Source organism: Paenibacillus sp., from assembly GCF_035645195.1.
In the GTDB taxonomy this organism is placed as follows: Bacteria; Bacillota; Bacilli; order Paenibacillales; family YIM-B00363; genus Paenibacillus_AE.
Window position 1 is genome coordinate 56,951 of sequence record NZ_DASQNA010000037.1, and the last position, 90,804, is coordinate 147,754.

Here is a 90,804-nt window from a genome sequence, read left to right on the forward strand (position 1 = left end):
GAGCGATATCGTCAGCTGCGACGTGTTGCAGAAGCGCTCGACGTAATGGCGGTTGTTCTCCAAAATGCGAAGCGTCTCTTCCGAGGACGGCTTGACGATCATTTCGATTTTTTTGCTCATCGGCACGTTCACTTCCGCGCGCACGTTCCGGATCGAGCGAATCATCGCCATGAGCAGCTCCATTTCCGCCAACTGCTGCGGCGCTTCCCATTTCGCGTCAGGCTGCGGCCAAGCGGCGAGCGTGATCGTCTCCCCGTCGGTCGGCAGATGCGACCAAATTTCTTCCGTAATGTACGGCATGAACGGATGCAGGAGGCGCAGCGTGTTGTCGAGCACGTACGCGAGCACGTTCTGCGTGCGCGCCTTCGCCTCGGCGTCGCTGCCGTACAGCGACAGCTTCGCGAATTCGATATACCAATCGCACAGATCGTCCCAAATAAAGTCGTACAGCGCGCGGCCCGTTTCGCCGAACTCGTACGAATCCAGCAGGCGTGTCACGTTCGAAGCCGTCTCGTTGAGCCGGTGCAAAATCCAACGGTCCGCCGTCGACAGCTTCGCGAGCTCTTCCGCATCCAGCGGCCGCGGCGCGTACCCTTCCAAGTTCATCAGAACGAAGCGCGACGCGTTCCAAATTTTGTTCGCGAAGTTGCGCGCCTGCTCGACCCGCTCCCAGCGGAAGCGCAGGTCTTGGCCCGGCGTAATGCCGGTCGTCAGCATGTAGCGCATCGCGTCCGCGCCGTACTGGTCGATCACCTCGAGCGGATCGACGCCGTTGCCGAGCGATTTCGACATTTTGCGCCCCTCCGCGTCGCGGACGAGGCCGTGGATGAGCACGTCCTTGAACGGGTTTTGGCCCGTGAATTCGAGCGCGGTGAAAATCATCCGAGCGACCCAGAAGAAAATGATGTCGTACCCGGTGACGAGCACGTCCGTCGGATAAAATCGCTTGAAATCTTCGCTGTTTTCGTCCGGCCAGCCGAGCGTCGAGAACGGCCACAGCCCGGAGGAGAACCACGTGTCGAGCACGTCGTTGTCCTGCTCGAGCTTCGCGCCGCCGCAGTGGCGGCACGCGGCCGGATCCGTCGTTGCGACCGTCTCTCCGCCGCAATCCGCGCAGTACCACGCCGGGATGCGGTGGCCCCACCACAGCTGGCGGGAGATGCACCAGTCGCGGATGTTTTCGATCCAGTGCAAATACGTCTTCTCGAAACGGTCCGGCACGAAGTTGACGCCGTCGCCCGATTTTTGCTGCGCGATCGCGCGATCGGCGAGCGGCTGCATGCGGACGAACCACTGCGTCGACAAATACGGCTCGATGACGGCGCCGGAGCGCTCGCTGTGGCCGACTTGATGCGTATGCTCTTCGACGCGCAGCAGCACGCCGAGCTCTTTCATGTCCGCGACGATTTGCTTCCGGCATTCGAAGCGGTCCATACCCGCATATTTGCCCGCATTCGCGTTCATTTTGCCCGATTCGTCCATGACGAGAATTTGCGGAAGATCGTGGCGGAGGCCGACCTCGAAGTCGTTCGGGTCATGCGCCGGCGTAATTTTGACCGCGCCGCTGCCGAATTCCTTCTCGACGTATTCGTCGCCGATGATCGGAATCTCGCGCCCGATGATCGGCAGCACGAGCGTTCGGCCGATCAAATGCTTATAGCGCTCGTCCTCCGGATGCACCGCGACCGCCGTATCGCCCAGCATCGTCTCCGGACGCGTCGTCGCGACGACGAGATGGCCGGAGCCGTCCTTGAGCGGATACTGCAAATGGTACAGCGCGCCTTGGACTTCCTTATATTCGACTTCGATGTCCGACAGCGCGGTGCGCGCCGCCGGGTCCCAGTTGATAATTTTTTTGCCGCGGTAAATGAGGCCCTTCTCATACAAGCGCACGAACACCTCGCGCACCGCGTTCGACAGCCCTTCGTCGAGCGTGAACCGCTCGCGGGAATAATCGAGCGACAGCCCCATTTTGCTCCATTGGCGCCGAATCGTCCCCGCGGACTGCTCCTTCCACTTCCATACCTCTTCGAGGAACTTCTCTCGTCCGAGATCGTAGCGGGTGAGGCCTTCCTCGCGAAGCTTCGCCTCGACCTTCGACTGCGTCGCGATGCCCGCGTGGTCCGTGCCCGGCAGCCACAGCGTGTCGTAGCCCTGCATCCGCTTCGCGCGCACGAGAATGTCTTGCAGCGAGAAGTCGAGCGCGTGGCCGATATGCAGCACGCCCGTCACGTTCGGCGGCGGAATGACGATCGTGTACGGTTTCGCGTCCGGGCGCTTGCCCGCTTCGAAATATCCTCGTTCGATCCAACGATCGTACCATTTGCTTTCCGCCGTTTTCGGGTCATACGTCGTCGGCATCGTTTGGTTCGTTTCGCTCATCACTAGATACCCTCCTTGAATCCTCCTAAACAAAAAAACCTTCCGTCTTGAATCGCTCAAGGACGAAAGGTCTCGCTTCCGTGGTACCACCTTAATTCCGCAACGCGCGCGGCGCCGCCGGAACGCACTGCTCCGCGGCCGCGATTGCGGCACTTCGCCCAGGTAACGGCTGGGGACCGGCCTGCACTGTACCGCCTAAGGGCGGGTCATGCAGACGACTCCGGGGCGACTTCCGCAGCTCGCTGACCCTGCGGAACCTCTCAGCGCTTGCCGGCTCCGCTCTCTGAAGGGGATGACTGCGTACTCCTCCCGTTCCAAGTCTTTCTCGTCATGTTTATCGGGATTTGCTCATATATTCCATATGATACCCGCATTCCCGTTCGGAGTCAAATCTCTCGGGGGTTTGCGGCGCAGCGAATCGGGATCCGCGGAAGGGAGGGAAAGCCTTTGCCTCGTTGGTGGTGGAAGGTACGGTACGGCGTGAAAACGGTCATGCTGCCGCTCATCTGCGTTCAGTTCGTCCGCACGCTCATTTTGCCGAATCCGTTGGACGTATTTATCCTGTTTCTGTTTTTCATGGCGTACTTGGGCTTTTTGCTCAATTTCTATTGAGAAAGACGTTCGCGGCGCCGGGCGGAACGCCAAAAAGCCCCCGCCCTTCCGCTCGCAAGGAGCGGTTCGGCGGGGGCTTTTCGCGCCCGTTACGGGATGTAGACGACTTGCCCTTCCTGCAAATATTCGCCGCTGAGCCGGTTGTACAGCATCAGCTCGCGGGCGCTCTTGTTATACCGTTCGGCGATCGTCTCGAGCGTGTCTTCCTTCTGGGCGATGCACATGCGCACCCTGCGGAACGACGGCGCTTCGGAGGACGTCGCAAGGAACAGCTTCCGCCATTCCAAGCGGTCGCGGTTTTCCGCCGGTTCGACGTTCGGCGCCTGCTGCGGCGCGGCCGCCTCCTGCCTTGCCGCGGCAGCGCTCGCCCCCGCGAACGACATGATCGCGTTCACGCCGATCGGCTCCTCCTGCGCGGCGGGCTTGCCGGCGAACGCGATTTTGATTTCTTGCTTCTCCTGCGCCGCTTCCGCCTCTGCCGCGAACGTCTCGGCCGCGAACGTCTCGGCCGCGAACGTCTGAGGCGGCTCGTTCGCCGGTTCCTCCGCCGCGGCGGCGATCGCCGGCTCGTTCGCCGCGGAGATCGCCGCCTCGTTCGCCGCGGACATCGCGGGCTCGTTCGCCGCCGCGGAAATCGCCGCCTCGGGCTCGTTCGCCTCCGCGGCAGCGATTTCCGGAAGCGCGACCGCCGGCGGCGGCGTCTCCGCGGACGCGATCGTCACGACCGGCTCCTGCGCAGGCGATTGATGCGGCGCGGGCTGCGGCGCGGGCTGCGGCTCCGGCTGCGGCGGCTGCTCGACGCGGTGCGTAAAGACGACTTCCTCTTCTTCGCGCCAATCGGTCTCGGCGGGGCTCGACATCGAGACGCCCTCGAGCGACAGCACGCCGGTGACGTTCAGCGAGCGCGACGACAACACGTCCACGTCGAAATTTTCGATTTCGACGCGAATGTCGGCCACGCTGTCTACGCGGCTCAGCGGCAGCGTAATTTCGACGGGAATGCGGTGCGTGAGCGTCTCCTCCCCGCTTCTCGTCTCGTCTTCGCCAACGTATGTACCCGAAAGCACCAGATGACCCTTCAATACCGCCTGTTCCCCCTGCGCGACGACGCTGATGTCCGGCGCGAGCTCGACGCCGGTAATTTCCCTTATGCCGACCGTATCGTCAGACAGATGAACGCGTTCGTAAATGTCGAACCGCAAACCGGATGTAGGTTGGGACAAGGTGGTTCCTCCCTTCGCATAGTGACTCATCATCATGTATATGGTCCAAGCGCCGCCGTCATGCGTGTTCTCGGAAAAAGGCGGATTCGCCTCTGAATTTTGTACAAACCGCTCGGTATTTTAGGTTGAGACCTCCCCCTGGAACCCGCATAATGAAATTCAGCTTGCTTGGTTTTGTAAACGGAGGGAAAGCGTATGAACCTCGGGGCGGCGGCCGTTCGCGCCTATTCGAGCTTGAGCGTCAAGCTCAAGCTGCTCGTGTTTTTTACGTTCATGACGCTTGTCGGCTTATCGACCGCTTACGCGGCGCTGCATTACGCCTATTCGGTGTACGACCGCCAGCTGTACGAAACGTCCGCGGTCGCCTTGAACCTGTCTTCCGCGGGGGCGGAAACCGAGCTTCGCAAGCTCCAGCGCCTCTCGTTCATCGTGCTGTCGGACAACGAAATTCAAAGCATCCTGAACGGGCTGCGGGACCGCTCCCCCGATTACGAGGAGTTCCAAAGCCGCTCGCGCCTTCGGCAAATGCTGACGCGCTATTTCAACGCCGAACCGTACGTTCTGTCCGTCCATTTGCTCGATTCGCTCGATCGGGAAAGCTCGGCCGGGCGCAGCGTCGTCGCTATCCCCGGCGGCAAATGGCAGCGCATTCGGGACGAAACGCGCGGCGCCGGCGGGCGCATCCGCTGGTTTTTCGCGGACGAGGGCGACAAAGCGCTCATCCTCGCGCGGGAAATTCGCGCCTACGACAACTTGAGCCTCCATCCGCTCGGCACGCTCGTCATCCGCATCGACATGGAGAAGCTCATCGCCGACATCGGCAGCGGCCTCTCCCGCTCCGGCGGAAGCCTGCTCGTCATGTCGGGGACCGAGCGCGTCTACCCGGCCGGGGCGGCGATCGATCCGTCCGGCGCCGCCGCGGAGCGGACGGATCGGACCGGCTACGCGACGTTCCAGAAGGACGGGGCGACGTACTTCGTCTCCTATTTGCGCTCGGCCCAAACGAAATGGACGTACTACCACGTCATTCCGTTCGAGGGCATCTTCGAACGCATCGAGCTGCTGAAGCGCTTGATCGCCGCGCTGTACGCCGTCGGGTTCGCCGCCGCGGTCGCGGCGTGCTTCGCCTTCGCCCGCCGCATCACCCGCGGCATCGAGGCGCTGACGAATCGCATGCGCACGCTGCATAAGGAAGGGCTCGACCGCATCGATCCGGACGCGCTTGCGCCCGTCTCCGCTTCGCTCGACGAAATCGGGTTGCTGCACCGCTCGTTCCGGTCGATGATGCTTCGCATGCAAGAGCTCATTCGCGAAAATTACGTGAAACAAATGAAGCTGCAGGAAACGGAGCTGAAGGCGCTGCAGGCGCAGATGAATCCGCATTTTCTGTACAACACGCTGGAGACGATCAACTGGATGGCCGAAATGGAAGGCCAGCGGGGCATCTCCCGGCTCGTGCTGTCGCTCGGCTTCCTGCTGCGCAAATCGATCGGCCTCAAATCGCCGCTCATCCCGCTGCGGGAAGAGATGGACATCGTCCGGCATTACGTCGTCATCCAGCAGGCTCGCTTCGGCGACCAGTTCCGTATCGAGTTCGACGTGCCGGACGAGCTGCTGTCGCATCCGGTGCCGAAGCTGTCCGTCCAGCCGGTCGTGGAGAACGCCTTCAGCCACGCGCTCGAGCAAATGATGGAGCCGTGCTTCATCTCCGTCTCCGCGCGGGCGGCCGGCGGCCGTCTCGAGATCGCCGTCGCCGACAACGGGCCGGGCTTTGATCCCGACCTGCTCTCGAAGCTGTATTCCGGCGAAGTGCAGCCGCGCGGCTCCGGCATCGGCCTCCGCAATATCGACGAGCGGATGAAGCTGCTGTTCGGCGACGAGGCGGGCCTTGCGATCGCGTCGGCGCCGGGCGAAGGCGCTCGCGTCACGCTCGCCGTCCCGCTGAGGAAAGGAGGACTCGATCCAGATGTATAAAGTGCTGCTCGTCGATAACGAACGGATCATTTTGAACGGCATTTCGAAAATGGTCGATTGGGAAAGCCTCTCCTTGACGCTCGTCGGCACGGCCGGCAACGGAATCGAGGCGCTCGAGCGGATCGAGCACGACGCGCCGGACATCGTCGTCAGCGATATCCGCATGCCGGGCATGGACGGCCTCGCGCTCGTCGCGAAGGCGAAGGAGGAGCATCCGCACGTCCGGTTCGTTTTGCTGTCCGGCTTCAACGAATTCGAATACGCGCGCAAAGCGATGCAGTACGGGGTCAAGCACTACTTATTGAAGCCTTGCGCGAAGGAAGCGATCGAGGAGGCGCTCGCGGAAGTCGTCTCCGAGCTGCGCCGCGACGCGGACCGGGACCAGTTCATCGAGCGCATCCAGGCGGAGCTGATCCGGGTGACGCCTCACGCGAAGGAGCAGTTCCTGAAGGAGTTCGTCACGAACAAAACGTACGGCGTCCGCGAATGGAACTTGTTCCGAGGCTTGTTCCGGATGCCGCTCGAGACGCAGCCGATCCGGCTGCTCCTCATGCAGCTGGACGGCGACATCGAGTACGAGCACCTTTTCGCGCTGACGAACATCGCCGAGGACATTCTCGGCCGTCCGCCCGTCTGGCTGAACGCTACGATCGGGCAGCGCGTGCTGCTGCTGACGGAGGACGGCGAAGAGCCGGCGCTGTTCCAGGCGCTGCAGGACATTCGCGCCCTGTTCCGGCGGTATTACCGGATGGACGTCACGATCGCGGTCAGCGACCGCGGCGTCGTCGCGGAGGCGAAGCGGCTGTACCGGCAGACGATCGACTGTCTGAACCGCCGGTTTTATTTGGGCGAAGGCGGCATCATTACGCCTGCGGACGTCGAGGCCGCGCCGGACGGCGGCGACGAACGCGTCGAGTACGACGAAGAGAAGATCGGGCAGCTCGTCAAGTCCGGCCGGGTGCAGGACGTGCTGAAGGAGCTCGACGAGTGGTTCGATGCGCTCGCGTCGATGCGGCTGAACGCGGACGTCGCCAAAGCGTACGCCCTCGCGGCGTACATCGCCGTCGCCCGGCAAAGCCGCCCCGCCCTCCTGCCGTCGTATTTGCGGCGCCTCGCCGACGCGGCGGCGCTCGATACGTTCGCGGCGCTGCGCGAGCTCGTCCGGGAGACGGCGAAGGACGTCGCCTCCGACCATTATGACGCCACGCGCAGCCAGCAATCGGGCGTCGTCCGCAGCGTCTGCGCCATTATCGCGGACAACCTGGGCAATCCGCAGCTATCGCTGCAGTGGGTCGCGAACGAGATGATGTACATGAACGCGGATTACTTAGGGAAGCTGTTCAAGAAAGAAACCGGCGACAAATTTTCGACGTACGTCTGGAAGAAACGAATGGAACGAGCGATCGAGCTCATCCGAAGCATGGACGACATTCGGGTGTTCGAGCTGGCGGAGGCGCTCGGGTACGGGGACAACCCGAAATATTTCGGGTACGCGTTCAAGAAATACACCGGCATGACTCCCTCCGATTGGAAGCGGACGAACGAGACGCACGGATTTTCGGAACAAGGCAACGGATAATCGGGTGCCGCGGGCGCCCGAATCTTTATATAGTTAATCTTGTAAAGCGGTTCCGGAAACCGAACAGACCAAGGGAGGACAAACGAATGAAAGCATGGGTAACGAAGCTGGCCGCGATCGCGGTATCCGCGTCGCTGGCCGGATGCGCCGCGGGCGCGGGCGGCGGGACGCAGGGCAGCGGTTCCGACGCGGCCGGCGCGACCGGCGCCGGCGGCGCGGCGGCGGAGACGCAGGAGCCGATCACGCTCCGCATCTCCTGGTGGGGAAGCCAGCCGAGACACGATTACACGCTCAAAATCATTGAAATGTACGAGGCGCAAAACCCGCACGTCAACATCGAGGAGGAATACTCGAGCTGGGACGATTATTGGAAGCGCCTCGCGCCGCAGGCCGCCGCAGGCGAGCTGCCGGACATTTTGCAGATGAGCATTTCGTATTTGGCGCAGTACGGAGAGCAAAACCAGCTGGCGGATTTGACGCCGCACCTCGGCAAGGAGCTGAACGTCGACGACATCAGCCCGATGGTCGTAGACGGAGGCAAGCTGGGGGACAAGCTGTACGGCATGAGCCTCGGCGTGACCGCGCTCGCGTTCCAATACGATCCGGAGCTCTTGAAGAAGGCGGGCGTCGAATCGATCGACCCGAACTGGACGTGGGACGACTACGTAGAGATCGCGAACAAAGCGAAAGCGGCCGGGCTGTACATGGATACCGGCATGCGCCCCGAGGTGTTCTTCTCCTACTACCTGCGCACGCACGGGAAGACGCTGTTCAGCGCGGACGGCACGTCGCTCGGCTACGACGACGACGCCCTGTTCATCGATTTCTTCGGCCGCCTAGCGGGACTCGTGCACGACGGCGCGCTCATGACGCCGGACCAGAGAGCGCAGGTCAAAGGGCTCGAAGACGACCCGATGGTGAAAGGGAAAGCGATCGGCATTTGGCAGTGGTCCAATCAGTTTATCGGGCTGCAGCAGGTCGCGAATCGGGAGCTCGCGATGTTCCACATGCCGGGGCCGAACATGTCGCAGGGCATGTTCCTCAATCCGGGGATGTATTTCTCCGTCTCGGAAAATTCCGAGCATAAGGCGGAGGCGGTCAAATTCATCGATTTCTTCGTCAACGACGTCGAAGCGAACAAGCTGATTCTCGGCGACCGCGGCGTGCCCGGCTCGAGCAAGGTGAAGGAAGCGCTCAAGCCGATGCTGACCCCGCAGCAGGCGCAGGTGTTCGACTACGTCGCTTGGGCCGAGCAGAACAGCACGCGGATGGATCCGCCGGAGCCGAAAGGCGCGGGCGAAGTGTTCGCGGCGCTGACGACGGCGATCGAGCAGCTCGATTTCGGCCAAATTACGGTCGAGGAAGCCGCGAAGCAGTTCCGCGAAGACGCGAGCGAAATTTTATCCTCGAATTAATGCATCCATGCAGCGCAAAGCGCCCTCGGGAAGATCCCGAGGGCGCTTTGCGTCTGGCCTGCTATTCCAGCTTCAGCGCCTCGTAATGCGCTTCGATCGTCAATTCGATATCTTCGTCCGTATGCGCGAGCGAGACGAACAACCCTTCGAACTGCGACGGCGCGATGCTGACGCCGCGGTCGAGCAGGCGGCCGAACACCCGGTTGAACCGCTCGAGATCCGACGTTTTCGCGGTCGCGTAGTCGACCACCCGCTTGTCCGTGAAGAACGGGCACACCATCGAGCCGACCCGGTTGATCGTGCTCGGGATGCCGAATTCGCGGGCGTTGCGCGCGAGCCCCTCCTCGAGCCTCGCCGACTTGCGCTCAAGCTCCTCATAGACGCCTGGCCGCCCGAGCAGCCGCAGCGTCGTGATGCCCGCCGCCATCGCGAGCGGGTTGCCGGACAGCGTGCCCGCTTGGTAAATCGGTCCGCTCGGCGCGATATGCTCCATAATGTCGCGGCGGCCGCCGTATGCGCCGACCGGAAGCCCCCCGCCGATCACTTTGCCCATGCAGGTGAGATCCGGCGTCACGCCGTACAGCCCTTGCGCGGAATGGAGATGGACGCGGAAGCCGGTCATGACCTCGTCGAAAATGAGCAGCGCTCCGTACTGGTTCGTCACCTCGCGCAGCCCTTCCAGGAAGCCCGGAATCGGCGGCACGACGCCCATGTTGCCGGCGATCGGCTCGACGATGACGGCCGCGATTTGCTCGCCGAACCGTTCGAAGGCGAGCTTCAGCGATTCGAGATCGTTGTAAGGCACCGTGATCGTATGCTCCGCGACGCCGGCCGGCACGCCGGGGCTGTCCGGCAAGCCGAGCGTCGCGACGCCGGAGCCCGCCTTAATGAGCAGCGCGTCCGCGTGGCCGTGGTAGCTGCCTTCGAACTTGACGATCTTCTGGCGGTTCGTGAAGCCGCGGGCGAGCCGGAGCGCGCTCATCGTCGCTTCGGTGCCGGAGTTGACCATCCGCACCACCTCGACCGAAGGCATCCGCTCGCAGACGAGCTCCGCCATCTCCGTCTCGCGTTCGGTCGGCGCGCCGAAGCTCGTCCCGCGCGCGGCCGCGTCGTTCACGGCGGCGAGCACCTCGGGATGGGCGTGTCCGAGAATGAGCGGCCCCCAAGAGCCGACGTAATCGATATACGCGTTGCCGTCGATGTCGTAAATGCGCGATCCTTCGCCCCGATCGACGAAGAACGGCTCTCCGCCGACCGACCGGAACGCCCTCACCGGCGAATTGACCCCGCCCGGTATGATTCGTTTCGCCCGCTCGAACGCAGCCCGCGATTTGTCCGTGACCCTGTTTTGTCCGCTCATGCCGAATTCCACCTATCCTTTCGTGATCCGCCTATGGTAAAATAAAGTCGACTTTTGATAAAAGAGGAGCATTCCCCATGTTATCTCTTCTGCATTCGGTTCCGCTGTTCAAGGATTTGTCGGAAGAACACCTGACGCGGCTTTCCAACATTTGCGCGCGCAAAGGCTTCAAAGCCGGCACGGTGCTGTTCCGCGAGAAGGAGCCGGGCGACGTGTTCTACATCATTGTATCCGGCTCGGTGAAAGTTTTCACGTCCAATGCGGGCGGAGAAGAGAAAATTTTGTCCGTGTTCCAAGCGGGCGACAACTTCGGGGAACTGTCCCTCATCGACGGCAAGCCGCGTTCGGCGAGCGCGCAGGTGCTCGAGGACAGCATGTTCCTGACGCTGCGCGGAACGGAATTTCTCCACCTGTTGAAACAATATCCCGATATGTCTTTAGCGATTATGAAAGAGTTGTGCCGGCGCCTCCGGGAGACGAACGAGCACGTGTACGACCTGACGTTCGTCGACGCGCGCACCCGCGTGCTCAAAAACTTGATCGTCTTCGCCAACAAGAACGGCATTCGCAGCGGCAACACGATCAACATCCGCATCGCGCTCAATTACGACGAGCTGGCCCGGATGGCCGGCGTGTCCAAATCGGTGCTGATGGACGTCATCCGCGACCTGGAGCGCATCCAGGTGCTGCAGTCGACCCCGCACGGCTTCTCCATGGATTTGTCCCGGCTACGGCCGAGCGGCTCGTAAGAACGCGACCGCCTGCTCCGCCGCCTGCTTGCCCTGCTGGATGCAATCCGGCAATCCGACGCCTTCGAACCCCGCTCCCGCCGCGAATACGCCGGGAGCTTTTTGCATAAGCGCCTCCCGCAGCGCGCGCACGCGGTCCATGTGGCCGACCTCGTACTGCGGCATCGACCGCTCGAGCCGCGTCACGTCGGCGAATTCCGGCTCGGCGTCGATGCCGACGAGCTCGGCCACGTCGCGTTTCACGGCGGCGAGCAGCGCTTCGTCGTCCATCGTCCGCCACCGCTCGTCGCCGATGCGGCCGACGTAGCAGCGGATGAGCACGCGTCCTTCCGGGGCCGTGTGCAGCCATTTGGACGACGTCCACGTGCACGCCGTAATGAAGCGCCCCTCCGTGCGCGGCACGACGAAGCCGGCCCCGTCCAGCGGCACGCGGAGCGTCTCGCGGCGGTAGCCGAGCACGACGTTCGCGACGGACGCGTACGGCATATCGGCGAACAGCGCCGCTTCGCTCACGTCCGGCAGCAGCCGCGTCAGCGCCGGCGGCGGCGCGGTGACGACGACCGCGTCCGCTTCCATCGATTCGCCGTCCTCCAAGGTGACGACGGCGCCGCCGTTCGGTCCCGGCCGCACCGTGCGGACGCTCGCGTCCGTGCGGAGGACGGCTCCCTCCGCCCGCAGCGTATCCTCGAGCCGCTCGATCAACGACGTGAGGCCCCGGCGGAAGCTGAGGAACGCGCTGCCCCGCGCGTGCGGCGGCAGATGCTCCTCTCCGCTCGCCCCGCCTCTCGTCGCGCCGGCGCCGCGGCGGAGCCCGATCATCAGGCTCCGGTACTTGCGCTCGGCGGCGCGGAATTGCGGGAACGTCGCCATCAGGCTGAGCCGATCGGCGTCTCCGGCGTAAATGCCGGAGAGCAGCGGCTCCGCCACGAAATCGACGACCTGATCGCCGAGGCGGCGGCGCAGGAAGCCGCCGAGCGATTCGTCCGCGTCGCTCTGCTTCGCGGGCAGCACCCAATCGAGGGCGGCGCGCAGCTTGCCCGACGTCGAGATGAGCCGGCTCGTCACGAACGGCTTCCACTCCGTCGGCACGCCGAGCACGAGCCCCGGCGGAATGCGGTGCAGCTTACCCCCGCGCAATATGTATGTCTTCTTCGTCGCCGGGTTGAGCGTCGTCAGCTCGTCCTCGATGCCGAGCTCCCGGGACAAATCGATAATCGGCCGCTTGCGCGCGAGGAACGAATCCGGACCGCGCTCGATGACGAAGCCGTCCCGGCGCATCGTCTGCACTTTGCCGCCGAGCCGGCCGCTTCCTTCGAGCAGCGTCACCTTCGGCGCGAGCCCGCGGTGCGTCGCGAGGCGCAGCGCGTAGAACGCCGCCGACAGCCCCGTAATGCCGCCGCCGATGACGATAATGCGGGGCGTCCCGGCGCCTTCCTTCGCGTGCGTCATCGCGGTCCGGCTCCCAGCCGCTTCGCCGACTCGCCGACGACGTCGGCGAGCGTCTCCATGTACAGCGGCTCGGTGTTCAGCATGTCCGTCCGCTCGAGGTGCATGCCGAGCTTCCGCGCTAGCGCCTGCGCCTCGATGTCGAGATCGTACAGCACCTCGAGATGATCCGACACGAACCCGATCGGGCAGACGAGCGCGTAATCGACGCCTTCGTCCGCGTGCAGCCGCTCCAGCTCTTCAAGCACGTCCGGGCCGAGCCACGGTTCGTTCGTCTGCCCCGCGCTTTGCCACGCGAACTGCCAATTTTCGATGCCGGCGCGTTCCGCCGCCGCCCGCGACGACGCGAGCAGCTGCTCCGGATACGGGTCGTTCATCTGCAGAATGCGCTCCGGCAGGCTGTGCGCCGTGAACAGCACCTTCACCTCTTCGGGGTCGACCTCGGTGAACTTCTTCAGCGCGCGCTCGAGTCGGTCCGCCACCGCTTCGATGAACTTCGGGTGCAGATGGTAGCTCTCGACGAACTCCATCGCCACGCCCGCTTCTTCGGCGGTTTCCTTCGCGCGCTTGATGTAGCCGCCGACGCTCATCGACGAATAATGCGGCGCGAGCACGACGCCGACCGCCCGCGTAATGCCGTCCGCGGCCATCGCCCGCACGCCGTCCTCGATGAACGGCGACGCGTGCTTCTGCCCTTGATAGCAGACGAATTTCGCGTCCGGGTACGTCCGATCCAACGTCTCCTGCAGCGCCGCCACCTGCAAGTCGGTGTTGCGGCGCAGCGGGAAGAAGCCGCCGACGATTGTATCGTAGCGGCGGATCAGGTCGTCCAGCTGCTCCTTCGTCGGCGGACGTCCGCGGCGAATATGCGTGTAATACGCTTCGACCTGGTCGAGGCTCTCCGGCGTGCCGTACGACATGACGAGCACCCCGATCGCGTCCGGGCCGTATTTCCGTGATTCACTCATGTATTACCGGCTCCTTTGCTTCTCCGAATACCGATGCACGAAGTCCGTCAGCGCCTTCAGCTTGTCGAGCGACGCTTCCGGGAACAAGCCGTGGCCGAGGTTGAAAATATGGCCCGGCGCTTCCGCCCCTTCGTCGAGCACCGCCGCGGCGTGCTTCTCGATGGTTTCCATCGGCGCCGTCAGCACGTAAGGATCCAGATTGCCCTGCACGGCGAAGCGGCTGTCCAGCCGGCGCCGTCCTTCGCCGATCGGCACCCGCCAATCGAGGCCGATGACGTCCGCCTGCACGCCGCCGAGCAGCGGCAGCAGCTCGCCCGAGGCGACGCCGGGGAAGTAAATTTTCGGGTGCGGGATGTCCGACAGCTCGCGGAAAATCCGCTCGATGACCGGCAGCACGTACGTCTTGAAATCGCGCGGCGCCAGCGCCCCGACCCAGCTGTCGAACAGCTGCACCGCCTTCGCGCCGTTCGCGAATTGGGCGCGCACGTACGCGACGACCATGTCGCCGAGCTTGTTCATGAGCGCGTGCCACACGTCGGGCTCCGAATACATCATCGTTTTCGTTAAAATGTAGCTCTTGGACGGCCGCCCCTCGATGAGGTAGCTCGCGATCGTGAACGGCGAGCCGGCGAACGTAATGAGCGGCACCTTCAACTCCCGGTCGAGGATGCGGATCGTCTCCAAAATGTGCCCGAGATCGCCTTCGACGTCGATCGGACGGAGCGCCTCCACGTCGGCGCGGGTGCGCACCGGGTTGTGGATGACCGGGCCGATGTTTTTGACGATGTCGAAGTCGATGCCGATCGAGGCGACCGGATTCATGATGTCGGAGTACAAAATCGCCGCGTCGACGCCGAGCTTCTTCACCGGCATGAGCGTCACTTCCGCCGCCAGCTCCGGCTGCGCGCAAATTTCGAGCAGGCTGTATTTCTCTTTGATTTTCCGATATTCGGGGTCGTACCGACCGGCTTGGCGCATGTACCAAACCGGCGTCCGTTCGACGTCTTCTTTGCGGCAGGCTCTTAAAAACAAATCGTTGTATGCGCTCATCTGATCTCTTCCTTCAGCCATTTCGCGGCATCTTTGGCGTGATACGTAATGATGACGTCGGCGCCGGCACGCTTCATGCCCGTCAACGTCTCGAGCACGATCGCGCGCTCGTCGATCCAGCCGTTCGCCGCGGCGGCCTTCACCATGCTGTATTCGGCGCTCGTGTTGTACGCGACGAGCGGCAGCTCGAACTGCTCGCGAACGGCGCGGATGACGTCGAGATACGCGAGCGCCGGCTTCACCATCAGGAAATCCGCGCCTTCGACGACGTCGGACTCGGCTTCGCGAATCGCTTCGCGCACGTTCGCCGGGTCCATTTGGTATGTTTTGCGATCGCCGAATTGCGGCGCCGAATGGGCCGCGTCCCGGAACGGTCCGTAATAGGCCGAAGCGTATTTCACCGCGTACGACATGATCGGCACGTGGCTGAGGCCGCTCTCGTCGAGGCCGCTCCGGATGGCGGCCACGAAGCCGTCCATCATGTTGGACGGCGCGATGATGTCGGCGCCCGCCTTCGCTTGGGACACCGCCGTCTTCACGTGCAGCTCGAGCGACGGATCGTTCACGATCTCGGCGCGGTTCGTATGCGGGTGATGCTCGACGATGCCGCAGTGGCCGTGGGTCGTGTATTGGCAGACGCACGTGTCCGCCACGACGAGCAGCTCCGGATCGACGCTCTTCAGCTTACGAATCGCCTGCTGGACGATGCCGTCCTCGGCGTACGCGCTTGAGGCGACTTCGTCCTTCGCGTCCGGCACGCCGAACAGCAGGACGGCCCGAATGCCGAGCGCGCGCAGCTCCGCCGCCTCGGCCTCGAGCAAATCGAGCGACATATGATATACCCCTGGCATGGACGGGATCTCGTGCTTCACGTTCGTTCCGGACGTGACGAACATCGGGTAAATGAACTGCTCGGGCGACACTCTCGTCTCCCGGACCAACGCGCGAATCGCGGCGCTGCCCCTTAATCTTCTATGTCTAACGCGGTCGTAACTCATCGCGCGTCTCCTCCGTTTCGTGTTATCGAGTAAGCGATCAGCGCCTCGAGCAGGCCGTCGATCGTCGCCTTTTCCGCTTCGTACGTCGTCGCGAGGCCCGCTTCTCTAGCCGCCGACGCCGTCACCGGTCCGATGCAGAACACCGGGATACCGGCGAGCGCTTCAATCGGCCGTTCCACGCCGCTGCGCCGCAGCAGCTCCAGCAAGTTCGACACCGTCGACGAGCTGGTGAACGTCACGGCGCCCAGCTTGCCTGCGTTCAGAAGCTCCAGCGCCTCTTCGGAGCCTTCATCGGATAGCACCGTTTCGTACACCGGCAGCTCGTCGACGGCGACGCCCGCGGCGCGCAGCCCCTCCGGCAGCGCCTCGCGGGCGACGCGGGCGCGAGGCAGCAGCGCCCGTTCGCCGGGCTTCACGAGCGGCGCCAGCGCTTTGGCCAGCTCGTCCCCTTGGTAGACGGACGGCACCGTCTCCGCGAGGAGGCCCCGGGCGCGGAGCGCTTCCTCCGTCTTCGGGCCGACGGCGGCGATGCGGGCGCGGGCGAACCGCCGCACGTCGATGCGCCGTTCCGCGCATACGTCGAAGAAGCAGCGGACGCCGTTCGCGCTCGTGAACAACAGCCAATCGTACGACTCCGGCGGCAGCGGCTCGCTGCCGTCGGCCAGCCGGTCGCCCGGCAGCGCGGCGGTGCGGATGACCGGCCATTCGACCGCTTCGCCGCCCAGCTCCTCAATCCGCTCCGCCAGCTCGCTCGCCTGATCCCGCGCGCGCGTCACGAGGACGCGCAGGCCGAACAGCGGCTTTCGCTCGAACCATTTGATTTTGTCGCGCAGCTTTACGACGTCGCCGACGATGATGACCGCCGGCGACGAAAATCCGGACGCGGCGACCTGCTCGACGATCGTCGCGAGCGTGCCGACGAGCGTCCGCTGATCCATCCATGTGCCCCAGCGGATGAGCGCGACGGGAGTGGCGGGATCTTTCCCGCCGCGAATGAGCGCTTCGGCGATGTTGCCAATGTTGGCGACGCCCATCAAGAAGACAAGCGTGCCGGACGCCTTCGCCAGATGATCCCAATCGACCATGCCGTACGTTTTATTCGGATACTCGTGCCCCGTCACGATCGAGAACGAGGACGTAAAATCGCGGTGCGTCACCGGAATGCCCGCGTACGTCGGCACTGCGATCGCGGACGTGACGCCCGGCACGATTTCGAACTCGATGCCGTTCTCCGCCAGCTTCTCGGCCTCTTCCCCGACGCGGCCGAACACCGCCGGATCGCCGCCCTTGAGGCGGGTGACGACGCGGCCGGACGACGCCAGATCGACCAGCAGCTGGTTGATCTCTTCCTGCTTCAGCATATGCTTGTCCGGCAGTTTGCCGACGAACACCTTCTCCGCGCCCGGCTTCATATGGCGCAGCAGCCGCGGACTCGCGAGCCGGTCGTACACGACGACGTCCGCCTTCCGAATCGCTTCCAGCCCCCGCACCGTAATCAGCTTCGGGTCCCCCGGTCCCGCGCCGACCAAAAACACCTTGCCTGCGCTCTCTCTCGTCCTCTCTCCGCTCACCGCTTCACTCCCCTTTGGCTTCGGCCAAAATTCGCTCCGCTCCCCGCGCGAGCAGCGCTTCCCCGAGACGCCGCCCGAGCGCCGCCGGATCTTCCCCGCTCGCCGTCTCGCGCAGCAGCTGCGCCCCGTCCGGCGAACCGACGAAGCCGGTCAGCGTCACGACGACGCCCGCTTCATCCAGCGTCGCGTACGCGCCGATCGGCACCTGGCAGCCGCCGTTCAGCGTCGCGAGGAACGCTCGCTCCGCGGCGACCGCCGCCGCCGTCCGCTCGTGATGGTACAGCTTCAGCAGCGCCAGCAGCTCGTCGTCGCCCTCGCGGCACTCGAGCGCGAGCGCTCCTTGCCCGACGGCCGGGATGACGACGTCGGCCGGCACCGCCTCCGTGATCTTCTCCTCCCAGCCCATGCGGCGAAGGCCCGCCGAGGCGAGCAGAATCGCGTCGAAGTCGCCGCTCTCGAGCCGTTTCAGGCGGGAATCGATGTTGCCGCGCAGCGGCTCGACGACGAGATCCGGCCGCTTCGCCATCATCTGGCTGCTTCGCCGCAGGCTGCTCGTGCCGAGGCGCGCGCCCTCGGGCAGCGTGTCCAGCGTCCAGCCGTTCCGCGTGATGAGCGCGTCCCGCGGGTCCTCCCGTTCCGGCACGCAGCCGATGACGAGGCCGTCCGGCAGCGCCGCCGGCATGTCCTTCATGCTGTGCACGGCGAAGTCGATCTCGCGATCGAACATCGCTTGCTCGATTTCTTTCACGAACAGCCCCTTGCCGCCGACCTTCGACAGCGTGACGTCCAGAATGCGGTCGCCCTTCGTGACGATTTTCCGCACCTCGAACTCGCAGGGGAGGCCGTGCTTCGCGCCGAGCGCCTTCAGCGCTTCGAGCACTTGATTCGTTTGGGTCAGCGCCAACGCGCTCTGTCTCGAGCCTACAATCCATTTCCGTATGCCTGCCATGACCTGCCTGCCTTCCGTATATTCATTAAGGGTTGTTCCCGTTTTCACCCTGCAGCCAGCGCGCCGCGAGCGCCAGGCAGTCCGCCTCGACGGCGGCCGGCGATTCGCCCGCGCGCAGCCGCTCCAGCGCCCCCGCGTCGAGCAGCCGCCCGAGCGCCGCCGCCTTCCTGCCGGGATCGGCGCCGCTCGCCTGCACGGCGCGGCGCAGGCGCTCCAGCAGCTCGACGTAGGCCGCGTATTCCGCGCCGTACGTCTCCTCCCACTCGCTCGCGATGCGGCGCGCGAGCAGCGGGCTCGCCCCGCTCGTCGTCGCCGCCAGCAGCAGCTTGCCGCGCCGCACGGCGGACGGCACGACGAAATCGCCTTCGCCCGCTTCGTATGCCGCGTTCAGCCAGACGCCTTCGCGCGACGCCTCCGCTCGCACGAGCGCGTTCGTCGCCGCGTCGTCGGTCGCCGCGAAGGCGAGCGCGGCGCCGGCAAGATCGCCCGGCGCGAACGCGCGGCGATGCCAGACGAGCCGGCCGTCGCGCGCCGCCTCCGCGAGCGCCGGCACCGCATGCGGGGCGACGACGATCGTCCGCGCTCCGCACGCGAGCAGCCCCGCCGCTTTCCGCCAGCCGACCGGCCCGCCGCCGACGACGACGCACGTTTTGCCGTCGAGCCTCGCCATCATCGGGTACAGCCCCTGCGTTTCATTCATCCCGGCTTCGCCCCTTCCCGGCCTACATCCACGGATGCAGCTTCGAAAAATCGTTCGTGACGCCGAAATTCAGCAGCAGCAGCAGGAACGTCGCGACGTTCCAAATCGCCAGCTTGCGCCCGGCCGCACGCCGCCGGTACTTTTGGAAAAACTGCCAGCCGTACAGCAGCAAGACCGCCGCTGTGCCGTACACCTTCGCGTCGTGCAGCAGCGCGCCCATCCCGCCTTGGAGGCCGAGCCAGACGATGCCGAGCGCGAGCGACAGCAGCAGCGTCGGCGTGCCGACGAGCGCCGCGTTGAGCGCGTGCCGCTCCAGCGTCTCGAGGCTTGGCAGGCGCCGCAGCGCGTCGGTCCATCGCTTCTGCTTCAAGCGATGCTGCAGAAACAAATAGAAGCCGGAGAGCACGGCGGACAGCGCGTAAGCGGCGTAGCTGGAGATGGCGAGCGCCACGTGCAGCGACAATAGCCCCGCGGTCGCCTCCGACCGCGCCGGCTCGACCCCGGGACTCGCGAGCAAATTGAGCACGAGCACCGCGAAGCCGAACACGTTGACGAAAAACACGACGAACTGCAGCGCGAAAAAGCGGCTCGCCGCCAGCGACACGGTCACCAGCAGCCAAGAGAAGAAGAACATCGTCTCGAACTTCGTAAAGACGGGTATGTAGCGATGTTCGTACATCCGAACGAAAAAAAACAACGTCTGGAGCACCCAGACAAAAACAAGCAGCCCTTCGCCCATCCGCTTCGCGCCGACGTTTCGGGAAACGGCGTCCGTGAAATAAAACAGAAGGCTCAGGGCATATATATAAATAATGCTATCGTATAACCAAAAGTTCGTTACCATTCAGATACGGCACCTCCGCGACGGTTTCGCCGCTTATGCGGGCGCGTAGGTTCCTTGGGTCAGCGGAAGCCGCGCGTCGCTCGCTTCGGCCGGCTCCGGCTTCGCCTGCGGCTTGGCCGAAGGCTTCAGCTGTTCTTCGAGCGCGAACAGCTTCGTGAAATATTCGAGCGCCTCGTCGCCGCGCCGCTCCGGCGCCATCTCCTTCACGCGCTGAATCGGATCGTGCATCATTTGGTTCATCATGCTCTTCGTCAGCTTATGAATGATCTTGAGCTCCCGCTCGGAGAGATCGGGCAGCTTGTTGCGAAGGCTGTCCATCGTTTCGCGATGGATGCTCGCCGCCTTCTCCTGCAGCGCCCCGATGACCGGGCCGACGCCGAGCGAACGGTACCATTGATCGAACGCGGCGAGCTCGTCCTCGATCATCGCTTCGATTTGAATCGACTGCTGCTTGCGGTGCTCGAGATTCGCTTCCACGATGCCCTCCAAGTCGTCGATATCGTATAAGTACACGTTCTGCACGGCATGAATGTCCGGGTCGAGGTCGCGCGGCACGGCGATGTCGATCATGAACATCGGGCGGGACGGCCGATCCTTCATGGCCGCTTCCACGTCGCTCCGCGTTAGAATCGCTTGACTTGATCCCGTCGACGAAATGACGACGTCCGCTTCGGCGAGCAGCGCCGGCAGCCGGTCGAACGGATACGCGCGGCCGCCGAATTTCGACGCCAGCTCCTCCGCCCGCTCCAGCGTCCGGTTCGTCACCGCAATGCGCTCCGCGCCGTTCGCGTGCAAATGCTTCACGGTCAGCTCGCTCATTTTGCCCGCGCCGACGATCAATACCCGCTTGCTGCGGTAGGAGCCGAAGATGCGCTTGCCGAGCTCGATCGCGGCGTAGGACACCGATACGGCGTTCTCCCCGATGCCGTAATCCGAATGCGCGCGTTTCGCGACCGTAATCGCCTGCAGGAACAGCTTGTTGAAAATCGTGCCGGTCGTCCGCTCCTGCTGCGCGAGCAAGAACGCGTCGCGCACTTGACCGAGAATTTGCGTTTCGCCAAGCACCATCGAATCCAGCCCGCAAGCGACCCGGAACAGGTGGCGCTTCGCTTCGTCGTCTTCGTACGTATATAAGTAAGGCGAGAAGGTATCCTTGGATACCCCGAACCACGCCTCCATGAAATCGCGGACGTGCTTCGGGCACCGGTTGTCGCGGTCGACGACCGCGTACAGTTCCGTTCGATTGCAGGTGGCTACGATGACACATTCGAGGATGCTCTTCCAGGATTTCATCTCCCGCAGCGCTTGCGCCAGGCGTTCCTGCGCAACCGCGAACCGCTCCCGTACTTCCACGGGCGCCGTGCGGTAATTCAGTCCGATCGCGACGATGTGCATCGAGTTCACCACCTTCTTTAAAATAATTCTAATCTAGAATATCATACAATGCATTATATCACAATTCGACATCGTTCGCTCCATGCAAAAATGACGAAATCTTGAAAGTAGTTTTCCCGAAACGGCGCGCGGAAATACCAATACTCACCTATTCTCCCGGCCGAGCCGATCGGCGATTTCCTTGTCCGCTTGACGCAGCCGTTCGGCGGCCCCCGCGTTCACGGCGCCGCCTTCGTCCATCAGCGCCGCATACGCGTCATGCAGCTCGGCGAAGTACGGCGCCGCCTCGGCCAGCGCTTCCGCCTCCTCCGGCTTCAGCGGCCGCTCTCCGCCGATCTGCAGCCGAATGATCAGCTCCATCAGCGCCGACGCCGAACGCAGCTCCGGCACGCGGCCGCCAAGCGCCTTCGCCAGCCTTGCATGGGTGTAATCGGCGGAGTAGGCCGCCTGCTTCAGCCCGTTCAAGTCGCCGGTCGACGCGGCCCTGGCCGCCTCGCCGGTATATCCGCTCATCAGCTCGACTTGGAACAAGGACGCTTCGTACAGCATCCGCTTCGCGTCCGCGGCCGGCTCCTCCCCGCCGAACGCGCCGGCCCATTGGATGACCGTCGCGGCCGCCAGCGCCAGCACGACCGCCCACAGCACGGCCTTCGGCCCTTTCCGCATCGCTTCCTCCCCCTCGGTACAAGTCGTTAAGTACATCCTATGGGGGGCATAGAAAATAAATGACCATGGAACACTCGGTTCCATGGCCTTCGTTTCATCGTCTTCGGTTGTTATTTCGCCGCGCCGACCGTCGTCTTCATCTCCGGCTCCACCACTTGGAGCTCGCCGATGCCGCGGATCAATTTCTTCGCATGCGTCGTCTCCGGCTGCAGCACTTCGACCAGGTAATCGATCGCGACTTGCGGATCGACCGTCTCGCCGCACGTGTAGCAGTCGATAGCGGCGAATCCTTTCTCAGGATACGTATGGATCGAGAGGTGGCTCTCGGACAAGAGCACAAGCACCGTCGCGCCTTGAGGTTCGAACTGTTTGGATTGAACGGACAACACGCAAGCGCCGCTCGCTTCTGCCGCTTCAACCAGCTGGGATTGCAACCATTCCGCGCTGTTCAACTTCTCGAAGTCTACGCCCCAAGCGTCAACGGCAACATGTCTACCGAAAGTAGAGTATTCCATCTTTCGGGTTCCCCCTTCCTAGGAATAAAATGTGTAACCAAATTTCATCCGCTAGGACCTACGTCATTCACTGCTTTAGGGGATCAATCTCGCGATAATCCATGTCCTGAGTGAATCCTGGTTCCTATTAATTTTTCAACGATGTTAAAAGTAACATCATTCGTATGGAATTGCAATACTTTTTTTCGGAAAATGACCGCCCGCCGAAAATCTTAACATTTCCGTCCGCCCCCCTCACTTTATGCGGAGTTTTCGATTTCGCTACAGCGCCGAAGCTCGCCGCCGCGAAGCCGGTTTCTAGCAAGGGAACACCTGCCTGCCGTTCACGAACGTTCGCAGCGCTTCGAACGATTCGCTCATGAGCACAAGGTCGGCATCCGCCCCCGGCTCGATCCGCCCCTTGTTCGGCAGGCCGAGCAAATCGGCCGGCGTTCGCGTCGCCATGGCGACGGCGTCGGGCAGAGGAATGCCCGCGCGAACCGCCTTCGCCAGCGCCTCGTTCATCGTCACCGTGCTCGAAGCGAGCGTGCCGTCCGAGAGCGTGGCGACGCCGTGCGCAACGGTCACCTCGTGACCCCCGAAGACATACGTGCCGTCTCCCAGCCCCATCGCCTGCAGCGCGTCCGTAATCAGCACCATCTTGTCCGCTCCCTTCTCCCGATACAGGAGGCGGACCATCGCCGGATGCAGATGGACGTCGTCCACGATCGCCTGCACGCTTACGTGCGGCATCTCGAACGCGGCGAGCACCAAACCGGGGTCGCGGTGGTGGATCGGACGCATCCCGTTGCAGCAGTGCGTCACATGGCTCGCGCCGCCCCGGAACGCCAGCAGCGCCTCTTCGTATGTAGCGTCCGAGTGCGCCACGGCCGCGATCACGCCCCGTTCCTTCAGGAAAGCGATCATCTCCATGCCCCCGGGCAGCTCCGGGGCGAGCGTCACCATGCGGACGAGCGAGCCCGCGCGCCGCAAAATCGCCTCCATCTCCGAGATGTCGGGGTTGCGCAAATATTTTTCGTTCTGCATCCCTTTCCGCTTCGCGTTCAAGTACGGCCCTTCGATATGGATGCCGGCGATTCGCGCGCCGCTCTCGCGCCCGGCCGCCGCGGCCACGCCGGAGATCATGGCGTACAAATCCTCCAGCGAGGAGGAGACGGACGTCGCGAGGAAGGAGGTGCAGCCCGTCCGGGCGCAGGCGAGCGACACCGCTTCGACGCTTCGCGCGGTGCCGTCCATCAGGTCGTACCCGTCGGCGCCGTGGATGTGGACATCGATCATGCCGGGCAGCAGCCATCCGCCGTGCCCGTCGATCGACGCTTCGGCGTCCGCGCCGTCGATATCGCCGACGGCTGCGATTTTCCCGTCTCGAACGAGCAGGCCGCCTTCGACCGGCTCCCCGCCCGTAAACAGGCGGACATTATGAATGAAGAGCGAATTCATCGGCAACTCCCCCACAAAATTATTCACCCGAAGCCCCCGAGTCGCGCCGGGTTTGCCCGCGAACGCTCGAATCGCCTGGTCGACGGTACCGCCGTTCGCCCGCCGCACGCCCGCTGCGCGTCCCGTCACTCGCTGCAAAGCCCCTCGCCGCGTCCGAGACGCGGGCAAGGGGCTCTGCATCGGCTGCATCGCTCATTCGCCGCCGAACGCGATATCGATCGCGACGGGCCCCGCTAGATCCCCGCAGTCGACGATGTAGCCGCGCGCCTCTCCGTTCCACGGCTCCGCGGCCGCGGGACGCCCGTTCGCCCGGACGGACGCCGGCTCCCTTGCCGAGGCGAAGGCGAAGCGGCCGCCCTCGACCAGCCGGACGAAGGCCCGATCTTCCTCCGCATGGAACGATGTCACCGCGGCGGATGCGGCCAGCTTGTCGATCAGGCCGATCGGCGTCATGCCGCTCGCGTCCTCCGGCACGATGACGTACACGTTCGCGCCATTCGGCGGAAGCGCGATCTCCCGCCGTTCGTCTTTGCGCAGGCGGAACGCCCGTCCTTCGTTGTGGTCATAAACGAGGAACGCCTCCCCCGCAAGACCCGGAATATCCGACGGTCCGATGCTGCCTGCGACGGCCTCGGCGTCGCGGCGCAGGTGGAAGGCGGCCAGCACGCCCGCGCGGCCGGCGCGGTTCCAAATCTTCAGCGGCGCCTTCGACGATATCGGATCGACCGTCAAGCAGTCTTCGGTCGGCTGCCCCGGCAGGTCGCACCGGATGATCCGCCCGTCCCGGTAGACGAGCGGCCGCAGCAGCTCCGGCTTCGTGCGCCCCGGCTTGTCGCTGATGTAAATCGGGCCGCCGCTGACGGCGCGCAGCGCCATATGCCTTCGATCGTCGCGATGATCGGTCCAGAACATGTCCCAATCGCCCCAGTAGAGCGTGCCGTGGAAGAACGAGTTGTAGGCGTTTTGGAGCGCATGCTCCGCAAACCCGAACTCCGCCTCCGGCACGAAATCGTCGCTGCTGCGGGAGACGGCCGACGCCGGACGATGCCATATATTTTCGGAAGCCATGCCCATGCAGTTGATGACGCAGCCGTCGAAATGCAGCCCGACGGACGCCTCCAGCGCCGCGTGCGCCGCCTCGGCGGCCCGCCCGATCGGCTCGAACTCGGAGAAGAAGTTGGCGATCGCGCTTTGGCTGTCCACCTTGACGAAATCGACGCCCTGCCGCTTTAAATAACCGTGCCAATCGTTCCAGAACCCGAACGCGGCCGCCGCGGACGGCGCGGGCACCCATGCGCCGCCGCCCGTTTCGTACAAATATTGACGATTGCGGGCGAACAGCTCCCCCTCCGGATCGACGCCGCCCCAATACCCGGCAATCGTATGCCATACCCCGACCCAGCGGATGCCGTGCTCCCGCTTCATCCGCCGTATGACGGGCGCGAGCCCCTCCGGAAATTTGCGCTTGTCCGCGTCGTACGAGGCAAGCCGCTTCTCCCGCGTCTCGGACCAGCCGTCGTCGATCATCGCCCATCGGACCGGCACCCCGAGCTCGTGCAGCTCCTTCGTCTTCCGCAGCAGCCCCTCCGCGTCGACCGCATGATAGAACGCGTCCCAGCTGCACCAGCCCAAATAGTCGAACGCCTCCGGATATCGCTTCTCCGCCCTCGGCCTCGTCTCCGCATCGAGCGCGCGAAGCGCCGTCTCGGCGCCGTCTGCCGCGAGCCGATACGGGTCGGCTCCGACGCCCAGGACGAACGCGAGCGTCCGGCATTCGCTAAGGCCGCCCCGATAGGAGGCGATCCGCACTTCGAGACCGCGCTCCCCGCCTCGAAGATCGGCCCGATACGCTTTGTCCGTAACGGGCAGCACATGCGCGTAACGGTCGGTCGTCCGCCACAGCAGCGACAGCGTCTTCGGCGGCAGCTTGCGCACGTCCGGCTCGAAGAACGGGCGCGTCCACCAATCTTTATGCTGGTAGTTCGCCATCAGCGCCTCTAGTCCCGGGACGCCGCCGACCCGGACGGCGAGCGCCTCGAACGGCGCGAAATGCAGACGGTCGCGGAACAGCTCCTTGTTCTCGACAAGGGCGCGCACAAATACGGCCGCGTGCGCGCCCGCCGAGACGACGTCCAGCTCCGCCGCGACGGCGCCGTTCCCATCGCCGCCGCTCGAGAACGCCAGCGTCGCGCGCGCCTCCGCGTCGAGCCGCCCGGCGCGTCCGCCCGCGCCGAGCCGGACGTCCCGCAGCCGCAGCGGGACGTTCGCGCCGTCGCTCCGCGCCGCCGCGAGCTCCACCTTCTCCAGCACCGGAGCGCCGTCGAATAGAAGATCGAACCCTTGATCTTGTTCGCGTACCGAAAACATACAGCCGCCCTCCCCTTTACACGTCCCTACTTCCCTACAAAACCTGATCCATTTCAAACCAGGCGGAACTCAAAACCAAATCTTGAACGTCTTGATCTCGAACGGGCGTAGCGAAAACTCGAGCTCCCCGCCCGATACGGCAACCGGCGCTTCTCCTTCCTCGACCAAGTTGCAGAGCGCCGCCCGGCGAATCGGGCGGCCGAAGGCGAGCCGGATGCCGTCCGCGCGGCACTGCTTATACTCGTACACGCGAACGATGCAAGCGTCGTCGTCCTCGGCTTTCTTCACCGTTTCGACCATGGCGTGATCGCAGGAGAGCGACGCGAAGCCGCCGCAGCCGGGAAGCTCGCCGTCCGGCCGCGCCGTCCGCTCCGCCGCGAGCAGCGGCACGTTCAAATCGTACGCCTCCTCGACGACGCGCCCTTCCCGCCAGCCGCCGGCGTGCGGCAGCAGCGCGTACGTAAACTCGTGCCGCCCCCGGTCGGCCGTCTCGTCCGGCTCGACGGGCGACTTGATCAGCGTCAGCCGCAGCGTATTATCCTTCGCGTCATACCCGTATTTGCAATCGTTAAGCAGCGCGACGCCGTAATTGCCCTCCGACAAATCCGCCCATTTCTGCGCGCACACCTCGAACTTCGCGTAATCCCAGCTCGTGTTCCAATGGGTCGGCCGCTCGATGCTGCCGAATTGGATGTCGTAAGTCGCCTTGTTCGCGCGCACGTGAATCGGGAACGCCGCCTTCAGCAGCACCTGCTTTTCCTGCCAATCGACCTCCGTCCGGAAATCGATCCGCGGCGAATGAGCGTATACCGTGACGCGCTGCGTAATCGTCGAGCGATGGAACCGCCAGACGAGACGCAGGACGCCGCGCAGCGGCCCCTCCTCTTCGACGGCGGCTTCGATCAGTTCGTCCGCCTCGGACAGCTTCTCCTGGTAATACAAGTCGATGTCCCAAGCGTCGAACTTCATCGGGCGATCCTCGAACGCCTGCAGCACGTTGCCGCGTTTCCCCGGCTGCAGCGCTTCCCGTCCGTGCCGCTTGTCGTACAGCGAGACGATGTGCCCGCGCTCGTCGAATCGGATGCGGTACAACGCGGTTTCGACGAGCTCGGGCGTAATCGTCATCGCGCCGGCCGGCGCCGCGGCCCGAGGAACGAACGCCAACGCTCTGTAGCCGAGCGACGGCACCTCGGGCGCCGCCAGTAGCAGCCGCCGTTCTCCCCGCTCTTCGACCGTCTGGGCGAGCCCGGACTCCTCGAGCGCCAAGCCGTCCAGCTCGCTCCGCCAAGGCAGCTCGATCAGCCCGCCGCGCGGCCGCGAGAGCGAGTTGAAGACGACGACGCCGGCCGCCGGTAACCGTACCCGGTCCGCGATCGAACGCAGCGCCGCGTCCAGCGCGCCGCGGCCGATCCGCTCGATTTCGCGGAAATCCTCGCGCGCGTCGTCGTACACCTGCCGAATGGACGACCCCGGCAGAATGTCGTGAAATTGGTTCAGCAAGAGCTTCTCCCAGCCTTCGTTCAGCTCGGCCTGCGGATAATTCGAAGCGCCCAGCAGCCAATCCGCGTACAGCGAAGCCCATTCCGCGTTATGAAACAGCGTTTCGGCCAGCCGGTTCGCCCGTTTGATGAACGCCTGCGACGTATACGTGCCGCGGTGGTATTCGAGGTACAGCTCGCCGTCCCAGACCGGCAGCTTCGCCGGATCGACCCGCGCGGCGAGCCGCTCCAAGTAAGGCTCCAGCTTGCCCAGCTCGAACCGCGGCAGGCCCGGCATGTTTTTCATCGCCCGCGCCGCTTCGAGCATCTCCTTCGTCGGTCCGCCTCCGCCGTCGCCCCAACCGAACGCCAGGATCAGCTCGTCGTTGATGTCCTTCTGCTTATACTGATCCCACGTGCCCTTCACTTGGTAAGGGTCTGCGATGCCGTTATACGTATACGGCTTGCTGCCGACCTCCGGCGTCGTGATGAAGTGGGTCAGGATTTCCGTGCCGTCGGCGCCGCGCCATAGGAACGTGTCGTACGGGAACCGGTTGTATTGGCTCCAGCTGATTTTGCTCGTCATGAAAAAGTCGATGCCGCTGCCCCGAATAATTTGCGGCAGCGCCCAGCTGTACCCGAAAACGTCCGGCAAAAACACGACGTTCGTCTTCCGCCCGAATTCCCGTTCGATGAACCGCTTGCCGAACAACACCTGCCGGATGAGCGACTCCCCGTTCGGCACGTTCGTATCCGGTTCGACCCACATGCCCCCCGCGATCTCCCATTCGCCGGAGGCGATCTTCGCTTTCACCTCGCGGTAAATGTCCGGATAATCTTGCTTCAAAAATTTGTACAGCTGCGGCGACGTATGCAAAAACCGGTACTCGGGATACTGCCGCATGAGATGGAGGACGGTCGCAAACGTGCGGGACGCCTTCTCCCGCGAATGGGCGAGCCGCCACAGCCACGCCATGTCGATGTGCGAGTGGCCGAAGCCGATCACCTTCGGCTTGATCTCCTCAGCCGCTTCGAGCTCCGCGAACGAGGCGGACAGCGTCTCCCACGCTTCCCGAACCGAATCGTAATACGCCTCCGTGCCGAGCCGGATCCAATCGACGCGCAGCGCCGCTTCGTTCAGCAGCTTCAGCAGCTTCGTTCGCCGGAGATCGGTTTCCGGCAGCTCGACCGCGGCCTTCAACATCGTATCGCCTAAAAAGTACAGCCGCTCCGCGCACTCGTCGACGACGACGAGCTGCGCCAGCTTGAACCGGCGGCGGTCCGGCACGCGCAGTACCCCGCTCCAAGCTTTCAGAGCGATATGGAACGCGCCCGAGCGGACGACGTCCGGAGGCAGCCACGCTTCCTCGTGCCACACGTCGATCCCCTGCATCGCTTCGCCGTTCACGTACAAGAGCGCCTCCGCGGTCGAGCCGCCGCCGTCCCGCGGACCGACCAAAAACCGCAGCGCGAGCTTCTTTCCTTCCCGCCATTCCTCCGGAACGGTCACTTCGGTCCGAAACCAAGCCGTCCGGTCGTAGCCGCCCCACTCGCCGCCGACCTCGAACGCCGCCCAATCGCCGTCGTCGAATTCCGGCGCGTGCGCGCCTTCGAGCCGCTGCAGCGCTTCGAAATCCCCTTCGAGATAGCGGAACGCGCGGATGTCCCGCTTCTCCCGATGCACGGTGCCGCGGATGTCGTCGAGATGTTTCCTAAGCTTCTCCTCCGTAAACCACATGATCGAGCCCCCTATTCCTTATCGGCGATGCGCTTCAGCGCGGCTGCAGCTCGTTCATCGCCACGGACAGCGCGGCCACATCCCCGACGGCTTCCCCGAGCGCCGCCGGCACGACGCGGCAGGACGCCGCGGAAATCGGAAGCGCTTCCTCCGCGAGCGTCGCCAACGCAACCGGCTCGAGCAGCTCCCGCTGCCGTCCGTAGATGCTGCCGATGACGATCGTGTCCGGGTTTAAGATATCGACGAGAACGGCGAGCCCTCTCCCCAGCTGCTTGCCGACGAGGCGGAAAATGTCCAGCGCGAGCGGATCGCCCGCCTGCGCCGCTTCGCCGACCAGCTTCGCGGTAACGGCCTCCAGCCGATCCGGCGTCGGGCAGAAGGCGGGCGGATCTCCGGCGGCCAGCCGCTCCGCGGCAAGCGATTTCGCCAATGCCGCGATGCCGCCGCCGCTGCAGAACCCTTCGAACGAGCCCGCTTTGCCGTAGCCGACCGGGCCGTCCTCGGCGAGTCGAACGTGGCCGACTTCGCCGGCCATATCGTTCGTCCCGACGTACAGCTTCCCGTCGAGAATGAGCCCGGCGCCCATGCCGGTGCCGAACGTCAGGAACGCCATGTTGCGGCTGCCGCGGCCGGCCCCCCACCGCCACTCCGCGAGGGCGCAGGCGTTCGCGTCGTTCTGCAGCCCGACGGGCGCGCCGAACCGAGCGCGCAGCGGGCCGGCGACGTCGATCCGGTCCCAGTGCGGCAAATTCGGCGGCGATAGAATCAATCCCCTGCGGCTATCGAGCGGGCTGCCGCAGCTGACGCCGATCGCGTCCAGCCGGGCGACGCCGTGCTCCGCCATCAAGCCGTCCATCTGATGCAGGAACGATGCGACGGCGTCCGCCGGAGAAGCGGGCGTCGGATACGTTCGTTTGCCGACGACGCGCACGCCGCCCCCGCTCGCTTCTCCGAGGACGACGGCGCATTTCGTGCCTCCGATATCGACTCCGCCCAGCAGCTTCCCGTTCATCCGAAAAACTCCTCCTCCAGCATCAGGCATAAAGCATGGTAGATCGGGAGATGCCGTTCCTGCACCTCCCGCGTGCGGTCCCGCGGCACGCGGATGACGACGTCGCATGCGGAGACGAACGCCCCGCCGGTCCGGCCCGCGAGCCCGATCGTCTTCAGCCCGAGCGCCCGGGCGGCATGCAGCGCGAGCAGCACGCTCCGGGAATGACCCGACGTGCTGATGCCGAGCAGGACGTCGCCGGGCTTGCCGTAGCCCAGCACCTGCTGCGCGAACGTCAAATCGGCGGCGACGTCGTTGGCGAACGCCGTCGCGAGCGCCGTCTGGCCGACCAAGGACACGGCGGGCAGCGCCCCCTGCAGCCGATCGGCCAAATATGCGCCGTGCTCGGGCGACGCCGCCAGCAGTTTCCTTCGCACGTCCTCGGGCAGCGGACGCTTCGATTCGAAGCCCTTCATCAGCTCTCCGACGATATGCTCGCAATCCGCCGCGCTCCCTCCGTTGCCGCAGAGGAGCAGCTTCCCGCCGGCGCGGTAGCTGTCCTTCAACAGCTCCGCGGCGGCCTCGATGTCGCCGAGACAAACATCCAGCTCCGGATACGTCTCCACCAGCTTCGTCAGCAGCGGGTCCATAGCGCCCTCCTCACTTCGCTTCGACCGGGCAGACGACGACCTCGACGCCCATCTCCCGAATATGCTTGATCGTCTGGGCGTCGGTCAGGCTGCTCGTGATCAACATGTCGACGTCCCGAAAGCTGCTGAACGAGACGAGGCCTTGGCGCTGAAATTTGCTGTGGTCGGCCAGCACCACGACCTTCTGCCCGGCCGCGATCATCGCCCGCTTGATTTCCGCTTCGTAAATGTCCAAGCTGGTGAATCCTTTGCGCTCCGACACGCCGGAGGCGCCCATGAACGCGTAATGCGCGTTATATTTATGCAGCTCCATCTCGGCCTGCGGGCCGACGAGGCTCTTCGACTTGCGAATGAGTTTGCCGCCGAGAAGGAAAATTTGCGCCTCCTCGTTCTCGCTGCACTGCTCGGCGACGTTAATGCCGTTCGTGACGACGACGAGCCCCGGTTTGTCCTTTAAATAGCGGGCCATGCACCACGTCGTGGAGCCGGCGTCGATGATGACGATTTGATGGCCTTCCACCATTTCCGCCGCTTTTTTGCCGATCGCGTCTTTCTCTTCGAAATGCTGGAGCGTCCGCTGCTGCACCGGCGGAATGACGACGTTCTCGAACTCCTCCAACAAGATGGCGCCGCCGTAATTTTTTTTGATCAACCCTTCCTGCTCGAGCTGATGCAAATCTCTCCGTATCGTTTCTTCCGAAACGTTGAATTCTTGGACCAAATCGGCGACCTTGACGCTGCGCTCTTGCAGCAGCCGCTCCTTGATCTTATTGCGACGCTGGATGACGATCATTCGCATACCCTCCTAAATTTCCAACGATGATTCCCACTCGATCAGATTCGTTTCGCGGACCGGCTCCTCCGGCCGCTTCGGGATGCGGAACGTTTTGATTTCGCAAGGCGCGAATTTCGCCTGGATTTCCCGATTCCATTTCGGCAGGCGGATGACGGCGTCGGTCGCGGCTTTCGTCGTTTCGTAGCAGCGCAAAATCATATCGTCGTTGTCTTCGGCCTTCTTCAAGGCGCCGACGACGACGTTCGGCTTGTCGATCGACAGGAAGCTGTCCGACTGCGGCAGCTCGCCTTCATGATACGTCTCGATGATCGCGATCGGCCGCTGATTTAGTTCGGCCGCCCGCTGCACCGTGCCGGCGTCCTCCCAATTGTTTTCGTGCGGCAGCAGCGTGTAATGGAACGTCTGAATGCCTTGGTCGATAAAGCTGTATTGTCCGTTCGGGTCGGGCACGAGCGGATCGTGATGGGCGTAGATCGGGCTGCGCAGCACGGTCATCGCCATTTCTTTATTATGAATGCTGTAACTGTATTTCGCGTCGTTGATCAAGCTGACGCCGTATACCGTATCTTTGCCGCGCACGATACCCGAATAATCGATCCAGCTTTGGCCGGGCTCCTCCTCGCCGTTATGCTCGCGCTCGATGTATCCGTACGGAATTTCGTAGCTTTGCCGGGTGAAGATCAGGTTGACCGGGAACACGAGCTTCAGCATTTTGAACTTTTCCCGCCAATCGACGGTCACCTTCACGTCGATTCGGTCGAGCTCCCGGTACATGGCGAACTCCTGCACGAGCTTCGAATGGCCGTACTCGCTCGTCACCCGCACGACCGACTTCACCGGCCCGTGCTCGACGCGCTTCACCGACGTCGCGACGAACGCGCCCGCGACCCGGTTGAAATGGAACACGTTATGGCTCCACGTGTCGGAAGCATCCTCGATGACGACCGGCCTCGCGGCGGCTTCCTTGAACACCTCCGTCTGCACCCGCTTATCGAACAAACTGCTGATATACCCCGTCAACGGATCGAATTCGAGGCGGAACCGATCGTTCTCGAGCAGCGTATCGTGCGCGACGATCGGTTGGACGTCCGCCTTCGGCAGCGTCGATGCCGGGTACAATTTATAGACGCGGTATCCCATCGGCGGAAGATCGGCGATAAAGCTGAGCCGGTACCGGCCGTTCGCCGTCGCGAGCGATTGCACCGCTTGGTGCGGCACGACCTTCCCGTCGTTGTCCACGAGGACGGCCGTGTCCTTCAGCCCGCCGATTTCGATTTCGACGTTGACCTTGCTGTTCCACGAATGCGGGTTGAATACGACGATCGGTTTCATGCCCTCCTCTTGCTCGATATGAATGTTCCACGAGAACGATTGGATCGCATAATTGAGCCCACGGTCCGCGATCGCCATCGCCTCTCCGTGCATATGGCGGGCGTCCTCGTACGCCGGCTCGATGCTCGTGCCCGCCAAAATGTCGTGAAACTGGTTGAAGAGCACGTTCTTCCAAGCTTGCGCATAGTTCGAAGGATACGGCTGTCCCGTCGTCCATTCCGCCAGGATGGAAAACTTTTCCGCCGCGATGAGCCTATGCTCCGCCTCCCGGTTCCATTTCTTCACGCCCGAGTGCGCCGCGTAGCAGCCGCTCGCGTGATGCTGCAAATCGTCGTGCACGACGGGGAACGGAAGGTTTCTCGATTCTACCTGTTGGAAAAAGCGGGTCGGCGTGCTGAATTCGAGCGTCGGCGCCTCCGGATCCTCGTTCAGCCTGCGGATGCTCTCGATGTTTTCCTTCGTCGGGCCGCCGCCGTGATTGCCGACGCCGTAGAAACACATCAATTCGTCGAACGGCTCCTTCAATTCGGCCGCGCACCGGCGAACATGCTTATCCAGCTCTTTCCCCCAGGTGCAATATTCGAACATGATGCGGAACGTCAGCACGCGCGAGCCGTCGTCCGACTCCCAATAAAACAGACGGCCCGGCAGCCCCTTCTCGTTCGGCATCGGACGCATCATGACGTAGTAATCCATACCGCTTTTCTTCAAAATTTGCGGCAGCGAGCCGGCATGGCCGAAGCTGTCCACGTTGTAGCCGACCTTCGCGGTCACGCCGAATTTCTCTTTGAAATAACGCTGCCCGTACAGCCCCTGCCGCACGAACGATTCGCCGCCCGGGATGTTGCAATCCGGCTGAATCCACCAGCCTCCGACGATATGCCAGCGGCCTTCCCGCACGCGCTGCCGGATTTCCTCGAACATCTTCGGGTCGTTGTTCTCCACCCACTCGTACATCGCGGCCGAGCTGGACGTGAACAGGAAGTCCTCGGACTCCTTCATTCGGTCCAAGGCGGATCGGAAGGTGGCTTTCGCCTCTTGGAAGCCTTCCTGCCACTGCCACAGCCATACCGGGTCCAAATGCGCGTTGCCGATCATGTGAAGCTTCTTACGTTTCATCGCGATTGCGCCTCCTGATTTAGACGTGTCCGTCATTCCGAATGTCCGCATGCACGTTGACTAACGCTTCGGCCAATTGGCCAAGCCTCTTGCCGCCCACGGTGACGTCGGCGGCGATGCGCCGGCGGCGCGCCGTCAGCCCCTCCGGCGTCCGAAACGCGAACGCGAGCGCCGCCGTTTGGCGAGGCTCCAGCCGGATGCGACGCGCGGGCGGCGCCGTCCAGCCCTCCGGCAGAACGAGCGTCACGGTCGCCTCCGCCGCCGTCGGGAACGGGTTCCGGACTTCCACCCGCGCTTCGGCGGCGTCCCCCGCGGCGAGGTCGAATTCGTACGGGCTGATGACGCAGCCGAAGCCGTCCGCGCCGAAATCCGCGTCCTCGAGCGGCAGCAGCTCGGCATGCAGCCGCGCGAGCGCGGCCCCTCGTTCGTCCAAGGCGTCGTAATATCCCGGCTCCACCCACAGCGGCTCCCAATGCCCCGTCAAAATGACGTCGGGTCGAAGCCGCCGGTACAGCTCCGCGCTGCGGACGTAGTCATCTATTTGAAAGCCGTTCTGGTATACGTAGTTATATTGCAATCCGTCATTCCCTTGATATTGGTCGCCGGTTACGAGCACCCTCTTGCCGTCCGCCTCGAACGAAATCGCCGCGGCGTACCGCGTATGCCCCGGCAGCGCGTGCAGCTCGATTTCGTACTCCTCCCAGCGGAACGGCGCGTCGAGCGCGATTTTCCGATCGACGGGGATCGGGTCGTACCATAAGCACGGCAGATCGTACGCTTCGGGACGCTCCAGCACGTCCGCGAAATGCTCCGCCGCCCACACCTCCGCCCCTTCGGCTTGCCGCAGCGCATTGCAGCCGGCCACGTGGTCGTCATGGTAATGAGTGAGCAGTACCGCCTCGATCCGCGCGACGCCGAACTGCCGCTTCAGGCGAGGGATCGAATACAGCCACGGTCGGCGCGACGCGCGGTCCGTCGGCTCGACGATCCCCGTCGCGAAGTCGTACCCGAAATCGAGCAGCAGCGCTTTGCCGGATGCCGACAACAAGACGTAATAATTCGCGAAGGCCGCCCGGCTCCTCAGCAGATGCTCCGTCACCCGTTCGTACGGACGATCGCGCAGCTCGAACAGCCTTGCGTTATGCCCGCGGTAACGAAGCAGCTGCCGCAGCCGCTCGACCAGCGGGTCGATCGCTTCCGCCGGCCGCTCCATCGGCTCGCCGTGGGACGGGAGCAGCGCGTCGGGGCGCCGCTCCTTCACATCCAGCAGCGAAGCGATGGAGGCCGGCACGCCCTCCGCCCCGTTATAGGTCCATTGCGTTGCCGCCATCGACCACACTTTCCCCGGTCCGTAGATCAAATCGCCGCAGAACGCGTACGTTCTCCCTTGCAGCTCCGTCATGAGCGTAATCGACCCTGTCGTATGGCCCGGCGTCGGCACGACGAGAAACCGAAGCGACCCGCAGGTCCACTCGGCGTAGTCGACGAGCGTGCCGGCGATGCGCACGGGCTCAAGCAGCGAGAAGCGGTCCTGCCGGACGAAATAATTGTTGCGCACGACCCGCCCCTGCCAATGCGCGTCGACGCGGGCGAACAGATCCTGCTCCGCGTGCGGCACCCAAATCGGGATGCCGCGTTGTTCCGCCTTCGGCAGCCCTTGCCCTTGGTCGCGGTGATGGTGCGTCATCAGAATCGCCGCGACGCGCTCGACGCCGATCGACGGCAGTTCGTCCAATACGCCGCCGTCGCCGAAGTCGACGAGCACGGCGTCGGGACCGTCTTTCACGACGTAGACGTTGCAGGTATCCCGGTACATATACAAGTTCTCCGCAAGCTGCTTCAATCGCTTCTCCTCCTTAGCGAGCGATCCGCATCCGCCGCGCGCGCCTCGTTCAGCGGCGTTCGCCCCGTCCCCCGGCGTTCGGCGCCGCGCGTTCGAGCGTTTCCTTCACCCGCTGCATGCCGAGCCTCGGGCTCGCGAGGAAGCGGTCCCGGACCCCCTCCGGAAGGCGGGGAAGCACGCGCGCCATGGACGCCTGCGCAAGCACGACCGTATCGGCGCCGCCGATCAGCCGCTCGAGCGCCTCGGCCAGCGCCGCGTCGTGGCCTTCTTTATCCCCCGCGATGAGCCGGCGGTACGCTTCGTCCACGAGCAGCGGCCGGAATTCCACATCATTCCCGGCTTCGTCGGCTTTCCGGCGCAGCAGCGCGAGGGTCGGCCGGAGCGTCGTGTCGAGCGTCGCCGCCACCCCGATGCGGCCCCCCGCGCGCACCGCCGCCTCCGCCATCGCCTCGTCGATTCGGACGACGGGCACGTCGACGCGCGCCTGCATCGCCGATGCGATTTCGCCGACCGACGAGCAGGCGCTCAAGATGCAGTCCGCCCCTCGCCGTTCCGCGAATGTCGCGTAGGCGCACAACCGCTCTTTCACGGCTTCCGGATCGCCGCCGTTCCCGGCGAGCTCGGGAAGAATCGAGTCGTCGACGAAATTGATGATCTCGCAGTTCGGAATCATGCTCAGAGCCAGCTCCTTCAGCGGCTCAACCGTGACGACCGTCGTATGGATAATGGCCAGCGTGCGGTTCATCGCCGCATCCCCTCCTATCGGCATCATTTCCGACGCCCGCGCAATCGAATCGGTCACGGCGGAATGACGATTTGGTTGGATTTATGAATGGTGTTAACTTATTCTCGAGAATATCCCACATCGTGTCAATGAAAAAGTAACGATCACCTTGCGAAACGCTCGGCATCCCACAATTACGATTCGGTGCCCTCGTTCGCGCGGCCGGCGCTGCCCAGGAAATGGCGGATTTTGTCCGCGACCGCCGCTCGGACGGCATTCCGGCCGCGTTCGAGCTGCTCCGAAGGGAGCGCCTTGCATTCCGCGTTCGTCATGCGCTGCTCCCGTCCCAATGCCGCAAGCAGCGCCAGCTCCAGATCGGTGGCGATGTTCACCTTGCTGATGCCGCCTCCCGGCAGATGGATCGCGCTCGCCATCATGTCGGCCGGCACGCCCGACCCGCCGTGCAGCACCAGATGAACCGGCGTTAAGCGGCGAATCGCCGCAAGCCGGTCCAAATCGATTTTCGGCTGGCGAACGTTGTACACCCCGTGCGCCGTACCGCACGAAACCGCCAGCGCGTCCACTCCCGTCTCGCGCACGAAGCGCATCGCCTCCTCAGGATCCGTGTACAGCTCCTCGTCTTCGTCCGTTTCGATGAAGTCGGTCGTCCCGATCATCCCGAGCTCCGCCTCGACCGAGACCCCTCTGGCGCGGGCGTATTCCACGACCTCTTTCGTCAAGCGGATATTTTCATCAAGGACGTGCTCCGACGCATCGATCATGACGGAGGTAAACCCTGCCTCGATCGCCTGGGCGATCGTCGCCAGCCCTTTGGTATGGTCCAGATGAAGCACCGCGGGCACGGTAATGCGCAATTCGCGGATTTGCCGGTAAAATTCCTCCCCGAACTCCTGCGGCGCGATGCCGTAACGCGCCAATTCTTTCTCCGAAATTTGCACGATCAGGGGCGAGCTCGTTTCCTGCCCCGCTTGCAGCACCGGCTTCACGATCGGCGTATATCTCGGCGAGAACGACCCGACGGCGTAACCCCGCTTTTCGGCCGTCTCCAATGCCTTTTTCAAGGTAATGACGTTATCCGGCCTGTTTCGTACAGTCATAGATATCTCTCCTCTATTCTCTGGGCGCCTATCCCTTAGTCCCCGACGTCAAATTCATGCCTTCGATGAAATACTTCTGGAAGAAAAAGAACAGCGATACGACCGGGATCAGCACGAGAATCGACGCGGCCATCAAATAATGCCACTGCGTTTGCACCGTTCCTTTGAACGTGGCGAGCCCCAACTGAATCGTATATTTCGATTCTTCGTTCAAATACAAGAGCGGGCCGAGCACATCGTTCCAAGAGCCGTTGAAGGAAAAAATCGCCGTCGTCGCGAGCACCGGCTTCGTCAGCGGCAGCATGAGACGCGACCAAATGTAGAAGTGGCTCGCGCCGTCGATTTTCGCCGCTTCGAGCAGCTCGTTCGGGATGCCGAGCAGAAACTGGCGATTCAGAAAGATGAAGAACGCCCCCGCCGTAAACGGCGGAATGATGAGCGGCAGGTAGGTGTTCAGCCAGCCCAGCTTCGCGAACAAAATATACTGCGGAACCAAAGTGACGAAGCCGGGAAGCATCATCGTCCCGAGGACGATCGCGAACAACACGTTCCTCCCGCGGAAATGCATCTTGGCGAAGCCGTAGGCGACAAGCGAGTTGGACAGGACGCTCCCGACGACGACGAACGCCGAAACGAAGAGCGAGTTCAAGGCGAATCTCGTGAACGGCGCCGTAGTCCACGCTTTCGCGTAATTCTCGAAATGAAACTGCGTCGGCCACCAGGTCGGAGGATACTGCATGATTTCCTGCATCGATTTCACCGAGGTGGCGAACATCCACCACAGCGGGGAAAGGAACAGGAGACTTCCCGCAAGCAGCAGCAGCGTCACGACGACCTGGTTGATCCGCATTTTCGCCCTGCGGCTTTGATAGTAGCTGAATCTCTTCGTCGTTGCGGCCATTACCGATGCTCCCCTCCTTCGTAATGCACCCAATGCTTCGACAGCTTCAAATTCACCAGCGTAATCGTCATGACGATCGCGAGCAGCACCCACGCCATGGAGGAAGCGTACCCCATGTCGAACACCTCGAACGCTTGATTCCACATATGCAGGTTATAGAATACAAGCGAGTTTTGGGGCCCGCCGTCGCCGGATTCGGACATAATGTACGCCTCTTGGAATACCTGGAAGCCGCCGATCGTGCTCGTCACGAGGTCGAAGAAAATAATCGGCGTTATCATGGGCAGCGTAATGTTCCGGAACCGCTGGAACGCGTTCGCGCCATCGATCTCCGCGGCTTCGTACAGATGAGACGGCACGTTCTGCAGCGTCGCCAAATAAAGCAGCATGCCGCCGCCGAGCGACCAGAGCTTCATGAGGACCAAGGACGGCTTCGTCCATTGCGGATCGTACAGCCAAGCCGGTCCGACGATGCCGAACCAACCCAAGATCGTATTGATCAAACCGGTCGACGGGCTCAGCAGCTGCATCCACAAGAGGTACACGGCTACGCCCGACAAGACGGCCGGCAAGTAAAAGATCGTTCGGTACAGCCGCATCCCGGACACGCCTTGATTCAGCAGAACGCCCAGCAGGACGGCGCCGATCGTCGTGAGCGGCACCATGAACACCACGTAGTACACCGTGTTGTACAAAGAAATCCAGAAGATTCGGTCGTGCTTCGCCATCTCGACGTAGTTGGCGAATCCGATGAAATCGAATTTGGAGGTGATGTTGTAGTTCGTAAAGCTGGCGTATAACGAGAACAGCATCGGACCCGCGGTGAAAATCAAAAACCCGAGCAGCCACGGGGAAATGAATAAATACCCTTGCAGCTCCTCTTTCCGCCGGTTCCGGCTCCAGCCTCCGCCCGGTCGCTTCGTCCGATCGGCCATGGTCGTCAACTCCTTTGATCGAAAAAGGAGCGGCCGATGAAGAAAAACGCCGCTCCTTTCTTCGGATGCTATTGCTTCTTATTCCGCTGAATCAGTTCCTCGACTTCTTTCTGCGCTTGCGCCAACGCTTCTTCCGGCGTCTTCTGCCCGAGAAGCGCCGCGTCCATCTGCGGGTTTTTCAAATTCCAATATTCCGGAGCTTCGAGCGGGACGGGACTCAACTTCGTCCACTCCATGTTGTCGACGGCCATTTGATACACTTCTTTGCCTTTGTCGCTCAGCTCGGAGTTGCCCGCCGCCGTCTCCGCGGCTTCGATATTCGCGACGTTGTCGAAGTTTTTCACTGCCCAGTACTCCTGCGCTTGCTTGCCGCCCAGCCATTTGAGGAATTCCCACGCTTCGTCCGGGTGGCTCGCCCCCTTCGGAATTTCGACGACGAATCCGCCGCCGGAGCTCCAATGGCCGTTGCCGGCCGTCTTCTCCGGCACCGGAGCGACGCCGAAGTCGATGTGCTGCCCGTAATCGCGGAGCTGCGTATAGAACGTACCCGTCGTAACGATCATCGCGACTTTGCCGGAGATGAACGGGTCCGCCTGCTGGCTGCCGAATTCGGCCTTGAACGCGTCGACGTTCGTTTGACCGAGGCGCTCGGTCCAGCTGTTGATCCACTTCAGCGCTTCCACCTTGGCCGGCGTGTTAATCGTCACTTCGCCCGTGTCATAGTCGAAGTAGCTCAAGCCGTTCGGCTCCGTATTGATCATCCAAGCGTCATAGCCGAAATTGCCCCACAGCGGGTAAAAGCCGATGCGCGTGTAACGGTTCCCTTGCTTCTGATCCAGCTTCTTCGCGTATTCCTCCAGCTCGGCCCACGTCGTCGGCGGCTTCTCGGGGTCGAGACCCGCTTCTTTGAACGCCGCCTTGTTATAAAACAAGAAGCGAGTATCGGTGTTGAACGGCAGCGCGTACGCATCGCCCTCGTACAGCACCGTCTTCCACAATTCCGGATAAAACTGATCCTGCACGTTATCCTTCGCCAAATATTCCGAAAGGTTCGTCACTTGGCCGTTCGCGGCGCGATGCGCCACCGCGTTGATGTCGTTGACGATCACGTCCGGCGGATCGCCCGCCGCGATCGCCGCCGTGTTTTTCGTCCAAATGTCGCCCCAAGGCAAAAATGTATGTTTAACAACGATGCGGTCTTGCGACTTGTTGAATTCGTCGACAATATGCTCGATGATCGGCCGGCGCGTCTCGGAGCCCCAGAACGTCCAAAAATCCAACTCCACCTTTTCGGCCGGCTTCGCTTCGGACTCCTTCGAATTGGTTGCGCTTTCATTTTTCGGAGAGGTTGTTTCCGCTCCGGCTTCGCCCTCCTGGCCGGCCGATCCGCTGCCGCTCCCGCCGCTCCCGCCGCTGCAAGCGGCCAATACCAAGCTCATCGTCAGTAATAACGACAACCAGACGACTAAAGACTTCCTCATTCTACATAGACCTCCCGTAAAAGATGAGTAAAAAGCCTTATAAAGCCTCGCACAACACCCTTCTTGAATTCGTTTACATTTGGTTTTATGGAGCTTTATGACTTAATAATGACCCAAATACCACACAATGTCAACATTGTTTTTCGATAAATCGGAATGAAACGTCATTAGTTAACGCTTTCATTAACGTTTTAAAGCATGAAACCCACAAAACCTCGGTAAAGACGGCGCCGCGTCGCCGCTTCGGCCATAACGCAAAAAAGCCGCCCCTCAGGGCGGCCGGCATGCAAAAATCCGCCCAGAGGGGCGGATTTCATCGTTAGGCTTCCAACACGAACAACCGATGCGATAAGCGGTTCAGCTCCGCGTCGATGCCGCGCAGCTCGGCGGCGTCTTTGCAAGCGTTCCGCCGATCCAGCCAATCGTTGATTTCCAAACGAACCACTTGAATCTGCGCTTCGACGCTGCCGTTCATGAACGTGCGCGACAGTTCGCCGAGCGTGTCCTTATGTTCGTAGACGAGCCGTTCGCCGCGCGCGCTGCGCTCCGTAATCCGCACGACCGCGCCGTTCCGGTACTGATACTCTAAGGTGTACGCTTCGTAAATCCGGTTGACGACTGCATCGCCTTTAAACTGGGACACCGCCTTGCGCATGGCGTTCGCCAGCTGCAAATCCGTAAATCGGCATGAGCCTTCCAGCACGAATTTTCCGAGTTTTCGTTGGAACGTCAATGTCAGCGACTCCGTTCCGGACGCCTGCTCGAATACGACCTCGTGGTCGCCGTTTTCCAACACTTTGACTTTGAACGTTAGGTTATGAACTTGAAACAGCTGAATGAGTTGGTACCACTGGGCTTCGTTTACGATCAGACAGGTTTTGACGTATTCGGTCGCTAACCGCTGAGCCATACGAATATCTCCTCAATTCATCAAGGTTAGGAAACGCAAGTTTCGGTCCCCGTACATACATTATACACCAGACGGAAATACAAATGCCCGCGCCCCGCTCTTGAATTTCGGGCAAATATCGAGAAAAACCGCGATATTGCCAAAGGAGCCGCATAAATCCCATGGCTTCCTCGGTTTCGTGCCGGACGTTCTCCGCTTCCCTACGGGATCCGGCACGTTTTTTTGGGCGGACGCCTAGATTGACGGCTCCCCGCCGCTCGTTTCCGCTCCGAAAAGCGCCCCCTCGCTCGCCTTCTCGCCCCCGCACGGTCCGCGAACGAAAAAACGTCCAAGCCCCCGTAGGGGACTCGAACGTTCGATGTTCGCGCTACGCTTCTTCGGTTTCCGACGGTTCTCCGTCCGTCCCCCCGTCGGTCGAAAGCCGCGGCTTGATCCAAGCCCACAGCTCGTCTTTGCCGAGTCCTTCCTCGGACGAGAATACGATGACGGGCCGATCTTTGGCGAGGCCCAGCTTCTCGCGAATGACCTTCACGTGAGCGGGGCGCTTGCCTTTCGGAATTTTGTCCGCCTTCGTCGCCACGACGCACGTTTCGATGCCGATATGGTCGAGCCATTCGCTCATCATGACGTCCTCCGCCGACGGCGCGTGGCGGATGTCGACGAGGTGCAGCACGGCGCGCAGGTTCATGCGCTCCGTCAAATATTTCTCGATCATCTTGCCCCACTGCTTCCGGGTTTCCTGCGAGACGCGGGCGAAGCCGTAGCCGGGAAGATCGACGAAGTACATGTTGTTGTTGATCCGGTAATAGTTCAGCGTCTGCGTTTTGCCGGGCTGACCGCTCGTCCGGGCCAAATTTTTGCGTTGAATAAGTCGATTGATCAAGGACGATTTGCCCACGTTGGAACGCCCTGCCAGAGCGATCTCCGGCAGAGCGTCATCGGGGTATTGCTCCGGTTTTACGGCGCTGATGACAAATTCGGTGCTCGTTATTTTCACGTTGCGTTCCGCCTTTCCCGCAGGTCAGGACCCTACTCCCTCGCGATGCGCGAGCGCATGCCGCAAGACTTCGTCCATGTGGGAGACCGGAACGAATTCGACTTCTTGCCTGACGCTGTCGGGGATTTCTTTCAAATCTTTCTCGTTGTCCTTCGGGAACAAAATTTTCACGATGCCCGCCCGATGGGCGGCGAGCGCTTTTTCCTTCAGTCCCCCGATCGGCAGCACGCGGCCGCGGAGCGTGATTTCGCCCGTCATCGCCACGTCGCGCCGCACCGGCGTTTCGGACAGCGCCGAGATGAGCGCCGTCGCGATCGTGATGCCCGCGGACGGACCGTCCTTCGGGATGGCTCCCTCCGGGATATGAATATGAATGTCTTTCTTCTCATGGAAGTCGGACGGAATGTTGAGCTCCTGCGATTTCGACCGCGCGTAGCTGAATGCGGCCTGCGCGGACTCCTTCATGACGTCGCCGAGCTTGCCCGTCAGCGTCAGCTTGCCGCTGCCCGGCAGCACCGTCACCTCGATATGAAGCGTGTCGCCGCCGACCTCGGTCCAGGCCAAACCGCACACGACGCCGACCTGATCCTCTTCCTCGGCGAGGCCGAAACGGAACTTCGGCGGCCCGAGATATTCCGGCACGTCGTCCGCGTCGATCGTCAGCGTCCGCTCCGGCTCTTCGACGATCACTTTCGCCGCCTTGCGGCACAGCGCCGCGATCTGCTGCTCCAAATTTCGCACGCCGGCTTCCCGCGTATACTCGCGGATGACGCGGCGCAGCGCGTCCGACGCGATCGCAAGCTGCGCTTCCTCGAGGCCGTGATCTTTCCGCTGCTTCGGCACGAGATGACGCTCGGCGATTTGCAGCTTCTCGATTTCGGTGTAGCCCGGAATGTACAGCACTTCCATCCGGTCGAGCAGCGGCCGAGGAATGTTGTGCAGCGCGTTCGCGGTCGTGATGAACATCACCTTCGACAAGTCGAACGGCGTCTCGATGTAATGGTCGCTGAACGTGTTGTTTTGTTCCGGGTCGAGCACCTCGAGCAGCGCGGACGCCGGATCGCCGCGGAAGTCCATGGCCATCTTATCGATTTCGTCCAAAAGAAAGACGGGATTATTGCTGCCTGCGTTCTTAAGCCCTTGAATGATGCGCCCCGGCATCGCCCCTACGTACGTACGGCGATGTCCGCGGATCTCGGCTTCGTCGCGCACGCCGCCGAGCGAGATGCGCACGAACTTGCGGTCGAGCGACTTCGCGATCGAGCGGCCGAGCGACGTCTTGCCGACGCCGGGCGGGCCGACGAGGCACAAGATCGGCCCCTTCAGCTTCTTCACGAGCTTCTGCACCGCGAGGTATTCGAGCACGCGCTCCTTCGGCTTCTCCATGCCGTAATGGTCCTCGTCGAGGATGCGCTCGGCCTTCGCGAGGTCGAGATCGTCTTCCGTCGACTTGCTCCAAGGCAGGGCGAGCAGCCAGTCGACGTACGCGCGGATGACGCCGCCTTCGGCGGACGTCGCGGGCATTTTCTCGAGACGGTCGATTTCCTTCTCGATTTTCTCCGCCACCGCCTCCGGGACGTCGGTCTCCTTCAGCTTCGCCCGCAGCTCCTCCGCTTCGCCCGCGCGGCCTTCCTTGTCGCCGAGCTCCTTCTGGATCGCCTTCATCTGCTCGCGAAGGTAGTACTCCTTCTGCGTCTTCTCCATCTGCTTCTTGACGCGCTGGTTGATCTTCCGCTCGAGCTCGAGCACCTCGCGCTCGTTGTTCAAGAAGCCGAGCAGCTTCTCGAGCCGCTGGCGCACGTCGATCGTCTCGAGGATTTCCTGCTTATCCTTGATCTTGAGCGACAGATGGCTGCAAATAACGTCGGCGAGGCGCCCGGGCTCGTCGATGTCGGAGACGGCGGCGAGCGTTTCGGGGGTCACCTTTTTCGACAGGCTGATGTAGTGCTCGAATTGGGTGAGGACGGTCCGCTTCAGCGCGTTCGTCTCGGAATCTTGCGTCTCCTGCTCCGGCATTTCCCGGACCATGACCTCGTAATAATCGGCGTTCGGCACGTACTCCGCGATTTCCGCCCGCGTGACGCCCTCGACGAGCACCCGAATCGTGCCGTTCGGAAGCTTCAGCATCTGGCGTACTTTGGAAATGGTGCCGATCCGGTAAATATCGTCTTGCGACGGTTCTTCGATGTTGATTTCGGACTGCGTGCACAACAATATCATGTTGTCTTCGATCATCGCCTTCTCTAAGGCTTTGACCGACTTTTCCCGGCCTACATCCAGATGGAGCACCATGCTTGGGTAAACCAAGAGCCCCCGTAAAGGCAGCAGCGGCAGGCGCCGTCCCTTCGGTTGTTTCAAGCCCATCCTGTGGCACCTCCAAGAGACTCTTCTCCGTTGTCGCTTCAAGGAAAACGACTGTATTTCATTCTACCAAAGTCACCTTCAAATTACCAACGACGCGACTCCGCCCGTTATTGGTCGGCGCTTTCCGCGTGCAGCACCGAGACGTTCGGGCTTGATTCCGCCGCGAAATTCGCCATAAGCGGCAGCGCCGGCTCGCGCTCGATGCCGAACAGCGCCGAGAACAATTCGTCGATATGCTCGAGCGGCACGACGGACAACCCGCCGCCGATATCCTCGAACAGCGTTTGCCAGTTTTCCTTCGGGATGAACACTTTCGTCGCGCCCGCCTGGAACGCGGCTTCGACCTTCGAGACGACGCCGCCGACCGGCTTCACCTTGCCGTGGATGCTTACCTCGCCCGTCATCGCGACCCGGTTGTCGACCGGCACGCCGAGGATGGCGGACGCGATCGCCGTCGCCATCGCGACGCCGGCGCTCGGCCCGTCGATCGGCACGCCGCCCGGGAAATTGACATGAAGGTCGTAGTCGTGCGGCTTCAGCCCGAACCGGCGCAGCACCGTCATAACGTTCTCGACGGAGCCGCGCGCCATGCTTTTGCGTCGCAGCGTCTTCGAACCGCCCCCGAGCTCCTCTTCGTCGACGACGCCGGTAATGTTGATTTTCCCGGCGCCCGGCCGCTCCGCTTGGTTCGCCGTCACCTCGATCTCGAGCAGCGTGCCCATGTTCGGACCGTACACGGCGAGGCCGTTCACGAAGCCGACCATCGGCTCCGGCGGAATTTTCTTCTCCGGCCGCGGCGTCATTTGGCTGCAGCGCGCCACCCACTCCACGTCGGCGGCGCTCAGCTCGCTGCGGCCTTCCGTCAGCGCGACGCCGGCCGCCAGCTGGACGATGTTGACGGCTTCGCGCCCGTTCGTCGCGTACCGCTTGACGACGTCGACCGCTTCCGGATTCGGCTCCATGCCGACCTTGCGGATCGCGTTCTCCGTAATTTCCCCGATTTCCTCCGGCAGCAGCGGGCGGAAGAAAATTTCCATGCAGCGGGACCGCAGCGCCGGCGGCAGCTCCTGCGGCGTGCGCGTCGTCGCGCCCACGAGGCGGAAATCGGCGGGGAGCCCGTTTTGGAAAATGTCGTGGATATAGCTCGGGATATGCGTGTCTTCCGGATTATAATAGGCGCTCTCGAGGAACACCTTGCGATCCTCCAACACCTTCAACAGCTTATTCAATTGAATCGGGTGAAGCTCCCCGATCTCGTCGATGAACAGCACGCCGCCGTGCGCCTTGCTGACCGCGCCCGGCTTCGGCTGCGGAATGCCGGCGACGCCCATCGCGCCCGCCCCTTGATAGATCGGGTCGTGCACCGAGCCGATCAGCGGATCGGCGATGCCGCGCTCGTCGAAGCGCGCCGTCGTCGCGTCGATCTCCGTGAACTTAGCGTCCTGCCGGAACGGGGAGTCCGGATTTTTCTTCGCTTCCTCGAGAATGACGCGCGCCGCCGCCGTCTTGCCGACCCCCGGCGGGCCGTACACGATCACGTGCTGCGGGTTCGGTCCGCACAGCGCCGCCTTCAGCGCCCGCAGCCCTTCCTTCTGCCCGATAATGTCGCTCATCGTCGTCGGACGCGTCCGCTCGGCCAGCGGCTTCGTCAGCGTGATGCTGCGCAGCTTCCGCAGCTTCTCCATCTCTTTCTTCGATTCCCGATCGACGGCCACCTTGTTGGTCTGTTGATTACGCAGCAAATTCCAAAAATATAAACCGATGACCACGGCGAAAAACACCTGTACCAGCATCAAAACGAGGCTTAGCGTCACCGTTCGTCCCTCCTCATGCTTCTATCGTTACCCTTCAGTATTACCTTCCTCCTGTTCCTTCATCCGGTGAAAGCGGCATGCAAATGAAAAGCCCCGAGTCGACATTCGACTCGGGGCTTTGCGCCGCTTAACTGTGCAAATTGTGATGCTTCCGTCCCGGTATTTCTCCGGTGCGGTTGTAATGCTCGACGATGACGTCGATCTCTTTCTTCAGCTCCGTCACCAGCTCTTGCTCCGGCACTTTGCGGATCATTTCGCCGTAGCGGAACAGCATGCCTTCGCCTCTCGCGCCGGCGATGCCGATGTCCGCCTCCCGCGCTTCGCCCGGGCCGTTCACGGCGCAGCCGAGCACGGACACCTTGATCGGAACCTTCACCTTCTCCAGATACGCCTCCACCTCGTTCGCGACCGCGAACAGGTCGATATCGAGGCGCCCGCACGTCGGGCAGGAAACGAGCGTCGCGGCGTTCGTGATGAGCCCGAACGTCTTCAGCAGCTCGCGAGCGACCTTCACCTCTTCGACCGGATCGGCGCTGAGCGAAATGCGGACCGTCGAACCGATGCCCATATTGAGCAGCACGCCGAGACCTGCCGCGCTCTTCACCGTGCCGGAGAACAGCGTGCCGGCTTCGGTGATGCCGAGGTGCAGCGGATACGGAATGACCTGCGCCGCCTTCGTGTACGCCGCGATCGCCATCGGCACGTCGGACGCCTTCAGCGACACGATGATGTCGTGGAAATCGAGCTCTTCCAAGATGCCGATATGGAACAGCGCGCTCTCGACCATCGCGTCGGGCGTCGGGTAGCCGTATTTCTCGAGCAGATGCTTCTCGAGCGAGCCGGCGTTCACGCCGATGCGGATCGGAATGCCGCGATCCTTGCAGGCTTGAACGACCGCCTCGACGTTCTTGCGCTTGCCGATGTTGCCCGGATTGATGCGCACCTTGTCGATCCCGTTCTCGATCGCCTTCAGCGCGAGCCGGTAATCGAAATGGATATCCGCGACGAGCGGGATCGAGATGCGCTTTTTGATTTCTTTGATCGCCTCGGCCGCTTCCTCGTTGTTCACCGTCACCCGCACGAGCTGGCAGCCGGCTTCCTCGAGCCGGTGAATTTCGGCGACGGTCGCTTCGACGTTGGCCGTTTTCGTCGTGCACATGCTTTGAATCGTCACTTCGTTGCTGCCGCCGATCGTGAGATTGCCGACTTTGACGGGACGAGTATCTTTGCGATGGTACATTCGGTTCCCCTCCCAAGGAAATAACGAAACGAAGCACCCGTCTGGGGAGACGGATGCTGCGCGGATTAACGTTCCGAAACCGCGGGTTACGCGCTTTCTTCCTTCTTGTTTTTCTTATCGGTCTTCGCGAGCGTGAGCGTCGGCACGATTTTGTTCGCGACGACGTCCTTCGTGATGAGGCAGTGGTTAATATCGGTCCGCGACGGCACGTCGTACATCACGTCGAGCATGATGCTCTCGATGATGGCGCGCAGGCCCCGGGCGCCGGTATTCCGCTTGATCGCTTCCGCCGCGATCGCGGTAAGCGCCTCCTGCTCGAACTCGAGGTGGACGTTATCCATCTCAAGCAGCTTCTGATACTGCTTCACGAGCGCGTTCTTCGGCTCGGAGAGGATGCGCACGAGCGCCGCCTCGTCGAGCGGTTCGAGCGACGTGATGACCGGCAGACGGCCGACGAATTCCGGAATGAGGCCGTATTTCAGCAAGTCTTCCGGCAGCACCATCGACAAATATTCGCCCGCTTTGAGATCCGCCTTCTGGCCGTCGGCGCCGAAGCCGATGACCTTCTTGCCGATCCGGCGCTTGATAATCTGCTCGAGGCCGTCGAACGCGCCGCCGCAGATGAACAAGATGTTCGTCGTATCGATTTGGATGAACTCTTGGTGCGGGTGCTTCCGGCCGCCCTGCGGCGGAACGGACGCAACCGTGCCTTCCAAAATTTTCAGCAGCGCCTGCTGAACGCCTTCGCCCGATACGTCGCGCGTGATCGATGGGTTCTCCGACTTGCGCGCCACTTTGTCGATTTCGTCGATATAAATGATGCCGCGCTCCGCCTTCTCGACGTCGTAATCCGCCGCTTGGATGAGCTTCAGCAGAATGTTCTCCACGTCTTCGCCGACGTAGCCCGCTTCCGTGAGCGACGTCGCGTCCGCGATCGCGAACGGCACGTTCAAAATTTTCGCGAGCGTCTGCGCGAGGAGCGTTTTGCCGCTGCCCGTCGGGCCGACGAGCATGATGTTGCTCTTCGTCAACTCGACGTCTTCGTTTTTGCCTGTCGTGTTGATCCGCTTATAGTGGTTGTAAACGGCGACCGCGAGCGATTTTTTCGCTTGGTCTTGGCCGATGACGTACTGGTCCAAAATTTCGCGAATTTGATGCGGCTTCGGCACTTCCTTCAGATCGAGCTCTTCCTCGTGACCGAGTTCCTCCTCGACGATCTCCGTGCACAGCTCGATGCATTCATCGCAAATATATACGCCAGGACCGGCGACGAGTTTGCGCACCTGATCCTGCATTTTTCCGCAGAACGAACATTTCAGCTGGCCCTTCTCTTCGTTGAACTTAAACATAACCTTCCCTCCTTATTTCAGATCGCCCGGCGTGATCACCTTGTCGATGAGCCCGTAAGCGAGTGCTTCTTCCGCGCTCATGAAGAAATCCCGATCCGTGTCGCGCTCGATTTTCTCGTACGGCTGGCCCGTATGCGTCACGTAAATTTGGTTCAGCTTCTGCTTCGTCTTGATGATCCAGTCCGCATGGATTTTGATGTCCGTCGCCTGGCCTCTGACGCCGCCGAGCGGCTGATGGATCATGACCTCGCTGTTCGGCAGCGCGTACCGCTTGCCTTTCGCGCCGGCCGTGAGCAGGATGGAGCCCATGCTCGCCGCCATGCCGACGCAAATCGTCGACACGTCGGGCTTAATATATTGCATCGTATCGTAGATGCCCATCCCGGCCGTGACCGAACCGCCGGGAGAATTTATATAGAGGTGAATGTCCTTCTCCGGGTCTTCCGCCGCAAGGAAAAGCAATTGCGCGATGACGAGATTGGCCACATCGTCATCGATGCCGCTTCCGAGGAAGATAATGCGGTCTTTCAACAATCGCGAGTAAATATCGTACGAACGCTCGCCGCGGTTTGTTTGTTCCACCACAATCGGGACTAGATTCATGCGCTACCAACCTCGTTTCATAGCAGATAGGGTTATCATTATTTTAACACTTTCCGGTGGCGGTGTCATTTTTGGGACTCTTTCCCGGCCGAGGGGTAAAAAAGGGCACGCCTCAGAAAATTTGAACGTGCCCTCTTTGGAATATGCTCCTCGATTGTCCGGGAATTACTTCACCTTGCTGTGTTCCACCAGGAAGTCTACCGCCCGTTTCATGGACAGCTCGCTCTGGATGTCTTCTAGTCGTCCGTTCGCCGTCAGGATGCTGCGGATTTCTTCGACCGGACGCTGGTACGTGTCCGCCATCGTTTGGAGTTCCTTCTCCAGATCTTCGTCCGACGCTTCGAGCCCTTCGGCCTTCGCGATCGCCTCGAGCACGAGGTTGTTGCGCACGCGCTTCTCGGCGTCCGGCTGCATTTGCTCTTTCAGCGCGGATTCGCTCTGGTTCGTGAATTGGAAATACATTTGAAGCGTCATGCCTTGCGCCCGGAGACGGGATTCGAACTCTTTTACCATATTATTCAGTTCCGTCTCGACCATGACTGCCGGAACGTCTACCGTGGCGTTCGCGGACGCTTGATCGATGACGGATTGCTCTTGATGGATGCGGAATTCGCGCTCTTTGCGCGCTTTCAGCTTGCTTTCAAGATCTTTCTTGAACTCTTCGAGCGTTTCGAATTCGGAAACGTCCTTCGCGAATTCGTCGTCGAGCTCAGGCAAGTTTTTGCGCTTCAGCTCTTGGAGTTTCACCTTGAACGTCGCCGCTTTGCCTTTCAGGTTTTCGGCATGGTAGTCCTCGGGGAACGTCACTTCGACGTCCTTCTCCTCGCCCTTCTTCATGCCTACGACGCCTTCTTCGAAGCCCGGGATGAAGCTGTTCGAGCCGAGCTCGAGCGAATGCTTCTCGCCTTTGCCGCCTTCGAACGCCTCGCCGTCGACGAAGCCTTCGAAATCGATGACCGCGATGTCGCCCATTTGCGCTTCGCCGTCTTCGACCGGCACGATTTCCGCGTGGCGCTGCTGCAGACGCTTCAGCTCCTCGCCGATCTCTTCGTCCGTCACTTCCGTGCTCTTGCCTTCGACTTCAAGGCCTTTGTATTCGCCGAGCGTCACTTCCGGCTTCACTTGCACCTTCGCCGTCAGCTTCATCGGCTGGTTCTTCGCGAAGCTCTCGATGTCCACTTCCGGACGATCGATCGGTTCGATGCCCGTTTCTTGGAGTGCGTATGTATACGCTTCCGGCAAGAGAATATCAATCGCTTCTTGATACAGGCTTTCGACGCCGAACTTCGCTTCGAAAATTTGGCGCGGCACTTTGCCCTTGCGGAAGCCTGGAACATTGACCTTGCTCGATACTTTCTTGAACGCTTTATCCAGGGCTTCGTTCACGTGCTCCGCTTCGACCTCGATCGTAAGCACCCCAACGTTGCTCTCTAGCTTTTCCCAACTCGCCTTCATATTATGCATCCTCCAAACTTTCGGTCCGAAAATATAACCATGCCATTATAACACATAACCTGTCCATTTCAAACGTGGACGCCCGAGATGTCGCGAAAGAACTTCGCGATGGCCTCGTACGCTTTCTCCCAATCGGGAAGCAGCGGTTCCGTGATGCCGTATCGGTCCTGCAGCTCCTCGGCGGGCGCGTCGCCGTACATCGCCCGGGTGACCGCCGCGTGGAGCGCGGACGCCCACACGTCTTGGCCGGCTTCGTCGGCGCGCAGCAGCTCGCGGTAGAGCGCCGTGCCGTACCAATACGGCAAGAACTCCTCCCACGTGCGCTTCGCGAACTCCGCGACCGTCGGGTCCTCGTCCTCCGCCGCCGCCCGCACGCGTTCGGCGATTTGCGGCAGCGGCTCCGGGAACCGGTCCGCCGACGGCGGCGTCCGCTCCACGTCGACCGTGACGATTTCGCCGAGCTTGCCGAACGTCGCCTCGCCCTCGACGCCGAGCTTCGCCAGCGTCTGCAGCAGCTTGAACCCGACGAACGGGTGCAGCTGCGGGTCCGCCAGCTTTTGCTTCAGCGCCTCCGCGACGCCGTCGTCCGTCACGTACGCGAGCTGCTCGAGAGCGAGCAGCTGAGAGTCGACCGATGCGCGATTCAGCGACTCGAGCAACCGTTTCGTATATAGTTTATCCTTCGACGACCTCGCGGAAACATGAGCGCGAAGCAGCTCTTCTTCCCCGGCGGGACCTTCGTCCTCGCCCTCGTCCGCGCCGCGGGCGGCGTCTGGGAACTCGGTCCGCAGCCACTGGAGCAGCGTGCTCCATTCCGCGTTGGCTCGGCCGTCGTCGGGCCGGCAGTCGACCAGAAATTCGAGCATGCGGATCGCTTCGCCGTATGCTTCCTTTTCCAGCAGTTTCGTCAATTCGAACTGATAATAATCAATGGTTTTCGGGAAAAGAATCAATTCCCCCCGCGTCCTGCCGCTCATCGAAACCCCCGATTGAAAAAGGTTCTTCCCATTGTAGCAGTTTTTATCGGGAATGCAAACAGCGCTGCCATCGCCGCCAACGGCATTGCAGGGCGAACTTACCGGTTGCGCGATATCCAAAAACCGTGTTATAATTCGATTCTGATGTCCCAGTAGCTCAGTCGGATAGAGCATACGCCTTCTAAGCGTACGGTCGGGGGTTCGAATCCCTCCTGGGACGCCATTTTTATACATAATATGTATCGCACTCCCAGCCTTCGGACGCCATATCGGCGAAACCGGAGGCTTTTTTGATGCGCCCCTTGGTGCGTCGGTTATTCGTTTCCGGCGTTTCCTTTGTTTTAACCGGATACGTTCGGGCGTTCGAACTCAAGCTAAGGAAGTCGTCATCCCCTACAACCACACTTCGAGGAGTGGATCGCATGTCCAAGGCAACGTCCAAACAAGCGGGTTCGAGCTCCGCGCAGAGCGGCTCCGGCATCCAGAAAGCCGCGCAGAACGCTGGCAAGGAAGTGGCCGCCGCCGTCGTCGACGCTTCCATGAAGGTGGAGAGCGCGATGGCGCAGCAAGTGAAAAAAGGCGCCCAAGCGGTACAGCAGATGGCGGATCAAGCGTCGCAGCAAGCGCAGCAGCAGCTGCAGCAGTCGATGTCGAAATCGTCGCAGAGCAGCCAATCGGCTCAAAGCTCGCAAGCTTCGCAGCCGTCCCAAATGTCTTCGCAGATGTCGCAGCCTGCGCAGCCATCGACGACGACCCAGCCGATGCAGGACGGCGCGTCCCAGCCGATGACGCCGGATCAAACGCAGACGATGGTCGAGCAGATCACGCAGCAGGCGCAGCAAGTCGTCATGGAAGCCCAACAGCTTGCGCAGCAGGCGATTCAGCATGCGCAAAGCGCCGTGCAAAAAGCGACGCAAGCGCAGCAAATTCAGACGGAAGCGCAAAAAATCCAGGGCTTGAGCGCCCAGCAGCTGCAGGAAGCGAAGCTTCAACAGGAAATGCTGGCGCAGCAGCTGCAAGCCGTGCAGCAAAAGGCGAGCCAAGCGCAGCAGCTCGCGCAGAAGGCTAGCCAAGCGCAGCAGCTCAGCGTTTCGCAGCTGCAAGCGGCGCAGCAAGAGCTCCAGCAAGTCGAGCAAACGCTGCACTAATCAGGCGTTACCGATCGGGCGTCCCGGATGGGGCGCCTTTTCGCGTTGCCGTTAAGGCGCGCCGCGGCGAAACGGCGCGAAAACGGGGCAACCTAGGACGAGAACCACTTTCGAGATGCGGAGGGATGAAATATGGCGCTATGGCTTATTTACGCGCTGTTGTCCGCCTTGACGGCGGCGCTTGTGGCGGTGCTGGGGAAAATCGGGCTGGAGGACGTCGATTCGACTGCGGCGACGGCCGTCCGCGCGGCGATCATGGCGATTTTCCTGATCGGCTTCGCGGCGTTCCAAGGGAAGCTGTCGCTCGCCGTCGGCATCGTCGGCCAGCGCCGGGCGCTGGCGTTCATCGCCTTGAGCGGAGCCGCGGGCGCGGCGTCGTGGCTGTTTTATTTTCTGGCGCTGAAATACGGCAGCGTGTCGCAGGTCGCCCCGATCGACAAATTGAGCGTCGTCGCCGCCGTCGTGCTCGCCGCCGCGTTCTTGGGCGAAAAAATATCGTGGACGACCGGCGCCGGCGTCGCGCTGATCGCGGCCGGCGCCGTCCTTGTCGCCCTCAAATGAATCAGTCCGCTTCGGTCAAATGCCGATGCACCCAATCGACGGGCACGGCGAGGCCGATGCGATGCTTCTTGCCGTCGCGCTCCAGCGTGCTGGTAGCGAAGACGACGCCGATCACTTGCCCGTCCTTCGTCAGCACCGGGCTGCCGCTGTTCCCTTTGTAAATCGGGGCCTCGATCGCCATCAGCGGCGGGCTTCGCTCCGACAGCAGCCCCCAAGTGACGCCCTCGTTCGCGATGCCGTTGAAAAACAGCGGGTTGCCGATCACGTACACCGGCACGTCCTCGGCGCCGTCGTACGCCTCCGCCAGCGTCAGCGACGGCAAGCCGTCCGCGTCGATGTCGACGACGGCGAGATCGACATCGTCGTCGACCGATCGAATCGTCCCCCGGAACACGCGCCCGTCCGCGAAATGCACGCTCGGCGCGCCGCCGTCGACGACGTGCCGGTTCGTGACGATGAGCCCGTCCTCCGAAACGACGAAGCCCGTCCCCTTCGAGGCGCCCGAACGGATCACGACGACCGATTGCTTGTACTCCTGCACGACCTCCGACTGCGACAGCCTGGCGGACGTCGCGAGGAACCGGACCGCCGCCAGCGAGAACATTTGGGGCAGCACCGCCAGCACCTGCGCGCACAGCATGAGCGCGAGGACGCCGGCCATGATTTTGCGAAACCGCGACGAGCGGAAAAACGGCGGCGGCGGTTCGCCTTCCTCGTCCGCCGCTTTGAACAGCTCGGCCAGCTCCTCGTCCGTGAACTCTCTCCCGTGCTCGCGATCCTCGTACTCGGTCAGCGCCGGCGCCGAAGCGCGCCGCTCGCTCTCTCCGGCGCCCTCCGTCGAATCCGGCTGCTGCTCCGGCCGTTCCGCCTGCCGCCGCTCCGACTCATTCGACCGATTCCGCGCCTCGCCGTCCCGGTCCTGCGCCGAATGCTTCTTGTCGCCGTCGACCAACGTCAAATGATTTTTCGCTTTGCCGCCGCTGACCAGCGTCAAATGCCTTCTTTTCTCGCCGCCCCCGTCGTGCCGTTCCGTCATGCCGCAGCCCCCTCGCTCGCGTTCGCTTCGCTGTTTCTTTCTCTCATTATAACACGCAGCGGCCGTTCTCCGGTTTCGCCCGGACGCGCAAAAGCCCGGAGACGAGCCCCCGGGCTTTGCATTCAGCATTCAGCTCAACTTTTACCGTAATAGAAGGCGTCCTCGATTTGCTCCCGCAGATCCCCGAACCGCAGCACTTGCTCCTCGAACGAACGGCGGGTCGTCTCGCCGTCGGAGCTGCCGCCGAACAGTCTGTCGGTCGCGTCGACGTAAGCCTCATGCAAATTGTTCTCGTACCAGTCCAACAGCCGATCCTCCCGCCTCTCCGACACGTTCGCGAGCGCGAGGCGGCCGTCCGCCTCCCGTCGGAACGTAGCGATCAAGGGATGGTCGAAGCCGTCGGCCGCGACCTCCACCTCGGCGAACGTTTCGTCCCCGCTGTAGCCGAGCCGGACGAACGACGCGTTCCTTATCGTAATCATCCCTCTGCCCCTTCCGTATAGGCTTATCCTCCTATAGAATCCCGCAGGGACTTGCATCTTATCCCGTCTCCGCGCATACCTATAATCCATACTCCGCAAGGAACATCGAGTGTGTCATGCCCTATGGGTTCTTCGCGTACATCCGTAAGATAAGCGCAAACGAACCGTCCCGAGAGAAGGCCCGGCAGGGCTTTTTCGCGTCGATGGGAACCGTCGGCAGGCATTACCGGACACCAAGATGGAAAGGGATGAAACCTATGTGTGGAATCACCGGATGGGTCGACTGGAATAAAACGTTGACGAACTATTCGGCGGCGCTCGAAAACATGACGGAAACGATGGGCGCCCGCGGCCCGGACGCTTCCGGCACGTGGCTTTCGGGGCATTGCGCGCTCGGCCACCGGCGGCTAAGCATTATCGATCCGGCCAACGGGGCGCAGCCGATGTACCGCAAGTACGGCGGACATACGTTCACGATCGTATATAACGGCGAGCTGTACAATACGATGGAACTGCGCAGGGAGCTGGAAGCGAGAGGGCATACGTTCCGCACGAACTGCGACACGGAAGTGCTGCTCGTCTCCTACATCGAATGGGGACGCGCGGCCGTCGACCGGCTGAACGGCATTTTCGCCTTCGCGGTGTGGAGCGAACGCGATCAAAGCTTGTTCCTCTGCCGCGACCGCGTCGGCGTCAAGCCGCTGTTCTACGCTCACGCGAACGGCTCGTTCTTGTTCGGCTCGGAGCCGAAAGCCATATTGGCGAACCCGGCCTTCCAACCGGAGATCGGACCGGAAGGGCTCGCCGAAATTTTCGCGGTCGGTCCCGCGCGGACGCCCGGACACGGCGTGTTCCGGGATATGCACGAGCTCAAACCCGGCCATTTCCTCGTCTACGACCGCAACGGCCTGCGCACGCAGTGTTATTGGAAAGTGGAAGCCCGCGAGCACGAAGACGATCTCGAAACGACGGCGAGCAAAGTCGGCGAGCTGCTGAAAGACACGGTCGAGCGCCAGCTCGTGTCCGACGTTCCGGTCTGCACCCTGCTCTCCGGAGGCCTCGACTCCAGCGCGCTGACGTCCTTCGCCGCGGAATACTACAATAAGAACGCGCTCGGCCGCATTCATACGTACTCGATCGACTACGTCGACAACGACAAGCATTTTAAATCGACGGCGTTCACGCCGAATCCGGACCGCCCATGGATCGAAAAAATGCGGGATTACCTCGGCACGGAGCATCATTTCATCGAATTCGATACGCCGGAGCTCGTCAAGACGCTCGAAGACGTCGTCTACGCGCGCGATTTGCCCGGCATGGCCGACGTCGACGCCTCGCTGCTGCTGTTTTGCCGAGAAATCAAAAAAGGCGCCACCGTCGCCATTTCCGGCGAGGCGGCGGACGAAATTTTCGGGGGGTATCCGTGGTTCCACCGCGAGGACGCCCTGAACGCGAACACGTTCCCGTGGTCCCGCTTTACGCATGTTCGGGCGGAACTGCTGAAGCCGGAGCTCGTCGAATGGATCCGGCCGATCGAATACGTCGAGGATCGGTATGCGGAAGCGCTCGCGGAGGTGCCGCGTCTGCCGCACGAGAAGGAAGGCCGGCTCGGCCGCATGCGCGAGATGTCGTACCTCAACATCACGCGGTTCATGCCGACGCTGCTCGACCGCAAAGACCGCATGAGCATGGCGGCGGGGCTCGAGGTGCGCGTGCCGTTCTGCGACCACCGGTTGATCGAGTATGTGTTCAACATTCCGTGGGAGATGAAGATGACGGGCGGACGCGAAAAAGGCATCCTTCGCAAAGCGCTCGAAGGCTATCTCCCGGACGAAGTGCTGTACCGGAAAAAAAGCCCGTACCCGAAGACGCACAACCCGAATTACATGAAGGCGGTGCGCGAGTGGGTCGAATCGATTTTGGACGATGCCTCCTCGCCGATCCTGCGCTTCGTGGACGCGAACAAAATTCGGCAAATGGCTAAAGGCGAGACCGACCAGTTCGACATCCCCTGGTTCGGTCAGCTCATGACCGGGCCGCAAATGTTCGCGTACCTCGCGCAAGTAAACACGTGGTTGAAGCGGTACAACGTTACCGTAAAATAAGTTCCTTTATTTGTCGGCGGCCGATTACAATCGGCCGCCGAATTCGTGTTTCAGCTTCTCGGCGAGCTCCAGCAGCGCTTTCCCGCGGTGGCTGACCCGATGCTTCTCCTCCGGCGCCGCTTCGCCGAACGTTTTCCCAAGGCCGGGCACGTAGAACAGCGGATCGTACCCGAAGCCGCCGGTTCCGCGCGGCTCCGGCACGATCGCGCCTTCGACGGCGCCCTCCGCTGGAATCGTGCGGCCTTGCTCCGGGATGTACAGCGCGAGCGCGCAGACGAACCGCGCCGGGCTGAGCGCCGCGACGCCGTCCGCCGTCGTATGCTCCGCCCCGATGGCGGCAAGTTCGCGGAGCAGCTTCTCGTTGTTGCGCGCGTCGTCGGACGGCTCGCCGGCGTAGCGGGCCGAGTACACGCCCGGCGCCCCGTCCAGCTCGTCTACGCATAAGCCCGAGTCGTCCGCGAGCGCGGGACGGCCGAGCGCCTCCGCCGCGGCGCGCGCCTTCTTCTCGGCGTTCGCCGCGAACGTCTCGCCGTCTTCGACGACGTCGGGCGCGGCCCCCTCCGGCAAATCGAGCAGCGACAGCACCTCGATGCCGAGCGGCGACAGCATGTCGCGGAACTCGGCGGCTTTCCCCTTGTTCCGCGTCGCGATGACGATCGACTTAAGCATGAGCCGCGCTCGCCTCCCGAATGCGCTCCGACGCCGCCTCGCCGAGCGCCTCGCTCTGCAGCGCCTGCATCCGGCGGATGCCCTGCTCCGCGACGTCGAGCATGCCGTTCAGCTCCGCTCGCGTGAACGGCGCCTCCTCGCCCGTGCCCTGCACCTCGACGAGCTTGCCGTCCCCCGTCATGACGACGTTCATATCGACGATCGCCTTGCTGTCTTCCTCGTAGTTAAGGTCGAGCAGCACGTTGCCGTTAACGACGCCGACGCTGAGCGACGCCAGGAAGTCCCGCAGCGGGTATTTCCGAGCGTCCGGCAGCATGCCCGCCGCGCGCAGCTTCTCGATCGCGAGGCCGAGCGCCACGAACGAGCCGGTGATCGACGTCGTCCGCGTTCCGCCGTCCGCTTGGATCACGTCGCAATCGAGCGTGATCGTCCGTTCGCCGAGCGCATGCAGATCGACGACCGATCGGAGCGCGCGGCCGATGAGCCGCTGGATTTCCATCGTTCGGCCGGACAGCTTCCCTTTCGCCGACTCGCGCTGATTGCGCACCTGCGTCGCGCGAGGCAGCATCGAATACTCGGCCGTCACCCAGCCGCGGCCCTGCCCCTTCATGAAGGGCGGCACCCGCTCGTCGATCGTCGCCGTGCAAATGACTTTCGTGGCGCCGACCTCGATCAGCACCGAGCCTTCCGCATATTTATTGACGCCCGTCGTAATCGTCGTCGGGCGAAACTCATCCCATTGTCTTCCGTCGTTCCGCATGTAAGTTCGCGCTCCCCTTTCTCCCGATCCGGAAACCATAATTGTTACGCTGCTTAGTTTCCATCGGAGCGAACGGCGTCATCCGTTCGCGTCGTACCTCATCTTACCAGAAGATCATGGAAAAATCACATTCCGCCCCGCCGCACGGTTTCCGGCATCGGGGAGCGCTCCGGATCAGCGCGCCAGGGACGGCAAAGCCGCGCGGCGCATCCCGCGCCGCGCGGCTCATCCCGTTCATGACCCGGTTTACATTTCCAGCGGGTTCAGCGCTTTCGGCCGGCTGACCGGCGCCGAGCCGTAGTCTTTGTCGTCCGTGCCGAGCACCTGCGCCGCGCCTTCCATCGTAATTTGCACGTCCTTCGCCGGCGTCGTGTCCGTCAGCGACAGGACGATCGCCTGCAGCCCTTCCGCCGGCAGCTTCTCGCCGGAGCCGGCGAGCGCCGCGTCGAGATCGACCGTGATCCGGTCGCCCGTCGAATCGACGACCGTCTCCGGCTCCTCCGCCGTCGGCAGGAACACCGCGTCCAGCTTGCTCGTCTCGAGCGGGCCTTTCACGAGCTCGGCCACCGTCGCGCCCGGAACGTCGTCCGTCCACTCGATAAGGCGCGTCACCGGCACGTAGTACGTGAAGCTGTCCGCCGTTTGGTTAAGGAAATACAGCGTCACCGGCGTCGCCCGCGTATAATCGACGCCGGACGCGCGCTCCACGTTGATGCCGAACTTGCGCGACAGCGGCGCGTCGAGCGGCGTCTTCGCCACCGGCATTTCCTTGAGCGCCTTCCCTTCGATCCACAGCTGCACGTGTTCGACGGACGGGTAGCTCGTCATCGCCCACGTGACCGCCTCGAGAATTTGCCGCTCGTCGGCTTCGTCGTACGTCGCGAACGCTTCGTTGAAGTCGATCGTCGCCGTCTTCGTCGTCGTATCGATATCGAGCGAAATGACCTCGGTTCCCTCCGGCAGCACCGCCGAGAACCCTTCCGGCAGCAAATCTTCGCCCGGGCCGCCCTTCACCATATATTGCAAGGTCCGCTTCGCGACGTCCGGCGTGTCGTACGGCAGCTTGACACTGAGCGGCGCGATGTAGCCGTCCCCGTCACGCACGTACAGCGTCGCGTTGAACGACGTCGACGCTTCCGCCGATGCCGCGACCGCCTCCCCTCCCGCCTCGCCGGTCAAGTCCTGCGGCGGATCGATCGGCGTCGATCCGGTGGACGAGGAAAGCGAGCAGCCCGATAATATACCGACGGAAGCAATGATGCTGATCCAGCCAACTTTTTTATTTCGATTCATGGTCCATGAGCCTCCCCAATGAGTTTGTACTATGTATACGAGCCTCCCGGGGTTTTATAACCACTTTTTGTCCACCTCCCGCGAAAAAGACTTGCCGCCTCGCGACGCGGGCATACTAAAACTCGTCATTTTGATCAGAAAAGGGGTTCGTGCGGATGAAATACAGCTTGGATAGCGCGAAGGTAGCCGCCGCGACGAAGGAATGGCTCGAAAAGCGGAACGTGCGGACGGAGGAAATCGCGGAGCTTGTCTTGTTTTTGCAAGGGGAGTATATCCCGGGGCTGACGCTGGACGACTGCAAGGAAAGCGTGGAGCGCGTGCTGGAGAAGCGCGAGGTGCAAAACGCGGTGCTGACGGGGATTCAGCTCGACATGCTGTGCGAGCGCGGACAACTGTTCGAACCGCTGCAGGACATGGTCAAATACGATGAGGGCTTGTACGGAGTAGACGAAATCGTGGCGCTGTCGATCGTGAACATCTACGGCTCGATCGGGCTGACGAATTTCGGCTATATCGACAAATTAAAGCCGGGCGTGCTGAAGCGGCTCAACGACAAAAACGACGGCTTCATCCACACGTTCCTGGACGATATCGTCGGCGCGATCGCCGCCGCGGCGTCGAGCCGCATCGCGCATACGCGCACGGCGGTGCTGCCCGTGCCGGAAGAGCCGGAGCCGGCGCGATAACCACGCGCCGACCCGCGCGTCTACCTCCCGCCCGCTGCCGCGTAGCGGACGGCTGGTTCCTCTTCGACGACGACGATGCGCCCGCGCCGCTCCAAATACGCGAGATGCGCCAGCGTCTCCGCCAGCGCGAACCGAAGCTGATGCACGGACAGCTTCTCGCCGAACAGAGTCCGGCACAGCGCGTACCCCGTCATCGGCTCCGCGAGCAGCGACTCCATCCGGGCGAGCCGCTCGTCGTGGTGCGAGCGGATGGCGCGGACGCGCGCTTCGTAATGCCCGAACGGCTCGCGATGGCCCGGGAACGCCTGAACGACCGGCAGCTCCGCCGCTTCCTCGAGCGACGCCATGTACGTCCCGAGCGGATCGGCATCGCCGAACGGCAGCAGCGACACGTTCGGCGTAATGCCCGGCAGCACGTGGTCGCCGCAAAACAGCCGTCCGGTCGCTTCGTCCCATAAGCTGAGATGTCCCGCCGCGTGGCCGGGCGTATGCAGCGCGGCGTAGCTCCGGTCGCCGAGCGCGACGGCGTCGCCGTATCGAACCGTCTCCGTGCGCGCCGGCGCCGGAGACACCATCGGCACGAAGCCGGCCAAATGCCCGCGCATCGCCTCCCGCCCCTCGGCGGGGTAGCCGTGCCGCTCGAACAGCGCCAGCGTCTCCGCCGCCGTGCGCTCCGCGCTCGCGGGTCCCCACAGCGTATCCGCCTGCTCTCTGGCGACGGCCGACAGCCGCACCGGCGCGCCGGTAAGCTCCTGCATCCATCCCGCAAGGCCGTAGTGGTCGGGATGATGATGCGTCAGCACGATCGAACGGACATCCTCCCATCGGAAGCCGACCGCGTTCGCCGCCTCCCGCCAAACCGTTTCCGCCTCCGGCGTGCGCAGTCCCGGATCGACGATGTCGACGACGCCGCGCTCCCCTTTCACGACATACGCATTCACCCACAACAACGGAAACGGCAGCGGCACCTTCACCTGCCATATGCCGTCCCCGCGGTCGATGTATCTCTCCATTAGACGTCTTCTCCTTTGCATCCGACGAGGATGAGCCGCTTCGAGCGCGCTTCCTCGTAATCGGATCCGTCATAATCGCCGAACGCGCGCAGGAGCGTCAGGCCAGCGCCCTTCAGCATCCGCACGAAATCGGACAGCTCGTACAATTTGACGCGCTCCTCGTACGTTCTTGCAGAGGCGCCGCGTTCGCTCACGCGAATCGTCTTGACGACGCAGCCGGCTTGGATCGTTCGCGTTTCTTCAATATAAAGAGGTCCGTCCCTCTTCGTCGATCTCGGCACCAGATGTTCCTTCGTATACGATGGATTTAAGAAGTCGATGACGAACCGTCCGCCGGGACGAAGCAAGCGATGCATCTCGCGCAGCACCTTCTCGTTCTCGGCGTCCGACTCGAAATAGCCGAAGGAGGTAAATAAATTCAATACGGCATCGAAACGTTCGGCGAGCGGAACGGCGCGCATGTCGCCTCTCACCCAGCGAATGCCGTTAGGCTCGCGCTTTCGCGCCACCGCCAAGAGCGTTTCGGACAAATCGACGCCGACGACGCTGTAGCCGAGCCGCCGGAGCACGACCGAGTGACGGCCGGTGCCGCAGCATAAATCCAGCACGCTCGCCCGCGGTGGCAGCCGGAGCCAAGCCGACATCGCGCGAACCTCGTGTTCCGCCCCTTTGACGTCCCGGTGCTTGTACACCGCCAAATAATCTTCGCAAAAGGTTCGCTCGTACCATGGCTTATTCACGCGACCACCGCCTATACGGTTTTGCTCGTATTATTGTACTAAGAGCGCCGGGAAAACTCAAAAACCTTCTGCGCAGCGGCCCCGTGACGGCGGCGGCGGACAGAAGGTCCCTAGAGGGTTCCGTATGGAAAGAAGCGAGCGTCAAATGTTCAGTTCCCCGAGCCTGATCAGCTCCACAACCGCTTGAGAACGGCCTTTGACATTCAGCTTCTGCATCACGTTGGAAATGTGATTGCGTACGGTTTTTTCGCTGATAAACAGCAGCTGGGCAATGTCTCTGGTCGTTTTGTCTTGAACCAGCAATTCGAACACTTCCCGTTCGCGGTTCGTCAGCAGGAACTTATTTCGGTGGTCGTTACCCTTCAAGTGCGTCACCCCTCCTTGCTCGGGATTTGTTTTACAAGGTTAAGGGATACAGTCACCATATAGTATGAAGTGAAGGGGAGGTTGGTGCGGAGGGGGGGAAAAATAGGCGGAATATGTAGAAGCCGAAGAGCATATACTCTTCGGCTCGATTCACGGATGCGTCTTTAACGCGTGCTGTCGAGCGTGCCCGCTTGCGCGTTGTTCAGCGTGCCGGCTTCGACGCCGCCGTCGACCGTATGACGCGGGTTCGACCGGTCGAAGCTGTTGTCGAGCCGTCGCGTCACGCCGTTGCGGTTGCGCTGATCGTAGCCGTTCAAGTCATAGCGATTCGTGTCGGTCTCGCGGAACATGCGGTGGACGAAGGCGTTAAAATCGTTCAACGGCTGTTGTCCGCCGCGCCTGTTCAATCGTACCGAATAACTGCTCAACCGGCGCATAAACTCTCGGTCCGCGCTCACGTACACGTTCCGGACGTTCGGCGCGAGAGAACGAACGACGCTTTCTACTCGCGCCCGCACCTGCGAGCTGAGCGTATCGTGCGCATTGTACGAGCTTAAGCTGCCGTATGCCCCGCCGTTGTACATGTAGCGATGCGAAGCGTCTTCCGGATACGGGCCGTTCATCCCCGTGCGGTTCATGATGCGTCCGGACAATCCGCGGTACTGCGTTCCGGCGTTCGCGCGGGATCCGCCGACGCTGCCGGACTGCTGCGCGTTCATGCCGCCGACGCTGCCGGACTGCCCCGCGTTCATGCCGCCGACGATCCCCGAATTGACGCCGTACCCGCCGAACGAACCGTTGCTGGTGCTCGCCGTGCCGCCGCTCATCCCGGAGACGCCCCCGGTCGTGCCGCCGGCGTTCATGCCCGTGCCGGCGACGCCGCCGGCGTTCATGCCCGCTCCTGTACCGCGGGTCCGGCTGCCCGTGCCTCTGCCGGTATCCATGCCGGTGACGCTGCCTTCGATCGGACCGCCCCCGACGTTCGTGTCGGCGTTCGCTCCCCCGCGGCCTCCGCCGAACATGCGGCCCAGCCCGCTCAAGAATCCTCCGGGCTCGCGATCTCCGCCGGAATACCCGCTAATTTCGGAACCGCCGTTCATCCCGAGCCCCGGAGTCCGCTGATTCAAACCGTACATGTTCGGCGCGGCCGCCATGGAGCCGACGTCGTTCAGTCCGAACGTGCCGGCGCCCGTCGTGCGTTGACCGCGTACGCTCGGGAACGCGCGGCTGTCGGTATTGCCGTAATAATTGCCCCGAATGCCCCATTCCGAAGCGTTCCGGCTCAATCGGGCGTTGCTGCCGCCGAGCGCCGTGCCGCGCCCCGCGTTATTGTTCAGTTCCACCGCGACATAAGCGTTCGTTTCGCCCATGACGACGCGAGCGCGCGAGATGCCGTCGATGCGCTCGATCGCGCGGGCCATTTCTTGGTTCGCGCGCAAATTGCGATTGGTATGAGTGCCATACTGCTGCATCGAGGCGTTGCGGCCGACCGTATTCGTGCGGTACCCGTTTTGGGACATTTCATCGGCTGCGGGTTGTCCTCCGCAGGCGGCCATCGCGACGACGGAGGCGCCGATGACAGTGAAGCGCAGTAGCTTTTTCAGCATCCTACCCCATCTCTCCCGTCATGAAGTTTTGGCGGAACCGTACTTAGGATGCGGCTCCGCGCTCCCGATCATGCGCGCCGCCGCCAACGCAAAGGTTGTCTGCCGTGGGAGGGAATGTCGTTTCATTATTATGTAGAGGAGCCTCGAAGAGCTCCGCTGCCTTAGCTTTTCCGCTGCCGCCGCTTGCCGCCGCGGCCTGTTCCCTTCGTCTCTCGCTTCTCCTTCTTCCCTTTCTCCTTCATCGAAGAAGACTTCGCGGGCCCCCGCGCGGCCGACCGCGCCGTTCGCGAGACGACGTTCCCCGCCGCGGCCGCCCGCACGAGCCAATCGGCGGGCGCCGCGCACTTCGCGAGCGCCTTCAGCGCTTCCGGCCGCGAGGCGATCTCCCGGGCGAGGGCGGGGTCCGCTTCCGCCGCGTCCGCGATCGCCGCGAAGATGCGGTCGACCGCTCGCCGGCTGCGGAGCACCGCCGTCAAATAATCTTGGATGACCGATCGCCGCAGCTCCTCGTGCGTCCTCACGCGCCGTCCCCTCCGCCGAGCAGACCGGATCCGGAGAACGGGTCGACGGCGTCCTCCTCCTCGAGGAGCAGCCGCAGATGGGTCGCGAGGCCGGATTCGAACTTCGTCATACCCTGAAGCAGTTCAATCATCTGATGATGGAACGCGCACGATTCCATGACGATCCGGTCGGCGTCGCTCTCCTCGGCCAGCTTCGGATGGGCGGTATGCAGCACCCAATCGCGCAGCGTTTCCATTTCCGTCGCCTTCGCCTCGAGAATGTCGGCCACGCGCCATTGCATATGAGCCGCCGCGGCGAGCAGCCTGAGGCCCGCTTCCGTTCGCACCGACAACCTCTCCAGCTCCTTTCCGTTCTGCTTTTATTCTTCTTCCGCCACGCGCAGCTCCTTAATGGCGTGCTTTACGAAATCCGCGAGCGCCTCCTCAAGGTCCGCCAGCGCGTTCACATACCCGGCGATTTCCCGCGCGACGGACAGCTCCGCCTCCGTATACGGATCCCCTTTGACCCGCTTGAGGTCCTCGACGGGAACTTTGCGGAGCAGCGCCGCCATGCGCCGGACGACCGCGCTCTCCGCGTCGAGCGCGCGGCCGAGCTGCTCCTGCGATTTCGCGAACGCGAGCAGCTGTTCATCGATTAAATCCTGCATTTCCGCGTCCCTCCTCTCCTAGCCCTCCGCCGCCGACGTCGAGAGGACGATCGCCTCCGGCCCGGATTCCTCAGGGCCCACCGCAAGGAAGATCCTCTCCGACCCGGCTTCCTCCGGGGCCCCCGCGAGAAAAGCCATTTCCGAGGGAGCTCGCTGCTCCGGGACGGCCTCCTCCCGGCCGCGGCGCAGCAGCGCCGCGGCGTAACGGACCGGATTCGCGAACGTAGCCTTCCATACGTCGCGCTCGCCGGCGTTGCGGAACGTGATGCGCAAATCCCGGAAGTTCGCCTCGATAAACCACGGATGCCCGCTCTCGTCGAGCGCGATGTCGAGACCCAAATCCGCGATGGGAGGCAGACTCCGCTCGAGCGCCGCGGCGATCCGCACCCCGAGATCGGCGATGTTCGCCCGCATCTCGTCCTCGTTCCAGCCCCACTCCCCGAACAGTTTGGACACTTTGATCGACTTGCCGCCGCAGTGCAGATTGGTGACGATCGAACGCGCGCGCGCCACTTTGCCGACCATGCCGGTGCACTGCCACGCCCCGTCCTCGCCGCGCTGCACGGAGACGCGAAAATCGACGGGGCTGCCGCGGTACCGCATGAGCGCGATGCCCTGCTGCGCCAAGTAGGCGAGCCGGCGGGCGCGCACCAGCTTCACGATTTGGCGGACGCCGAGCCGCCGCCGCTTCGTCCGCCCGAGCGCGTTAATGTCGGCGAACGTCTCGTCGTCGACGCGGCTGACGCGGATGATGCCGAATCCGACGGACGCGTGCGCGGGCTTGAGGTACAGCGTGCCGTGCTCGCGCAGCAGCGCTTTAACCTTGCGGCGGCCGACCGACGCCGTCTCGGGCAGGTGCGGCAGCAGCGTTTCGTCCTTCGCCAGCATCCGATGGACCTCCAGCTTCGAGACGACGTTGCGTTCGTTGCACACGCGCTTGCCGAGCCGCGTCAGCCGCCGGATCGAACGGCGCGCGGACGCGCGCGTCGTCCGGGTCCGGTTCAAGATGACGTCGGGAATCGGCCGCCGCTTCCATACCGGATCGACGCCGTTCCACCCCGTCGCCGTGCCGCGTTTCCAATCGATATCCTCGAGCGCGAAGAAAAACATGTTCTCCCCCGCCTTCCGCGCCGCTTCGACATAGAAGGAAGGCCTTTCGAACGAGCGGCCTCCCCGCATGAGCCGAACGATCAGCTCGCGGGGATACAGCATGCCGATCATGGCTTCACCTCCGAACCGCCGACGGAGCCTGCGGAACCTCCGCCGCCTCCGTACAAGCGCACGATGTACTCCCACTGCCGCGCCATCCCTTCCGCGAGCGGCACCGACGGCTTGTAGCCGAGCTCCGCCTGCGCCAAGGCGACGTCCGCCCGCGTCACGTACGGGTCGCCCGGCTGCGCGGGCAGCCGCTCGATCGCGAGCGGTTTGCCGGCCAGCCGTTCGATTGCCGCCAGCACCTCGTTCACCGACGCGGTCTCGACGCCGCCGACGTTAAAGACGGTGCCGTGCTTCGGATAGCCCATCGCCGCGACGTTCGCGGCCACGAGATCGGCGACGTACGTGAAGTCGCGCGTTTGGTTCCCGTCGCCGTACACCGGGATCGGCTCGCCGAGCAGCGCCGCCTTCATGAAGCGGTGGAACCCCATATCGGGGCGCTGCCGCGGCCCGTACACGGTGAAATACCGCAGCGCGGTGTACGGCACGCCGAACTGGCTATAATACACGTGGCACAGCTGCTCGCCGGCCAGCTTCGTAAGCCCGTAAGGCGAAATCGGCCGCGTCGGAGACGACTCCGACATGACCGCCCCGACGCCGCCCCCGTACACCGAAGACGAAGAAGCATAGACGAGCTTCTTCAGAGAAGACGACCGCTTGCACGCCTCGAGCAGCTTCTGCGTCAGCAGCACGTTGGCGTCCAAATAGTCGGCGAACGACGCCCCCCAGCTGCCCCGAACGCCGGCGATGCCGGCAAGGTGGAAGACGGCGTCTGCGTCCGCGATCAGCGCGTCGAGATCGATCGCCAGCAGATCGGCCGCCGTCCATCGAAACCGCGGATGCGCAAGCGCTTCGCGCAAATTGTCTTCCTTGATCAAGCGATCCGAGCGATGCCCGATATGATCGACGCCCACGACGTCGTGCCCGCTCTGCAGCAGCGCTTCGGCGAGATGGGAGCCGATGAAGCCGGCCGCCCCCGTGATGACGATCTTCATCGCCCGTTCCTCCTTGCCACGCCGGCGTACCGAAAGCCGAGGGACGTCAACGCTTCGGCGTCCAAGAAATTGCGGCCGTCGAACACGGCCGGCTCCGCCGCCCGCGCGGCCCAGTCGCTCCACGGCAAATCGCGGAACTGCCGCCACGGCGTCGCGAGCACGATCATGTGCACGCCGTCGGCCGCCGCCGCCGGGTCGAGCGCCACCGAGACGCGCTGCAGCTTCTTCGGTCCGGGCTCCTTGATCCAGCGAATGTCTTCGACGCTGCGGACCGTCGGATCCAGGACCCGGACCTCCTCCGCTTTGCGCTTCAGCAGCCGCTCGACGAGCCGCACGCCGGGCGATTCCCGCTGATCGTCCGTATCCTCCTTGAAGGCGGCCCCGAGCACGAGCGCCTTCTTGCCGGCGATCGGCCCGGCCGCTTCGATCTTGTCGAGGAACCAGTCGATTTGCGAATCGTTCACTTTCCTCGCCTGATTGAGCATTTTCAGCGGTACGCTGCGCCGGCCGGCGAGGTGCAGCAGTTCGTTCACGTCTTTCGGGAAGCAGGAGCCGCCGTAGCCGATGCCGGCGTACAGGTGATGCGGGGAAATGCGCGGATCCATGCCCATCCCTTTGGCGACGTCCGCAATGTCGGCCCCGACCGCGTCGGCGAGCCGCGCCATTTCGTTGATGAACGAAATTTTCGCCGCGAGGAAGCCGTTCGACGCGTATTTAATGAGTTCGGCCGTTTCGTATCCGCAGGTGAAGTACGTCGTCGGAAGCCCGTCGTACAGCTGCTTCACCTTCTCGATCGCCTCCGGATTGTCGCCGCCGATGACCGTGCGGGACGGATGGAACGAGTCGTGCAGCGCCTCCCCTTCGCGCAGAAACTCCGGGTTGGACACGACGTCGATCGGATATTTCGCCGGATCGACCGCCTCCGCGAGGCGCTCCCGAATCCAGCGGTTCGTGCCGATCGGCACCGTGCTCTTCGTCACGACGATTTTCGGCCCGTCGACATGCTCCGCGATCGTGTCCAGCACTTGCTCCAGGTACATCAAGTTCGCGCTGCCGTCCGGATTGGACGGCGTGCCGACCGAAATCATCAGCAGCTCGCTCCCCGTCACGGCCGTCCGCGCGTCGGACGTGAACGAAATTTTCCCGTCCTGCAGCAGCTCGTCGAGCAGCTCGTCGAGTCCGGGCTCCCGGAACGGCAGCACCCCTCGGTTCAATAAATCGACCTTCGCGTCGTCGACGTCGTAGCCGATGACGCGGTGGCCCAGCTTCGCAAGGACGAGCGCCGTCGTCGTCCCGACGTAACCCGAACCGATCACGGTAATGTTCATCCCTGCATTCCCCCCTCTGCCGCCGCGGCGCGCCGGGCGTCCCGAGAGGACGGCTTCCACGGGCGCACCTTCCGGACGCCTTTGATCATAAATACCGCCGATTTGCCGAAGTCTACCGCGACCCGCCCTTGCTCCCGCGCGAGCCGGTCGGCCAGGATAACCGCGTTGACCCCCGCGGAGATGAGCACGATGTCGCATTCGACGTTCTCCATCCGGCGAAGCACCTTCGGAATTTCCTCATACCGGTCGATGCGGATCGGCTTGCCGAACGTAATGCCGAACTCGCCGTACCGGTCCGCCACCCATTTCTTTAAATCGCCCGCCCATCTGGAAATGACGACGACCTTGCGGCCGCGCAGCATTTCCCAAAACTCGCGGTGCTCGACCATATGCCGGTTGACGAACGTATGGCACAGCGCCTTCGGGCGAATGTCGTATCGCTCGAAGCAGCGGTCCGTGAGCGGCCGCAGCGTCCGCTTCTTCGCGAGAATCTCTTTGTCTTTCTTGTACGGAATGCCGACGATGTCCGCCGCTTTGATCGATTCGATCAACCGGTCCCGCAGTTCGACGTTCGGCAGCCGCACTCCTTTCCAATTCGTCGTACGGGACAGCTTCGCCCAACGGGTGGCGAGCGTCTTTTTGATCGACCAGACTTTATACTGCGCCAGGCAAATGTTCTCGCCGTCGCCGACCCGGACGACCGAGAGCGGCGCCTTCGCGTCCATCGCCTCCCGAATCCGGTCGATGACGTCCTGCGTCGACAGCCACCCTTCTTCTCGCGGTTCGTCCATGCGCATGGTCTCCCCTCCCGTCATTTCCGAATCAGGCGGCCGACCTTCAGGCGCCCGCCGACCCGGACGAATTTCGGTTTATATTTGTCGCCCCACCGCTTCAGCGCTTCGGTGTACAAGTGGCGCGTCACCTTAGCGTACTTGTCGCGGTTTTTGGCGCGAGAATTGTTGCTCTTGTGGTTGAGTCGGTTGTAAATCGTTTTGCGCACCGCCTTGAACTTGTACCGGCCCGCGAGCTTCAGCAAAATTTGCCGATCCTCCGCGTACCGGCCTCCCTGCGGCACCTTCGTCGACCAGCCGCCGACTTTGCGCAGCGCCTCCGTCCGGTAAAACCGAGGATAAATCATCGGGTGGTACGTGATGAAATCGTATTTGCCGCGAATTTGGCGTTTTTTCTTCTTGCACAGCAGCTTGAGCTTGCCGCGCTTCTTCGCCTTCCACACCTTTTCGTCGCCGTAGACGACCCCGATTTTGCGGCCGCCCTTCTCCATCTTGCGGAGACACCGTTCCAGCGTGTCGCGCTCATACCAATCGTCCGCGTCCAGCTGCGAAAAATACGGCGTATCCACGAGCGACAGCGCATGATTCAGCGTGTAAGACACCCCGCGGTTTTTCGACAGTTTCACGTAGCGGATGCGGGGATCGTGCAAATATTGCCCGACGACCTTGTCCGTATTGTCCTTGGAGCCGTCATCGACGATCAGCAGCTTCCAATGCGGCGTCGTTTGCGCCAGAACGCTTTCGATGCCCCGTCGGATAAATTTGGCGCGATTGTACGTCGGTATGACGACGGTGACCAAAGGCTCCGCGCGTTCCGCCGGTTCCGGCGCTTCGCGCTCCTCCGTTTCCGTTGCCAAGCGGATCTCCCCTTTCACAGCAGTCGTTGATAAATGGACTCCAGCCGCTGCACTTGCTTCGCCGCGTCGAAGTACCGTTCGATTTTCGCGCGCCCCTTCTTCCCCATGGCGAGGCGCAGCTCCGGCTGTTCGATCAGCGTGGAAATCGCTTCCGCGAGCTTCGCCGCGTCCCGCTCCGGCACGAGCAGCCCCTCTTCGCCGTCGGCCACCAGCTCGGGAATGCCGCCGTGCTTCGTGGACACGACCGCCATGCCCGTCGCCATCGCTTCCTTGATCGCGTTCGGGATGCCTTCCTGATTGCCTTCCTTCGTCGTCAAGCTCGGCAGGCAGAACAGGTCGGCCTCGCGGAGCAGCTCCGTCATTCGGTCATGCGGCACGTATCCCTTCAGCTTGACGTACGGTCCCAGCCGCAGCTTGCGGATGAGCTTCTTCAGCTTATCGCGCTCGTCGCCGTCTCCGACGATGACGAGCCGGGCCGACGGATGAGCATCGTGCACGAGTTTGAACGCCTTCACTAAATACCGGAAGCCCTTCTTCTTATGAAGCCGGCCGACGCCCATCAGCAGGACGTTCTCGGTCCGCGGCTCGCGCTCTACGTACGCAAAGCGGGAGACGTCGATGCCGCTGTACATGATTTTGATCTTTTTGCTCGGGCAGCCCCAGCGAATCAGCTTGCGCTTCATATGCCGGGACGGCACCGTGAACTTGTCGCCGTACTTGAACAGCCTCGGCAGCTGCCGATGGTACGAATTGCGGCGGTCCCGCTTCTCGGGCAGATCGAATCCGTGGAACGACGTGATCATCGGAATGCCGAGCTTTCGCTTGACCGGCACCAGCTTGACGCCGGCGTTGCCGAAGCGGGCGTGAATCAGCTTGATATTTTTTCTCTTGAACAGCCGCGCGATGTGCGACGGCCGCCGCGGCAGCGAGCGGATCCGCGAGAACGGGAACCGCTTCAGAAACATTTTTTTGCGCGCGAACACGATGGGCTTTACCGTTCGGATCCGCTTCAGCTCGTTGTAAATGAACGTTTCCGACCGGGGCAGATACCGGAGCCGGACGAAAGCGATCCGTTTCATGCGTATCCCTCCTTTTCGCCGGAACCTTCGGGAAAAAAGCGTCTGCGGACGAACTCCGTCTTCGCCGCTTCGTGCGCAAGCCAGCGTTCCAGCTCCTTTTCGCTTTTGCCGAGGTATTTTTGTTTGCGCAGCGTCCGCTCGAACGTATGGGGAAACAGGAAATCGATGCGCACGAGGCGGGCTTCGTCCGGATGGAGCGGATGACAGCGCTCGTATTCGTCCAGCATGCGAACCAGCGCCGCCGCCTCGAAGGGGTGTTTGCCCGCGTAGATCCCGTACATGCGGAGCAAATCTTTCGACGGCAAATCGTATCGAACGTCCTCGAAATCGATCAGGACGTACCGCTCTCCGCGTCGAAGCACGTTGTTGTTGTGCAAATCCCCGTGCACGAGCGACATCCCGCCGCGCCGTCCCGCGCGGACGTCCTCGTAGGCGCTCCGCCGGAGCATCGCGAGCGCGAGCTCTCCCGCTTCCTCGAAGAACGGAACGCGCCGCGCGATGAGCCGCGCCGCCGCGTCCCCGCCTGCGTTCGACGCCGCCCAGCGCCGCATCGACCGGATTCGCTCTTCGTACTCCTCCCGCCAGTCGCGGTGATCGTACCGCCGCACGCCTCGGGGAAGCGTCAGCTTGCGGGACGCCGCATGAAACCGGGCCGCGGCCCTCGCCACCGGGAGCAAGTCGTCGGGACGGCGCAGCGAGACGCCTTTGCCTTCCTCCCATTCATACAGAACGAACGGCGCCCCTTCATGCATAAACACAAGATCGCCGTTCTTCGCCGGCACCGGCCTCGCGAGCGGAATGCCGGCGTCCGCGAGCAGCCGCTCCGTCTCCGCGATGAAACGCTGCCGCTCCTCCGGCACGAACAAGCTCTTCAGCGCGTACGCCGCGCCGTCGACCGCGTCGAGCCTCGCCACGAAGCTCGATTTCGGCACGCGTTTGATCCATTCGCGCGAACGAAACCGTATCCCGTAGTGCTTCTCTGTTTTGATGATCAGCTTCTCCGTTGTGACCACGCTCCTTGTGTCGCAAACCCCCTCTCTACCCAACAACCTATGCTCTCGTGGAGAAAAAGCGTGGGCAAACCGGCACATATTGCGGCGCCGCCGTACCGGGCCCGAGGCGGTCGTCTATACACACCTCTCCGCGGAGTCATAGAGTAAAGCAGTAACCGGGAAGGGAGGAATGTCCCCTGAATCGCATAGCCGTCATACGCTCCTCGTTTTTGCCGATCAGCGAAACGTTCATTTACGGCGAACTGCTGCACTTGAAGCGGTATGAGCCGCACGTGTTTTGCGAGAAGCGCATCAATAAAGCCCAAATGCCGTTCGACCGCGTCACGGTCGACCCAAGCGGGAAGGAGCTCGAGCGGCGGGTGCGCCGGCGCGATTTCGCGCTGTTGCACGCGCGCTTCGGGATGGCCGGCGTGAAGCTCGCGCCGCTGCGCGCGAAGTGGAACGTCCCGCTCGTCACGTCGTTCCACGGCTGCGACGCGCCCGGGGCGAAGCGGATGCGCAAGCAGCGAAAGAAGCTCCTCGAGCTGTTCGCCGCCGGCGACTGCTTTACCGTTCCGTGCGCGGCGATGAAAGCGGAGCTGCTGCGCTACGGCTGCCCCGAGGAGAAGGTCGTCGTCCACTACAGCGGGATCGATCTGGAGCGGTTTCCGTTCCGGGAGCGGACGCCGCCCGAGCGCGGGCCGATTCGACTGCTCTACGTCGGCCGCATGGTCGAGAAGAAGGGCGCCGACGTGCTGCTGCACGCGTTCCGGCTCGTGCGCGAGGCGTTCCCGAACGTGCGCCTCACGATGGTCGGCGAAGGCAAGCTGCTGCCGTCCATGCGGCGTCTCGCCGCGAAGCTTCGCCTGACGCGCTACGTCGAATTTACGGGCGCGCTGACGCATCGCGAAGTGGCGAAGCAGCTTTTGTCCGCGCATCTGTTTTGTTTGCCCAGCATGAGAGACAGCGAAGGAAGCATCGAAGGGATCCCGAACGCGCTGAAGGAAGCGATGGCGACGGGCTTGCCGGTCGTCTCGACGTTCCATTCGGGCATTCCGGAACTGATCGAAGACGGCATCAGCGGCCTCCTCGTGCCGGAGAACGACCCCGCCGCCCTCGCCGGCAAGCTGATCCAGCTGATCAGCCGGCCCGACACGTGGGGGCGGTTCGGCCGGAACGCGCGCGAACGGATCGAGACCGACTTCGACCGGAACGCCCAAACGGCCAAGCTCGAGGCGCTGTTCGATCGCATCATCGCATCGCATGCCGCGCTGGAGGCCGAACGGCGGGAACGCCCGCTTTTCAGCGTCGTCATCCCGACCTATAACCGGGAGAAATTCATCGGCCGCGCGATCCGCAGCGTGCTGAACCAAACGTGCGACGATTACGAAATCATCGTCGTCGACGACGGCTCGACCGACCGGACGCGCCGCGTCGTTCAGTCGTTCGGCGGCCGCGTCCGGTACATCCATCAGCCGAACCGCGGACCGTCCGAAGCGCGCAACACGGGCATCCGCGCCGCTCGGGGCGAGTTCATCGCGTTTCTCGATTCCGACGACCGGTTTCTCCCGAATAAGCTGGAAGCGAACCGCAAGTTTCTCGAGAAGCATCCGGAATGCAATTTCTTGTACTCATGGTATTACGACGTCAATCTTCGGCGGCGGAAGCTTCGCAAAGGGAAGCAGTACAAAGACTTGGATCAGTTCCGCTATCATTTGTACCGGCGCGATTTCACGATCCGCACGTCCACCGTCGTCGTGCATCGCAGCTGCTTCGAGAAGGCGGGCTTGTTCCATCCGAACTACCGCTATTCGCAGGATTGGGATATGTGGCTGCGGCTCGCCGCCCATTACCGCGGATTTTGCCAGCAGAAGGCGCTGGCCGTCTACCGCAGGCACGAACGCAAGCATCTGCCTTCCTCGAAGCGGCATCGGCGCATCCGGAGCGCCGCGCTGAAGCTGTACCGCTGGGGGGAGAAAGATCTCGCCGCGATCAGCAGCGGACGCAAGACGTCCGGCGCGAAGGCGTCGGCGGAAGCGCCGAATTTCGGCGCAAGACTATTCGGCATCCGAAGGGGGTTGCGTTCATGAAAGACACGGAACGGACAATGCTGCACCATAAATATTCGCTCGCCGACGGGCACGTAACGGCGCAAATTTTGAACGTGGAAGGGTATCGCGGCGTTTTCGTCACTAGAAAAAAGAAGGAGCTTCGCCCGGTCGGCAAGGACGTCGAGGTATGGTCGCTCGGCGACATCGAACGCAAACCGGACCTTTTGGAGAAGCGGCGCGTCGTAGGCATGCACGTGCATCACGGCACGCTCGCGTCGCCGTTCCATTTTTTGAAGAAGGAGCTCGGCCTCCCGTTGTTCGTCGGCTTCCGGGGCAACGACGCGACCGCGTATCCGAGGAAGAACGCGGAAAACCTGGAGTCGCTGCGCAAGCTGTTCAAGCTCGCGGACCGATTTTTCCCGGTATGCGAGCATCTGAAGCGCGAAATTATGCGTCTCGGCTGCCCGGAGGAGAAAATCCGGGTGCTGTACGGCGGCGTCGACCTGAACCGGTTCGAGTTTCGGCCGCGGACCGTGGAGGCGGACGAGAAGCTCCGCGTGCTCGCGGTCGGGCGCTTCGTAGAGAAGAAAGGCTTCGACGTGCTGATTCAGGCGTTCGCCGAGCTGAAGCGGCGGCGCGAGAAAGCGAAACTCGTCTTGATCGGCGAGGGGCCGTTGGAACCGCAGTACCGAAAGCTGATCGACCGCGCCGGCCTCGGCAAAAGCGTTAAGCTGATCCCGTGGGTCGACTATCGAAGCATTCACGAGGCGTATGCGAAATCCCACATCTTCTGCGCGCCGAGCGTCACCGACGCGAACGGCAATCAAGAGGGCATTCCGAACACGCTGAAGGAAGCGATGGCTACCGGCATGCCGGTCGTTTCGACGAAGCATGCGGGCATTCCGGAGCTGGTCGAGCATCGGAAATCCGGCCTGCTCGTCCCGGAGCGCGACGCGAAGAAGCTGGCGGAAGCGCTCGTGTGGATGGCGGAGCATCCCGAGTGGTGGTCGGAATTCGGAGGCAACGCGAGAAAGAAGGTCGAGCGGGATTTCAATTTGCGGACGCAGCTCGGCAAGCAGAAGAATTTTTACGACGAAGTGATCGGTAACCGGTCGTAAAGCGGAGGAATTACGAAGAATTACGGGGGAGGCGGGGCAGCCTCCTCTTGTTTTCGTTCCGTCGTCGGACGAGCCGCCCCGCGCCGCGGACGTCACCGCGGCAGATGCATTTGGGAATGGTCGCCCACCCATAGTCTCGCGCGCTTCGGCGGCTGCGATTGGCCGATCACGCGCGCGTCGGCGCCGATTAAGCTTTCGTCGATGCGGGTAGGCACGTTATCGAGCACCGCATGCTCCATGACGATGCTGTTCTCCACCTCGCTGCCGCGGACGACCGCATGGTCGGCGATCGCCGTGTACGGGCCGATGTAGCTGTTCTCGATCCGGCATCCTCGGCCGATGACGACGGGACCGCGGATGACGCTGTCGATGATTACGGTATTCTCGCCGACGACGACCGGGCTCGTGACGTTGGAGCGGGCGTCGATGTCGCCCTTCACTCGCAGCCCTTCGAGCCGCCTCAAAAAGTGCTGGTTGCACAAGATCAAATCCTTCGGCTGACCGGTGTCCTTCCACCAATACGGCGAGCGGAACACCCCGACCTGCCGGCCGTCCTCCACCAGCTTTTGGATCGCGTCGGTCAGCTCGTATTCGCCCCGCGCCGACGGACGCAGTCCCGCGATCGCGCGGAAAATCGACGCGCGGAACAAGTACACTCCGTTGATGGCGAGATTGCTCGGCGGGTGCTTCGGCTTCTCGACCACTCGGACGAGACGGTCGCCGTCGAGCTGCACGACGCCGAACTGCTCCGGACGGTCGACCGGGCTGACGGACACGAGGCCTTCGAGCCGTTCGAGCCGGAACCGCTCGATCAGCGGCGAGAGCGGGCCGTCGATGACGTTGTCGCCTAAATACAACAGAAAGTCGTCGCCCCCCACGTAGTCCTCCGCCACCCTCACGGCGTCCGCGAGCCCGAGCGGCTCCGGCTGTTCGACCAGCGTAATCTTGATATTCCACGGCGCGCCCCCCCGGAGCGCCTCGTCGAACGACTTCCGGTAGCCGGGAGGAACGACGACGGCTATATCCGCGATGCCCGCGCGGACCATGGATTCGATGCCGTAGAACAGCACCGGTTTGTTCATGACCGGCAGGAGATGCTTCGGCCGGGAGAAGGTGAGCGGACGCAGCCGCGAACCCCTGCCGGCGCATAAGAGTAAGCCCTTCACTAGGTATCCCTCCACGCTGTAATGACGTTGAAACGCGACAATCGTCTCCCTTTACTGTATGGCAGATGCCGCGCGAAAGGCACGGTAACTATCATGGGGCGTTCGACTAAATGTACAGCCGTTCGCCCTTTGGGCGCGGCGAAAGCGGAGGGCGCGGCAAAAGCGGCGCGGCGAAGCGGTTCGCGGAATTCGCAGCCGGGCATAGGAAAAATTCGCATTTCTTAGTATAATAACCGAGTGAACTAACGGAAGGGATGGAATCCGCCGTATGCCTGAGCTTGTAGGGTTGAAACGAAAGTTGCTGCAGCTCACGTCCGAGCTCGTGTCGGGCTGCCCGTTCTGCGTCTCCGTCTCGAACGACGTCGAGAGCAAAGCGCCGATCTGCTGCACGAAATGGTCCGGCTCATCGTACCCTGTAAACGTCAACTCAGCCACCTGTTTGTCTTGCGGCGAATACCGAAAAACGACGACCTGATTTAGGAGACCCGGACATCATGTGGAATATGATCTTTCGCACGTTAACCGAGCTGACCTCGAGACCCGCCCTCGCGAAGCTTGCCGGCGCGTTCGCCAAATCGCCCGCGAGCCGCAGGCTGATCCCGAGATTCGCGGCCATGTACCGCATCGCGGTCGAAGAGGCGGAGCTCTCTATCGAGGAGTACGCCTCTCTCAACGATTTCTTCATCCGCCGGCTGAAGGCGGAGGCGCGCGCCGTCGACGCCGGCGAGCGGTCCGTCGTCAGCCCCGTCGACGGCACGGTCGCCGACGCGGGCGTCGTCGGACCGGAGCGCGCTTTCCTGGTGAAAGGCCAGACGTACACCGTCGACGAGCTCTTGAACGGCTCGCCGCACGCATCGCGGTACGACGGCGGAACGTTCGCGGTCATTTATTTGTCGCCGGCCGATTACCACCGCATCCATTCGCCGATCGACGCGGCCGTCATCGAAAGCGACCGCATCCCGGGCAAGGTGTATCCGGTGAACGATCCGTCCATGCGCCTTATGCGGAAGGTGCTGTCCCGGAACGCCCGCCTCGTCACGTATTTAGAAAGCTGCGGAACGACGACCGCGCTCGTGAAGGTCGGCGCGATGAACGTCGGCTCCATCCGCTATGTCGCCGGCGACCGGCCGCCCGAACGCGTTAAGAAGGGCGAGGAGCTCGCCTATTTCGAATTCGGGTCCACCGTCGTCCTCTTGTGGGAGAAAGGCGCGTTCGTCCCGTCCGAACGGCTCGCCGCCGGAGCGAAGCTCCGCATGGGCGAGAAAATCGGCGACATCCCCGCCGCTCGCGGATGACGCCCCCGCGGCGCCGTGATATAATACACGAAAACCTTTTGTCGGAAGGAATGACCTGTTTCCATGAATCCCCAAGCGGTCCAAGTCAACGAAACGCTGAAGAGCGCGAACCCGGCGGCGTACGACATGCTGTCGCGGCTCGGTCAGTCGATCTATTTCCCGAAGGTCGGCATTTTGAACCAGTCGGCCGAGGCGAAGAAGCTGGCCAAGACGTTCAACGCGACGATCGGCATCGCGACGGAAGGCAAGACGCCGATGCACCTTGCCTTGCTGCAGGACAATTTGTCCGAATACGCGCCGGCCGATCTGTACCCGTACGCGCCGCCGGAAGGCAAGCCCGAGCTGCGCGCGGTATGGCGCGAGAAGATGCTGAAGGAAAACCCGTCGCTCGCGGGCAAAACGTTCAGCAACCCGATCGTCACGAACGCGCTCACGCACGGGCTCAGCATCGTGGCCGATCTGTTCGCGGACGAAGGCGACGCGGTCGTCATGCCGGAGAAAAACTGGGAGAACTATGAGCTGACGTTCGGCATCCGCCGCGGCGCCCGCATCGTGACGTTCCCGCTGTACGACGAGGCCGGCAAGTTCAACAGCGCCGGGCTGCTGGACGCCGTTCTCGCCCAGAAAGAGCGCGGCAAAGCGATCGTCGTCCTCAACTTCCCGAACAATCCGACGGGCTACACGCCGACGAACGCCGAAGCGGAAGGCATCGTCGCCGCCGTCAAAGCCGGCGCGGAAGCGGGCGTCAAGACCGTCGTCGTGACGGACGACGCGTACTTCGGCCTGTTCTTCGAAGACTCGGTCCGCGAATCGCTGTTCGGCCGGTTGATCGGCCTTCATCCGAACGTGCTGCCGATCAAAGTCGACGGCGCGACGAAGGAAGAATTCGTCTGGGGCTTCCGCGTCGGCTTCATCACGTTCGGCGCCGGATCGGTCGAGGCGAACGAAGCGCTGGAGCAGAAGACGCTCGGCATAATCCGCGCGACCGTTTCGAGCTGCGCCCACCCGTCGCAGACGTTCGTACTGAAGGCGCTGCAGCATCCGGATTTCGACGCGCAGCGCGCCGAGAAGGTCGAAATTTTGAAAGCCCGCGCGAACCGGACGAAGCAGGTGCTCGACAGCGGCAAATACGACGACGCTTGGGATTACTATCCGTTCAACTCCGGCTACTTCATGTGCTTGAAGCTCAAGACGGTGAACGCCGAGGCGCTTCGCCGCCATGCGCTCGAGAAGTACGGCGTCGGCACGATCGCTCTCGGAGACACCGATCTGCGCGTCGCGTTCTCGTGCCTTGAAGAAGGCGACATCGCCCAGCTGTTCGAACTGCTGTACCAAGGCGTGAAAGAATTGGAACAAGTACAGGTCAAACCTTAGCCGAATGAAGAAAGCCGCTCCGCCCGTCATGCGAATGACGGCGAAGCGGCTTTTTATTTGCGTTGGCCTCAGTTACGCTTGCTGCTGCACGAGACGATAGTCCGTTGCGCGTACGCCGCAACATTACAGCGAAACTTCGCTCCGAAGAGGACGCTCGGCGAACGAATTCCGCCCGGCGACGCTTATCCGCCGAAGAAGAAATCGATCGCGTTCGACGCTTTGGACGACTTTCGATGGTAAAACTCGGAGTATCCGCAATGTTTACAATACACGACGATAAATTCGTTGTTTTGGATATCGAACATTTTCGACAGCCCCGTCCCGGTCATAGCGACTTCTTTCGTAGCGGCGTCTCTGCTTCCGCACTTTAGGCAGCCTCCGGCGCTCATTCGCGCACGCTCCTTTCGTCGATCATATATTCTTATTTACGAAACGAACGCCCCCTTCGTTCCTGCGAGGTCAATAAAAAACGACCCCCGCCGCGCGGGAGTCGTTCTGCGTTCCCAAAATCGTCTTACGTTAAAACACCCATTTCCCGTTTTTTTGCACGAGCTCGCCGTCGAGGTAAATCTCCCCGCCGTCCATCAGCCCTTTTACGATGTCCCAATGGATAACCGACTTGTTGCCGTCGGGTCCGCCTTGTTCGTACGCCTGGCCGAGCGCCAGATGAATCGAGCCGCCGATCTTCTCGTCGAACAGGATGTCCTTCGTCGGCCGCGTAATGCCGTAGTTGGCGCCGATGCCGAGCTCGCCCAAATAGCGCGCGCCTTCGTCGCTGTTCAGCGCCTCTTCCAAGAACTCCTGCCCTTTCTGCGCCGTCGCCTCGACGACCTGGCCTTCGCGGAAGACGAGGCGAATGCCCGAGATCTCCCGGCCGCGGTACGTCGTCGGCCATTCGAAGAATATCGTGCCCTCCGTCTTCCGGAAATTCGGCGTGTAATAAAACTCGCCGTCCGGGATGTTGTGGCGGCCGGCCGCGATGATGCCTTTGCGCCCCTCGATGTCGACCGTCACATCCGTGCCGTTCGAGCCGACGATGCGAACCTTGCTCGCCGCGTCGAATTTCGCCGCCGCGGCCTGCATCGAACGTTCGATCTCGGCATAGTCGACGTTCGCCGCGCCGTAGATGAAGTTTTCCAGCTCCTCGAGGGACATCTCCGCATCCTGCGCGTAGCCCTGCGTCGGGAACTTGGTCAGCACCCATTTCGCCTTGTCCGCCATCAAATGCTCGAGCGCCGGACGTCGAGCCTTGCTGCGCAGCGTCATCCGGCGGGACTCGACGTTCGTCAGCTCCTTCGTATTTTCCTCCGACAAAATGTTGACGTACCCGTCCATATGGTAAAAGAGCAGCTCCGTCCAGCCGGCGTACCCGATCTGCTCCTCCGTCCCTTCGCGCATGAGCGTGCCGAGCAAGCCTGGAACCTCTACGTTCGTGTGCGGGTAGCCCCCTGCCTTCAGCACGCTCTTGTACACTTCCCGAATCAAAGGAATGGCGCTCGTCGAGCCGTTGATCAGTATTTTCTCCCCGGGCTGCACCTTGAGCGAGTGATTGACGAGGATGTCGGCCAGCCTTACAATTCTTTCGTCGGCCATCGAACTACCACCTTTGTTTTATATTTGTAGACCATTATAAACGAAGGGGACGTTTGCTGGCAAAAAGGAAAGCGGCCGCCGCGCCGGCGGCGGCGCACGCCGCGGCGATGCCTGGCGGAGCGACGACGGCGAGCGGAACGGCGAGCAGCGCGGTCAGGACGAGCTGCGCCGTCCGCTGCACCGACCGCTGCGACCGCTCGCGCAGGGCGTCCGGCAGCGGCGACATCGCGGCGAGCAGCGGCTCCTCCGGCGGCGTGCGGATGGCGCGCAGCTGCAGCCCCATGATCCAGCAGGCCGCTGCGAACGCTGCCGCGGCCGCCCCCGGGTGCGGGAACGCCCAGACGAACAGCGCCTCGACGGCGACGATGCGCAGCGCGAGCGCGGACAGCGTCGAGCGCAGAAACGTGCGCCAGTATAAGTATAGAAAGGCGTTCGTACGCTTATGCGGAAGTATTCGCAGCAGGGCGTTCCAATACGGGCGCGCCCGATACGTCTCCGCGCGATGCGGCAAATCGACGAACAAGCCGAACCACGCTTCGTGCAGCGCGACCGTGCGCCGTTCGGCCTCGACGAGCCGCTCCCAATGGTACCGATACGCCTTGGGCGCGCGGAGCGCGGCAGCGTACGCCGCCCAGAGCGCGAGCAGCCCCGCCGCCTCGGCGTCGAGCGGACCGCGCAGCAGCGTAAACGCGGTCGCGAACGCGGCCGCCGCCTTCGCGGCGGCGAAGGCGAAGCGCGCGCCGGCGAAGCGGAGTTGGCGCTCCTTCCACGCGCCGTAGACGAGCAGCGCCTTCAGCGCCAGCAGCGCCGCGGCGGCCCCCGCGTAGGCGGCTGCTCCGCCGAAGCCGGCGGCCGCGTAGAACGGCGCGTACAGGGCGAGCGCCGCCGCGAGCGCCGCGCCGGACCATGCCGCGCCAAGCCGCTTCGCCGCGCGGAAGTAGCCGGCAAGGCGCGCCTCCATCGGCAGCAGCAGCACGAGATCGGCCTGCGTCAAATACGTGCGCGCCGGATTCCACGCGAGCGCGGCGGCGGCCGCGGCGGCGGCGAAGGCGGGGAGCCACGGCCCGACCGCGCCCTCCGCCTGCGCCCGGTTCAGCAGCGACGCGTAGCCCTGCACGAACAAGATGAAAGCGAAGCCCATCGCGAGACCTCCGCTGCCGAGCACGTACCGCCAATAAGGCATCGTCTCGCGTAAATACGCGGCGCGACGCCGCTCCCACAGCGACCGCGCGTTCATCTGGCCGCCCCCCCGACGAGCTTGAAGAACGCCTGCTCGACCTTCCCCTCGCGCGGCGTGCCCGCCGCGGCGATGACGTCCTCGGCTGCGCCCCGCGCGACGACGCTTCCCTCGTGCAGAACGACGTAGCCGTCGCAGTAGCTTTCTAGCATCGATAAAATATGCGAGCTGACGATGAGGCCTGAGCCCGCCAGCTTCTCCTCCCGCATCTGCTCGAGCAGCGCCTCGATCGCGAGCGGATCGAGTCCGAGGAACGGCTCGTCGATGACGTACAGCGGCGGCCGGACGAGAAACGCGCACATGAGCATCACCTTCTGCCGCATCCCTTTCGAGAGATGTCCCGCGAATTTGTTCTTCTCGGCGCCCATGCGGAACCGCTCCAACAGCCGGTCCGCCCGCTGCCGAAACGTCTTCTCGTCGACGCCGTACGCCATCGCCGTCCATTCCAGATGCTCCCATACCGACAGCTGATCGTACAGCAGCGGACTCTCCGGCACGAACGCGAGCGACGACCGATACGTCTCGACGTCCGCTTGCAGCGTGCGTCCGCATACCTCCACCGTGCCGGACTGCGGCAGCAGCAGCCCGATAATATGCTTCATCAGCGTGCTCTTGCCCGCTCCGTTCAACCCGAGCAAGCCGATCAGCTCGCCGGGCCGCACCCTTGCGTCGACGTCCCGAAGGACGGGACGCCGCCGGCTGTATCCGCCGACCAAACCTGTAATTTGCAATACCGTTTCGTTCATCGTTCACCTCGAGCTCGGTTTGGTTCCAGTCTGCTCCCATTATAAACCAAACGTTCGGCGAAAAGACAACGCCCCCGAAACGGCGGCAAGCCCCGCCGGAGAGGCGGGGCTTGCGCCCGGTTGATCTATTTATTATTTAATGTTGATAATCGTTACGAGCTGGTTCGCGACGACGAGCTCGACATTCGTCACGCCTTTCTCGAGCGTCAGCGCGTTGCCGTTGACGACCGCGTCGGCGGAGACGTTATAGACGCGAGTGACGACGCTGTTATTCTGCTCGGTGGAGATCGAAATTTGCACCACTTTGCCGTTTTCCGTCCGGTGGCCTTGGTACTTGCCCGTCACCGTGTAGACGCCGGTGTTATTGTCGGACACCGGGCTGGTCACGGTCAAGTGCAGCACTTTGCCGCTAGCGAGCACGACGCTCACCCCGTCGCCCGGCTGAACGGCGCTCAAGGAGACGACGGCGCCGTTGCGAACGATCGTCGCGTTCGCTTCCACCGGATACGAAACGACGGTATTGTTCACGGTCAGATCGATCGTGCTGCCGTATACGGCCGTCACGACGCCGCTGACTTGCCCGCTTTCCGCGATCGGCTGCGTCACGTTCACGTGGATGACGACGCCGCCCGCCACGACGACCGACACCTGATCGCCGACTTTGACCGCGCTCAGCGTAACCGTCGCGCCGTTCCGAACGATGATCGCATCGCTTTTCACCGTGTACTGCGTCGTTTGCCCATCCTTGACGAGCGTCAGCGTGTTCGCGCCGACCGCCGTCACCGCGCCGGTTTTCGTACCGTCCGTCACCGTCGCCGTCTTCGTCACATTCACGTGCACGATCTGGCCGCCGGAGACGACGACCGTCGCCTCGTCGCCGACCTTCACCGCGCTCAGCGCGACCGTCGCGTTATTGCGCAGAATGACCGCGTCGCTCTTGACCGTGTATTGCGTCGTTTGCCCGTCCTTGGACAGCGTCAGCGTATTCGCGCCGACCGCCGTCACCGTGCCCGTTTTTTGCCCGTCCGTTACCGTGGCGGATTGCGTCACGTTCAAGAAAATGACGAGTCCGTTCGATACGACCGCCGTCACCTTGTCGCCAACCGCGAGGTCGCTAAGCTTCGCCCATGCGTTGTTGCGCAGCACCGTTACGTCTTGGCTGACCGCGTACGCCTTCGTTGCGCCGTTCGCCGTAATCGTCACCTTGCCGTCGACGATGCCCGCGAACGTGCCGTTCACCTGCGCGTACCCGGAGTCGGAGTCCGGCAGCTGATCGCCCGTCCGGTCGAGGATGGCCGCCAGCTCGGCGCGGGTCACCGGCTTATTCGGACGGAACGTGTTGTTGTCGTAGCCCGTGATGAGCCCTTTCTCCAGCGCAACGGCGACGTAGCCGACGGCGCCCGCCGGAATTTCGTTCTTGTCTTTGAACGTCAGGCTGGCGTTCATTTTCGCCTTCGCTTCGTTCTCGAGGCCGAGCGCCTTCACGAGCAAAATCGTCGCCCACAACCGATCCGCCGGCTGTTCCGGCTTTACTTCGGTTTCCGTCTCGAGGAACAAGTCGTTCTCCGCCGCGACGGCGACGTACCCTACGGCCCAAGGATATTTCTTCTCGATTTTATCCGCATCCTTAAAATTAAGCTCCGTCGACATTTCGGCGGAGGATTCCGCCTGCGCGCGCAGCCCCATTTGACGGACGGCGGCCGTGATCGCCTCGATGCGCGTCACCTTCTGGTTCGGACGGAACGTTCCGTCCTCGTAGCCGGTGAATACTCCGCGCTTGACCAATTCCGCGATATATTGAAGCGCCCAGGCGGATTCGCTCTCGACGTCGTCGAACGTCAGCAGAACGATCCTCCCGTTCACCTCAATATGTATCCCGCGGATGTCGTCGTCATCGTCCTTGTCGTCATCGTCACGGTCGTCTTTGTCCTTCTTGTTGTCTTTCTCCCAAGCAGGCTTGCCCGCCCAGTCCGGCTTCGCCGCGAAGGCGGACGTCGCTCCCCCGGCTACGATCGAAAACGCCAACGCGCTGATCAACATTTTTTTCCACATGCTCATTTGTTTCCACTCTCCCATGTGTTTGTACTTCCGAGCCGCGATTGGCCCGATATACGCACAATGTTCGGGGGGCGCGCAGCCTTTCGGGGGGTGCCCCCAACAATTGGGAGGAAAGTCCCGTCATAACGGGAGATACGCCTGACCTCCTATTCCCTATGGCTATGACTTCAGCAATGTAGTACAATAATCGGCAATCGCATAGATTCCGACGTCGGCAGCGCCGCATCGGGAGAGGTTCTAGCAAACCCTCTATAAAAAACTAAGGATTACGGTACCTATCTCCTTAGGTATCGTTTTTTAATGTTTCCAGGGAAAGGATCGTGAAAATGATGAAAGACGAAAACGCAATCGTCGTGTTCAGCGGCGGTCAAGATAGCACTACCTGCCTGTTTTGGGCGATGCGGCGCTTTCGCCGGGTGGAGGCGGTCACCTTCGATTACGGACAGCGTCATCGGGCCGAGCTGGAGTGCGCGGCGCGCATCGCCGCGGAACAGGGGATCAAGCATCACGTACTGGATATGTCGCTGCTGAACCAGTTAGCACCCAATGCTTTGACCCGAGAGGACATCGCGATCGAACATGAGTCAGGTTCGCTGCCGACGACGTTCGTCGACGGGCGCAATTTGTTGTTCTTGACGTTCGCCGCCGTGCTCGCCAAGCAAGCCGGGGCGAAACATCTCGTGACCGGCGTCTGCGAAACGGATTTCAGCGGTTACCCCGACTGCCGGGACGTGTTCATCAAATCGTTGAACGTCACCTTGAACTTGGCCATGGATTATCCGTTCGTCATCGACACGCCGCTGATGCGGCTTTCCAAAGCGGACACGTGGCGATTGGCCGACGAGCTCGGCGTCCTCGATTACGTCCGGGAACAGACGCTCACATGCTACAACGGCATTCCGGCCGACGGCTGCGGGGAATGTCCTGCTTGCCTTCTCCGTCGGCGCGGACTCGAGGAATATTTGCGTTCCCGCAGCGAGGAGGCGCTGCCATGATTCAACAAATTTACCCGTCGGTTCCCCATCCGTACCGGTACGAATTGAACAAAGATTTGCAATTCGCGGCGGCGCATTATGTCCCGAGCCCCGCCGCCGGACCTTGCAGCCGCGTGCACGGGCATACGTATTTCGTCAATGTGACGATCGCCGGTAACGATTTGGACGATAACGGCTTTTTGGCGAATTTCTCGGACATCAAACGTTGGATTCACGACCGGTTCGACCATTCGCTGCTGAACGACCACGCCGAACATTTTCAAGACGATGATTCGAATCGGTACCCGACGACGGAAGTCGTGGCTCGAACGATCTGCGAGCTGGTGCAATCGCATTTAGACCGGACCGTCAATCGGCCCCGCTGCTTGCAAGTCTTTCTCAGGGAAACGCCGACCAGCTACGTCGTGTACCGCCCGATGGCGGGCGGAGGTCTCTTATGACGGAGCGATTCCCGGTCTTGGAAATTTTCGGACCGACCGTCCAGGGCGAGGGCATGGTCATCGGGCAAAAAACGATGTTCGTCCGTACGGCGGGCTGCGATTATTCGTGCGCCTGGTGCGATTCCGCGTTTACGTGGGACGGCAGCGGCAAGCGGGAGATTCGGATGATGGAGGCGGCAGACATCGTCGGCGAGTTGTTCCGGACCGGCGGGGATACGTTCTCCCATGTGACGCTGTCCGGGGGCAATCCAGCGCTGCTGCCTCGTCTGGGCGGGCTGATCGCGCTGCTGCACGACCGAGGGCTGAAGGTCGCTTTGGAAACGCAAGGCAGCTTGTGGCGGGATTGGTTTTGGGAGCTCGACGAACTGACGCTGTCGCCGAAGCCGCCCAGCTCCGGCATGACCCCTGACCTGCGAGTGCTGGACGACATCGTAGATCGACTGACGAGCCGGAACCGGAATTACAGTCTGAAAGTCGTCGTCTTCGACGAAGAGGACCTCCGGTTCGCCGAACAGATTCACAAGCGATATCCGCTGGCTCCTATGTATTTGCAATCCGGCAACGACGCCGTGACGGAGTCCGATGCGTCGGCGCTGCTGCCTCGGCTGATGGAACGCTACGAATGGCTGGTTGAAACCGTGATGCGTTCTTCGTCCCTCCGCTCCGTGCGCGTGCTGCCGCAGCTTCACGCCTGGCTGTGGGGAAATCGACGCGGCGTGTAACCGATCTGCCGCGGCGAGCGGCGTCGAAGATTCAGGCGACTTTCCCGCATCTTCCCTCGAACGCTTCCCGGCGCGCCGCATATACTGGGCTAAACCGATACGCAAAGGAGTTCGTGATTTGTTATGGCAAGAGCGGTATGGGGCGTCGACTCCGCATCACCCGCGGATGAGCGGCTGCTCGCGTGCGTGCGAGAGCACTACGGCATGCCGGAGTTTTGGGGCCGGTACATCAAAACCGTGCCGGGAGCCGCCGACGGGTTGACGCGCCGCGAAATCGGCTTCCTGCACGGAAAGGGCATCAAAATATTGCCGATTTACAGTGATTTTCGGAGGGCTGTCGGCCTTGCGAACGGGCGCATCGCCGCCCGCAACGCGATCTATAACGCGAAGCTGCTCGGGATCCCGAAGAACGTCGTCGTGTTCGCCAACGTGGAGCGGTTTTTCGACGTCGACGAAGCGTGGATCCGGGGATGGGTCGAAGTGTTTTACGCGAGCGATTACAAGCCCGGGTTTTATCACGATCCGACGGAAGGCGGCTTCGCCGCTGCCTACTGCCGGGCGGCGGCTGCGGACGCCAAGGTGGGGTCCCACTCTATTTTATGGAGCGCCGAACCGGACCCGGGCGTTACCGAGAAGGACAAAGCCCCGGCCTTCGGGCCGAAGGCTCCCCCGTGCGCAGGCCACGTTTGGGCATGGCAGTACGGGCGCGACTCGGAGGTATGCCCGATCGATACGAATTTGATCTCTCCGCTGTTGGCGAAGCATCTGTGGTAGAAATAGAAGCTGACGTTCCTAGCGCTGCCGATCCCGCTTTCGCTATGGGCGATCGGCGCGTATGGCTAACGTCCCTGCAAGCCTTGCCGTACTACACCGCTTCGTTCGGCGCCGCGACTCCGTATTTCCTCTGGCTGATCGGCCGGGACCGAGCTCGGTCCCTGCCGAGGCGGCGGCGGACGCTTCCTCACGATAGCAGGGAATAACAAATTCCCACCCGTCTACGCCTGATCTCCTGTTCCATTCCCATTCCGTGCATATTCCCTTCCTTTTAGCAGCCAAGTTCGCATTCCTTTCATATAGCAAACTGCGTAACGCGGGTCCAATAGGCGACTCCTCGGAACGCAGTTTTTTTCGTTGGTTCCCGCCCCCTTTTTTCCAACAAGTGCGCCCCGCCCTCCGGTCCCATCCTCCTCACGCCGTGCAATGCCTCTCAAGAGCGCATTCCGTTCATATTCCCTTCTCTCAGCAGCCAATCTCTCATTCCTATCGTATAGCAAACTGCGCAACGCGGGTCCAATAGGCGGCTCCTCGGAACGCAGTTTTTTTCGTTGGTTCCCGCCCCCCTTTTTTCCAACAAGTGCGCCCCGCCCTCCGTTCCCATCCTCCTCACGCCGTGCAATGCCTCTCAAGAGCGCATTCCGTTCATATTCCCTTCTCTCAGCAGCCAATCTCTCATCATATAGCAAACTGCGGCAAACACGGGTCCAATAGGCGGCCCCTGAGCGCAACCTTTTCGTGGGTTACCGCGCATTCCGTCCATATTCCCGCTCCTCAGCAGGCAATGGAAAGTACATCTTTATACCAGAACATATGTTCGGTATAATTTATCTTGTAAGGAGTTGATTTAACATGGATAAACAAAGCCGAGCTTATCAATATTTCTACCGTCAACGCTGGCCGAGCGGTTTTGAATGCCCACGGTGCGGATATACGGGCTGCTATACGATCGGTACCCGTCGTAACCCCCTTTACCAATGCGCACTGTGCCGTCACCAAACCTCCTTGACCGCCGGCACCGTCATGGAGAAGAGCAGAACTTCCTTGGATAAATGGCTCGCCGCCGTCGAACTGCTAAGTTCGTCTTACGGTGTAAACGCAGTCCAACTGTCTGCAAGGATCGGCGTTTCCCACAAAACCGCATGGCTCATGCTCCGCGCTTTTCGTCGGGCGATTCATAGATTAGAGGAAGAACGCCAATTCTTAGGGACCGTTCACGCCGGCCTCCAAGTGCTCGGTCCTTATTTCTTCATTACGCATGCCCTTTATCGCAGAGAACGCGTTATTCTTATCGGGGGTTCCATGGACAATCGCACCGGGAAAGCT

At 62.4% G+C, this 90,804-nt stretch carries 80 protein-coding genes, 1 tRNA gene and 1 riboswitch (1 of these 82 running past the window's edge); of the genes, 20 read left to right on the top strand and 61 right to left on the bottom strand.

What is annotated here, in order from left to right:
* A protein-coding gene (locus tag VE009_RS19425) for a valine--tRNA ligase (RefSeq protein ID WP_325010475.1) crosses the window boundary here: on the bottom strand, window positions 1-2,382 show its 5' portion. It extends 282 nt beyond the left edge of the window; only the first 2,382 of its 2,664 coding nucleotides appear in the window; its start codon is at window positions 2,380-2,382; its stop codon lies off the left edge, out of view.
* Between the two features lie 447 nt (window positions 2,383-2,829).
* Between VE009_RS19425 and VE009_RS19430 the strand changes: the two genes are divergently transcribed.
* Window positions 2,830-2,994, top strand: coding sequence for a hypothetical protein (locus VE009_RS19430; RefSeq protein ID WP_325010477.1), 165 nt, complete (start codon window positions 2,830-2,832; stop codon window positions 2,992-2,994).
* A gap of 89 nt (window positions 2,995-3,083) precedes the next feature.
* Here VE009_RS19430 and VE009_RS19435 read toward each other — a convergent pair whose 3' ends face one another.
* Window positions 3,084-4,217 (bottom strand): LysM peptidoglycan-binding domain-containing protein, encoded by a 1,134-nt coding sequence (locus VE009_RS19435; RefSeq protein WP_325010479.1) that lies wholly within the window; start codon window positions 4,215-4,217, stop codon window positions 3,084-3,086.
* Between the two features lie 195 nt (window positions 4,218-4,412).
* Here VE009_RS19435 and VE009_RS19440 point away from each other — a divergent pair, with 195 nt between their 5' ends.
* The 3 genes from VE009_RS19440 (at window position 4,413) to VE009_RS19450 (ending at window position 9,185) form a co-directional block, all read left to right on the top strand.
* Window positions 4,413-6,191 (top strand): sensor histidine kinase, encoded by a 1,779-nt coding sequence (locus tag VE009_RS19440; protein WP_325010481.1) that lies wholly within the window; start codon window positions 4,413-4,415, stop codon window positions 6,189-6,191.
* Window positions 6,184-7,770, top strand: a complete 1,587-nt coding sequence (locus tag VE009_RS19445; protein ID WP_325010483.1) for a response regulator transcription factor — start codon at window positions 6,184-6,186, stop codon at window positions 7,768-7,770. Before VE009_RS19440 ends, VE009_RS19445 begins: the two co-directional genes overlap by 8 nt.
* 86 nt (window positions 7,771-7,856) lie before the next feature.
* Window positions 7,857-9,185: a sugar ABC transporter substrate-binding protein gene (locus VE009_RS19450; protein WP_325010485.1), complete on the top strand. Its 1,329-nt coding sequence runs from the start codon at window positions 7,857-7,859 to the stop codon at window positions 9,183-9,185.
* Between the two features lie 61 nt (window positions 9,186-9,246).
* Here VE009_RS19450 and hemL read toward each other — a convergent pair whose 3' ends face one another.
* Window positions 9,247-10,545 carry a glutamate-1-semialdehyde 2,1-aminomutase gene (gene hemL / locus VE009_RS19455; protein ID WP_325010487.1) on the bottom strand — a complete coding sequence of 433 codons (1,299 nt, stop codon included), beginning with the start codon at window positions 10,543-10,545 and terminating at the stop codon, window positions 9,247-9,249.
* A 77-nt stretch (window positions 10,546-10,622) separates the two neighbouring features.
* Between hemL and VE009_RS19460 the strand changes: the two genes are divergently transcribed.
* Entirely contained in the window at window positions 10,623-11,294 is a 672-nt protein-coding gene (locus VE009_RS19460; RefSeq protein ID WP_325010489.1) for a Crp/Fnr family transcriptional regulator, read from the top strand.
* On the opposite strand, the gene hemG is transcribed toward VE009_RS19460, so the two are convergent.
* From hemG to VE009_RS19625, 33 genes are all read right to left on the bottom strand, one after another.
* Window positions 11,274-12,743, bottom strand: a complete 1,470-nt coding sequence (gene hemG / locus VE009_RS19465; RefSeq protein WP_325010491.1) for a protoporphyrinogen oxidase — start codon at window positions 12,741-12,743, stop codon at window positions 11,274-11,276. The two genes, VE009_RS19460 and hemG, sit on opposite strands and share 21 nt — an antisense overlap.
* A complete protein-coding gene (hemH, locus tag VE009_RS19470; protein ID WP_325010493.1) occupies window positions 12,740-13,708 on the bottom strand; it encodes a ferrochelatase in 969 nt (322 codons plus the stop codon). The genes hemG and hemH overlap by 4 nt, the downstream gene beginning before the upstream one ends.
* A 3-nt stretch (window positions 13,709-13,711) precedes the next feature.
* The gene (gene hemE, locus VE009_RS19475; protein ID WP_325010495.1) at window positions 13,712-14,758 is read right to left on the bottom strand and encodes a uroporphyrinogen decarboxylase; all 1,047 of its coding nucleotides are present in this window, start codon (window positions 14,756-14,758) and stop codon (window positions 13,712-13,714) included.
* Window positions 14,755-15,756: a porphobilinogen synthase gene (hemB, locus tag VE009_RS19480; protein WP_325010497.1), complete on the bottom strand. Its 1,002-nt coding sequence runs from the start codon at window positions 15,754-15,756 to the stop codon at window positions 14,755-14,757. Before hemB ends, hemE begins: the two co-directional genes overlap by 4 nt.
* Entirely contained in the window at window positions 15,753-17,327 is a 1,575-nt protein-coding gene (gene cobA, locus VE009_RS19485; RefSeq protein WP_325010499.1) for a uroporphyrinogen-III C-methyltransferase, read from the bottom strand. The genes hemB and cobA overlap by 4 nt, the downstream gene beginning before the upstream one ends.
* A gap of 4 nt (window positions 17,328-17,331) precedes the next feature.
* Window positions 17,332-18,267 (bottom strand): hydroxymethylbilane synthase, encoded by a 936-nt coding sequence (gene hemC / locus VE009_RS19490; protein WP_325010624.1) that lies wholly within the window; start codon window positions 18,265-18,267, stop codon window positions 17,332-17,334.
* 34 nt (window positions 18,268-18,301) lie between these two features.
* Complete coding sequence (locus tag VE009_RS19495) at window positions 18,302-18,976, bottom strand: precorrin-2 dehydrogenase/sirohydrochlorin ferrochelatase family protein (RefSeq protein WP_325010501.1); 675 nt, start codon at window positions 18,974-18,976, stop codon at window positions 18,302-18,304.
* Window positions 18,977-18,998: 22 nt separating this feature from the next.
* Window positions 18,999-19,820 carry a cytochrome c biogenesis protein CcsA gene (gene ccsA, locus VE009_RS19500; protein ID WP_325010503.1) on the bottom strand — a complete coding sequence of 274 codons (822 nt, stop codon included), beginning with the start codon at window positions 19,818-19,820 and terminating at the stop codon, window positions 18,999-19,001.
* A 33-nt stretch (window positions 19,821-19,853) separates the two neighbouring features.
* On the bottom strand, window positions 19,854-21,215 hold the full coding sequence (gene hemA / locus VE009_RS19505) for a glutamyl-tRNA reductase (protein WP_325010505.1): 1,362 nt from the start codon (window positions 21,213-21,215) through the stop codon (window positions 19,854-19,856).
* Between the two features lie 144 nt (window positions 21,216-21,359).
* Window positions 21,360-21,881: an S-adenosylmethionine decarboxylase gene (locus tag VE009_RS19510; protein ID WP_325010507.1), complete on the bottom strand. Its 522-nt coding sequence runs from the start codon at window positions 21,879-21,881 to the stop codon at window positions 21,360-21,362.
* Window positions 21,882-21,991: 110 nt separating this feature from the next.
* Window positions 21,992-22,396 (bottom strand): adenosylmethionine decarboxylase, encoded by a 405-nt coding sequence (speD, locus tag VE009_RS19515; RefSeq protein WP_325010509.1) that lies wholly within the window; start codon window positions 22,394-22,396, stop codon window positions 21,992-21,994.
* Window positions 22,397-22,693: 297 nt separating this feature from the next.
* A complete protein-coding gene (gene nagA, locus VE009_RS19520) occupies window positions 22,694-23,836 on the bottom strand; it encodes an N-acetylglucosamine-6-phosphate deacetylase (protein ID WP_325010627.1) in 1,143 nt (380 codons plus the stop codon).
* A 192-nt stretch (window positions 23,837-24,028) separates the two neighbouring features.
* The gene (locus VE009_RS19525; protein ID WP_325010511.1) at window positions 24,029-26,203 is read right to left on the bottom strand and encodes a Sip1-related alpha-galactosidase; all 2,175 of its coding nucleotides are present in this window, start codon (window positions 26,201-26,203) and stop codon (window positions 24,029-24,031) included.
* A 69-nt stretch (window positions 26,204-26,272) separates the two neighbouring features.
* The gene (locus tag VE009_RS19530; RefSeq protein ID WP_325010513.1) at window positions 26,273-29,419 is read right to left on the bottom strand and encodes an alpha-mannosidase; all 3,147 of its coding nucleotides are present in this window, start codon (window positions 29,417-29,419) and stop codon (window positions 26,273-26,275) included.
* 34 nt (window positions 29,420-29,453) lie between these two features.
* A complete protein-coding gene (locus VE009_RS19535; RefSeq protein ID WP_325010514.1) occupies window positions 29,454-30,431 on the bottom strand; it encodes an ROK family protein in 978 nt (325 codons plus the stop codon).
* A complete protein-coding gene (locus VE009_RS19540; RefSeq protein WP_325010516.1) occupies window positions 30,428-31,060 on the bottom strand; it encodes an SIS domain-containing protein in 633 nt (210 codons plus the stop codon). The genes VE009_RS19535 and VE009_RS19540 overlap by 4 nt, the downstream gene beginning before the upstream one ends.
* 10 nt (window positions 31,061-31,070) lie before the next feature.
* On the bottom strand, window positions 31,071-31,853 hold the full coding sequence (locus tag VE009_RS19545) for a DeoR/GlpR family DNA-binding transcription regulator (RefSeq protein WP_325010518.1): 783 nt from the start codon (window positions 31,851-31,853) through the stop codon (window positions 31,071-31,073).
* A 12-nt stretch (window positions 31,854-31,865) separates the two neighbouring features.
* A complete protein-coding gene (locus VE009_RS19550; RefSeq protein WP_325010519.1) occupies window positions 31,866-34,307 on the bottom strand; it encodes an alpha-mannosidase in 2,442 nt (813 codons plus the stop codon).
* 19 nt (window positions 34,308-34,326) lie between these two features.
* Window positions 34,327-36,150: an MBL fold metallo-hydrolase gene (locus tag VE009_RS19555; RefSeq protein ID WP_325010521.1), complete on the bottom strand. Its 1,824-nt coding sequence runs from the start codon at window positions 36,148-36,150 to the stop codon at window positions 34,327-34,329.
* A gap of 49 nt (window positions 36,151-36,199) precedes the next feature.
* Window positions 36,200-36,895, bottom strand: a complete 696-nt coding sequence (locus tag VE009_RS19560; RefSeq protein WP_325010523.1) for an aspartate/glutamate racemase family protein — start codon at window positions 36,893-36,895, stop codon at window positions 36,200-36,202.
* A 173-nt stretch (window positions 36,896-37,068) separates the two neighbouring features.
* Window positions 37,069-37,992, bottom strand: coding sequence for a class II fructose-bisphosphate aldolase (locus tag VE009_RS19565; protein WP_325010524.1), 924 nt, complete (start codon window positions 37,990-37,992; stop codon window positions 37,069-37,071).
* A 28-nt stretch (window positions 37,993-38,020) separates the two neighbouring features.
* Entirely contained in the window at window positions 38,021-38,893 is an 873-nt protein-coding gene (locus VE009_RS19570; protein WP_325010526.1) for a carbohydrate ABC transporter permease, read from the bottom strand.
* Window positions 38,893-39,828, bottom strand: coding sequence for a sugar ABC transporter permease (locus VE009_RS19575; protein WP_325010528.1), 936 nt, complete (start codon window positions 39,826-39,828; stop codon window positions 38,893-38,895). Before VE009_RS19575 ends, VE009_RS19570 begins: the two co-directional genes overlap by 1 nt.
* Window positions 39,829-39,896: 68 nt before the next feature.
* Window positions 39,897-41,309 (bottom strand): ABC transporter substrate-binding protein, encoded by a 1,413-nt coding sequence (locus VE009_RS19580; RefSeq protein WP_325010530.1) that lies wholly within the window; start codon window positions 41,307-41,309, stop codon window positions 39,897-39,899.
* A 319-nt stretch (window positions 41,310-41,628) separates the two neighbouring features.
* Window positions 41,629-42,219, bottom strand: coding sequence for a non-ribosomal peptide synthetase module (locus tag VE009_RS19585; RefSeq protein WP_325010532.1), 591 nt, complete (start codon window positions 42,217-42,219; stop codon window positions 41,629-41,631).
* Between the two features lie 367 nt (window positions 42,220-42,586).
* Window positions 42,587-43,216: a ribosome biogenesis GTP-binding protein YihA/YsxC gene (gene yihA, locus VE009_RS19590; RefSeq protein ID WP_325010533.1), complete on the bottom strand. Its 630-nt coding sequence runs from the start codon at window positions 43,214-43,216 to the stop codon at window positions 42,587-42,589.
* 24 nt (window positions 43,217-43,240) lie between these two features.
* Complete coding sequence (lon, locus tag VE009_RS19595) at window positions 43,241-45,580, bottom strand: endopeptidase La (RefSeq protein WP_325010535.1); 2,340 nt, start codon at window positions 45,578-45,580, stop codon at window positions 43,241-43,243.
* A gap of 107 nt (window positions 45,581-45,687) precedes the next feature.
* On the bottom strand, window positions 45,688-47,394 hold the full coding sequence (lonB, locus tag VE009_RS19600) for an ATP-dependent protease LonB (protein ID WP_325010537.1): 1,707 nt from the start codon (window positions 47,392-47,394) through the stop codon (window positions 45,688-45,690).
* 127 nt (window positions 47,395-47,521) lie between these two features.
* Window positions 47,522-48,634, bottom strand: a complete 1,113-nt coding sequence (gene ispG / locus VE009_RS19605; protein ID WP_325010539.1) for a flavodoxin-dependent (E)-4-hydroxy-3-methylbut-2-enyl-diphosphate synthase — start codon at window positions 48,632-48,634, stop codon at window positions 47,522-47,524.
* 86 nt (window positions 48,635-48,720) lie between these two features.
* Window positions 48,721-49,983, bottom strand: coding sequence for an ATP-dependent protease ATP-binding subunit ClpX (clpX, locus tag VE009_RS19610; RefSeq protein WP_325010541.1), 1,263 nt, complete (start codon window positions 49,981-49,983; stop codon window positions 48,721-48,723).
* A 12-nt stretch (window positions 49,984-49,995) separates the two neighbouring features.
* The gene (gene clpP / locus VE009_RS19615) at window positions 49,996-50,586 is read right to left on the bottom strand and encodes an ATP-dependent Clp endopeptidase proteolytic subunit ClpP (protein ID WP_325010543.1); all 591 of its coding nucleotides are present in this window, start codon (window positions 50,584-50,586) and stop codon (window positions 49,996-49,998) included.
* A gap of 165 nt (window positions 50,587-50,751) precedes the next feature.
* Window positions 50,752-52,041 carry a trigger factor gene (gene tig / locus VE009_RS19620; RefSeq protein WP_325010545.1) on the bottom strand — a complete coding sequence of 430 codons (1,290 nt, stop codon included), beginning with the start codon at window positions 52,039-52,041 and terminating at the stop codon, window positions 50,752-50,754.
* A gap of 68 nt (window positions 52,042-52,109) precedes the next feature.
* Entirely contained in the window at window positions 52,110-53,018 is a 909-nt protein-coding gene (locus VE009_RS19625) for a hypothetical protein (RefSeq protein ID WP_325010547.1), read from the bottom strand.
* A gap of 146 nt (window positions 53,019-53,164) precedes the next feature.
* Here VE009_RS19625 and VE009_RS19630 point away from each other — a divergent pair.
* The 3 genes from VE009_RS19630 (at window position 53,165) to VE009_RS19640 (ending at window position 54,727) form a co-directional block, all read left to right on the top strand.
* Window positions 53,165-53,241, top strand: a tRNA-Arg gene (locus VE009_RS19630).
* 199 nt (window positions 53,242-53,440) lie between these two features.
* Window positions 53,441-54,166, top strand: coding sequence for a hypothetical protein (locus tag VE009_RS19635; RefSeq protein ID WP_325010549.1), 726 nt, complete (start codon window positions 53,441-53,443; stop codon window positions 54,164-54,166).
* A gap of 132 nt (window positions 54,167-54,298) precedes the next feature.
* On the top strand, window positions 54,299-54,727 hold the full coding sequence (locus VE009_RS19640) for an EamA family transporter (RefSeq protein WP_325010551.1): 429 nt from the start codon (window positions 54,299-54,301) through the stop codon (window positions 54,725-54,727).
* A gap of 1 nt (window position 54,728) precedes the next feature.
* Here the strand turns inward: VE009_RS19640 and VE009_RS19645 are convergent, their stop codons facing one another.
* Together VE009_RS19645 and VE009_RS19650 are read right to left on the bottom strand one after the other, a co-directional pair.
* Window positions 54,729-55,763: a serine protease gene (locus VE009_RS19645; RefSeq protein WP_325010553.1), complete on the bottom strand. Its 1,035-nt coding sequence runs from the start codon at window positions 55,761-55,763 to the stop codon at window positions 54,729-54,731.
* A 134-nt stretch (window positions 55,764-55,897) separates the two neighbouring features.
* Window positions 55,898-56,245 (bottom strand): hypothetical protein, encoded by a 348-nt coding sequence (locus VE009_RS19650; protein WP_325010555.1) that lies wholly within the window; start codon window positions 56,243-56,245, stop codon window positions 55,898-55,900.
* Window positions 56,246-56,502: 257 nt separating this feature from the next.
* Here VE009_RS19650 and asnB point away from each other — a divergent pair, with 257 nt between their 5' ends.
* Window positions 56,503-58,350: an asparagine synthase (glutamine-hydrolyzing) gene (asnB, locus tag VE009_RS19655; RefSeq protein ID WP_325010629.1), complete on the top strand. Its 1,848-nt coding sequence runs from the start codon at window positions 56,503-56,505 to the stop codon at window positions 58,348-58,350.
* A 24-nt stretch (window positions 58,351-58,374) separates the two neighbouring features.
* On the opposite strand, the gene VE009_RS19660 is transcribed toward asnB, so the two are convergent.
* The 3 genes from VE009_RS19660 to VE009_RS19670 all read right to left on the bottom strand — a co-directional run bounded on the left by VE009_RS19660 (window position 58,375) and on the right by VE009_RS19670 (window position 61,072).
* Window positions 58,375-59,019, bottom strand: coding sequence for an XTP/dITP diphosphatase (locus VE009_RS19660; RefSeq protein ID WP_325010557.1), 645 nt, complete (start codon window positions 59,017-59,019; stop codon window positions 58,375-58,377).
* On the bottom strand, window positions 59,012-59,779 hold the full coding sequence (rph, locus tag VE009_RS19665; protein ID WP_325010559.1) for a ribonuclease PH: 768 nt from the start codon (window positions 59,777-59,779) through the stop codon (window positions 59,012-59,014). Before rph ends, VE009_RS19660 begins: the two co-directional genes overlap by 8 nt.
* A 246-nt stretch (window positions 59,780-60,025) precedes the next feature.
* Window positions 60,026-61,072, bottom strand: a complete 1,047-nt coding sequence (locus VE009_RS19670) for a GerMN domain-containing protein (RefSeq protein ID WP_325010561.1) — start codon at window positions 61,070-61,072, stop codon at window positions 60,026-60,028.
* 155 nt (window positions 61,073-61,227) lie between these two features.
* Between VE009_RS19670 and VE009_RS19675 the strand changes: the two genes are divergently transcribed.
* Window positions 61,228-61,758, top strand: a complete 531-nt coding sequence (locus VE009_RS19675) for a phosphatidylglycerophosphatase A (RefSeq protein WP_325010563.1) — start codon at window positions 61,228-61,230, stop codon at window positions 61,756-61,758.
* Between the two features lie 20 nt (window positions 61,759-61,778).
* On the opposite strand, the gene VE009_RS19680 is transcribed toward VE009_RS19675, so the two are convergent.
* From VE009_RS19680 to VE009_RS19745, 14 genes are all read right to left on the bottom strand, one after another.
* Window positions 61,779-62,771 carry an MBL fold metallo-hydrolase gene (locus tag VE009_RS19680; protein ID WP_325010565.1) on the bottom strand — a complete coding sequence of 331 codons (993 nt, stop codon included), beginning with the start codon at window positions 62,769-62,771 and terminating at the stop codon, window positions 61,779-61,781.
* Entirely contained in the window at window positions 62,771-63,511 is a 741-nt protein-coding gene (locus VE009_RS19685) for a class I SAM-dependent methyltransferase (protein ID WP_325010567.1), read from the bottom strand. The genes VE009_RS19680 and VE009_RS19685 overlap by 1 nt, the downstream gene beginning before the upstream one ends.
* A 141-nt stretch (window positions 63,512-63,652) precedes the next feature.
* On the bottom strand, window positions 63,653-63,877 hold the full coding sequence (locus VE009_RS19690) for a helix-turn-helix domain-containing protein (protein ID WP_325010569.1): 225 nt from the start codon (window positions 63,875-63,877) through the stop codon (window positions 63,653-63,655).
* A 164-nt stretch (window positions 63,878-64,041) separates the two neighbouring features.
* Window positions 64,042-65,484, bottom strand: a complete 1,443-nt coding sequence (locus VE009_RS19695) for a YhcN/YlaJ family sporulation lipoprotein (RefSeq protein WP_325010570.1) — start codon at window positions 65,482-65,484, stop codon at window positions 64,042-64,044.
* 161 nt (window positions 65,485-65,645) lie between these two features.
* Window positions 65,646-66,005, bottom strand: coding sequence for a hypothetical protein (locus VE009_RS19700; protein ID WP_325010572.1), 360 nt, complete (start codon window positions 66,003-66,005; stop codon window positions 65,646-65,648).
* Entirely contained in the window at window positions 66,002-66,337 is a 336-nt protein-coding gene (locus VE009_RS19705; protein ID WP_325010574.1) for a restriction endonuclease subunit S, read from the bottom strand. Before VE009_RS19705 ends, VE009_RS19700 begins: the two co-directional genes overlap by 4 nt.
* Before the next feature lie 27 nt (window positions 66,338-66,364).
* Window positions 66,365-66,652 carry a hypothetical protein gene (locus VE009_RS19710; RefSeq protein ID WP_325010576.1) on the bottom strand — a complete coding sequence of 96 codons (288 nt, stop codon included), beginning with the start codon at window positions 66,650-66,652 and terminating at the stop codon, window positions 66,365-66,367.
* Window positions 66,653-66,670: 18 nt separating this feature from the next.
* Window positions 66,671-67,873 carry a YheC/YheD family protein gene (locus VE009_RS19715; RefSeq protein ID WP_325010578.1) on the bottom strand — a complete coding sequence of 401 codons (1,203 nt, stop codon included), beginning with the start codon at window positions 67,871-67,873 and terminating at the stop codon, window positions 66,671-66,673.
* Complete coding sequence (locus tag VE009_RS19720) at window positions 67,870-68,862, bottom strand: NAD-dependent epimerase/dehydratase family protein (protein WP_325010580.1); 993 nt, start codon at window positions 68,860-68,862, stop codon at window positions 67,870-67,872. The genes VE009_RS19715 and VE009_RS19720 overlap by 4 nt, the downstream gene beginning before the upstream one ends.
* A complete protein-coding gene (locus tag VE009_RS19725) occupies window positions 68,859-70,190 on the bottom strand; it encodes a UDP-glucose/GDP-mannose dehydrogenase family protein (RefSeq protein ID WP_325010582.1) in 1,332 nt (443 codons plus the stop codon). The genes VE009_RS19720 and VE009_RS19725 overlap by 4 nt, the downstream gene beginning before the upstream one ends.
* Entirely contained in the window at window positions 70,187-70,981 is a 795-nt protein-coding gene (locus tag VE009_RS19730; RefSeq protein ID WP_325010584.1) for a GT-D fold domain-containing glycosyltransferase, read from the bottom strand. The genes VE009_RS19725 and VE009_RS19730 overlap by 4 nt, the downstream gene beginning before the upstream one ends.
* 20 nt (window positions 70,982-71,001) lie before the next feature.
* Complete coding sequence (locus VE009_RS19735) at window positions 71,002-71,838, bottom strand: glycosyltransferase family 2 protein (protein ID WP_325010586.1); 837 nt, start codon at window positions 71,836-71,838, stop codon at window positions 71,002-71,004.
* 14 nt (window positions 71,839-71,852) lie between these two features.
* Window positions 71,853-72,917, bottom strand: coding sequence for a glycosyltransferase (locus VE009_RS19740; RefSeq protein WP_325010588.1), 1,065 nt, complete (start codon window positions 72,915-72,917; stop codon window positions 71,853-71,855).
* Window positions 72,914-73,930, bottom strand: coding sequence for a phosphotransferase (locus VE009_RS19745; RefSeq protein ID WP_325010590.1), 1,017 nt, complete (start codon window positions 73,928-73,930; stop codon window positions 72,914-72,916). Before VE009_RS19745 ends, VE009_RS19740 begins: the two co-directional genes overlap by 4 nt.
* Window positions 73,931-74,139: 209 nt before the next feature.
* Here VE009_RS19745 and VE009_RS19750 point away from each other — a divergent pair, with 209 nt between their 5' ends.
* Entirely contained in the window at window positions 74,140-75,999 is a 1,860-nt protein-coding gene (locus VE009_RS19750; RefSeq protein WP_325010592.1) for a glycosyltransferase, read from the top strand.
* Window positions 75,996-77,078, top strand: a complete 1,083-nt coding sequence (locus VE009_RS19755; protein ID WP_325010594.1) for a glycosyltransferase — start codon at window positions 75,996-75,998, stop codon at window positions 77,076-77,078. Before VE009_RS19750 ends, VE009_RS19755 begins: the two co-directional genes overlap by 4 nt.
* 92 nt (window positions 77,079-77,170) lie before the next feature.
* Here VE009_RS19755 and VE009_RS19760 read toward each other — a convergent pair whose 3' ends face one another.
* Entirely contained in the window at window positions 77,171-78,244 is a 1,074-nt protein-coding gene (locus tag VE009_RS19760; RefSeq protein ID WP_325010596.1) for a glucose-1-phosphate thymidylyltransferase, read from the bottom strand.
* 268 nt (window positions 78,245-78,512) lie between these two features.
* On the opposite strand from VE009_RS19760, the gene VE009_RS19765 reads away from it, so the two are divergent.
* The 3 genes from VE009_RS19765 to VE009_RS19775 all read left to right on the top strand — a co-directional run bounded on the left by VE009_RS19765 (window position 78,513) and on the right by VE009_RS19775 (window position 80,913).
* Complete coding sequence (locus tag VE009_RS19765; protein WP_325010598.1) at window positions 78,513-78,719, top strand: hypothetical protein; 207 nt, start codon at window positions 78,513-78,515, stop codon at window positions 78,717-78,719.
* Between the two features lie 19 nt (window positions 78,720-78,738).
* A complete protein-coding gene (gene asd, locus VE009_RS19770) occupies window positions 78,739-79,539 on the top strand; it encodes an archaetidylserine decarboxylase (RefSeq protein WP_325010600.1) in 801 nt (266 codons plus the stop codon).
* Between the two features lie 63 nt (window positions 79,540-79,602).
* Window positions 79,603-80,913 (top strand): aminotransferase class I/II-fold pyridoxal phosphate-dependent enzyme, encoded by a 1,311-nt coding sequence (locus VE009_RS19775; protein ID WP_325010601.1) that lies wholly within the window; start codon window positions 79,603-79,605, stop codon window positions 80,911-80,913.
* A 182-nt stretch (window positions 80,914-81,095) separates the two neighbouring features.
* Here the strand turns inward: VE009_RS19775 and VE009_RS19780 are convergent, their stop codons facing one another.
* The 5 genes from VE009_RS19780 to VE009_RS19800 all read right to left on the bottom strand — a co-directional run bounded on the left by VE009_RS19780 (window position 81,096) and on the right by VE009_RS19800 (window position 86,547).
* Complete coding sequence (locus VE009_RS19780) at window positions 81,096-81,302, bottom strand: zinc ribbon domain-containing protein (RefSeq protein ID WP_325010603.1); 207 nt, start codon at window positions 81,300-81,302, stop codon at window positions 81,096-81,098.
* A 130-nt stretch (window positions 81,303-81,432) separates the two neighbouring features.
* Window positions 81,433-82,506: an aminopeptidase gene (locus VE009_RS19785; RefSeq protein ID WP_325010605.1), complete on the bottom strand. Its 1,074-nt coding sequence runs from the start codon at window positions 82,504-82,506 to the stop codon at window positions 81,433-81,435.
* A 34-nt stretch (window positions 82,507-82,540) separates the two neighbouring features.
* Window positions 82,541-83,743 (bottom strand): ABC transporter permease, encoded by a 1,203-nt coding sequence (locus VE009_RS19790; RefSeq protein ID WP_325010606.1) that lies wholly within the window; start codon window positions 83,741-83,743, stop codon window positions 82,541-82,543.
* Window positions 83,740-84,489 carry an ABC transporter ATP-binding protein gene (locus VE009_RS19795; RefSeq protein ID WP_325010608.1) on the bottom strand — a complete coding sequence of 250 codons (750 nt, stop codon included), beginning with the start codon at window positions 84,487-84,489 and terminating at the stop codon, window positions 83,740-83,742. Before VE009_RS19795 ends, VE009_RS19790 begins: the two co-directional genes overlap by 4 nt.
* A gap of 132 nt (window positions 84,490-84,621) precedes the next feature.
* Window positions 84,622-86,547: an S-layer homology domain-containing protein gene (locus VE009_RS19800; RefSeq protein ID WP_325010610.1), complete on the bottom strand. Its 1,926-nt coding sequence runs from the start codon at window positions 86,545-86,547 to the stop codon at window positions 84,622-84,624.
* Window positions 86,548-86,772: 225 nt separating this feature from the next.
* Window positions 86,773-86,816, top strand: a riboswitch (PreQ1 riboswitch).
* Window positions 86,817-86,876: 60 nt separating this feature from the next.
* On the opposite strand from VE009_RS19800, the gene queC reads away from it, so the two are divergent.
* From queC to VE009_RS19825, 5 genes are all read left to right on the top strand, one after another.
* On the top strand, window positions 86,877-87,542 hold the full coding sequence (gene queC, locus VE009_RS19805) for a 7-cyano-7-deazaguanine synthase QueC (protein ID WP_325010631.1): 666 nt from the start codon (window positions 86,877-86,879) through the stop codon (window positions 87,540-87,542).
* Window positions 87,539-87,982 (top strand): 6-pyruvoyl tetrahydropterin synthase family protein, encoded by a 444-nt coding sequence (locus tag VE009_RS19810; RefSeq protein WP_325010612.1) that lies wholly within the window; start codon window positions 87,539-87,541, stop codon window positions 87,980-87,982. The genes queC and VE009_RS19810 overlap by 4 nt, the downstream gene beginning before the upstream one ends.
* Entirely contained in the window at window positions 87,979-88,704 is a 726-nt protein-coding gene (queE, locus tag VE009_RS19815) for a 7-carboxy-7-deazaguanine synthase QueE (protein WP_325010614.1), read from the top strand. The genes VE009_RS19810 and queE overlap by 4 nt, the downstream gene beginning before the upstream one ends.
* Before the next feature lie 123 nt (window positions 88,705-88,827).
* Window positions 88,828-89,478 (top strand): glycoside hydrolase domain-containing protein, encoded by a 651-nt coding sequence (locus VE009_RS19820; protein ID WP_325010616.1) that lies wholly within the window; start codon window positions 88,828-88,830, stop codon window positions 89,476-89,478.
* Between the two features lie 852 nt (window positions 89,479-90,330).
* Window positions 90,331-90,804: IS1595 family transposase (locus VE009_RS19825; RefSeq protein ID WP_325010618.1), on the top strand; the 474-nt coding region annotated here is incomplete at its 3' end.

What these genes read in the sequence shown, in the direction of transcription:
- VE009_RS19695 (WP_325010570.1), bottom strand. Translation starts at nt 65,484, where the DNA reads ATGCTGAAAAAGCTACTGCGCTTCACTGTCATCGGCGCCTCCGTCGTC.
- VE009_RS19785 (WP_325010605.1), bottom strand. Translation starts at nt 82,506, where the DNA reads ATGGCCGACGAAAGAATTGTAAGGCTGGCCGACATCCTCGTCAATCAC.
- ccsA (WP_325010503.1), bottom strand. Translation starts at nt 19,820, where the DNA reads ATGGTAACGAACTTTTGGTTATACGATAGCATTATTTATATATATGCC.
- nagA (WP_325010627.1), bottom strand. Translation starts at nt 23,836, where the DNA reads ATGAATTCGCTCTTCATTCATAATGTCCGCCTGTTTACGGGCGGGGAG.
- queC (WP_325010631.1), top strand. Translation starts at nt 86,877, where the DNA reads ATGAAAGACGAAAACGCAATCGTCGTGTTCAGCGGCGGTCAAGATAGC.
- VE009_RS19765 (WP_325010598.1), top strand. Translation starts at nt 78,513, where the DNA reads ATGCCTGAGCTTGTAGGGTTGAAACGAAAGTTGCTGCAGCTCACGTCC.
- VE009_RS19510 (WP_325010507.1), bottom strand. Translation starts at nt 21,881, where the DNA reads ATGCGGAAAGGGCCGAAGGCCGTGCTGTGGGCGGTCGTGCTGGCGCTG.
- VE009_RS19650 (WP_325010555.1), bottom strand. Translation starts at nt 56,245, where the DNA reads ATGATTACGATAAGGAACGCGTCGTTCGTCCGGCTCGGCTACAGCGGG.
- VE009_RS19660 (WP_325010557.1), bottom strand. Translation starts at nt 59,019, where the DNA reads ATGCTTAAGTCGATCGTCATCGCGACGCGGAACAAGGGGAAAGCCGCC.
- VE009_RS19795 (WP_325010608.1), bottom strand. Translation starts at nt 84,489, where the DNA reads ATGAACGAAACGGTATTGCAAATTACAGGTTTGGTCGGCGGATACAGC.
- asnB (WP_325010629.1), top strand. Translation starts at nt 56,503, where the DNA reads ATGTGTGGAATCACCGGATGGGTCGACTGGAATAAAACGTTGACGAAC.
- hemA (WP_325010505.1), bottom strand. Translation starts at nt 21,215, where the DNA reads ATGCACATCGTCGCGATCGGACTGAATTACCGCACGGCGCCCGTGGAA.
- VE009_RS19545 (WP_325010518.1), bottom strand. Translation starts at nt 31,853, where the DNA reads ATGATCGTCATCCAGCGTCGCAATAAGATCAAGGAGCGGCTGCTGCAA.
- VE009_RS19625 (WP_325010547.1), bottom strand. Translation starts at nt 53,018, where the DNA reads ATGAGCGGCAGGACGCGGGGGGAATTGATTCTTTTCCCGAAAACCATT.
- VE009_RS19790 (WP_325010606.1), bottom strand. Translation starts at nt 83,743, where the DNA reads ATGAACGCGCGGTCGCTGTGGGAGCGGCGTCGCGCCGCGTATTTACGC.
- VE009_RS19445 (WP_325010483.1), top strand. Translation starts at nt 6,184, where the DNA reads ATGTATAAAGTGCTGCTCGTCGATAACGAACGGATCATTTTGAACGGC.
- VE009_RS19575 (WP_325010528.1), bottom strand. Translation starts at nt 39,828, where the DNA reads ATGGCCGATCGGACGAAGCGACCGGGCGGAGGCTGGAGCCGGAACCGG.
- VE009_RS19460 (WP_325010489.1), top strand. Translation starts at nt 10,623, where the DNA reads ATGTTATCTCTTCTGCATTCGGTTCCGCTGTTCAAGGATTTGTCGGAA.
- VE009_RS19680 (WP_325010565.1), bottom strand. Translation starts at nt 62,771, where the DNA reads ATGGAGAGATACATCGACCGCGGGGACGGCATATGGCAGGTGAAGGTG.
- asd (WP_325010600.1), top strand. Translation starts at nt 78,739, where the DNA reads ATGTGGAATATGATCTTTCGCACGTTAACCGAGCTGACCTCGAGACCC.
- VE009_RS19440 (WP_325010481.1), top strand. Translation starts at nt 4,413, where the DNA reads ATGAACCTCGGGGCGGCGGCCGTTCGCGCCTATTCGAGCTTGAGCGTC.
- VE009_RS19560 (WP_325010523.1), bottom strand. Translation starts at nt 36,895, where the DNA reads ATGAACCGCACGCTGGCCATTATCCATACGACGGTCGTCACGGTTGAG.
- tig (WP_325010545.1), bottom strand. Translation starts at nt 52,041, where the DNA reads ATGAAGGCGAGTTGGGAAAAGCTAGAGAGCAACGTTGGGGTGCTTACG.
- VE009_RS19525 (WP_325010511.1), bottom strand. Translation starts at nt 26,203, where the DNA reads ATGTTTTCGGTACGCGAACAAGATCAAGGGTTCGATCTTCTATTCGAC.
- VE009_RS19550 (WP_325010519.1), bottom strand. Translation starts at nt 34,307, where the DNA reads ATGAAACGTAAGAAGCTTCACATGATCGGCAACGCGCATTTGGACCCG.
- hemE (WP_325010495.1), bottom strand. Translation starts at nt 14,758, where the DNA reads ATGAGCGCATACAACGATTTGTTTTTAAGAGCCTGCCGCAAAGAAGAC.
- hemH (WP_325010493.1), bottom strand. Translation starts at nt 13,708, where the DNA reads ATGAGTGAATCACGGAAATACGGCCCGGACGCGATCGGGGTGCTCGTC.
- rph (WP_325010559.1), bottom strand. Translation starts at nt 59,779, where the DNA reads ATGCGGAACGACGGAAGACAATGGGATGAGTTTCGCCCGACGACGATT.
- VE009_RS19535 (WP_325010514.1), bottom strand. Translation starts at nt 30,431, where the DNA reads ATGAACGGGAAGCTGCTGGGCGGAGTCGATATCGGAGGCACGAAATGC.
- clpP (WP_325010543.1), bottom strand. Translation starts at nt 50,586, where the DNA reads ATGAATCTAGTCCCGATTGTGGTGGAACAAACAAACCGCGGCGAGCGT.
- VE009_RS19540 (WP_325010516.1), bottom strand. Translation starts at nt 31,060, where the DNA reads ATGGACCCGCTGCTGACGAAGCTGGTGGAGACGTATCCGGAGCTGGAT.
- VE009_RS19450 (WP_325010485.1), top strand. Translation starts at nt 7,857, where the DNA reads ATGAAAGCATGGGTAACGAAGCTGGCCGCGATCGCGGTATCCGCGTCG.
- VE009_RS19530 (WP_325010513.1), bottom strand. Translation starts at nt 29,419, where the DNA reads ATGTGGTTTACGGAGGAGAAGCTTAGGAAACATCTCGACGACATCCGC.
- hemL (WP_325010487.1), bottom strand. Translation starts at nt 10,545, where the DNA reads ATGAGCGGACAAAACAGGGTCACGGACAAATCGCGGGCTGCGTTCGAG.
- VE009_RS19640 (WP_325010551.1), top strand. Translation starts at nt 54,299, where the DNA reads ATGGCGCTATGGCTTATTTACGCGCTGTTGTCCGCCTTGACGGCGGCG.
- clpX (WP_325010541.1), bottom strand. Translation starts at nt 49,983, where the DNA reads ATGTTTAAGTTCAACGAAGAGAAGGGCCAGCTGAAATGTTCGTTCTGC.
- VE009_RS19675 (WP_325010563.1), top strand. Translation starts at nt 61,228, where the DNA reads ATGAAATACAGCTTGGATAGCGCGAAGGTAGCCGCCGCGACGAAGGAA.
- hemB (WP_325010497.1), bottom strand. Translation starts at nt 15,756, where the DNA reads ATGAGTTACGACCGCGTTAGACATAGAAGATTAAGGGGCAGCGCCGCG.
- VE009_RS19725 (WP_325010582.1), bottom strand. Translation starts at nt 70,190, where the DNA reads ATGAACATTACCGTGATCGGTTCGGGTTACGTCGGGACGACGACGGCG.
- VE009_RS19730 (WP_325010584.1), bottom strand. Translation starts at nt 70,981, where the DNA reads ATGGACGAACCGCGAGAAGAAGGGTGGCTGTCGACGCAGGACGTCATC.
- VE009_RS19635 (WP_325010549.1), top strand. Translation starts at nt 53,441, where the DNA reads ATGTCCAAGGCAACGTCCAAACAAGCGGGTTCGAGCTCCGCGCAGAGC.
- VE009_RS19715 (WP_325010578.1), bottom strand. Translation starts at nt 67,873, where the DNA reads ATGATCGGCATGCTGTATCCCCGCGAGCTGATCGTTCGGCTCATGCGG.
- lon (WP_325010535.1), bottom strand. Translation starts at nt 45,580, where the DNA reads ATGGGCTTGAAACAACCGAAGGGACGGCGCCTGCCGCTGCTGCCTTTA.
- ispG (WP_325010539.1), bottom strand. Translation starts at nt 48,634, where the DNA reads ATGTACCATCGCAAAGATACTCGTCCCGTCAAAGTCGGCAATCTCACG.
- VE009_RS19580 (WP_325010530.1), bottom strand. Translation starts at nt 41,309, where the DNA reads ATGAGGAAGTCTTTAGTCGTCTGGTTGTCGTTATTACTGACGATGAGC.
- queE (WP_325010614.1), top strand. Translation starts at nt 87,979, where the DNA reads ATGACGGAGCGATTCCCGGTCTTGGAAATTTTCGGACCGACCGTCCAG.
- VE009_RS19775 (WP_325010601.1), top strand. Translation starts at nt 79,603, where the DNA reads ATGAATCCCCAAGCGGTCCAAGTCAACGAAACGCTGAAGAGCGCGAAC.
- hemG (WP_325010491.1), bottom strand. Translation starts at nt 12,743, where the DNA reads ATGACGCACGCGAAGGAAGGCGCCGGGACGCCCCGCATTATCGTCATC.
- VE009_RS19810 (WP_325010612.1), top strand. Translation starts at nt 87,539, where the DNA reads ATGATTCAACAAATTTACCCGTCGGTTCCCCATCCGTACCGGTACGAA.
- speD (WP_325010509.1), bottom strand. Translation starts at nt 22,396, where the DNA reads ATGGAATACTCTACTTTCGGTAGACATGTTGCCGTTGACGCTTGGGGC.
- VE009_RS19585 (WP_325010532.1), bottom strand. Translation starts at nt 42,219, where the DNA reads ATGGCTCAGCGGTTAGCGACCGAATACGTCAAAACCTGTCTGATCGTA.
- VE009_RS19755 (WP_325010594.1), top strand. Translation starts at nt 75,996, where the DNA reads ATGAAAGACACGGAACGGACAATGCTGCACCATAAATATTCGCTCGCC.
- VE009_RS19720 (WP_325010580.1), bottom strand. Translation starts at nt 68,862, where the DNA reads ATGAAGATCGTCATCACGGGGGCGGCCGGCTTCATCGGCTCCCATCTC.
- VE009_RS19780 (WP_325010603.1), bottom strand. Translation starts at nt 81,302, where the DNA reads ATGAGCGCCGGAGGCTGCCTAAAGTGCGGAAGCAGAGACGCCGCTACG.
- VE009_RS19800 (WP_325010610.1), bottom strand. Translation starts at nt 86,547, where the DNA reads ATGAGCATGTGGAAAAAAATGTTGATCAGCGCGTTGGCGTTTTCGATC.
- VE009_RS19820 (WP_325010616.1), top strand. Translation starts at nt 88,828, where the DNA reads ATGGCAAGAGCGGTATGGGGCGTCGACTCCGCATCACCCGCGGATGAG.
- VE009_RS19710 (WP_325010576.1), bottom strand. Translation starts at nt 66,652, where the DNA reads ATGCAGGATTTAATCGATGAACAGCTGCTCGCGTTCGCGAAATCGCAG.
- VE009_RS19740 (WP_325010588.1), bottom strand. Translation starts at nt 72,917, where the DNA reads ATGAAACGGATCGCTTTCGTCCGGCTCCGGTATCTGCCCCGGTCGGAA.
- VE009_RS19645 (WP_325010553.1), bottom strand. Translation starts at nt 55,763, where the DNA reads ATGACGGAACGGCACGACGGGGGCGGCGAGAAAAGAAGGCATTTGACG.
- VE009_RS19570 (WP_325010526.1), bottom strand. Translation starts at nt 38,893, where the DNA reads ATGGCCGCAACGACGAAGAGATTCAGCTACTATCAAAGCCGCAGGGCG.
- VE009_RS19565 (WP_325010524.1), bottom strand. Translation starts at nt 37,992, where the DNA reads ATGACTGTACGAAACAGGCCGGATAACGTCATTACCTTGAAAAAGGCA.
- VE009_RS19670 (WP_325010561.1), bottom strand. Translation starts at nt 61,072, where the DNA reads ATGAATCGAAATAAAAAAGTTGGCTGGATCAGCATCATTGCTTCCGTC.
- VE009_RS19495 (WP_325010501.1), bottom strand. Translation starts at nt 18,976, where the DNA reads ATGAATGAAACGCAGGGGCTGTACCCGATGATGGCGAGGCTCGACGGC.